The organism is Sphingobium salicis subsp. salicis, assembly GCF_049472635.1.
Classification (GTDB): domain Bacteria; phylum Pseudomonadota; class Alphaproteobacteria; order Sphingomonadales; family Sphingomonadaceae; genus Sphingobium; species Sphingobium yanoikuyae_A.
The window spans coordinates 109938-224038 of the sequence record NZ_JAYRCS010000002.1 but is presented as its reverse complement, the minus strand read 5'-3'; the positions used below and the strand labels follow the sequence as shown (position 1 = coordinate 224038).

At 63.1% G+C, this 114101-nt stretch carries 106 protein-coding genes and 3 pseudogenes (2 of these 109 cut by a window edge); 57 read left to right on the top strand and 52 right to left on the bottom strand.

Features of this window, described 5'->3' with window-relative positions:
- The 6 genes from VHN57_RS25595 to VHN57_RS25570 all read left to right on the top strand — a co-directional run.
- Positions 1–445, top strand: the 3' end of a protein-coding gene (locus VHN57_RS25595) for an aldehyde dehydrogenase family protein (RefSeq protein ID WP_277788685.1). 929 nt of this gene lie to the left of the window's left edge; 445 of the gene's 1374 nt are visible here — the last part of the coding sequence; its start codon lies beyond the left edge, outside the window; the stop codon is at positions 443–445.
- 4 nt (positions 446–449) lie between these two features.
- On the top strand, positions 450–2027 hold the full coding sequence (locus VHN57_RS25590) for a GMC family oxidoreductase (protein ID WP_069335613.1): 1578 nt from the start codon (positions 450–452) through the stop codon (positions 2025–2027).
- Positions 2028–2039: 12 nt separating this feature from the next.
- Positions 2040–2441: a DUF2147 domain-containing protein gene (locus tag VHN57_RS25585; protein ID WP_066861607.1), complete on the top strand. Its 402-nt coding sequence runs from the start codon at positions 2040–2042 to the stop codon at positions 2439–2441.
- Positions 2442–2870: 429 nt separating this feature from the next.
- The gene (locus VHN57_RS25580; protein ID WP_004206998.1) at positions 2871–3458 is read left to right on the top strand and encodes a recombinase family protein; all 588 of its coding nucleotides are present in this window, start codon (positions 2871–2873) and stop codon (positions 3456–3458) included.
- 36 nt (positions 3459–3494) lie between these two features.
- Positions 3495–3764, top strand: a complete 270-nt coding sequence (locus tag VHN57_RS25575; RefSeq protein ID WP_232313826.1) for a BrnT family toxin — start codon at positions 3495–3497, stop codon at positions 3762–3764.
- The gene (locus VHN57_RS25570) at positions 3761–4096 is read left to right on the top strand and encodes a BrnA antitoxin family protein (protein WP_004206995.1); all 336 of its coding nucleotides are present in this window, start codon (positions 3761–3763) and stop codon (positions 4094–4096) included. Before VHN57_RS25575 ends, VHN57_RS25570 begins: the two co-directional genes overlap by 4 nt.
- Positions 4097–4158: 62 nt before the next feature.
- Here the strand turns inward: VHN57_RS25570 and VHN57_RS25565 are convergent, their stop codons facing one another.
- The 7 genes from VHN57_RS25565 to VHN57_RS25535 all read right to left on the bottom strand — a co-directional run bounded on the left by VHN57_RS25565 (position 4159) and on the right by VHN57_RS25535 (position 9197).
- Positions 4159–4692, bottom strand: a complete 534-nt coding sequence (locus VHN57_RS25565; protein ID WP_084439161.1) for an SMI1/KNR4 family protein — start codon at positions 4690–4692, stop codon at positions 4159–4161.
- Positions 4693–4803: 111 nt separating this feature from the next.
- Complete coding sequence (locus VHN57_RS25560; RefSeq protein ID WP_232313827.1) at positions 4804–5238, bottom strand: MFS transporter; 435 nt, start codon at positions 5236–5238, stop codon at positions 4804–4806.
- Between the two features lie 20 nt (positions 5239–5258).
- The gene (locus VHN57_RS25555) at positions 5259–5594 is read right to left on the bottom strand and encodes an MFS transporter (RefSeq protein WP_234831925.1); all 336 of its coding nucleotides are present in this window, start codon (positions 5592–5594) and stop codon (positions 5259–5261) included.
- Positions 5595–5622: 28 nt separating this feature from the next.
- A complete protein-coding gene (locus tag VHN57_RS25550) occupies positions 5623–5961 on the bottom strand; it encodes a hypothetical protein (RefSeq protein ID WP_017503244.1) in 339 nt (112 codons plus the stop codon).
- A 124-nt stretch (positions 5962–6085) separates the two neighbouring features.
- The gene (locus VHN57_RS25545; RefSeq protein ID WP_017503243.1) at positions 6086–7453 is read right to left on the bottom strand and encodes a Dyp-type peroxidase; all 1368 of its coding nucleotides are present in this window, start codon (positions 7451–7453) and stop codon (positions 6086–6088) included.
- 3 nt (positions 7454–7456) lie between these two features.
- Positions 7457–8068 (bottom strand): hypothetical protein, encoded by a 612-nt coding sequence (locus VHN57_RS25540; protein ID WP_017503242.1) that lies wholly within the window; start codon positions 8066–8068, stop codon positions 7457–7459.
- Positions 8069–8108: 40 nt separating this feature from the next.
- Positions 8109–9197 (bottom strand): catalase family protein, encoded by a 1089-nt coding sequence (locus VHN57_RS25535; protein ID WP_026109628.1) that lies wholly within the window; start codon positions 9195–9197, stop codon positions 8109–8111.
- A 155-nt stretch (positions 9198–9352) separates the two neighbouring features.
- On the opposite strand from VHN57_RS25535, the gene VHN57_RS25530 reads away from it, so the two are divergent.
- Entirely contained in the window at positions 9353–9976 is a 624-nt protein-coding gene (locus tag VHN57_RS25530; protein WP_017503240.1) for a TetR/AcrR family transcriptional regulator, read from the top strand.
- An 11-nt stretch (positions 9977–9987) separates the two neighbouring features.
- Here the strand turns inward: VHN57_RS25530 and VHN57_RS25525 are convergent, their stop codons facing one another.
- Positions 9988–10110, bottom strand: coding sequence for a hypothetical protein (locus tag VHN57_RS25525; protein ID WP_268812428.1), 123 nt, complete (start codon positions 10108–10110; stop codon positions 9988–9990).
- Here VHN57_RS25525 and VHN57_RS25520 point away from each other — a divergent pair.
- From VHN57_RS25520 to VHN57_RS25505, 4 genes are read left to right on the top strand one after another with little or no spacing between them, the layout of a single operon-like run.
- On the top strand, positions 10066–10470 hold the full coding sequence (locus VHN57_RS25520; protein ID WP_036526801.1) for an acyl-CoA thioesterase: 405 nt from the start codon (positions 10066–10068) through the stop codon (positions 10468–10470). The genes VHN57_RS25525 and VHN57_RS25520 overlap by 45 nt on opposite strands.
- Entirely contained in the window at positions 10467–11333 is an 867-nt protein-coding gene (locus VHN57_RS25515; protein ID WP_017503238.1) for a 3-hydroxyacyl-CoA dehydrogenase, read from the top strand. Before VHN57_RS25520 ends, VHN57_RS25515 begins: the two co-directional genes overlap by 4 nt.
- 27 nt (positions 11334–11360) lie before the next feature.
- On the top strand, positions 11361–13127 hold the full coding sequence (locus VHN57_RS25510; protein ID WP_017503237.1) for an oleate hydratase: 1767 nt from the start codon (positions 11361–11363) through the stop codon (positions 13125–13127).
- Between the two features lie 41 nt (positions 13128–13168).
- Positions 13169–15658: a heavy metal translocating P-type ATPase gene (locus tag VHN57_RS25505; protein WP_017503236.1), complete on the top strand. Its 2490-nt coding sequence runs from the start codon at positions 13169–13171 to the stop codon at positions 15656–15658.
- Positions 15659–15784: 126 nt separating this feature from the next.
- On the opposite strand, the gene VHN57_RS25495 is transcribed toward VHN57_RS25505, so the two are convergent.
- Positions 15785–16096 (bottom strand): hypothetical protein, encoded by a 312-nt coding sequence (locus VHN57_RS25495; RefSeq protein WP_099232143.1) that lies wholly within the window; start codon positions 16094–16096, stop codon positions 15785–15787.
- 3 nt (positions 16097–16099) lie between these two features.
- On the bottom strand, positions 16100–16441 hold the full coding sequence (locus tag VHN57_RS25490) for a hypothetical protein (RefSeq protein WP_017503234.1): 342 nt from the start codon (positions 16439–16441) through the stop codon (positions 16100–16102).
- Positions 16442–16823: 382 nt separating this feature from the next.
- Here VHN57_RS25490 and VHN57_RS25485 point away from each other — a divergent pair.
- Positions 16824–18001 (top strand): IS3 family transposase gene (locus VHN57_RS25485; RefSeq protein WP_120249841.1). Its coding sequence is split into 2 segments (ribosomal slippage): positions 16824–17088 and positions 17088–18001, totalling 1179 coding nucleotides; the frame shifts between segments, so codons are not numbered across the junction.
- 341 nt (positions 18002–18342) lie between these two features.
- Here the strand turns inward: VHN57_RS25485 and VHN57_RS25480 are convergent.
- The 10 genes from VHN57_RS25480 to VHN57_RS25435 form a co-directional block, all read right to left on the bottom strand.
- Positions 18343–19749, bottom strand: coding sequence for an efflux transporter outer membrane subunit (locus VHN57_RS25480; RefSeq protein ID WP_048939165.1), 1407 nt, complete (start codon positions 19747–19749; stop codon positions 18343–18345).
- A gap of 33 nt (positions 19750–19782) precedes the next feature.
- Positions 19783–20910, bottom strand: coding sequence for an ABC transporter permease (locus tag VHN57_RS25475; protein ID WP_017503204.1), 1128 nt, complete (start codon positions 20908–20910; stop codon positions 19783–19785).
- Entirely contained in the window at positions 20907–23696 is a 2790-nt protein-coding gene (gene rbbA, locus VHN57_RS25470; protein WP_017503205.1) for a ribosome-associated ATPase/putative transporter RbbA, read from the bottom strand. Before rbbA ends, VHN57_RS25475 begins: the two co-directional genes overlap by 4 nt.
- Entirely contained in the window at positions 23693–24670 is a 978-nt protein-coding gene (locus VHN57_RS25465; RefSeq protein WP_126000035.1) for an HlyD family secretion protein, read from the bottom strand. The genes rbbA and VHN57_RS25465 overlap by 4 nt, the downstream gene beginning before the upstream one ends.
- A 19-nt stretch (positions 24671–24689) precedes the next feature.
- A complete protein-coding gene (locus VHN57_RS25460; protein ID WP_036526765.1) occupies positions 24690–25925 on the bottom strand; it encodes a phospholipase A in 1236 nt (411 codons plus the stop codon).
- Entirely contained in the window at positions 25922–26695 is a 774-nt protein-coding gene (gene fabI, locus VHN57_RS25455) for an enoyl-ACP reductase FabI (RefSeq protein ID WP_017503207.1), read from the bottom strand. Before fabI ends, VHN57_RS25460 begins: the two co-directional genes overlap by 4 nt.
- A complete protein-coding gene (locus VHN57_RS25450) occupies positions 26692–27885 on the bottom strand; it encodes an acetate/propionate family kinase (protein WP_004207060.1) in 1194 nt (397 codons plus the stop codon). The genes fabI and VHN57_RS25450 overlap by 4 nt, the downstream gene beginning before the upstream one ends.
- Positions 27882–29306 carry a bifunctional enoyl-CoA hydratase/phosphate acetyltransferase gene (locus VHN57_RS25445; protein WP_004207061.1) on the bottom strand — a complete coding sequence of 475 codons (1425 nt, stop codon included), beginning with the start codon at positions 29304–29306 and terminating at the stop codon, positions 27882–27884. The genes VHN57_RS25450 and VHN57_RS25445 overlap by 4 nt, the downstream gene beginning before the upstream one ends.
- A 3-nt stretch (positions 29307–29309) precedes the next feature.
- Positions 29310–31061: a PHA/PHB synthase family protein gene (locus VHN57_RS25440; protein WP_004207062.1), complete on the bottom strand. Its 1752-nt coding sequence runs from the start codon at positions 31059–31061 to the stop codon at positions 29310–29312.
- 119 nt (positions 31062–31180) lie between these two features.
- Positions 31181–31855 carry a TetR/AcrR family transcriptional regulator gene (locus VHN57_RS25435; RefSeq protein WP_017503672.1) on the bottom strand — a complete coding sequence of 225 codons (675 nt, stop codon included), beginning with the start codon at positions 31853–31855 and terminating at the stop codon, positions 31181–31183.
- 531 nt (positions 31856–32386) lie between these two features.
- Between VHN57_RS25435 and VHN57_RS25430 the strand changes: the two genes are divergently transcribed.
- From VHN57_RS25430 to VHN57_RS25415, 4 genes are all read left to right on the top strand, one after another.
- Positions 32387–32953 carry a TetR/AcrR family transcriptional regulator gene (locus VHN57_RS25430; RefSeq protein ID WP_004207065.1) on the top strand — a complete coding sequence of 189 codons (567 nt, stop codon included), beginning with the start codon at positions 32387–32389 and terminating at the stop codon, positions 32951–32953.
- Positions 32954–33002: 49 nt separating this feature from the next.
- Positions 33003–33971 (top strand): quinone oxidoreductase family protein, encoded by a 969-nt coding sequence (locus VHN57_RS25425; RefSeq protein ID WP_423286325.1) that lies wholly within the window; start codon positions 33003–33005, stop codon positions 33969–33971.
- A 14-nt stretch (positions 33972–33985) separates the two neighbouring features.
- Positions 33986–34690 carry an SDR family oxidoreductase gene (locus VHN57_RS25420; protein ID WP_017503671.1) on the top strand — a complete coding sequence of 235 codons (705 nt, stop codon included), beginning with the start codon at positions 33986–33988 and terminating at the stop codon, positions 34688–34690.
- Positions 34691–34841: 151 nt separating this feature from the next.
- Positions 34842–36254: a diguanylate cyclase gene (locus VHN57_RS25415; protein WP_036526763.1), complete on the top strand. Its 1413-nt coding sequence runs from the start codon at positions 34842–34844 to the stop codon at positions 36252–36254.
- Positions 36255–36585: 331 nt separating this feature from the next.
- Here the strand turns inward: VHN57_RS25415 and VHN57_RS25410 are convergent, their stop codons facing one another.
- The 8 genes from VHN57_RS25410 to VHN57_RS25375 form a co-directional block, all read right to left on the bottom strand.
- Positions 36586–38592 carry an FUSC family protein gene (locus VHN57_RS25410; RefSeq protein ID WP_036526760.1) on the bottom strand — a complete coding sequence of 669 codons (2007 nt, stop codon included), beginning with the start codon at positions 38590–38592 and terminating at the stop codon, positions 36586–36588.
- A 643-nt stretch (positions 38593–39235) separates the two neighbouring features.
- Positions 39236–40177 carry an L-lactate dehydrogenase gene (locus VHN57_RS25405; protein WP_036526759.1) on the bottom strand — a complete coding sequence of 314 codons (942 nt, stop codon included), beginning with the start codon at positions 40175–40177 and terminating at the stop codon, positions 39236–39238.
- A gap of 234 nt (positions 40178–40411) precedes the next feature.
- Positions 40412–41545, bottom strand: coding sequence for an FMN-dependent L-lactate dehydrogenase LldD (lldD, locus tag VHN57_RS25400; RefSeq protein ID WP_017503108.1), 1134 nt, complete (start codon positions 41543–41545; stop codon positions 40412–40414).
- Complete coding sequence (locus tag VHN57_RS25395) at positions 41542–42366, bottom strand: FCD domain-containing protein (RefSeq protein WP_234832059.1); 825 nt, start codon at positions 42364–42366, stop codon at positions 41542–41544. Before VHN57_RS25395 ends, lldD begins: the two co-directional genes overlap by 4 nt.
- Positions 42363–44030 carry a lactate permease LctP family transporter gene (locus VHN57_RS25390; RefSeq protein ID WP_036526799.1) on the bottom strand — a complete coding sequence of 556 codons (1668 nt, stop codon included), beginning with the start codon at positions 44028–44030 and terminating at the stop codon, positions 42363–42365. Before VHN57_RS25390 ends, VHN57_RS25395 begins: the two co-directional genes overlap by 4 nt.
- A gap of 108 nt (positions 44031–44138) precedes the next feature.
- The gene (locus VHN57_RS25385) at positions 44139–46010 is read right to left on the bottom strand and encodes an FUSC family protein (protein ID WP_017503111.1); all 1872 of its coding nucleotides are present in this window, start codon (positions 46008–46010) and stop codon (positions 44139–44141) included.
- A 196-nt stretch (positions 46011–46206) separates the two neighbouring features.
- Positions 46207–47919 carry a carbohydrate porin gene (locus VHN57_RS25380; RefSeq protein WP_036526757.1) on the bottom strand — a complete coding sequence of 571 codons (1713 nt, stop codon included), beginning with the start codon at positions 47917–47919 and terminating at the stop codon, positions 46207–46209.
- Between the two features lie 140 nt (positions 47920–48059).
- Entirely contained in the window at positions 48060–50498 is a 2439-nt protein-coding gene (locus VHN57_RS25375; protein ID WP_423286315.1) for a membrane-bound PQQ-dependent dehydrogenase, glucose/quinate/shikimate family, read from the bottom strand.
- 315 nt (positions 50499–50813) lie between these two features.
- Here VHN57_RS25375 and VHN57_RS25370 point away from each other — a divergent pair, with 315 nt between their 5' ends.
- A complete protein-coding gene (locus tag VHN57_RS25370) occupies positions 50814–51716 on the top strand; it encodes a LysR family transcriptional regulator (protein WP_026109721.1) in 903 nt (300 codons plus the stop codon).
- Positions 51717–51946: 230 nt separating this feature from the next.
- Here the strand turns inward: VHN57_RS25370 and VHN57_RS25365 are convergent, their stop codons facing one another.
- The 4 genes from VHN57_RS25365 to VHN57_RS25350 form a co-directional block, all read right to left on the bottom strand.
- Positions 51947–54916, bottom strand: a complete 2970-nt coding sequence (locus VHN57_RS25365; RefSeq protein WP_014072601.1) for a Tn3 family transposase — start codon at positions 54914–54916, stop codon at positions 51947–51949.
- A gap of 91 nt (positions 54917–55007) precedes the next feature.
- Positions 55008–56384: a mercury(II) reductase gene (gene merA, locus VHN57_RS25360; protein ID WP_017503488.1), complete on the bottom strand. Its 1377-nt coding sequence runs from the start codon at positions 56382–56384 to the stop codon at positions 55008–55010.
- Between the two features lie 79 nt (positions 56385–56463).
- A complete protein-coding gene (locus tag VHN57_RS25355) occupies positions 56464–56793 on the bottom strand; it encodes a heavy-metal-associated domain-containing protein (RefSeq protein WP_004213249.1) in 330 nt (109 codons plus the stop codon).
- Positions 56794–56805: 12 nt separating this feature from the next.
- Positions 56806–57201, bottom strand: coding sequence for a mercuric transporter MerT family protein (locus tag VHN57_RS25350; RefSeq protein ID WP_014072602.1), 396 nt, complete (start codon positions 57199–57201; stop codon positions 56806–56808).
- A 76-nt stretch (positions 57202–57277) separates the two neighbouring features.
- On the opposite strand from VHN57_RS25350, the gene VHN57_RS25345 reads away from it, so the two are divergent.
- The 3 genes from VHN57_RS25345 (at position 57278) to VHN57_RS25335 (ending at position 59377) form a co-directional block, all read left to right on the top strand.
- Complete coding sequence (locus tag VHN57_RS25345; RefSeq protein WP_014072603.1) at positions 57278–57700, top strand: MerR family transcriptional regulator; 423 nt, start codon at positions 57278–57280, stop codon at positions 57698–57700.
- 170 nt (positions 57701–57870) lie between these two features.
- Entirely contained in the window at positions 57871–58431 is a 561-nt protein-coding gene (locus tag VHN57_RS25340; protein WP_004213255.1) for a recombinase family protein, read from the top strand.
- A 142-nt stretch (positions 58432–58573) separates the two neighbouring features.
- Positions 58574–59377: a PDZ domain-containing protein gene (locus tag VHN57_RS25335; RefSeq protein ID WP_017503485.1), complete on the top strand. Its 804-nt coding sequence runs from the start codon at positions 58574–58576 to the stop codon at positions 59375–59377.
- Here VHN57_RS25335 and VHN57_RS25330 read toward each other — a convergent pair.
- The gene (locus tag VHN57_RS25330) at positions 59371–59787 is read right to left on the bottom strand and encodes a MerR family transcriptional regulator (RefSeq protein ID WP_004212867.1); all 417 of its coding nucleotides are present in this window, start codon (positions 59785–59787) and stop codon (positions 59371–59373) included. The genes VHN57_RS25335 and VHN57_RS25330 overlap by 7 nt on opposite strands.
- Before the next feature lie 78 nt (positions 59788–59865).
- Here VHN57_RS25330 and VHN57_RS25325 point away from each other — a divergent pair, with 78 nt between their 5' ends.
- The 13 genes from VHN57_RS25325 to VHN57_RS25265 all read left to right on the top strand — a co-directional run bounded on the left by VHN57_RS25325 (position 59866) and on the right by VHN57_RS25265 (position 74510).
- Entirely contained in the window at positions 59866–60492 is a 627-nt protein-coding gene (locus VHN57_RS25325; protein ID WP_004212870.1) for a cation transporter, read from the top strand.
- On the top strand, positions 60492–62459 hold the full coding sequence (locus tag VHN57_RS25320) for a cytochrome c/FTR1 family iron permease (protein ID WP_004212871.1): 1968 nt from the start codon (positions 60492–60494) through the stop codon (positions 62457–62459). Before VHN57_RS25325 ends, VHN57_RS25320 begins: the two co-directional genes overlap by 1 nt.
- Positions 62460–62532: 73 nt before the next feature.
- Complete coding sequence (locus VHN57_RS25315; protein ID WP_007406840.1) at positions 62533–62829, top strand: hypothetical protein; 297 nt, start codon at positions 62533–62535, stop codon at positions 62827–62829.
- 60 nt (positions 62830–62889) lie between these two features.
- Positions 62890–64167 (top strand): TolC family protein, encoded by a 1278-nt coding sequence (locus tag VHN57_RS25310; RefSeq protein ID WP_423286300.1) that lies wholly within the window; start codon positions 62890–62892, stop codon positions 64165–64167.
- A complete protein-coding gene (locus VHN57_RS25305; RefSeq protein WP_004212877.1) occupies positions 64167–65345 on the top strand; it encodes an efflux RND transporter periplasmic adaptor subunit in 1179 nt (392 codons plus the stop codon). Before VHN57_RS25310 ends, VHN57_RS25305 begins: the two co-directional genes overlap by 1 nt.
- A gap of 3 nt (positions 65346–65348) precedes the next feature.
- The gene (locus VHN57_RS25300) at positions 65349–68594 is read left to right on the top strand and encodes an efflux RND transporter permease subunit (protein WP_004212878.1); all 3246 of its coding nucleotides are present in this window, start codon (positions 65349–65351) and stop codon (positions 68592–68594) included.
- 53 nt (positions 68595–68647) lie between these two features.
- Positions 68648–69136: an SRPBCC domain-containing protein gene (locus VHN57_RS25295; protein WP_004212879.1), complete on the top strand. Its 489-nt coding sequence runs from the start codon at positions 68648–68650 to the stop codon at positions 69134–69136.
- Positions 69133–69510 (top strand): hypothetical protein, encoded by a 378-nt coding sequence (locus VHN57_RS25290; RefSeq protein ID WP_004212880.1) that lies wholly within the window; start codon positions 69133–69135, stop codon positions 69508–69510. The genes VHN57_RS25295 and VHN57_RS25290 overlap by 4 nt, the downstream gene beginning before the upstream one ends.
- Before the next feature lie 47 nt (positions 69511–69557).
- Positions 69558–69971, top strand: a complete 414-nt coding sequence (locus VHN57_RS25285; RefSeq protein ID WP_004212881.1) for a hypothetical protein — start codon at positions 69558–69560, stop codon at positions 69969–69971.
- Positions 69972–69974: 3 nt separating this feature from the next.
- Entirely contained in the window at positions 69975–70661 is a 687-nt protein-coding gene (locus tag VHN57_RS25280) for a ZIP family metal transporter (protein WP_004212882.1), read from the top strand.
- Positions 70658–71266, top strand: coding sequence for a cation transporter (locus tag VHN57_RS25275; RefSeq protein WP_004212885.1), 609 nt, complete (start codon positions 70658–70660; stop codon positions 71264–71266). Before VHN57_RS25280 ends, VHN57_RS25275 begins: the two co-directional genes overlap by 4 nt.
- Complete coding sequence (locus tag VHN57_RS25270) at positions 71263–73764, top strand: heavy metal translocating P-type ATPase (RefSeq protein WP_004212886.1); 2502 nt, start codon at positions 71263–71265, stop codon at positions 73762–73764. The genes VHN57_RS25275 and VHN57_RS25270 overlap by 4 nt, the downstream gene beginning before the upstream one ends.
- A complete protein-coding gene (locus VHN57_RS25265; protein ID WP_004212890.1) occupies positions 73761–74510 on the top strand; it encodes an HAD-IIB family hydrolase in 750 nt (249 codons plus the stop codon). The genes VHN57_RS25270 and VHN57_RS25265 overlap by 4 nt, the downstream gene beginning before the upstream one ends.
- Before the next feature lie 196 nt (positions 74511–74706).
- On the opposite strand, the pseudogene VHN57_RS25260 reads toward VHN57_RS25265, so the two are convergent.
- A pseudogene (locus VHN57_RS25260) lies at positions 74707–77597 on the bottom strand (Tn3 family transposase).
- Positions 77598–77722: 125 nt separating this feature from the next.
- On the opposite strand from VHN57_RS25260, the gene VHN57_RS25255 reads away from it, so the two are divergent.
- The 7 genes from VHN57_RS25255 to VHN57_RS25225 all read left to right on the top strand — a co-directional run bounded on the left by VHN57_RS25255 (position 77723) and on the right by VHN57_RS25225 (position 82436).
- Positions 77723–78343, top strand: a complete 621-nt coding sequence (locus tag VHN57_RS25255) for a recombinase family protein (protein ID WP_008832583.1) — start codon at positions 77723–77725, stop codon at positions 78341–78343.
- Positions 78340–78870 carry a GNAT family N-acetyltransferase gene (locus tag VHN57_RS25250; protein ID WP_007686150.1) on the top strand — a complete coding sequence of 177 codons (531 nt, stop codon included), beginning with the start codon at positions 78340–78342 and terminating at the stop codon, positions 78868–78870. The genes VHN57_RS25255 and VHN57_RS25250 overlap by 4 nt, the downstream gene beginning before the upstream one ends.
- A gap of 310 nt (positions 78871–79180) precedes the next feature.
- A complete protein-coding gene (locus VHN57_RS25245; RefSeq protein WP_333885663.1) occupies positions 79181–79804 on the top strand; it encodes a hypothetical protein in 624 nt (207 codons plus the stop codon).
- A complete protein-coding gene (locus tag VHN57_RS25240) occupies positions 79801–80118 on the top strand; it encodes a hypothetical protein (RefSeq protein WP_333885662.1) in 318 nt (105 codons plus the stop codon). The genes VHN57_RS25245 and VHN57_RS25240 overlap by 4 nt, the downstream gene beginning before the upstream one ends.
- 89 nt (positions 80119–80207) lie before the next feature.
- Positions 80208–81698, top strand: a complete 1491-nt coding sequence (locus VHN57_RS25235; protein WP_333885661.1) for a PIN domain-containing protein — start codon at positions 80208–80210, stop codon at positions 81696–81698.
- Between the two features lies 1 nt (position 81699).
- Positions 81700–82065, top strand: coding sequence for a hypothetical protein (locus VHN57_RS25230; RefSeq protein WP_333885660.1), 366 nt, complete (start codon positions 81700–81702; stop codon positions 82063–82065).
- A 74-nt stretch (positions 82066–82139) separates the two neighbouring features.
- Positions 82140–82436 carry a hypothetical protein gene (locus VHN57_RS25225; RefSeq protein WP_423286285.1) on the top strand — a complete coding sequence of 99 codons (297 nt, stop codon included), beginning with the start codon at positions 82140–82142 and terminating at the stop codon, positions 82434–82436.
- Positions 82437–82632: 196 nt separating this feature from the next.
- On the opposite strand, the gene VHN57_RS25220 is transcribed toward VHN57_RS25225, so the two are convergent.
- The 7 genes from VHN57_RS25220 to VHN57_RS25190 all read right to left on the bottom strand — a co-directional run bounded on the left by VHN57_RS25220 (position 82633) and on the right by VHN57_RS25190 (position 90305).
- Positions 82633–84168 carry a ParB/RepB/Spo0J family partition protein gene (locus tag VHN57_RS25220; protein WP_423286282.1) on the bottom strand — a complete coding sequence of 512 codons (1536 nt, stop codon included), beginning with the start codon at positions 84166–84168 and terminating at the stop codon, positions 82633–82635.
- Positions 84169–84220: 52 nt separating this feature from the next.
- The gene (locus tag VHN57_RS25215) at positions 84221–84706 is read right to left on the bottom strand and encodes a hypothetical protein (RefSeq protein ID WP_063976795.1); all 486 of its coding nucleotides are present in this window, start codon (positions 84704–84706) and stop codon (positions 84221–84223) included.
- Between the two features lie 4 nt (positions 84707–84710).
- A complete protein-coding gene (locus VHN57_RS25210) occupies positions 84711–86552 on the bottom strand; it encodes a site-specific integrase (RefSeq protein ID WP_063976796.1) in 1842 nt (613 codons plus the stop codon).
- On the bottom strand, positions 86549–88297 hold the full coding sequence (locus VHN57_RS25205; RefSeq protein ID WP_063976797.1) for a site-specific integrase: 1749 nt from the start codon (positions 88295–88297) through the stop codon (positions 86549–86551). The genes VHN57_RS25210 and VHN57_RS25205 overlap by 4 nt, the downstream gene beginning before the upstream one ends.
- Complete coding sequence (locus VHN57_RS25200; RefSeq protein ID WP_063976798.1) at positions 88290–89441, bottom strand: tyrosine-type recombinase/integrase; 1152 nt, start codon at positions 89439–89441, stop codon at positions 88290–88292. Before VHN57_RS25200 ends, VHN57_RS25205 begins: the two co-directional genes overlap by 8 nt.
- 98 nt (positions 89442–89539) lie before the next feature.
- A complete protein-coding gene (locus VHN57_RS25195) occupies positions 89540–90067 on the bottom strand; it encodes a ParB/Srx family N-terminal domain-containing protein (protein ID WP_423286279.1) in 528 nt (175 codons plus the stop codon).
- A 46-nt stretch (positions 90068–90113) separates the two neighbouring features.
- The gene (locus VHN57_RS25190) at positions 90114–90305 is read right to left on the bottom strand and encodes a hypothetical protein (RefSeq protein WP_267224387.1); all 192 of its coding nucleotides are present in this window, start codon (positions 90303–90305) and stop codon (positions 90114–90116) included.
- Positions 90306–90785: 480 nt separating this feature from the next.
- Between VHN57_RS25190 and VHN57_RS25185 the strand changes: the two genes are divergently transcribed.
- Together VHN57_RS25185 and VHN57_RS25180 are read left to right on the top strand one after the other, a co-directional pair.
- Positions 90786–91034 (top strand): hypothetical protein, encoded by a 249-nt coding sequence (locus tag VHN57_RS25185; protein WP_267224384.1) that lies wholly within the window; start codon positions 90786–90788, stop codon positions 91032–91034.
- A gap of 28 nt (positions 91035–91062) precedes the next feature.
- A complete protein-coding gene (locus tag VHN57_RS25180; RefSeq protein WP_267224382.1) occupies positions 91063–91650 on the top strand; it encodes a hypothetical protein in 588 nt (195 codons plus the stop codon).
- A gap of 64 nt (positions 91651–91714) precedes the next feature.
- Here VHN57_RS25180 and VHN57_RS25175 read toward each other — a convergent pair whose 3' ends face one another.
- The 5 genes from VHN57_RS25175 to VHN57_RS25155 form a co-directional block, all read right to left on the bottom strand.
- A complete protein-coding gene (locus VHN57_RS25175) occupies positions 91715–92068 on the bottom strand; it encodes a hypothetical protein (RefSeq protein WP_267224380.1) in 354 nt (117 codons plus the stop codon).
- A complete protein-coding gene (locus VHN57_RS25170; RefSeq protein WP_267224378.1) occupies positions 92040–92327 on the bottom strand; it encodes a hypothetical protein in 288 nt (95 codons plus the stop codon). Before VHN57_RS25170 ends, VHN57_RS25175 begins: the two co-directional genes overlap by 29 nt.
- Positions 92324–92893: a zincin-like metallopeptidase domain-containing protein gene (locus VHN57_RS25165; protein WP_423286273.1), complete on the bottom strand. Its 570-nt coding sequence runs from the start codon at positions 92891–92893 to the stop codon at positions 92324–92326. Before VHN57_RS25165 ends, VHN57_RS25170 begins: the two co-directional genes overlap by 4 nt.
- Positions 92881–94710 (bottom strand): reverse transcriptase domain-containing protein, encoded by a 1830-nt coding sequence (locus VHN57_RS25160; RefSeq protein ID WP_423286270.1) that lies wholly within the window; start codon positions 94708–94710, stop codon positions 92881–92883. The genes VHN57_RS25165 and VHN57_RS25160 overlap by 13 nt, the downstream gene beginning before the upstream one ends.
- 714 nt (positions 94711–95424) lie before the next feature.
- A complete protein-coding gene (locus tag VHN57_RS25155; protein WP_423286267.1) occupies positions 95425–95823 on the bottom strand; it encodes an ArdC-like ssDNA-binding domain-containing protein in 399 nt (132 codons plus the stop codon).
- A 378-nt stretch (positions 95824–96201) separates the two neighbouring features.
- Here VHN57_RS25155 and VHN57_RS25150 point away from each other — a divergent pair, with 378 nt between their 5' ends.
- The 5 genes and pseudogenes from VHN57_RS25150 to VHN57_RS25130 form a co-directional block, all read left to right on the top strand.
- Complete coding sequence (locus tag VHN57_RS25150) at positions 96202–96615, top strand: thioredoxin family protein (RefSeq protein WP_125990248.1); 414 nt, start codon at positions 96202–96204, stop codon at positions 96613–96615.
- 8 nt (positions 96616–96623) lie between these two features.
- Positions 96624–97352: a cytochrome c biogenesis CcdA family protein gene (locus tag VHN57_RS25145; RefSeq protein WP_125990246.1), complete on the top strand. Its 729-nt coding sequence runs from the start codon at positions 96624–96626 to the stop codon at positions 97350–97352.
- Between the two features lie 33 nt (positions 97353–97385).
- Positions 97386–97991, top strand: coding sequence for an SDR family NAD(P)-dependent oxidoreductase (locus tag VHN57_RS25140; protein WP_423286262.1), 606 nt, complete (start codon positions 97386–97388; stop codon positions 97989–97991).
- 87 nt (positions 97992–98078) lie between these two features.
- Positions 98079–99599, top strand: a complete 1521-nt coding sequence (gene istA / locus VHN57_RS25135; protein ID WP_037513388.1) for an IS21 family transposase — start codon at positions 98079–98081, stop codon at positions 99597–99599.
- A pseudogene (locus tag VHN57_RS25130) lies at positions 99589–100083 on the top strand (ATP-binding protein); the annotation flags it as partial. The gene istA and the pseudogene VHN57_RS25130, both read left to right, overlap by 11 nt.
- 168 nt (positions 100084–100251) lie before the next feature.
- Here the strand turns inward: VHN57_RS25130 and VHN57_RS25125 are convergent.
- From VHN57_RS25125 to VHN57_RS25115, 3 genes are read right to left on the bottom strand one after another with little or no spacing between them, the layout of a single operon-like run.
- The gene (locus VHN57_RS25125; protein ID WP_125964264.1) at positions 100252–101223 is read right to left on the bottom strand and encodes an ExeA family protein; all 972 of its coding nucleotides are present in this window, start codon (positions 101221–101223) and stop codon (positions 100252–100254) included.
- The gene (locus tag VHN57_RS25120; protein WP_206435170.1) at positions 101223–102863 is read right to left on the bottom strand and encodes an IS481 family transposase; all 1641 of its coding nucleotides are present in this window, start codon (positions 102861–102863) and stop codon (positions 101223–101225) included. The genes VHN57_RS25125 and VHN57_RS25120 overlap by 1 nt, the downstream gene beginning before the upstream one ends.
- A gap of 17 nt (positions 102864–102880) precedes the next feature.
- Positions 102881–103525 (bottom strand): recombinase family protein, encoded by a 645-nt coding sequence (locus VHN57_RS25115; RefSeq protein ID WP_125964262.1) that lies wholly within the window; start codon positions 103523–103525, stop codon positions 102881–102883.
- A 242-nt stretch (positions 103526–103767) separates the two neighbouring features.
- On the opposite strand from VHN57_RS25115, the gene VHN57_RS25110 reads away from it, so the two are divergent.
- The 5 genes from VHN57_RS25110 to VHN57_RS25090 are packed head-to-tail and all read left to right on the top strand — an operon-like array spanning position 103768 to position 107768.
- Positions 103768–104727, top strand: a complete 960-nt coding sequence (locus VHN57_RS25110; protein WP_082132090.1) for an acyl-CoA thioester hydrolase/BAAT C-terminal domain-containing protein — start codon at positions 103768–103770, stop codon at positions 104725–104727.
- Positions 104724–105629, top strand: a complete 906-nt coding sequence (locus tag VHN57_RS25105; RefSeq protein ID WP_035386402.1) for an ABC transporter ATP-binding protein — start codon at positions 104724–104726, stop codon at positions 105627–105629. The genes VHN57_RS25110 and VHN57_RS25105 overlap by 4 nt, the downstream gene beginning before the upstream one ends.
- Positions 105626–106378: an ABC transporter permease gene (locus VHN57_RS25100; RefSeq protein ID WP_035386401.1), complete on the top strand. Its 753-nt coding sequence runs from the start codon at positions 105626–105628 to the stop codon at positions 106376–106378. Before VHN57_RS25105 ends, VHN57_RS25100 begins: the two co-directional genes overlap by 4 nt.
- Entirely contained in the window at positions 106375–107469 is a 1095-nt protein-coding gene (locus VHN57_RS25095; protein WP_423286256.1) for a sensor histidine kinase, read from the top strand. The genes VHN57_RS25100 and VHN57_RS25095 overlap by 4 nt, the downstream gene beginning before the upstream one ends.
- Entirely contained in the window at positions 107466–107768 is a 303-nt protein-coding gene (locus VHN57_RS25090; RefSeq protein WP_423286253.1) for a response regulator, read from the top strand. The genes VHN57_RS25095 and VHN57_RS25090 overlap by 4 nt, the downstream gene beginning before the upstream one ends.
- Here the strand turns inward: VHN57_RS25090 and VHN57_RS25085 are convergent.
- The 3 genes from VHN57_RS25085 to VHN57_RS25075 form a co-directional block, all read right to left on the bottom strand.
- On the bottom strand, positions 107719–110697 hold the full coding sequence (locus VHN57_RS25085) for a Tn3-like element ISMpo10 family transposase (RefSeq protein WP_012449407.1): 2979 nt from the start codon (positions 110695–110697) through the stop codon (positions 107719–107721). The two genes, VHN57_RS25090 and VHN57_RS25085, sit on opposite strands and share 50 nt — an antisense overlap.
- 4 nt (positions 110698–110701) lie before the next feature.
- On the bottom strand, positions 110702–111286 hold the full coding sequence (locus VHN57_RS25080) for a recombinase family protein (RefSeq protein ID WP_010339849.1): 585 nt from the start codon (positions 111284–111286) through the stop codon (positions 110702–110704).
- 133 nt (positions 111287–111419) lie between these two features.
- Complete coding sequence (locus tag VHN57_RS25075) at positions 111420–111896, bottom strand: YkgB family protein (RefSeq protein WP_010339850.1); 477 nt, start codon at positions 111894–111896, stop codon at positions 111420–111422.
- A gap of 104 nt (positions 111897–112000) precedes the next feature.
- Here VHN57_RS25075 and VHN57_RS25070 point away from each other — a divergent pair, with 104 nt between their 5' ends.
- From VHN57_RS25070 to VHN57_RS25050, 5 genes and pseudogenes are all read left to right on the top strand, one after another.
- Positions 112001–112543 carry a MarR family winged helix-turn-helix transcriptional regulator gene (locus tag VHN57_RS25070; RefSeq protein WP_010339851.1) on the top strand — a complete coding sequence of 181 codons (543 nt, stop codon included), beginning with the start codon at positions 112001–112003 and terminating at the stop codon, positions 112541–112543.
- A gap of 69 nt (positions 112544–112612) precedes the next feature.
- The gene (locus VHN57_RS25065; RefSeq protein ID WP_423286244.1) at positions 112613–112999 is read left to right on the top strand and encodes a LuxR C-terminal-related transcriptional regulator; all 387 of its coding nucleotides are present in this window, start codon (positions 112613–112615) and stop codon (positions 112997–112999) included.
- Between the two features lie 172 nt (positions 113000–113171).
- Positions 113172–113465: pseudogene (locus VHN57_RS25060) on the top strand (ATP-binding protein); the annotation flags it as partial.
- Positions 113466–113541: 76 nt separating this feature from the next.
- Positions 113542–113778, top strand: coding sequence for a hypothetical protein (locus tag VHN57_RS25055; RefSeq protein WP_423286241.1), 237 nt, complete (start codon positions 113542–113544; stop codon positions 113776–113778).
- Between the two features lie 150 nt (positions 113779–113928).
- A protein-coding gene (locus tag VHN57_RS25050) for a sulfite exporter TauE/SafE family protein (RefSeq protein ID WP_206434228.1) crosses the window boundary here: on the top strand, positions 113929–114101 show its 5' portion. It continues 646 nt past the right edge of the window; 173 of the gene's 819 nt are visible here — the first part of the coding sequence; the start codon lies at positions 113929–113931; the stop codon falls past the right edge of the window.

Below are 114101 nucleotides of genomic sequence, written 5' to 3'. Positions count from 1 at the left end.
GGGAAGGGCGCTGGCGCCCACAGTGCTGGAGGCGATCGCTCCCGAGGCGGCGATCGACCATGAGGAGATATTCGGTCCCGTCCTGCCGGTCCTGACCTATGATGACATTGAAACCGTGATCGGTCGGATCAACGCAAGACCCAAGCCGCTGGCGCTTTATGTGTTCGATCGTGACCGGGCGAGAGTGGATCATATCCTGGCGGCCACGACTTCCGGCAGTGCAGGCGTCAACCTTACCATCGTCCAATACGTCCACGATCATCTGCCGTTCGGCGGTGTGAACAATTCCGGGATCGGGGCGGCACATGGCCATCACGGGTTCCGGACTTTCAGTCATGAGCGCGCCGTTCTCCAGAACCGCTTCTCCGCTCTGCCTCTCGTCTTTCCTCCCTATTCGGGCCGGGCAGCGCGTCTGATCCGACTTGCCAAACGCTTTCTGGGGTAAATCCATGTACGACTATATCATCATTGGCGGCGGCTCGGCCGGCTGCGTCATGGCCAACCGCCTTTCTGCTGATTCGGATAAAGCTGTCTGCCTCATCGAGGCGGGGCCGCGCGATCGCAATCCCTTCATTCACATGCCGCTTGGCGTCAGCGTCATTGCCCGCACGGGATGGGTGAACTGGAACTGTGAGACCGAAGTCGAGCCTCACCTTAACAACCGGCGGCTCTATTGGCCGCGCGGCAAGACGCTGGGTGGCAGCAGCTCGATCAATGCAATGGTCTACATTCGCGGCGATCGGGCGGACTATGAGGGCTGGGGGGCGGCCGCCGGAGCTGACTGGGACTGGCCGCGCATGCGCGAGCTTTTTATCGCGCTCGAAAACAATCAGGCTATCCACGACGAGCATCATGGCAATGCCGGGCCACTTTGCGTCTCCAATCTTGGGCGAGTGAACCCACTTACGGAAGACTTCGTCGAAGCTGGGGTGGAACTGCACTACCCGCGAAATCCCGACTTCAATGGCGTGAGCCAGGAAGGCTTTGGTGTCTATCAGGTGACCCAGAAAGACGGGCAACGGTTCAGCACGGCGCGAGCGTTTCTCGATCCGGCTCGCTCGCGCAAGAATCTCGCCATCGAAACGAACGGCCTCGTCGAACGGATACTGTTCAAGGACCGTCGCGCCATCGGGGTCCGCGTCGGCGGCCGGGACCTGCTGCTGCGCCCCGGTGGAGAGGTGATCCTTTCGGCTGGCGCGGTCAATTCGCCGCAGATTCTGATGCTGTCGGGCGTCGGCCCGGCGAGCGAACTCAGGCAGCATGGCATAGAGATCGTTCTGGATGCGCCCGAAGTCGGAGCCAATCTCGCCGATCACCTCGACTATACGGCTGTGGCAACCACGGCCGATCGCGAAGGATTTGGGGTGGCGCCCAGTTTCCTGCCTCGTGCGATACGCGGCGCATGGAGCTATTTCCTTCATCATGAAGGCGAATTGACGTCAAATGCCTCGGAGGGCGGCGCTTTCCTCAAATCCGACGCCGGCCGGGAGCGGCCCAATCTTCAATTCCATTTCCTGCCGGCGATCCTGCGTGACCATGGCCGCAAGACAGCCTTCGGCTACGGAATGACCGTGCATGTCTGCGACCTTCTACCGAAGAGCCGCGGCAGGATCGGGCTCAAGATCGCCGATCCCACGGCTCATCCGCGCATAGAGGGCAATTATCTCAGTCATCCCGATGATGTGGGCGTCTTGCTGAATGGCGCGAAGCTAGCCCGCAAGCTCCTTCATGCGCCGGCGCTCGCCCGTCACTTGCGCGAGGAGGTGCGACCGGGACCCGCGGTCCAGACCGACGAGGCTCTGATCGACGACATCCGCGCGCGCGCTGAAACAATCTATCATCCGGTAGGAACATGCCGCATGGGCAGTGACTCGGCATCCGTGGTCGATCCGGCAGCCCGTGTACGTGGCATTGACGGTTTGCGCGTGGTCGATGCATCGATCATGCCGTCGATCGTGTCGGGCAACACTAACGCGCCTACCATGGCGATCGCGGAAAATGTCGCGCAAATGATGATCCGGCCTTGAGGAAGAATGGCGATGAGGTTCAGTTTCGTATTGGCAGCCATGCTGCTACTTGCAACATCTGCGTCCGTCGAGGCACAGCGCGCTTCTTTCGGAGTGTGGAAGAATCCGCAGGACAGCGTACATGTGCGAGCCCAGCCGTGCGGAAGCAGAATGTGCGGGGTCGTGGTCTGGGCAAGTGACAAAGCCAAGGCGGATGCGCGGCGCGGCGGGACAAACGATCTGGTAGGTCTGATCCTGTTTCGCGATTTTGTTCCTGAAAAGAAGGGCGTGTGGCGCGGCAGTGTTTTTGTACCCGACATCGGCCAAACCTTCTCTGGAACAATCACCACGCTCGACGATCGGCGGATGGAGGGAAAGGGGTGCCTGACAGGGCGGATCATGTGCAAATCGCAGATATGGACGAAAGTGAACTGAAATCCGTCCAATCATCGTCTGACCGAGAGCGGCAAGCCAAGGATTTTAATAAGACACATCAAAAGCTTCTACGATAAATTGAAGAGGCGCGGAGCAGGAAGCGGGCATGGCGACAGCGATGTGTGCAGCCGCCACGGGATCAATTCGGCGACGGGCATGCGACTTGGTCAGCGTAAGCAGGCGGATAATCCGTTATTGATCGTCGCGGCCAGAAGACGGTCCGCTGCGGCAGCGGCTGCACGAACAGATTAACCTAATGGAAATCACACGATAAGCGCCCCGCCTGATGCGCCCGACGACACATTCCGCCGCTAGCAGGCATCCCCCCGGAAATTCCAGCAATCTACGCACGCCCAAAATCCGTAGCGTCCGATAAACTCTGCCGGAAAGGAGGACTGTCCCACAACAAGCTATCAGGGGTTTTCCGACATGCTTATAGGCTACATGCGCGTCTCTTCCACAGATGACCGGCAATCGGTCGATCTTCAGCGCGATGCGCTGATCGCAGCCGGCGTCGATAGCCGGCATCTCTATTCCGACAAGGCATCCGGCGCTCGCGAGGACCGGGCGAGCCTGCGGGCCTGCCTCGAATATCTCGCAGCCGGCGATACGCTGGTCGTGTGGAAACTGGATCGGCTCGGCCGCTCCCTGCCGCATTTGCTGTCGATCCTGACCGATCTCAGGGAGCGTGACGTGTCATTCCGGTCATTGACCGAGCAGATGGACACGGGAACGCCGCATGGCGAGCTGCTGTTTTCGCTGTTCGGCGCGCTGGCCCAGTATGAACGGGCATTGACGCGCGAGCGCATCATGGCAGGCCTTGCGGCCGCCAGACGGCGCGGGCGCTACGGTGGCTGCCCGCGAACGATCGATGCGGAAAAGCTCGATCAGATCACCGCCGCCCTTGCCGGTGGCGCTAGCAAGTCGTCGATCAGCCGCACGTTCAACGTGCCCCGATCGACCCTCGCAGATACGCTCGCGCGGGCCGGATGGCTCAAACCGCCGCGCCTTGCGTAACGACAAAAACATAATTATATTTCCGTAATGCCATCCATGCGCTTCTCCTGGCACCCGGCCAAAGCCGAGAGCAATCTGAAGAAGCACGGCGTCAGCTTTGCGATCGCTACTCGTGCGTTCACAGATCCTTTCGCGCTGAGCGATCAGGATCGGATCGAAGGTGGCGAGCGACGATGGCAAACCTTGGGCCTCGTGGAAGGGCATCTGCTCCTCCTCGTGGCCCACACTGTCGTCGAGCAAGACGATGACGGCGAGTATGTGGATTTCGGCTCGAAAGGCCGATCGAACGGAAAGGCGACGTTATGAAGAAGAAAGACGCTGATACCGTCCGTTTCCAACTCGATCCGGACAATCTGCCGCCGTTGACCGAAGCGCAACAGGCCGAACTGGATGCCCTGCAGGCGATGCCGGATAGCGGGATCGACTATAGCGACTCTCCGGCGCTGACAGAGGATTTCTGGCGGAACGGGCAGCGTGGGCGCTTCTATAAGCCCATCAAGCAGCAGGTGACGGCACGCCTTGATGCTGATGTGCTCGCCTGGCTCAAATCGCAGGGTAAGGGCTACCAAGCCCGCATGAACGCCATACTTCGCCGTGAGATGCTGGCGACCGCCAGAAGGCAGGAAAAGCCACGTTAATTTAGATAGTTAGGCTATCGGTTATCGTGTGGTTTCCGTCAGCGCCGAACCGTAACCTCTAGCTACTCCTCTTCTATCCCCATCGCTTTCAAGTCCAATCCCAATTCCTTTAAACTGGGCAGGGGAGGAGGATCGAAGGCTACCAGTGCATCGATAAAGTCATGAAAGCTGTCGTATACGGGGGTTATCGCCCTAGAAGGCAGAGCTTCATCGTGCAGCCATACGGATATCTTTCCATCAATTCTGTCAATTAACAGCATATTACCCAGACCGATTTCCGCAAAAACCACAGATGTTTTTGGAATCTGCATGGATAATTGTTCGTTTATGCGAATTATTCCTAAGCTTCCGTCAACAGGGCCATATATAACTGAAACGCCAATTCTTCCTGAATCGTCGGAATAGGCGCATTTTTCCGCAGGAAATTCAACATCATTATTGAAAACTATCGCTGATCCGAATTCAATAAATAAGTCACGAAGCTCAGACGGCAGCAATATTCTTAATGAACTCTCTATCTGGTCTAATTCGATCAAAGAATCTCCCGGCATGTGGAGTGATTCTGCATCGAATGATGGATCAAACTGAAAGGTCATATATTTTCTGCCTTACATCATTAGGGCGTCGCTATCGTGTCCGTTCCGCACCGCGCCTCAATCACGCCACCTGATTGGTATAGCCGTTAGCGGATGGGCACGACAATCAGGTCAATCTTGGCGCGTCGATGCTTTGATTGGTGCTGCGCTCCATCTACGATTGAATATCCGCCATCCGACTAAGCCCGCGACAACGCCCAGCAGGCCGCCCACGAGATAGGCGGTTGGCGCATCATTCGGCACAAAAAAGCAGCCGCCAGCAACATAGCCGCCGATTACGGCGGTGCGTGTCACCGCACCATAGATCGCGGCGACCTTGCCATGATCGGCGGGCGGGCATTCCGACTGGAACAAGGTTCGGACAGCGACGTTGTGGATGCTGTTTGCGCCGCCGCCTAGGATGAAGGCGACGGCAACGATTGCCAGCCCGATCGGCGCAAGGCCGATCCACAGCATGGTCGCGCCCATGACAGCGGCCGTGCCGAACGCCGCCAGTCCGACCCTATGGCCAATAACCCTTTCGGCCAGCCCAGCGCCGATCAACATCCCAACCGCCCATAGTGCCGTCAGCATTCCAAACGCGGTCGGCCCGCTCCCAGCGTCACCATCACGAGAAACACGAAAGCAACGTCGGCTATGGCGGTCGCAAACACTTCGAGGCTGAGCGCACCCGTAACCACCATCAACCGTCGATTGCGGAGCAGCGGCAGGTAGTCCGCGAACAGGGTCTCTTCCTCCTGATCGTCCCGTTGTGGCTTGCGGCGAAGCCTGCTCGCCATCACGACGAGGGCCAAAAGGGCAAAACTGGCGGCATCGGCTAAAAGCGCATTGCGCGATCCGATCCATCCCACCAGTACGCCCCCAGCGACTGGACCAGCGAGCATTCCAAGGCTGCGAACCATTTCCATAAGGGAATTGGCGAGTGCGAGGTCATTCCAAGCCGCTTGCCAGCACTGGAATCAACGCGAATGTTGCGGCGCTGCTGATCGTGAACAGCACGCTCAACAGCGCGGCCCCGGCGAGCGTGAACATGGGATAATAGGCGATAAATGCTATCACGCCCGCTTGCAGAACTGACACCATGACCAGAATGCGGGCCGCCTCCCGGCGGTCGATCAAGCGGCCCGCCCAGGGTGCGGCGATCAGACCGGGTAGCAGCTCCGCGGTCAGCAGCGTCGGCACCGCATAGCCGGATGCGTTCTCGGCAGTGCGGAACATCAACGTCAGCAACGTGATTTCATCGCCGGTCGTCGAAATCGTAAGCGCCACAAGGACCAACCATCCCCAGCCTTGCCGAAACTCAACTCCCACTCACTTAACCTTCCGCACAGCCCCGCACTTTCCGGGTCACTCTGCACACTTCAAATCTCAACCGACAATCAGGTGAATAGCTTTAGCGTCGTTCTGCCAACCACTTAAGCGCCGATAGGCTTGGCATGAACAGATATTCGCCTCCCTTCATGACATTGAAAGTCTGCACACCGTCGATGCGCTTGCGCGCGGGCGCCTGCGGGATGGTGAACCGACCGTCCTCCTCATGCAGGCCGACGATTGGATCGCGCTCTTCGCCAAGGTCGACGAAATTCCCGCGATTGATCCATTCCTGCTGCATGAACTCGATCGTGTCATAGGCACGCGCGCTGATGAAGATGAAGAACAGGCCGCGATCGCCTTTCTTATCGTCCTGCGGCGTGACATCCTCGGAATAGACCGGCCCGAAGGTCGAGGAACGACGGATGATCCTGTGGATGTTGACGTCGGTGAGCAGCGTCAACTCGGAGTCGCGGGGATTGAGCCGGCGCATATGGCAGCCAAGCGGCACAACGCGACCTTTGGGGTCATCCTTGAAGCTGAAGTCGTTGTTGCGCTGCGGGTCGGCGCCGAGGTCGGGATCGTCGTGATCGGGCGACAGCGTCAAGGGCGCGCCGGAACGCCAGCGACCGAACATCTTGGCGGCTAATAGCTCGCGTTCCTCCGGCGTCTCGCCATGCGCCTTGAGGAAGGCGTTAAAACAGCCGACCCGGCTGTTGTACTTGCGCATAACGACGAAGGTGCCGTTCTTGCCCAGCCCGGCGGGCTCGGGCATGCCAAGCGGTTGGCCGTTCTCGCTTTCATATCCAAGAATGAACTCGCCCGCCTTGATCGGGCGCTCCTCGCCCGGCAGCGGATCGACGCCGCTACCCTCGACGGCGGGCTGGGAGATCGAATCCCGGAAACCGAACGGGTTTTTCGCGCCATCCGGCGCGCCGAAACGATGCTCGCCGAGCAGGGTCACGCCGCTGCTCCGGTCGAGTTCGGTGCGCGCCGTCGCCAGCGCCTTATCGAGCGCAGCATCATCCACGGCGTAGATAGTCAGCGCGAGATGGCAGTTGCCGGGCTTGAACACCTCTTCCCAGTTTTCAGGCGCGTTGGGCCCGAAGTCGCGAAGCTGCTCCGCGCGTGCGGCCATGCCCTGCTGGAAGGGGAGCGGGAATGTCTTGAGCTGCGCTTCGGGAACGCCGAGCGCCTTCAGCCCCTCGAAGCTGAGTGCGGCCCCGATCCAGAAATCAAGATCCTCGCTCCAGTTGTCGGCAGATGCGATATGGGGCGCGAGCCGGCCGAGAAGATCGCGCGCGCCCTCCGCCTCGTCGAAATGGAGCATGGCGTGGATACCGACATAAGGCTCGGGCCGGCTTCGCAGGATCAGCGCCTGAATGTCGTGCAGATCGAGCGTAACGCTGTCGCGCCGGAAGCGCTCTTTCAGTTTCTGAAGGATCGCCATGGCTCAGCCCACCTTGTCCAGGAATTCGTTGACCGCATGCTCCATCCGCTGAAGGCGGCGCACGTCGACGACGGTCACCTGCGGGTTGGCGACGAACCAGCCGGCAGCGGTGATCTGATGCTCGGCGATGAAATCCTTGACCTTGGGGCTTGCGATGCCAGGCCAACCTTCGACCGAAGCGAAAAGCAGGTCCATCAGGTCGGGGATCTTGGTGGCGAAGTCGTTGATATAGGTGTCCCAGTCGCCGTCATAGGCGGTGGCGAACAGGATGCGTGTGTCGTTGTCGAAGAACACGAACCGCATATTGTGGAGCGTGCCGACCTTCTGCGCGCCATCGAAATTGCCGTTCACCAGCCCGAAGATGCGTTTCAGCCGGTCCGCGCCGCCTGGCTTCAAGTTTGCGATGGCTGTGAGCTCGGAGACATTGCCGGACTGGGCGCCGACACGGCCAGCCGAGCCCGCCGTGCCCTTGAGGTCGGGATTGTGCTTCGTCACCATCTGCTCAAGGGCGAGCTTGGCGAGCTGCGGCGCGTCGCCGGCCACTTCCTCGATCCGCCGCCGGATGGCTTGAAGGCGGGTTTCGTCGATCTGCGGGGTGTCTTCGGTTTCGGCCATGGCTGGCCTCCTTTCGTGATTGCGTGTGACGATCGGTGCGTCAGTCCGGGATGGCGTCGATGTTTGTCGGCTCGACACGAGGCTGGGCGTTCATCTCATGGCGGTAGCGGGTGGATCGCTCATAGGCGGCGATGCGCACCCGCATGATCGATCCGAGCGGCTGATGATCGCGGATACCGTGCCAGGGATTGAACGACAGCACGTCATCGCCATAGACCCGCCGCGCCGGCGAATAGGCGTCCTGCGGCGGGATGCGCAGCGTGGCGATCGGCTGGTGTGGCGACAGCTCTTCGGGCCAGAGCACCGCCGCGTCCTCGACAGGCATCTTGTCGAGATCAGCGCAAAGTTGGGCGCGCAGTTGATACTCAGCACCTTGGTCGCGGAAATGCTCGACAACCAGATCGCGCATGGTGGCATCCTCCACCGTGCCGACGTCCTTGCCGGTGAGCGCGCGGACATTGTCGGAAAGCGGCGCGGCGCTGATCTTGGCGATGTAATCGCCAAAACGGATCGCCGCCATCGAGTGATAGGTCTCGCCAAGCAGATGGTCGTTGTCGCGCGCGAGACCGCGCAGCGTGGCGCCGGGCTCGACGCCGACCGCTTCGACCGCAGCTTCCACGCCGCGCGCCACCCCAGCCATCGCTCGCTGGAGAAAGACCGGGTTCTGGGCATTCTTCTCCAGAAGGCTGATGAGCTGGCGATATTTACCGATCGTGCCGAAGCTCAAGGTCGGGATGTTGACGAGCAGGAAATCCTGGTTTTGGCCCTGGTCTTCGGGGAGAAGCCGCTCGCCTTCGACGCCGATCACCTTGATCGCCATGCCGCGCGGGGCGGGAATCGTGTCGGAGTGAATGTCGCCCGGCGCTGATGAGAGGCGGATCACCATGGAATAGGTGGCCGGGCGAGCGAAAAGCCCCTGACGCAGATGCTCCGGCAGTTCCGGCACGACGAGTTCGCCCTTGAGGAACCCGTGGCTCTTGGCATGGGCGTCGCGCACCGCATGGCGGTGGCGTTCGAACGCCTTGCGGTTGGTATTCGCCATGATCTCAAGGATCTCGGCGGTCAGCCGCTCCTCGTCCTTGCCGAGAACCTCCACGTCCGGAGAATAGCCAATGTAGGTTTGAGCCAAGAGCGCTCCTTCACACTGAGATTTCGTTGCCCAGGAACGATTTCGGGTCGAAATCGCCGTTGATTTCGGATATCAGTTGATATCTGGTCTCACTGAGAACGCGGAACCTCCGAAAAGGTTTCGCACGTCTCGCCCGTTGGTTGGAGAACGAACCCATGCCGCTTACGCGCAAGGACACGCAGCGCCAGACGCGGGACCGGCTGATCGCGGCCGCGCATTCCTCGATTATCGAGGAGGGGGTCTCTGCCATGTCGATTCGCAACATCTGCAGCGCCGCAGGGCATTCGCAGGGCGCCTTCTACTCGAACTTCGCCAGCAAGGATGATCTGCTGGTCGAGATCCTGCAAAGCCATATCCAGGACGAGGTCACACTGCTTCGCGACCTGGTCGCGCACTGCTCCGGCGACGATATCGAGGCGACGCTGCAGGTGCTGGCCGCGCGGCTCGCGAAGTTGGCCGACGAGGCACAATGGTCACTGCTCTCGATCGAATTGCAGCTCCATGCCCGGCGCGATCCGGCTTTCGCCGAGCGGCACCGGGAGGGCAAGGCGGCCTGCTATCGGATGTTCGGTGAGCTCGTCGCCGATCTGACGCAACGCTTCGCACTTCGTCCGGCCTTGCCGCCGATGCAGACCGGTATCGGTCTTTACGCGGTCTGGATGGGACTGGCGGTGCAGGGCGATGTCGAAGGCGCCATGCCGCGCGACGAGATGCTCGTCGGCTTCTTCCGCGCCATGGCAGGACTGGGTTCGTCGCATGAGGAGCAGGCGTATTCGTGAGCGGGATCGTGTCAGATCGTCGACGCATCGGCTGCGATGAGCACGGACACCCGCTCGTCGGCGAGGTGGATGAGCATCGGCGCTTCCATATCCGCTTCCGCGCCCGGGACGCCGACATCGACGAACTCGGCCATGTCAACAATGCGGTCTGGGTGACCTGGATTCAGGATGTGTCGGTGGCGCATTGGCTGACGGCCGCGCGGCCGCAGGATCGCGACCGGTTCGTCGCGGTCGTGCTGCGCCATGAGGTCGACTATCGCGGCAATGTCCGGGCGGGAGACGAGGTCAGTGCGATCACCTGGGTCGTCCGAGCGCCGCGGGGTGCCCGCTATGCACGATGTGTCGAATTCCATGCCGAAGACGGCCGGACGATCGTCGCCTCGCTGACCCAATGGGCCCTGGTCGATCGGGAAACCGGCAAGCTGGCCCGCGTCCCGGTGGAGGTGGCGGCTCCGTTTCTAAGTGACGATACCGCGCAGAAGGAAATTGGATGAGCGATATCAGGAAAGTGGCGGTTCTCGGCACGGGAGTCCTCGGGAGCCAGATCGCCTTCCAGACGGCCTATAGCGGCTTCGATGTTGTCGCCTACGACATCAGCGAGGAAGCTCTCGAACAGGCGCGCGCACGGCTGGCGGCGCTCGTCGAAACCTACACGAACGAGGTGTCGGGCGCGGCTGGCGGCAAGGCGGCCGGGGCGCTCAAGCGGATCGCTCTGCTGAGCGATCTCGGCGCGGCCGTCGCGGACGCGGACCTCGTGATCGAGGCGGTTCCGGAGGTTCTTTCGATCAAGCAGGCGCTCTACGAGAAACTGGCGGGGCTCGCGCCGGACAGGACGATCTTCGCCACCAATAGCTCGACCCTGCTGCCGAGCGGCCTGAAGGCTTACACCGGCCGACCGGACCGGTTTCTGGCGCTGCACTTCGCCAACAGCATCTGGAAGTTCAACACCGCCGAGGTGATGGGCACGGACGACACCGATCCGGCCGTGTTCGATGCCCTGATCGCCTTCGCCTCCGCCATCGGCATGGTGCCGATCCCGGTGCGCAAGGAGAAAGCGGGTTACGTCCTCAATTCGCTTTTGGTGCCGCTCCTGAACGCGGCCGCCGATCTGGCGGCCGGCGGCTATGCCGAGCCGGAAGATGTCGACAAGGTCTGGCGGATCGCCACCGGCGCGCCGATGGGGCCGTTCCAGATCTACGACATCATCGGATTGAACACCCCCTACAACATCCTCTCGCATGGCGACGAGCATGCTCAGTCGCTCGCCGCCTGGCTGAAGGAAAACTACATCGACAAGGGCAGGCTCGGCATCGCCTCGGGCGAAGGCTTCTACAGCTACAAGCCCTCCGCAGACTGATCCCAACAAGAAGAACAGGAGTTCGCCATGCACTATAGCAGCGGAAACTATGAAGCCTTCGTGCGTCCCCGCAAGCCCGAGGGCGCCGACAAGAAGACGGCCTGGTTTGTCGGTTCGGGGCTGGCGGGGCTTGCCGGCGCGGCCTTCCTGATCCGCGACGGCGGCGTTTCCGGCGACCGCATCACCATATTGGAAGAGCTGGAAATCCCCGGCGGCGCGCTCGATGGTCTGGACGTGCCCGAAAAGGGCTTCGTCATTCGCGGCGGCCGCGAGATGGAGGAGCATTTCGAGTGCCTGTGGGACCTCTATCGCTCGATCCCCTCGCTGGAGATCGAGGATGCCAGCGTGCTCGACGAGTTCTACCGGCTCAACAAGGACGATCCCAACTTTTCGCTGCAGCGAACGACGCAGAACCAGGGTCAGGACGTGCCCGACAAGGCGCTGCTAACGCTCAACGACAAGGCGCAGAAGGATCTCCTCTCGGTCTTCCTTGCGACGCGGGAGGAGATGGAGAACAAGCGCATCAACGAGGTCTTCGGCGAGGACTTCCTCAAGAGCAATTTCTGGCTCTACTGGCGCACCATGTTCGCCTTCGAGGAATGGCATTCCGCGCTGGAGATGAAGCTCTACCTGCACCGCTTCATCCATCACATCGGCAGTCTCGCCGACTTTTCCTCGCTCAAGTTCAATCGCTACAACCAGTATGAATCGATGGTCCTGCCGCTGGTGAAGTGGCTGACCGATCACGGGGTTAAATTCCGCTACGGCGTCGAGGTCACCGATGTCGATTTCGACATCCAGCCCGGCTCCAAGCAGGCGACGCGCATCCACTGGAAGGAGCGCGGCGTCGAAGGCGGCATTGATCTCGGGCCCGACGATCTCGTCTTCATCACCATCGGCTCGCTGACCGAGAATTCCGACAATGGCGACCACAGGACACCGGCGAAGCTCAACGAAGGACCGGCGCCGGCCTGGGACCTGTGGCGGCGGATCGCGGCGAAGGATCCGGCCTTCGGCCGCCCGGACGTATTCGGCGCCCATATCCCGGAGACGAAATGGGCCTCCGCGTCGATCACTGCCCTCGACGCCCGCATTCCGGCCTATGTCGAGAAGATCACGAAGCGGAACCCCTTTACCGGCAAGATCGTCTCCGCCGGTATCGTCACGGTGAAGGACTCGGCGTGGCTGCTGAGCTGGACGGTTCATCGCCAGCCGCATTTCAAGAAGCAGCCCAAAGATCAGATGATCGCCTGGTTCTACGCGCTCTTTGTCGATTGCCCCGGCGACTTCGTGAAGAAGCCGATGCAGGAATGCACCGGTGAGGAGATCACCCAGGAATGGCTCTATCACCTCGGCGTGCCGGTCGAGGACATTCCCGAACTCGCGGCATCCGGCGCCAGCACCGTTCCCACGATGATGCCCTATATTACCGCCTTCTTCATGCCGCGCCAAGCGGGTGACCGGCCGGACGTGGTGCCGGAGGGCGCGGTCAACTTCGCCTTCATCGGCCAGTTCGCGGAGTCGAAGCAGCGGGACTGCATCTTCACCACGGAATATTCGGTGAGAACCCCGATGGAGGCCGTCTACACGCTGATGAATGTCGAGCGCGGCGTGCCCGAGGTCTTCAACTCGACCTATGATATCCGTACACTTCTTGCTGCGATCGGTCCGCTGCGGGACGGCAAGGGCATCGATCTTCCCGGGCCGGCCTTCCTGCGCAAGCTGCTGATGAAGAAGCTCGAAGGCACCGAGATCGCCAAGCTGCTCGAAGAGTTCCATCTGATCGAGGAGTGAACAAAGACCGGAAGGCACGCGCGGCGTGTGAAAGGTGATGAATGGCCGACGACGATCAGAAGAGCGAACGCGCCGCCGAGGTGACTGGGGCGCACGGCCATCATCACCATCATGAGCCGGACGGCGAAACGCCGTCCGGTCACGTCGACCATGATCCGGTCTGCGGCATGGTGGTCGATCCCGCCAGGACCGCTCACAATGCTGAGTATGAAGGCGAGCGCTACGTCTTCTGCTCGGCCGGCTGCAAGGCGAAGTTCGACGCCGACCCCGTGCATTATGCGGCACTGGCAGCGCATGCTGCACATCACCATGAGGGTGCTGCCGCCCATGGCGATCATTCCCACCATAGCCACACGCATGGACCTGATACCCATGAGCATCACCACGTTGCGGCAGTAACGGCAACCGCAACGGAAGGGACGATCTGGACATGCCCGATGCATCCGGAAATCCGCCGGGATGCGCCGGGTAGTTGCCCGATCTGCGGCATGGCGCTGGAGCCGCTGATCGCGGCGGCGGATGCCGGACCAAGCCCCGAACTCGCCGATATGACCCGACGCTTCTGGATCGGCCTCGTGCTCGCCTTGCCCGTGTTCCTGCTGGAGATGGGCGGTCACCTGATCCCGGCGCTGCACCATTTGGTGCCGATGCGCATCTCGATCTGGATCCAGTTCGCGCTGGCGACGCCGGTGGTCCTGTGGGCCGGATGGCCGTTCTTCGAACGTGGCTGGGCGTCGATCGTCAACCGCAGCCTCAACATGTTCACGCTGATCGCGATGGGCACCGGGGTCGCCTGGGGCTACAGCATCGTCGCGACATTCGCGCCGCAGCTCTACCCGCAGGCTTTCCGAGGCGCCGATGGCACGGTCGCGGTCTACTATGAGGCCGCGGCCGTGATCACCGTGCTGGTGCTGCTCGGTCAGGTCATGGAACTGCGCGCCCGGGAGCAGACCTCCGGCGCAATCCGCGCGCTTCTCAATCTCGCGCCGAAAACCGCCCGGCGGATCGGGCGGAACAATGCTGAAGAGGATATTCCTGTCGAAGCCGTCGTCATCGGTGATCGGCTCAGGGTCCGGCCCGGTGAAACCGTGCCGGTTGACGGCGTGGTCGAGCAGGGTCGCTCATCGATCGATGAATCGATGGTGACCGGAGAATCCATGCCGGTGACGCGTGTAGTCGGCGAAGCGGTCGTAGGAGGTACGCTGAACCAGACCGGCGCGCTCGTCATCCGGGCTGAAAAAGTCGGGCGCGACACCATGCTCGCCCGCATCGTCCAGATGGTCGCGGATGCCCAGCGCTCGCGCGCGCCGATCCAGCGCATGGCTGATCAGGTGTCGGGCTGGTTCGTGCCGGTCGTCATCGCCGTCGCGCTGCTCGCCTTCGCGGCCTGGGGTGTATGGGGGCCGGAGCCGCGGCTGGCGCATGGCCTGATCGCGGCCGTTTCCGTGCTGATCATTGCCTGCCCCTGCGCGCTCGGGCTCGCGACGCCGATGTCGATCATGGTGGGTATCGGCAAGGGGGCGGCCGCCGGCGTTCTGATCAAGAACGCGGAGGCGCTCGAGCGGATGGAGAAGATCGATACTCTGGTGGTCGACAAAACCGGGACGCTTACCGAAGGCAAACCGGCCGTTACCCGGATCGTCGTGGCCCCGCGATTTGTCGAGGAGACCATCCTGCGGCTTGCAGCCGGCGTGGAGAAGGCGTCCGAGCATCCGCTTGCGCGGGCGATCGTGGCGGCTGCCGACGAGCGAAAGATCACCATCCCCGATGTCGCCGACTTCGACTCGCCGACCGGCAAGGGGGCGATCGGTCGTGTCGAGGGCCGGCATGTGGTGCTCGGCAGCACCACCTTCCTCGCCGAACATGGGGTTGATACAGCGCCGCTCGCGGCACAGGCCGATGAGCTACGCCGCGACGGCGCAACCGCCATCTATATCGGCATCGATAAAGCCATCGGCGGCATCTTCGCCATCGCCGACACGATCAAGGCGACCACGCCTGAGGCACTGAAGGCCCTGCATGCGGAAGGCATCCGCATCGTCATGCTGACCGGTGACAATCGCACCACAGCCGAAGCCGTTGCGAGAAAGCTCGGCATCGATGAGGTCGAGGCCGATGTGCTGCCGGACCAGAAAGCCGCGGTCGTCGAGCGCCTGAAGGCGCAGGGCAAGGTGGTGGCGATGGCGGGTGACGGCGTAAATGACGCGCCGGCGCTTGCCGCCGCCGATGTTGGTATCGCCATGGGATCGGGGACCGACGTTGCGATCGAAAGTGCGGGCGTGACGCTGCTCAAGGGCGATCTCACCGGCATTGTCCGCGCGCGACGCCTGTCGCAGGCGACGATGGCCAACATCCGCCAGAACCTCGCCTTCGCGTTCATCTACAATGCGGCAGGCGTACCGATTGCGGCCGGTGCGCTCTATCCCACGTTTGGGCTGCTGCTGTCGCCGATCATCGCTGCTGCCGCGATGGCGCTGTCGTCCGTCAGCGTCATCGGCAATTCGCTGCGGCTCCGGACAGTGAAGGCATGACGGACCAAGGCCCCGACCTTGTGGCGGGGTCTTGCGTGGGGTCTTAGTCGGCGCGCCTGCCGTTGGGGCGGGACCAGATCAGCGAGAAGGTGTCTTCGCCCTCGTTGTCGAAGAGGTTGGCATAGATCAGAGCGCCGATCTTCTCATGATGCCCTCGGCTGTCAGGGCGTCCGCGATCTGACGGTCGAGTGATCCCACAGCATTGAGCGTTCGCACCATCTCCTCGATGCGTGCGAAGTGAGCCAGATCGTCATAGTTGGCGGTATTGCGGATGATCACATGCTCTGTTCGCGCGCCGGTCTGCCACAGGATCGCGAACCAGATACGGCCTTGCGCACGGCTCTTGTCGACCGTCACGCTGTCGATCACGAGCCGCATCATCTCTTTGCGTTCGTCGATGCCAGCCCGCTTCGAGAACGCGGGCAACAGGGTCGGCAATGGTCAGGATACGCGTTCGCGCGGCGGCGGCCAGGGCGTTAACCTGCTCGACATGCCACCGCGCGTAATCCTGTTCGACGCGTCGGCTTCGCGTATTTTCTCTTCCCACAACGTTTCCAGCGAACGTGCGACGAGCCGCTTTTCCGACTCCACGGCATCATATTGTCGGCGTGCACGCTCCGCTTCGTAATGCGCCTTCTCCCGATTCAGCGCCCATTGACGTTCCAGGAGCCGGTTTTCGCCGTTCATCTGTTCATGAGCCGCAAGCGCAAGGTCGATGCGATCGGGTTGCAGAGCTTCGATCAACAGCCGCTCGACCTCTGCATCAACCTGGTTTGCGCACATTCTGGCAGTGCCCGCTCTGCTCGCTATCGATGCAGTGATAGACGGGGGTCTTCTTATGGGCAGAGTGAGTGAAGACCCATGCGGTGTCCGCATATCCCGCAGACCACGATGCCTTGAAGCATCGCTGCGCCACGCAGGGGCGCTCCGCGCCGGCCAGCGTTGAAGTTGCCGATATTGTCGGCGAGCCGCCCGACGTTGCTCATGTATGCCTCCCATTGGCTATGCCGATGAGCCCGCGTAGGTGGTGACGCCATAGCCATATAGACGACTGGTCTATTATTCGTTATATATGCTGATCATGAATTTGACACCCAAAGCATGATCTGCCCCCCGCTGAGTGGCCCAGAGACTATGATAGTTTGGACCACGAAAGGGACGATGAATGCCGAGCAAGAAGCACAAGCCGGAAGAAATTATCGGCAAGCTGCGTGAAGTTGAGATTGTTCTGGCGCAGGGAGCCTCGACAGCAGAGGCGTGCCGCCGGATCGCAGTCAGCGAGCAGACATACTATCGCTGGCGCAAGGAATATGGTGGCCTGAAGACCGACCAGGCGAGGCGGATGAAGGATCTGGAGAAAGAGAACCAGCGGCTACGCCGGGCGATTTCGGATCTGACGTTGGACAAGCTGATCTTGCAGGAAGCTGCCAAGGGAAACTTCTGAGCCCCGCGCGGCGGCGGCGCTGCATCGATCAGTTGCGACGAGATTTGCCGATCCGGGTGTCCGAGCGACGGATATGCCGGGTGCTGGGGCAGCATCGATCGACACAGCGCAAGGTGCCGCGTGGGGCAGATGACGAACAGGCGCTCACGGAGGACATCGTCGCGCTGGCGAAGCAATATGGCCGCTATGGCTACCGCCGAGTGACGGCGTTGCTATGCCATGCGGGGTGGACGGTGAACCACAAACGGGTCGAGCGGATATGGCGACGCGAAGGACTGAAGGTCCCGCTGCGTCAGCCCAAACGGGGACGCCTGTGGCTCAACGACGGATCATGTATCCGCTTGCGGCCTGAGTATCCCGGGCATGTGTGGGCCTACGACTTCGTCGAAGGGCGCACGCACGATGGCCGCAAGTTCCGGATTCTGACGATCATCGACGAGGCCAGCAGGGAATGCCTGGCACTCATCGTTGCCCGGCAGCTCAAACACGAGGATGTGCTGGCGGCGCTGGCTGACCTGTTCATCTCGCGTGGGCCACCAGCGCATATACGATCCGATAATGGTAGCGAGTTTATCGCGACCGCCGTCCAGAAATGGTTGGGGCAGATCGGCGTGAAGACGCTCTATATCACCCCGGGATCACCATGGGAGAATGGCTATAACGAAAGCTTCAATGGGTCGCTTCGCGACGAACTGCTCAACGGCGAGATCTTCTACAGCCTCGCTGAGGCCAAGGTGCTGATCGAGGCATGGCGGCGGCATTACAACACCGTTCGCCCTCACAGCAGCCTGGGCTACCGACCGCCGGCACCGGAAACGGCGACACCGCCATATCCGGCCTCCGGTTCCGCTTCGCTCCACCTCCGTCCGGATATGGCGGCGATGGGCTTAATCCACTAACAAACCAATCGGGCCACTCGGTGGGGGCAGATCAGCCGCACGTTCGAGAAACTCCTTCATGGCTCACCTATTCTGTTCGGCGCATGCGCGCTCTCATAGCTCTAAAGCAGGAATAGCACAGTTGACCTTTAGATTTTATTCCACTGTGCCTGGCACCTAATTGATGACTGGAAAATTGATACGAGGCCGCATTTTTCCCAGTCACATCATGAGGTTGATCCTGCAGCGTCACTCAGCGACCTGCATTTTGTCGTGATCGGTCAGCTGAGTTCGTCGATCTGCGTGGCCCTCAAAAGGCGGAAAAGCAGACCTCGACGCTGGCCGAGCGGCCCGGCGCAACCTTACCAGCCGCCCCCCAGTGCACGATAGAGCTGAACGGTTGCCGTTCCTTGTGCGATGCGGGTCTGTTCCATCTTGTCCTCGTCCGAGAGCGCATCCAATCGGGCCTGCAACACATCGCCCAACTGCGTGCGTCCGGCATCGTACAATATCGCCAGCTGGTCGGCGCGTCGGCGGGCCATGTCGGATGTACGGATAAGCCCGGCCAGGCGTTCGTCCAGCCCCGCCCGAAAACCATAAGCGGATTCAACTTCCTCGAGCGCCGACAGCATGGCCTGGTCATAATTGGCGAGAGCAGCCTCAAGTTCGGCATCGCCCGCCTTGACACTGGCCTGCAACCTTCCGGCATTGAAAAGCGGCATCGATGCGGAAAGGCCGACCAGACCTCCGGTTCCGCCATAGCCCGGCAGGGCGCCCAGTTCGATATGCCCGTTCTGCCCCAGAAAATGGATGGCGAAGCGCGGAAGCAGATCGGCCTTCAGGCTCTTGAGGCGCGCCGCACGCGCGTTCACCAGCCATGATCGCGCCGCGACATCAGGCCGGCGATCAAGAATGTCGGAAGGAAGTTGCCCGGTGGGCGCATCTGGCGTCTCAAAAGTGGCGGAGGCGACCATATCCGGCGCCTGTTCGGGGACGTCGCCCGCCAGCACGGCCAGTCGCCGCTTGCGCGCATCGACGAGGGATGTGAGGGCCGGGCGGGAGGCGCGCAGCGCCTCCAGTCCATTGCGGGCGCGGGTGACATCGGCCGCTGTCGCGGCGCCCGTCCGCTGCCGGGCGGCCGCATAATCGACAAGGCGACTGGCCGTAGCCTCGCTGCGATCGAGGACATCGAGGCGCCGCCTCAGCCCCTGCAGCTGCTGATAATTTTCGACGACATCGGCGGCGACCATGAGCCTGACGCCATCGGCCGTTCGTGCGGTGCTTTCGGAAAGCGCGCGCGCCATTTCGGCGTCGGCATGGCGTCCACCGAACAGGTCAGCCTCCCAGGTGGCTCCAAGACCCACCAGATATCCACTGCCGCTGTTTCCGGACAGCGACGGCAGCATGGCCTGCCACTTGTCATCGATCCCGGCATCGCTCTGACTGGCCCACGCTGTGCCATTTGCGGCAACGGTAGGATAAAGCGCCGATTCCGCGACAGTGACTAGCGCACGCGCGGCGGCGACATGGGCCTTTGCAGCGCGGATATCGGCGTTTGCTTCGAGCGATTTCTCGACCAGCGCATCAAGAGCGGGATCGCCCCACGCCGTCCACCAGCGGTCTGTCCCGGTTATTGCCGCGTCGTTCGCCGCCGCCGCATCCAGGCGATTGGGCGGAGTGATGCGTGGCGCGTGCGCGGGCGTGTTCGGGACGCTGGCGCAAGCGGTGAGCAGCAGCGCGAGCGATGGAGGAAGCAATTGGCTATGCATTCTGATTTTCCTGGGTGATGTCATCCATGACCTTTAGCCCTGCCTTGAGAGCATCGAACGGAAGCGGCTGACGGCCATCGCCACGAAGAACACGCCCGAGCCGCAGATGATCGCGAGTTCCGGCAGGATCGTTCGCACGCCCGCGCCGCGATAGAGGATCGCCTGGGAGAGGCTGACGAACTGGGTGGTCGGCAGACATAGCGCAATCGTCCGGATCGCCGAGGGCATGCTCTCGAGCGGCGTTGCCGCTCCCGAGAGCAGATAAGCGATGGCGTAGACGGGCACTGCGAAGAGCCCGAACTGCGGCATGGATGGCGCGAGCGTTGCCATCCACATGCCGAGCGAGGTGACCGAGAAGAGGTAGAGAAACATCGCGGCAGTGAAGAGCAGGAGAGATCCGGTCAGCGGCACGCCCAGAACGCCATGAACGACGAACCAGAGGGACGCGATCGAGGCCAGCAGGATGACGAGGCCGTTGGCAAGGATCTTGGCGAAGGCGATCTCGCTGGCGCGCACGGGCATCACCAGCAGATGCTCGATCGTGCCATGCTCACGCTCACGGATCACCGCCGCGCCGACGAGGATGATCGAGAGCACCGTCACGTTGGTGACGATCTGCATGACCGAGGTATACCAGGCCGACTGGGCGTTGGGATTGAAATGCATCCGGCTTTCGACCTGGACCGGCAGCGCCTCCAGGAGGCCCCGGGCATGGAGGAAGTCGAGCGTTTCCTGCGCGAATATCTGCTGGAAATAGGCAGCGCCCAGACCTGCCTGCGTCATGGCGGTCGCGTCGACGAGAATCTGGACGGAAGGCGACCGGCCCGCGAGCGTATCGGCTTCGAAGCGGGGCGGGATTTCGATGACGAAGATATATTTTCCGCTGTTCATCGCAGGGCCGATCGCGGATCGCTCGATGTCCTCGGGTGGTTTGAAATAGGGCTGCTGGATGGCATCGCGCAGCCGGCGCGACAGTTCGGAATGATCCTCGTCCATGATCGCGACCGAAGCGTTCATGACCTCTGCGCGTACCCCGTTCGCAACAAGCTGGATCGCCACGGTGAAAGCGAAGAGGATAAGCGCCATCAGCGTCACATCCTTCATGACACTGCGCAGTTCCTTGCCGCTCAGAAGCGCAACGTTGAGAATCCAGCGCGTCATTTCTCCTGCTTTCCCAGCATCAGGCGTGCGCCGCCCACGAAGAGGAATGCGAGCGCCATCAGGGCCAGATAGGCCTGGCCGAAACTGGCCATGCCCAGACCCTTGGTGAATGTGCCGAGACTGACGATCTGGAACCAGGAGGAGGGGAAGGTCAGCCCGATGATATGGCTCGGGCCTGTCAGGGTGGAAACGGGGTAAAGGAGCCCGGAGAAGTTCACCGACGGAATAAGACAGATGAGGGATGTCGCGAAGATGGCGGCGACCTGCGAGCGCACAAAGGCCGAGATCATCAGCCCCAGCCCGGTGACAGACAGAATGAAGAGGAACCCGCCGATCAGAAGGGCCGGCAAGGACCCCTTGAGCGGTACTCCCAAAATGAAGACAGTCACCAGGATCAGCGTCACGAAACTGGTCATCGCAAGAAGGGCATAGGGCATCTGCTTGCCGACCAGGAATGCGCCCAGGCTCGCCGGCGAAGCGTAGAGATTGGTGATCGAGCCGATTTCCTTTTCGCGCACGACCCCAAGGGCCGTCAGCATCGCGGGAATGAGGATCATGCAGAGCATCAGGACGCCCGGCGCCATGGCGTAGATGCTGCGAAACTCCTGATTGTAGATGAAGCGCGGTTCGATTGTGGACGAGAGATCAGGCACAGCGAAGGGCTGCGCGGACCGCAACTGGTCCATTGCGTAGCGAAGGAGAACAGCCTCGGCATAAGCGCGGGCGTTCGACGCGGGGAAAGGACTCGCGCCGTCGATCCGCACGTCGACCGCGGGCCGCCGCCCTGCGGTCAGATCGCGTCCGAAGCCGGGGGGTATGTCCAGCACCATCTTGGTCGATGCCTCGCGCAGCGCCTGATCGGCGGCCGCGTCGCTCGCAAGTTCGGGCTCAACCCGGAAATAGCGTGACCCTTCAAAATAAAGTTGCAGGTCACGGCTGGCGGCACTGCGGTCATGATCGAGAACGGCAAGGCGGATATTCTGGACGTCGAAGGAAATGCTGTAGGCTGCAATGCACAGCAGGATGATCGGGCCGATCAGCGCGAAGGCGAGCCGGATGCGATCGCGCATGAGTTCGGTCGCTTCGCGCCGGGCAAAGGCCCAGGCGAAGCCCGGCCAGCTGCCGGCAGCGGTTGGTAATCGCGGCCGGCCGGGAGCCGTCGATCGCGCACCGGCGGCAGGAGTGGACGAAGCGACCGAAGCATCGACCGGCAGATGGGCGGAAGCAGTCGGCGCTTCGTCATTATCCTTCTCGAGGACAGCGATAAAAGCATCCTCGAGCCGCTGCGCATCATATCGCTGTGTGAGTTCCGTCGGCGCGCCGACCGCCAGAACCCGCCCGCGATGCATCAGCGATATGCGGTCGCACCGTTCCGCCTCGTTCATGAAGTGGGTGGAGACGAAGATCGTTACCCCTTCATCGCGCGAGAGGCGGATCAGATGGCGCCAGAACATGTCGCGCGCCGCCGGATCGACGCCGGACGTGGGCTCGTCCAGGATCAGGATCTCGGGTCGATGGAGGCAGGCGGCGGCGAGTTGCAGGCGTTGCCGTATGCCGAGCGGCAGAGCGGCGGGAACGGCATCGGCATGGGCTTCGAGCTCGAACTGGGCAAGCGCGGCCGAAACCAGTTCGCCTGCCTGCTGGCGTGGCACGCGATAGAGCCGCGCATGAAGGACCAGGTTCTGGCGAACCGAAAGCTCTTCATAGAGCGAGAAGGCCTGCGACATATAGCCCACGCGCATGCGCGTCTCCATGTCTCCGGGGGCGATCGGCCGCCCGAAAAGGCTGGCCGTTCCGTCCGTCGCATCGAGCAGGCCGGTCAGCATCTTCATGGTCGTGGTCTTGCCGCAGCCGTTCGAGCCCAGAAAACCGAATATCTCGCCGCGTCCGATGCGAAAGCTCACATGATCGACCGCTACGAAATCACCAAAGCGCCGCGTCAGATCATGCGCCTCGATTGCCGGCGCTTCGCCCTTGTCCTGCCAGGCCGGCACGACCAGCGCGTCGCCCGATGGCCGCTTGTCTTGCGGAAGCAGGCGAACATAGGCGGCTTCGAGCGTATCCGCGCCCGCGTCACGCATGATCTCGCGCGTATCCCCTTGCGCGATCACCTTGCCATCGTCCATCGCCACGAGGTGGCCAAAGCGCTCTGCCTCTTCCATGTAAGCCGTGGAGACCAGCACGGTCATGTCCGGCCGCTCCGCGCACATCGCATCCACCAGTTCCCAGAACTGCCGTCGTGAAAGAGGGTCTACCCCCGTGGTGGGTTCGTCGAGGATGAGCAGATCCGGATCGTGCACCAGCGAGCAACACAGGCCCAGCTTCTGCTTCATGCCGCCCGAAAGTTTGCCGGCGGGCCGGTCCGGAAAGGGTGCAAGCCCCGTCGCGTCCAGCAAGCGCCGCATATGCGCTTCCCGCTCGACTGCAGACAGTCCGAAGAGGCGACCAAAGAAGTCGATATTCTCGCGGACGGAAAGCGTCGGGTAGAGATTGCGACCAAGCCCCTGGGGCATATAGGCGACGCGGGAAAGGAACTCCTCCCGCTTGCGACGCTCGGTGAGATCGAAGCCGAGAACCGAAAGACGTCCCGTTTGCAGCTTTTTCACGCCGGATATGAGGCCGAGCAGCGTCGACTTGCCTACGCCATCGGGCCCGACCAGCGCGGTGGTCTTCCCCTTGGGCAGGGAGAGCGAAACCTCGTTCAGGGCGATGATACCGCCATATCGATGCGAAAGGCTTTCGATCCGTATCGCCTCTTCGGGGAGGATCTGAGCGGGCGGGATCATTTGTCGATCTTGGTGAGGTCGGGCCAGGGCTGGCGCGTATCGGTGCGCACGAACCCGTCCGCCGTCATGCCGGCTTTCAGCCTTCCGTCCAGGCCACGGGCGAGATCAGGCGCGATCTGCAGCTTCACCCGGTAGGACAGGTTCTCGCGTTCGCTGGCCGTCTCGACGAATTTTGGCGTGAACTGCGCATCGGGCGCCACGAAGCTGACGCGCGCGGGAATGGCGTCGCCAAAACCCTGCGGAAGAATGCGTGCCTCGTCGCCGATCCTGATCTTGCCGGCGACCGAAGCGGGCAGGAAGATGGTGAGCCAGGCATCCTCGGCATTGACCAGCGACACGATCTTGCCGCCCGGTGGCAACATGGTTCCAGGCTCGACGATCCGATATTCGACGCGCCCGGGCGTCGGTGCGATGATCCGCAGGTCGGCAAGGCCGGCTCTGGTTTGCGCGATCAGGGCGTCGGCCTGGGCAATGGCCGAGCGTGCCTCGCCGACACCGCCGCCCGCCGCCTGGGCGCCACCTTGCGCAGCAACCAAGGCCAGGCGACGCTGCTCCAGCTCGACGTTCGAGACCATGTCACGCTCCCGCAGCTTGCCGGTCTCGACCCAGTCGATGCGGGCGAGCTGAGCCTGACTGTCCCGCGCGGCGAGCTCCCCTTGCGCGCGCATGAGGGCGAATACTGCCTGTTCGCGCTTGGCAAGCGCTCCGGCGAGTTGGGTTTTGAGGTCTACATCATCCTGCCGGGCGATGACCTGACCCGCCCCGACGAGATCACCTTCATGGACGTCAAGCGACATCAGGCGGCCAGGATATTTGGCGGCAATATCGGTGCGCGTCATCTCGAGACGGCCGTTGCCGCGCACGATGGTATCGGGGAGCTTGTCGGTGCGTCCAAACATCCACCACAGCCCGAAAGCCAGGGCGATGAGGACGACGGCCAGAATGGGAATGACGATAGGGCCCCGCAGCTTCACGCTATACCTCCTTGAGCGTTCATCGCACGAGCGCCACGCCGATCCGCAGGCGCGTCACGTGCTTGTTATAGTCGAGCAGATTTTCGCCATAGCCGGTGAAGCCCTGGCCGAAGAGATAGAAGTCCGGGCCTCCGCCCAGGATACGCCGGAACGGGTAGGAGAGCTCGGCGGTCAGAGCTCCCTTGCCGCTACCCAGGTTGAGACGGGTAGAAGCCGAGACGCGCAGCCCATCATCCTCGCTGGCCTCAATGAAAAGCCCGCTATTGCCGCGATATCGGCGAATGTCAGGATTGTCCGAAAGGTTTCCGAGATAGAGCCACAGCCGCGGCGCGATCGTCAGCCTTCGGTCCTCGCCGAGCGAGAAGCCGGCCATCGGGGCCAGATAGAGCATGTTGAGGCTGCGCGAGGCTGCGCCATCGCGTCCATTGGACTCATGGCGAAGGCCGATCTGGCCGCTGATCGTGGCCTTATCTGACACGGGCAGGGCAGGCGAGAGATAGAAGAGCTCGGGTTGATAATCGATATTGCGGAAGGGCGAGGATTTCGCCGCCACGTCCCAGAACATGCGCTGGGTATAGGCGAAATAGAGGCCGTCGATCAGCGAGGGAGAGCGGTCCATCCGCGCTCGACTTCCGAACAGCTGATATTTGAAACTGATCTGGATGCGTGCGTCGGTGTTGGTGCCGGGGCCATAGACCGCATAGATCGGTTCGTAGACCGAGAGATTGGGGATGAAAGCATTGCCCCGGGTTCGGTCTGTCGGCGATGGTGTGACGGAGTCTGGCGATATCTGCGGAGAGGTCGGAGGCGTGAGCGAGGGCGCGGCAGTCAGGGCGACCGGGGCAGAGCGGTCGGCCTCAGGATCGACGCCGATCGTCAGGAGGATTTGCTGCGTTGACCAGGAGGGAATGGACAAGGCCGCGCCGTCCATGACGTCCTGAAAGTCGATCCGGTAGCGCGCCGCCGCAAAGCCATTGGCCCGGATCGTCAGAACCGCAGCCTGTTTTTCGCCTCGTTGCAGCCAGACCTTTCGATACGTGCCGTTGCTGACCAGATCGGCCGCAACCTCGTCGGGAAGGCGAACCTCCTGCGCGGCCGCCCCGGCATTGAGAACGCGCACATCGACAAGGATATGTCCGCTCTGATCGCGGTTGCCTGCGCGCTGGACGACATACTCCAGAGCAGCTTGCGCGTGCGCCTGCGACGCCAGTACGGCGCTGGCTGCGAGGGCAAGAGGGGCAGCCCGAACGATCACGCGAAAAGATGCTGCCCGTTATCGACCGGAATGATCGTGCCGGTGATCCGCTTCGCGGCATCGCTGACGAGGAAGGCGGCCAGCGCGCCGACGTCGCTTACGTCAACCAATTTTCCTGCGGGAACCTGCGCGGCAGCCCGATCGAGCAACTCGTCGAACCGGTCGATTCCGCTTGCGGCGCGGGTGGCAATCGGCCCTGGTGAAATAGCGTGTGCCCGAATGGCTTTGGCGCCCAGTTCCGCGGCGACATAGCGCGTTGCGCTTTCCAGGGCCGCCTTGACGGGACCCATCAGGTTATAGTGTTCGACCACCCGCTCCGAACCATAGAAGGTCACGCAAAGCAGGCATCCGCCCGTTGCCATCAGCGGTTCGGCGAGCTTCGCCATGCGAAGGAAACTGTGGCAGGACACGTCCATCGCCGTCGAGAAGCCTTGCGCACTGCTGTCGACCACCCGACCGTGGAGATCCTCCTTCGGCGCGAAGGCGATCGAGTGCAGCAGGAAATCGAGGCCACCCCAGCGTTCTTGCACCTGGCCGAAAAGCGCCTCGAGTTCGCCGGGGATGCGTACATCGCACGGCGCAGTCCATTCGACGCCGAGCTGGTCGACGACAGGCTGGACCCAGTCCTTTGCCTTTTCGTTGAGATAGGTGGCGGCAAGCCGGGCGCCGCACCGGGCAAATGCCTCCGCGCATCCTGTCGCGATGCTATGTTCGTATGCGATCCCGATGACGAGGCCGCGCTTGCCGGTCAGATCTACAAGCGGTGTCATTGGGCGGTCTCCTGCAGCAGGCTGAGCGTGTGAATTGCGATCATGCGTTCCTCGTCGGTGGGGATGACGAGGGCCTTGATCCGGCTCTCGGGGGCGCTGATCAGCGTCTCACCTGCAGCATTGGCGCGATCATCGATCTCAAGGCCCAGCCATTGGAGCCGGCGACCAATAAGACTGCGCATGCCCGCGTCATTTTCGCCGATGCCAGCAGTAAAGATGATCCCGTCCACACCCTCCAGCGAAGCGGCAAGGGCGCCGGTGTCACGGGCTACCCGCCAGGCGAAGAGATCAATCGCTTCTTTCGCTTCGGGTGCGTCGCTCGCGGCAAGCGTGCGCATGTCGCTGGAAATGCCCGACACGCCCAGAAGGCCCGATTGCCTGTAAAGCATATCCTCTATCGTCTTGGCGCCCATGCCCATCTGCGTCATGAGATGCAACACGACACCGGGGTCGAGACTGCCCGAGCGGGAGCCCATCATCAAACCGTCGAGCGCGGTGAACCCCATGGTCGTGTCGACGCTTTGCCCCGCCGCCATGGCGCAAAGGCTCGCGCCATTGCCCAGATGTGCGGCGATGACCTTGCCCGAGGCCAGCGCCGGGTCGATCGCGGCGAGGCGCCGGGCGATATATTCATAGGAAAGGCCGTGAAAACCGTAGCGACGGATGCCCTGGTCGTGAAGCGCACGGGGGATTGCGAAACGAGAGGCAAGGGCTGGCTTGTCATGATGGAAAGCGGTGTCGAAGCAGGCGACCTGAGGCAGGTCGGGATCAAGCTTGGTGATCGCCCGGACGGCAGCCAGGTTATGGGGCTGATGCAGGGGCGCCAGCGGACAAAGTGCTTCCAGCTTGTCGATCAATTCAGAATCGATGCGCCGCGGGACGGAAAATTCTGTGCCGCCATGGACGATGCGGTGTCCGATGGCGGCGATCTCATAGCCTTCAAGTGGATGCTGCATCGCCCAGGAAAAAAGATCGGCCAGCAAGTCGGCGTGGGTAAGGCCTGCGCCATCCGGCCAGGTGCGATCGAGCAGGATCGTACCGTCCGTCCTTCGGGCCTTCAGCGCTGGCACTATCCCGATTTTCTCGATCTTTCCGCCGGCCGCGAGTTGGAGGCTGCCTCCCGGCTCCATGGCGAAGAGAGAGAATTTGATGCTCGACGAGCCGGAATTGAGGCTGACGACCGCCTTCATGCACTCTTGCCCCCGGGCAATCCAGGGGCTGCCGGCGTCACGGCGCGCGCCATCAGCACCGCCACTGCGCAGGACGCGAGACGCGTGCGCAGGCTGTCGGCACGGCTCGTCAGGATGATCGGCACGCGCGCGCCAAGCACGATACCGGCCGCGTCGGCGCCGCCCAGGAATGTGAGCTGCTTGGCCAGCATGTTCCCGGCTTCGAGGTTGGGCACGACCAGAATTTCCGCATGGCCCGCAACTTCGGAAACGATACCCTTTTCCCTGGCCGCGGCCTCGCTGACCGCATTGTCGAAGGCGAGGGGTCCATCGAGAATGCCGCCGCTGATCTGCCCGCGATCCGCCATCTTGCAGAGCGCCGCCGCATCCAGCGTCGAAGGCATTGCCGGGTTGACGGTTTCGACCGCAGCGAGGATCGCGACTTTGGGCGCCTCCATGCCGATCACATGCGCGAGATCGATGGCGTTGCGGATGATGTCGGCCTTTTCCTCGAGGGAGGGGGCGATGTTGATAGCGGCATCGGTAATGATGAGCGGTGTCGGCCGGCCAGGCACGTCCATGACATAGGCATGGCTGATCCGTCGTTCGGTGCGAAGGCCTGTAGCGGAAGAGACTACCGCGCCCATCAGTTCATCCGTGTGCAGTGATCCCTTCATGACGAGCTGCGCTTCGCCCGTGCGCACCAGTTCCACCGCCTTGGCCGCTGCGGCATGACTGTGCGCCACCGGCACGATCCGGAAACCGTCGATCGCGCGCGAGGCCGCAGTGGCTGCGGCCTTGATCTTCGCATCGGGCCCGATGAGGATCGGGGCGATCAATCCGGCTTGCGCCGCATCGAGCGCCGCAGTGATGGCGGCTTCGCTGCAAGGATGCACGATCGCCGTCGGGACCGGATCGCTACCACCGGCAAGCTCCATCAGCCGGCGATATTTGTCATGATCGTTGAGGCGAACGTCCGGCAGCTCCGCGCGCGGGCGCAGCACCTTTTCGCCGGGCGCGATCACCTGGGCCTGGCCAGTGATGACATCCTCGCCATGCTGGTTGGCGCAGCGGCAGTCGAGGATCAGGATTTTCTTCTCCGCACGCTTCTCGACGACGGTGACCGAGGCGGTGATCGTGTCGCCCGGTGCGACGGGGCGGCGGAAGCGCAACGACTGGTCCAGATAGATGGTGCCAGGACCGGGTAGTTGCGTTCCGAGGACGGCGGAGATGAGGCCGCCGCCCCACATGCCGTGGGCAATGACGTGGCGGAACATGTCGGTCGCGGCATATTGCGCGTCGAGGTGAGCCGGATTGACGTCGCCAGACACCAGGGCGAAAAGCTGAATGTCTTCCGGCTCGAGCGTTCGTGTGACCGATGCGGTGTCGCCAACTTCGATTTCATCGAAGGTGCGGTTTTCGATCATCGCTGGACCGGCCATCGCTCAACGCTCCTTCACATAGTGGCCAGGTGCCGGATAGAGCGCGGGATATCCCTTGTCGGGCGATCCCATCGGGGGAGGCGGGACGGGCTCGCTCGAATGGTCGACCAGCCATTCGCCCCAGGCGGTCCACCAGCTTCCCTCATGCGGCTCGGCGCGCGTAAGCCATTCCTCCGCGTCGAGCACGGGGCCGTCTTCCACACGATCGAGCACGCTGTAGCGACGCCCCCTGTGGCCCGGCTCCGATACAATGCCGGCATTGTGACCGCCGCTTGTCAGCACGAAGCGGATGGAGGCCGGGGAGAGCATGTGGATCTTGTGGACCGACTTCCACGGCGCGACATGGTCGCGTTCGGTTCCTACGATGAACATCGGTTTGCGCAGCGCCGACAGGGAAATAGCCCGGCCGTCGACCTTGTATTTGCCTTCGGCCAGATCATCATCGAGAAACAGACGGCGCAGATACTGGCTGTGCATGGCATAAGGCATGCGCGTGCCGTCGGCGTTCCACGCCATGAGATCGTTCATGGGCGCACGCTCGCCCATCAGATATTCGGTGAGGATCCGCGACCAGACGAGATCGTTCGAACGCAGAATCTCGAACGCACCGCCCATCTGGCTGCTGTCGAGATAGCCCCGGCTCCACATCATGTTCTCGAGCAGATTGAGCTGGGACTCATCGATGAAAAGGCCAAGTTCTCCGGGTTCGCTGAACTCGGTCTGGGCCGCGAGCAGGGTGACGCTCGCCAGCCTGTCGTCGCCATCGCGCGCCATTGCGGCTGCGGCGATGGACAGCAATGTGCCCCCGAGACAATAACCCAGCGCGTGGATATGCGCGTCGCCGCAGATCGCGTGGATGGCATCGATCGCTGCCATCGCGCCCAGCCGTCGATAGGCGTCCATGTCGAGGTTGCGGTCGGCGCTGCCCGGATTGTGCCAGGAGATGGCGAAGACCGTGTAACCCTGGCCCACCAGCCAGCGGACCAGCGAATTGTCCGGCGAAAGATCGAGAATATAATATTTCATGATCCAGGCGGGCACGATCAGCACCGGCTCCGGATGGACCATCCCGCTCGTCGGTTCATACTGGATCAGTTCGATCAGTTCGTTGCGATAGACGACCTTTCCTGGCGTCGCGGCAACAGTCTCGCCAACCGGGAACGCCTCAACTCCCGCCGGTGATTCCCCTCGTGCAAGGCGGCTCATGTCCTCGAAAAGATGCTCGATGCCGTCGATGAGGCAGCGCCCGCCTGTTTCGACGATCCGCTTCTGGAGCACGGGATTCGCCGCGATAATGTTCGTCGGCGCGACGATGTCGAGGATTTGGCGGGCCGCGAACGCAACCATGTCTTCATGATGACGGTCCACGCCCTTTATGCCCGTCGTGGCGGCGTGCCACCATTGCTGGGTCAGCAGAAATGCCTGCACGAGAAGATCATAGGGCTGTTCCCGCCAGGCAGGGTCGTCGAAGCGGCGGTCCTGGGGCAGCGGCTCGATTGCGGGAAGGGTGTCGGGATCGCCGGCGCGCCGGGCTGCATAATCAGCCAGTCGCATATATTTGCGACCCAGCTTGGTAGCCAGTTGCAACTGCCTGCCCGGAGAGATGGCGAGATGGAGCGCCCAGTCCGACCATGCCTGAACAAGCGTTGCGGGAGACAGGCCATGCGTTGCCTGAGCCACCATGGCAGCCGCTGCGTGATCGAGCGTCTCGGCGAGGCCGTCGAGGGGGTCGGTTTGGTGTTCATCGATCGACATGCTCAATCTCCTGCGGCGGCAGAGCGGCAATGCCTGCGAGCAGGCGAGTCCCTCTGCTGTGTTTCTTTGCGCAGGCGCTCGGCAGCCTGCAGAAAGGTTAAGTACCTCCCCTTTGAGGTTCACCGCGGCGGAGCGCATGGCTCGCCGTGGAGCAAAGTCTCGACGATGGTCTCTGCGATGAGAATTCGGGCGGCGTCCTCAGGGATCTCGGGAGCAAGCGATCGCAGGACAGTAGGAAAGCTGGCGGGTTGATTGGCAGCGGCGCTCAGCAACGCGAAAAAGAGCGCAGGGTGACTGGCCCTGATTATGCCCTGAGCGATTCCGGCCTCGTAAAGCGTCCGACAACTTTCATAGGCAGGATGGATCAGTTGTTCCGTAACCAATGTCGACCGCTCAGACCTATCCGCTGCGTGCCGAACGACAAAATCCCTCACATAGGGATGGTCCGAATAAAAATAGATTATGCGCGTAATCGCGTCGCAAAGTCGGTCATGAACCGAACGGCTATCGTCTGAGGCAATCTTGGAAATTTCCGCGATTATTCCGGTCGTGCTCTGTGTTATCGCTTCCAGGCAGGCTTTCCAGAGTTGAGCTTTGCTTCCGAAATGCACGCGGATGAGGTTTTGACTGACGCCAGCGGCCGATGCGATTCCTCTCAGATCTGCGCGCTCGAACCCGTCATGCGAAAATGCGCAGATGGCAGCCGCCAGCAATTCCTGTCTGCCACCAACCATATCCTTCTGCCTGCGGCCTCGGGGCGACGGGAGAGGATGAATGGCGACCTCTGTCGGCATGTAGACTCCATGATATGTTCAATTGAACATATATTATGGGTTGCACTTGCACAATGCCTGTTCGGCCGAAAAATCGAACGATCAGCAGAGGATGGGCGAAGCGCCTCTGAAAATACGGCAGTCCCGCTGGTGAGTGATCGCGACGCCTGGCGTCGATCAGACACCTTTAACACGCAGTGCTCGCTCCCATCACAACCGGGCCGCCGGGGCGACGAGTTCATAACCGAACTGCAGCGCCTCGCGGCTCCGCATTGAGCGCGATCTCAAGAATATGGAACAGAGTGGAGAGGCTGCGGAAGCTGAAGCCCGCACGCCCCGAGCTTCGCCTCGCTCGAAGAGGTAACGCAGCGGCCGAGGTCATCGGGCTATCCGTTCATCCTCGCGGCGACCGGGCGAACCCAAGCCCAGCGAAACTAGCCGACTCTCGTCCGTCTCGGGAGGCGCCACGGTCGCTGCTTCCCGCTGAGGGTGTCGCACGGAAACCGAGTATCCATACTTGAACGATCGTTCCCGAATCGCTATACATGACCTATGGCAAGACCTCGGGAATTCGACACGGATGCTGCCCTGGACGGTGCGATCACCGTGTTCAGCGAGCATGGATATGAGGGCAGTTCGGCGCAGATGCTCGTGGACGCCATGGGCATTGGGCGGCAGAGCCTCTACGCGGCCTTCGGCGACAAGTGGCAGCTCTATTGCGCGGCGGTGCGGCGCTACGGCATGGGCGAATGCGCGGCGCATTTCGAGGCGCTTCGCAGCGGCGCGCGCGCCATTGACGGGATCGGGGCCATGCTGCGGCGCGTCGTGGAGACAGCAGCCACGCCCTGTCTCGGCGTCGGCTCGACCTGCGAGTTCGGCGCATCGCGGCCGGACCTTGTCGATATCCATGCAGCACTGGGCAGGACGTTGCACATGGCCATCGCCTCGCGCATGCGCGACGCGCAGCGTGAGGGCGATGTTGCAGCCAGCCTCGATCCCGAGGCTCTCGCGCAATTCCTGATCGCCAATATCGCCGGGATCCGCGTCGCCGGGCGTGGCGGCGCCGACCGATCAACCCTGGCTGCCCTGCAGGAGATGGTCATGCGCGCGCTGCGCTGACCCCTTTTTTGAACAATTATTGAACGATCATTCAAGATAGGAGAAAGACATGCGAGCAGTGGTGATGACCGCGACCGGTGGCCGCGAGGTGCTGGAGCAGATCGAGCGACCGGAGCCTGTCGCCGGGCCGGGCGAGGCGCTGGTCGAGATCGCGGTTGCCGGGGTCAACTTCATGGATATCGGCGTGCGTCAGGGGATTGCCTGGACTGACATGCCCAATCCCAAGATCCTGGGCGTCGAAGGCGTCGGTCGAGTTCTGGCAGTCGGCGAAGGCGTCGAGGCTGTTCAGCCCGGCCAGCGTGTCGCCTGGGTCTATGCGCCCGGCAGTTATGCTGAGCGGGTCGCGATCCCGGCAACGTCGCTGGTGCCGGTTCCCGATGCGGTCGACGATCGAACGGCGGCCTCGATCATGATGCAGGGGCTGACCGCCAGCCATTTCGCGACCGACTTCTATCCGGTCCTGCCCGGTGATATCGCCTTCGTTCACGCTGCGGCAGGAGGTCTTGGCCTGCTCCTGACCCAGATCATCAAGTTGCGCGGCGGCCAGGTGATCGGTCGGGTCTCATCTGAAGAAAAGGTCGCCACCGCCCGGGAGGCGGGCGCCGACCACGTCATTGTCGATACGGAAGGGCGATTTGCCGAAGAGGCCCTGCGCCTGACCGATGGAGAGGGCGTCCATGTCGTCTATGATGGATCGGGACCGACAACGTTTCAGGGTTCACTCGACGTCCTGCGCCGGTCGGGCACCTTCTGCTGGTATGGCCCGGTGCTGGGTGGGCCAGGGCCACTCGATATCATGAGCCTGCCCAGGAGCATCAAGATCGGCTACGCCGTCTTCTTCGACCATATCCATACCCCGGAACTGCTTCGCAAGCATGCCGCGCAGCTCTTCCAGTGGGTCGCGGACGGCAGGCTCAAGGTCCGGATCGGCTGCGAATATGCCCTTGCGGATGCGGCGAAGGCCCACGCGGATATGGAGAGCCGCAGGACCACCGGAAAGTTGGTGCTGATCCCGTGAGCGCTCGGGTCGCCATGGTGTTCGGGGGATCGCGTGGCATTGGCGCCGCCATCGCAAACCGGCTCGCCGGAGATGGTTTCGATCTGGCGCTGACCTATGTCTCGCAACCTGATCGCGCCGCTGAGGTTGTCCAAGCGATCAACGGCCTGGGACGCAGCGCCATCGCGATTCAGGCTGATAGCGCCGATGCCGATGCTATCACCGCATCAGTGGCGCATGCGGTCGATCGGTTGGGCATGCTCGACGTCGTGGTTGTCAATGCCGGCGTCCTTCGCCGCGCGACAATCGAGGCGTTCACGCTCGAGGATCTCGACCTGATGCTCGACGTCAACGTGCGCGGCGTCTTCCTCGCCATCCAGGCTTCGACCGCGCGGATGCGCGATGGCGGGCGCGTGATCACGATCGGCAGCAACACCGCTATTCGAACTGGCTCGCAGGGCAGCAGCGTCTACGCCATGACCAAGGCCGCCGTCGCGACCATGGTCAAGGGCGTCGCTCTCGACCTCGCGCCCCGGCGTATCACGGTCAACAACATCCAGCCGGGACCGATCGAAACCGATCTGACGGCTGCGATGGTTCCGCGCCTGCGCGACCTCATTCCACTTGGGCGGGTCGGCAAAGCGGAGGAGGTCGCGTCGCTCGTTTCCTATCTGATTAGCCCGGCGGCTGGTTACATGACGGGTGCCAGTCTGACGATCGATGGCGGGTATGTGCTCTAGCGATCGCCACGAAATACTGCAGTTCGGTCGATGACGACGAGAATTGCCGGGCGCCCTTCTCATGATTGACGTTCTGCGCATTCTCTCAATTCTATTGGACGTCGACTGGGTAAGGCATCGCCCTTAAAGGGGCGCGGAAGGGATCACATTGATGTTTACGGACGAAGAGCGGATCAAAGGGTCGGCGAAGCTGCCCGCCCATAGCCGGCACTCCCATGCGCCGCTCAAACTTCTCGCGGAGATGGCTGCCGAACATGGCCGTGAACTCGTCGCTTTGTTCTACGATACGCTGCTTCGTGACCAGGAGGCTGCCCAGTTCCTGAACCACGCTGTGGTGCAGGAGAGGCTCAGCTCTTCCCTCATTGAGTGGCTCACGCAGTTGTTTTCCGGACAGGACATTCGCGACTCCCCCGAAAAGCAGGCCCGCCAGAAGATCATTGGCGAAGTCCACGCTCGCATCAAGATTCCGGTCCATCTCGTAATGACAGGCGCGCTGGTGATCAAGACACGGCTCGCTGAATTGCTGCAGGGTCAGGCAGTCGATCCGTTGGTAGGCATTCGCGCGCTTCAACTTGCTGATGCGCGAATGGACACGGCCGTCATGCTCATCAGCCAGTCCTATGTAAAGGACACCACGGCAAGAGCGAGACTAGATGAAGCCTATCGGCTCTTCTCTCTGGATCAGGACGCTGCAGTCGACAAAGAGACGCAGCGCGCCAGCCTGATGGAGTGGAGCCAGAACACACTGTTCGCGCTTCTGCAAGCTGGCCCTGGTGGCGGGTTGCTCCGCTTGGGCGATTCCGCCTTCGGACTTTGGCTTCGGCATCGGGCACAGTTCATGTTTGAGCAATCGGCGCAGTTCAGCACTGTGGTCCGACTTGTCGAGCGCATCGATGAGATGCTCCTGCCAGAGCTGGATGCTCCCCGTAAGCGTCAGGATGGCTCATCCGCCTTGGCGGATTTGCGCGCCGCAGTTGACGAAATTTCCTTCCTGGTCGCTGATCTCTTCCAGACATTAAGCACCATGGAAGGAGGACGCGATCCGCTGACCCGTGCCCTTAACCGCCGTTTCCTGCCTGCCATACTTGGCCGCGAGGTCACATTCGCGAAGGAGAACGGGACAGCGCTCAGCGTCATGCTGGTCGATATCGACCACTTCAAGGCGATCAATGATCGGCACGGCCATCAGGTCGGTGATGAAGTCCTCCGGCAGGTGGCACAAGTGATCGTCGGGAATGTCCGGGCGACGGACTTCGTTTTCCGGTACGGGGGCGAGGAGTTCCTGATCGTCCTAGTCGAGACAGGCATCGAGGCTGCGGCCAACATAGCGGAGCGCATTCGGGCAGATATGGAGGGCCATATTTTCGAAACGGGAAGCTCGGGCGGCCTCAGTGTCACCGCGTCGATCGGCATTGCCCTGCATTCCGGCCATCCCGATCAGAAATTCCTGATCAAGGCCGCGGATGAGGCACTCTATCGGGCCAAGGCCGCAGGTCGCAACACGGTGGAACTCGCCCCGATTTATGGAGAAGGCGGGAAGGGGATTTGGCCGCTTGCCACATGACGTTCTTTACACCCAGATGTTTACGGGCATCAGGCTCCAAGTTTCCTGGATTTATCGGTGGCGGTATCGCTCGAGACCGCCACTTGCGTGGCTTGCATAACCAATCTCCCATGCTGCCCGAACATGGGAGGCACGGTAGGGATTGGCGTGACGCGGCAAGCCGGCCTGTGCGGCCTTCAGACCCCATCGATATGCATGGTCGAATTGCACTGATGGGCTCCTTCCCGATGAACCGATTGCCCGGCGACGGCGGCGGAGCATAATCGCGCCGACTGCCAGAACGAACAGGCCAAGCGCTCCTTTGCATTCCAGTTCCGTGTTTTCGCTGAAATCAGGAGACGACATTGCGACGCAAGCTCGTCAATGCGAGTGTGGCGAGCCTCTTTTCGCCTACGCCATTGCCGGAAAACTTGCTCATGGCCAAATCTATGGTGCGGACAAGCGCGTCGTCAGTGCGATCTGCCGCTGTCGATTTGCGCGCGTAGTGCTGCCTTACTCGCCCCAAAACAAGCGAAAGGAGACGGGCATCTTTAGGGCTCGCGATACGCCGTAGTCTTTGCAGTTCGTCGAGAGAAATTCCGACGCGTGTGTCGCGCAAAATCTCAAGCAAAGGAGTTGACGTATCGCCGCCGATCTCTATTAGCCTGGGTGTCAGCAGGCCGATACGATCCAGCATCGTGTTGATCCATTTGGCGGTGTCGGGCATGTGGCGCAAACCTGCTCGCCCGGCAAGATCGCGCCAACCGGCGCGCATCAAACGCAAGCTTGCCTTTTCAGCTCCAATCGTGCGGACGGCCTCCAGAACCAGCACCGCTAGCAGCGCACCGACCACTTGCGCGATTGCGGCGTTGGCGAAAAATGTAAAGCTTGACGAGTAAACAGCATCCAAGCCCATCAAGCCGGGCAGGGCCAGGATCATGCCGATTGCGATGGCTGCTGTGCGGCGATTGACCATCATGGTGCCTATCGTCAGAAAAGCCGGAGCCATGACGGCAATCAGGACGGCAAAATCGGTCACGCGTGGCAGGATCGCGAAGGCATAAACAGCGGCGACGACCACCGCGGCGCATGTACCTTGCCAGACCTTCCAGGCCGTTGGTGCCGGGTCATCCATATTGCTGAAAAGAGCGCAAATGATGCTGGCAATGACGACAGCGCCGGCGCCAGCAGGCCAAGCCGCAATGATCCAGAAGGCGCAGCCGATCAGAACCGTCATAGTTGTGGTCAAAGCCCCGCGAAAGGCCAGCCCGTGATCACGGTGCAGCATGCGCTTGCCCGCATTTTGAACCGCTGCCTGGGTCCGCTTTGACACAATGATGCCTTTCTGCGCCATGGCATCGCGTAACTCGCGGCAAACCGCATGAACGGCGATCAATTCGGCCAATCGGTCGAGCAGGCTGAGTTCGAGAGCCGCCTTCCAAGGGACAAATTTCGCACAATCGGGCTCACACGCCCGTGCACGTCGACGCAGAATGTCAACCTCCGACATGGTGCAGCCCTGTTCCGCTCCGGCCAGCCAAAGAACCGCATCCTCCAGCAGCTCTTTCACTGGACTGGGAAGGCCGCCATTGACCTGAAGCTGCTGAACACGGTCCTCCACCGCGCTCGCCAGCGGCAAAAGCAGGCATAATTGTGTTTCCAGGGCGCGTAGCATGCCGGCCTTGAGGCGATGCCTGCTGCTTTCGAAAGGAAGATGGGCGGAAAGTTGGTGCAGTTCGTGAATATCGGTTGCGAGCTGGCGCCGATCCCGGGCGACGAGAACATCGCTTTGCTGATGCGTCAATGAATCGCGCGTCCACCGCTCGGCATCGGCTAGGATCACGTCAATCCGCGCCATCATCCGGGCTGATACCGTCCTTGGGAAGACGAGGCTATGGACCAGCGTCGCCGAGATAATCCCGATAGCAATCTCCTGGGTCCTCAGGCTCGCTACGGTGAAGATCGTCGCAGGAACGTCTACTGTCGGAAGGGCGATAATGCCGGCAGTGTACCCGGCCAGCAGGAAAGTATAGGCGCGCGGCGTTCGGTCGAGAAGAGCAACATAGGTGCATAGTCCCAACCAGGCGGCGAGCGCGAGACAGAGAAGTTCAGGGACATTGCCCAAGGTCGGCACTAAAACGATGGCCACAAGTGCTCCCACGACCGTACCGAACAGCCGGAAAATCGCTTTGGAGGAAACAGCGCCGGCCAAGGGCTGAGCGACGATATAGCTTGTTATGATGGCCCAGTAAGGACGCTCCAGTCCTATACGCAGGGCAATGTAGTACGCCATGATCGCAGAAAGGAACGCCTTGAGCGTGAACAGCGCATCATTACCGCCCAATTTAGTGAACGTCATGACCGAAACTGACTTAAGCGTTCTCACGCGAACAAACGGGTATCACCGCCCCCATGCAGCAAAGACCCAATTCTAACCGTTTTGATGTGCTCCGGTGGGAATAGCGCCGCTAGCGCCAACCGGGGACAGTAAGCGACAGCGGATTGGGCTCGCCAGTTCAGGCCGATCCGCGTGATTGCCGTATGCCTGGTCCCAATAGAGCTACTCGCGTCCATCCGCGCGCAGCACGTCGAGCTGGCGAGCGAGGTCCTGGTCGGCGGTGGACATGCGCGCATATCCGATCCGTCATGTGCCGGGCCGACCGGACAGTAGCAGCTATGTTCAACATTCATGATTGGGCAGGAATTGTCCGATCGCGCCTTCCAGCGCAGGGTGTCGACAGTCGAATGGTGCAAAGGGCCGACTTTTGGATTGCTGCTGGCGGCGTTTATCGGAAAGCATTTTATGACCCATGCTGTTACCGAGGGAGTCTCCGGTCGCGCGTGTCCAGAACTGAAAGCGCAAGTAGCCGCCGCTGATTTACGCGACTAGCCATCTCGATACGATGGTACTCGGACTGCCATTCGGCCGGTGGGCTGCTGCTCTTGGACGAGAGGCTACGCCCAAGGAAGGAAGCTACGACCTTTGCTATTGCGGGAGCATCTCAAGCGATCGAGTCAAGGGTGCTGCGCAACACCTCTGCGGACGCGAGCAGCGCCAAGCGCTCATCAGGCCGGAGATCGGGTTCCAGCACGCGCAGCACACCTTGTGCGCCGATAAGGCATGGTAGGCTCAGGTAGAGGTCGTTCAGACCGAACGCTCCGGTTAGTCGTGCGGAGATGGGCAGCACCACACGTTCATCGCGGTGGACCGCCTCGCAGATGCGCACGATCGCAGTAGCTACGCCATAGGAGGTAAAGCCCTTGCCATGGTTGATTGTGTAACCGGCACGCATCACGTCGCGCGCTATTGCGGCTCGGTCGATCATACGCCCATCAAGAAAAGCATCGAGCGCTACCCCACCGATGCGCACGGTAGAAAAGGCGGCGACCTCGCTATCGCCATGCTCCCCTAAGACCAATGCTTCAACAGTAGCGGGAGCGATGCCGAGCTCTTCCGCGATTCGCTGCCGGAATCTATTGCTGTCAAGGAGGGTGCCGGTGCCGATCACACGTTCGGGTGGGAGACCGGACGCCTGCTGCGCTACTTGTGCCATCGCATCCGCCGGGTTGGAGGCGACGACGATCACTCCGTCGAACCCGACCGCTTTCACCTCATCGATGCAGGCACGCACAATCTCGGCGCTTTTGCCCGCGATGGACGTACGGGTTTCGTCGCCATGAGTCGCGGCTCCCGCTGTCAAGACCAGAATATCCGCCTTCGCTACATCGGCATATTCGCCTGCCCAAATGCGGGTCGGTCGTGCAATGGCATTGGCATCGCCAATGTCGGCTGCCTCTGCCATCGCTCGCTCTTTACTCGCGTCGATCAGCACGATCTCGGTGAACAAGCCACGCAGCATCAACGCGTACGCGGCGGTAGCGCCGACGTTTCCGCTACCGATAATCGCGACGCGGGATGACGTCGGACGAGAAGATTTGGACAAGATCGATCCCTTCGGTTCAAGCGATGTCTATGTGGCCGACGCTATTTTACGCCGCACCGCCAATACTACCAATCCACCGCAGTCGGTCGGCTCGCCCGCCGCGGCAATCGGACCGTTGCCAAGGCGCAATGCCGTCGCGGCGCCGCTGCGTTTCAAGGGGATCGATGAGAACGTACGCGCTACCGACGATCGTTTCGAGTGCCGCGACCAGCGCCGGGCTCTTGCCGTTTCCGCTCATGCGACCAGCGCCCCACGGTCGAGTTCGCCGACCGATCGCGCACCGGTCAGCGCCATGGCCACGCGCATCTCGCTGGCGAACAGGGCCAGGAGGTTGGCGACCCCTGCTTCCCCCGCCGCAGCCAGGGCATAAATGAAGGCCCGGCCGAGTAGCACCGCATCGGCGCCCAGTGCCAGCATCCGCACTACGTCCAAACCTGACCTGATGCCCGAATCGGCAAGCACCTTGATCTGGCCCCCCACGGCCTCGGCGATCTCGGGCAGCGCGCGGGTACTGGACAGCACGCCGTCCAACTGGCGTCCACCATGGTTGGACACGACGATCCCGTCCGCGCCGAACCGCACCGCGTCGCGCGCATCGTCGGGATCGAGGATGCCCTTGATGACCATCGACCCCTTCCAGAAATCACGGATCCATTGCAGGTCTTGCCACGCGATCGATGGATCGAAATTGTTTCCGAGCCAACCAATATAATCCTCCAGCTTGGTCGGCATCCCGCGATAAGTGGAGATGTTGCCCAGGTCGTGCGGCCGGCCGCGCAGCCCGACGTCCCACGCCCAATGGGGATGCGTGATCGCCTGTGCGACGCGGCGCAGGGGCGCGCCGGGTCCCGACATGCCTGAATGACGATCGCGATAGCGCGAGCCCGGCACCGGCATGTCGACGGTGAACACGAGCGTCGTCACCCCTGCGGCCTGCGCCCGTTCCAGCGCGTCGCGCATGAAGCCGCGATCTTTCAGCACGTAGAGCTGGAACCAGATGGGCGCGGAGGAGGCGCGCTGCACTTCGTCGATGGCGCAGACGGAGACGGTAGACAGAGTGAAGGGTACTCCCGCAGCGGCGGCCGCGCGCGCGGCCTGCACCTCGCCTCGCCGCGCGTACATGCCCGTCAGCCCTACCGGCGCCAGTGCGACAGGCATAGCGAGCCGGCTACCGAACAGTTCGGTTTCGAGGCTAAGGTCGGCCACGTCGCGCAGCACGCGCTGGCGCAGCGCAACATCGGCAAGGTCGGTGACGTTGCGCCGCAGCGTATGCTCCGCATTGGCGCCCCCGTCGATGTAATGGAACAGGAAGGGCGGCAGGCGGCGCCGCGCCGCCTCGCGATAGTCGGTGGGGGCGGAAATGATCACGATCTGCTCTTTTGCCTGTCTTGGGGAATAGAAGGGGCGTGGAGCGCGGCCGCGCGCACCTGGCGTGCACGTTCCTCGTCGATCCCACGGATGGTTGTCTCCACGAACTGGATATGCGCGTCGGAAGCATCGCGCGCCGCCTCCGCGTCGCCAGCGAGGATCGTCTCCATCAGCCGGCGATGCTGGTCTGATAGCTGCTCAAAGGTGCGAGGCACGGTGTAGAGCTTTTCCAGGCTATCCGAGATGCTCGATCGCAGCAGCCCAAACATGCTCGACATTACCGAATGGAGCACCGCATTGTGCGATGCGCGCGCTATGGCGAGGTGAAAGGCGGCGTCCGCCTGGGCCTCGTCGCCCGCATCGCCCGATCCATGGCTATCTATCATCGCGTCGAAGCAGCGGCGGATATGGTCGCGATCCGCAGGCAGCGCCCGCCGCGCGGCGTGAAAGGCGGCCTGCCGCTCCAGGCCCTGCCGCACCTCCAGCACATCGCGGCCATAGCCGGGATCGGCCGCGATCCGCGCGCCCAGCGGTGCGGCGATAGTGCCTTCCGCCCATCGCGCCGCCAGCGGAGCGGCGATGGTGGTGCCGCGCGGCCCGACAGATAGACGACCCGCCGCGCTCAGCCGCCCGATCGCCTCGCGCAGGCTGCCGCGCGACGTGCCGATCATCGCCACCATGGCGCGTTCCGAGGGCAGGCGCGCGCCAGGGGTCAGGCCACGCTCCGCGATGATTGCCTCGATCGCCGCCACGGCGCGGTCGACTACGCGATTGGAGGAAGCGGGACCGGGGGCCGAGGAGGCAGGGGGCACCGTCGTCATGGGATCATCCAGGGCAGCATATAGGCCTGCACGGTGGTCAGGACGCCGATCAGCGCGGCGAACAACAGGCTGTGCTTTACTGTGAAGCGGAACAATGCCGATTCGCGTCCCACCAGCCCCACCGCGCCGCAGGCGATCGCAATCGACTGGGGCGAGATCATCTTGCCCGTGCCCCCGCCAGTGGTGTTGACTGAGACCAGCAGCACGTCGCTGACCCCGATCTGGCGCGCCGTGGTCGCCTGCAACGCGCCGAACAGCGCGTTGGCCGAGGTGTCCGAGCCGGTCAGGAAAACGCCAAGCCAGCCAAGGAACGGCGAAAAGAAGGTAAAGGCGCGGCCCGTCTGCGCCAGCGGCAGCGCCAGCGTCGCGGACAGCCCGGAATAGTTGGCGACAAAGGCGAAGGCCAGCACGGTGCCGATCGAGTAGATCGGGACCAGCAGGCCCCTGACGGTCGCGGCGAAGGTGACGAGAGCCCGGCGCGGGCGCAGGCCGAGCACCAGCAATGTGACAAGCGCGGCGATGAAGATCGCAGTGCCCGTCCCGGAGAACCAATCGAACTTGTAATCGGCCGGAAACGGCGTTGCCTGCGCGGCGATCGGCGGTCCTTTCAGCACCCGCCCGTCGAGCAGCGGGACGCTGACATGCGCCACCATCGAGGACAACGGGCCATCGGGCGCGAAGAGCCGCTTGAACGGTGCGACGCTCCACAGGGTCACAAAGGCGGTGAGGATCAGAAAGGGAGACCAGGCGCGCACCACCTGACCGCGCGTCACAGGCGCGGCGTCTTGGGCGGGCAGCGCCATTCCCGCTTCGCCGGCGTCCTCAAAGCGGAAGACGCGGGCGGGTTTCCAGAACCGCAGGAATAGCGGCAGACAGATCAGGGTCGCCAGGCCGGCGAGAATGTCGGGCAGTTCCGGTCCGACATGGTTGGCGGTCAGGGACTGGACGGTCGCGAACGATCCGCCTGCCACCAGCACGGCCGGCCATGTCTCCCGCACACCGCGCATGCCGTCCATGACGAAAACCAGCCAGAACGGGATCAGTAGCGCCAGCAGGGGCAGCTGACGGCCCGCCATCTGTCCGATCGCGAACGGCCCGATCCCCGTCACCTCGCCGGCGACGATGATCGGGATGCCCATCGCGCCATAGGCGACCGGCGCGGCATTGGCGATCAGGCACAGGCCCGCGGCGTGAAGCGGCTTGAACCCCAGGCCGACAAGCAGCGCTGCGGTGATCGCGATCGGGGCGCCGAATCCCGCCGCCCCTTCCAGGAAAGCGCCGAAGGCGAAGCCGACCAGCAGCAGCTGCAACCGCTGATCCTGGGTGATGGCCAGGATCGACCGCCGGATGATCGCGAACTGGCCCGTTTCCACGGACACCTTATAAAGAAAGACCGCGCCGACGATGATCCAGGCGATGGGCCACAGGCCATAGCAGAAGCCGTAGATCGCGGCCGCGAGCGCCATGCCGGCCGGCATCCCGAAAACCGTGACCGCCACTGCCATAGCCAGCAACAGGGTGATCGTGCCTGCGACGTGCCCCTTCAGCTTCAGCACGGTCAGCGCGGCGAAAAAGAAAAGGATCGGTATCGCCGCGACCAAGCCGGACAGCCAGAGGTTGCCCAAGGGATCATAAGTCTGGCTCCAAGTTGTGGCTGTCTGCACCAATGGTCCTACCAAGCTCCCGGTTTCTCTTCCTCTCCGTGGGTGAGTAGTCAGCGCGAGTCAAGGTGTCCGCGAGAATTTGCAATGACTTGGTCTGACCAAAGTGCTTTAGCAGGATTCCTCCGGTGGCGCCTTCGCTGCGGCGAGGCGCCGGTGCCAGGCGATCGCCGCGTCGCCTGCCAAGCGGCGCAGTGCAGCTATCGACGCGCGATCTTCCGACGACACGTGGAAGCGGCGTACCGTTGTGCCCAAGTCGTGCAGCGCGACCTCGGCCTCCGTGCTGGCCAGGCCGGCCGCGCGCCGCGCCGCCTCGATCTCTCCTATCGGGCGGGCGGCCTCGACCGCCGCGACATAGGCGTGGTTGGCCGCGATGCCGGACCGGATGCGCTCGGTGGGGGAGGCGCCAAAATCGGGCCAGAGCAGCAGCACGGCGAGCAGCGCGGCGATGCTGCCGATGACGTTATCGAGCATCCTGGCGGAGGCGATCCCGGCACCGGGCTGAAGCAGTTCGGTGACCAGAATGAACAGCATGGTGAGGAACGCCACGAACACGGTGTAGTTCACCGACCGCAGCGACACCGCCGTTCCCGCCAGCCCGATCGCCAAGCCGGCCAAAACTGCCGGCGCGGTGGCGACATGCAACACCAGTAGCGCGATGCACCCGCCCAGCAGACTTCCGAGAATGCGTTCCAGACAGCGCGTCCATGTCACGCGTGCGCCGCCCTGCAATACGACCACCACCGCCATCGCCGCCCAATAAGGATAGCCCAGCCGAAAGACGATCGCTGTGTAATAGACCGCCATCAGCCCGGCGGACTGGCGTAGCGCCTGCCGGCAAGCCTGCCGCCACCCGGTCGCCGGGGCCGTTGCCAGGTCGGCGGTCCTGGTGATGATGGGCAGGTCGGTAGGGTGGGCGTCGAAAGCGTCCAGCGCCTGCGCGATCGCGCGCACGCACCCGATGCACAGGTTGTCCGAGAGACGCCCTTCGGTTCGCCGCAACCGCTTGACGGCGCGGTGTCTCGTTTTCCGGCCGGCTTCCCCCGCGCGCATCGACGATCGCCAGGCGAGCAGCGCCACCCGTACCGCCCGCGCAGTTGCAACGCGCTGGGGGGCGGGGCCGATATGGTCGATGAACGCCTGGTCGAGCGCGATCAATGCCCCGAATATGGTTTCCGCCGTGTCAAGGAGGCGAAGAAGCGGCGCGGTTACACCAGGATCGCGGGCGTAAGGGGCGATCAACCCGCGCAGCCGCTCGATCGACAGGCGCACGGCGCGGCGATGTGCGGCATGCTCGCTGTGCCATTGCTCGTCGCGATGGCGGCTATCCCCGATCGTCGCCAGATCGCCGCTCATGTCCAGCAGCCGCGCGGTGACGGCATCGGCGAGCTGGCGCAGCGGAGCCGCAGGGTCGAGCCGCCACAGCGCATTTATCAGGAGATAGGCCCAGGCCGATCCCGCGCTGAAGGCGCCCGCCTGAAAAAGGGCATTATCCAAGGGGCGCGGAAAGCCGACGGCGACGACCCCCACAACCGCCAGCAGAGTGCCGAGCGGCCCGCTCCAGGCAACGCGTGATCCTCCGACAATCGACAGGAACACCAGCGCCGGCCCGATTATCATGCCGGCCATAGCACCTGCCGACGCCCCCCAGGCTCCGGCGAGCGTGACCAGCGTCCCACACACGACGAACAGCAGGAGCAGACGGCGTCGCAGCCGGTCCGGGCCAGGCGCGTCGCACAGGCAGGTCCAGAAGGCGGCGAACACCGCCCAGCCTAGCGCCGCCCGCCCGAAGGAAACCGCGATCGCCAGCGGTACGCCGACAGCCAGCGCGGCGCGGCACCCCTCCGCAAGGCTGAAATGTTCCGGCGCCAGCCCAATGGAGCGTAGTTCCAGCCATCGCGCAGCTAGTCTGACGGTGGTCGGTGCGGTGCGTCGGGATACCCACCCCATCGCCCATGATGCCATGGTCCTGTCCATCGTCATCGTTCTTCCTCGGCGCCTAGCGCCCGTCCAGAGACATTCTCCGCGTGGCACATGCAAATAGATCGTACATACCCAATAGGGTATGCTGGCATCCGGACTCGTTTCGACTCGCTGCATCCAACTGGCTTAAGGGCCAGATCATCGCCGCGATTGGGCGGGGCACCGAACGTTAGAAGCAAGCAGTTGATGGTAGTTTTCAGAAATTTGCGATGATCTTCATGCCTAGTAGCGTCGCGTCCGGGGTCTTGGTGGTTTCACCCGGACGGATCATATAGTCAAATTCGGGCTGAAGCTGAAGGCCGGGCATGACATCAATGCTATAATAAGCCTCGATCACGTGAGAGCTGGTCTGCGGTGCCAGCACCGAAGCCCCAAGCGACTGACCGCTATCGATCAAGTACATCTGGTTGAGGCGCAATCGGTCGCTGACATGATACCACGACCATAGCACGCCAAAACGATCGGTATCGCGATGCGGGACCACCCCGTTGAATGAAAAGCCCGCATAATATTGGTCTGACAACGCCGCCACGCGCGGGGTGTTGTGGACATAGCCGAACATCAGGTAACCACCCGACATCTGGTCCGATCCGCCCTTGCGGTAGATCATCTGATCACCTTCGAACCAGTACATATTCATCGGTGCGCTAGGCGGCGTACTATCCCGCTTAATCGCGTTGGCTGCGCCGGTTGTCATCAGGTCGGCATAACGTGAGGTGTCGCGGGCATAGCCGAACACATAATGGCCCGGTAGCTTTTTGTCGGTGAGAAACGGCTGCCACGTGAATTCAATCGGCAGCATGACCCCGGTGGTTCGCTCGCTGCCCCAGGCCCAGCCCGATGGATTGCTCGCCAGCGGCGTGACCTGATAAACACCCAACTGTACGCTGGTATCACGCGTGGGGCGCAAGCGTACACGCCCACCCATCGTAGCCTTGGGATAAACGGCGAACCCGGGTGCCCGCTTGAGTATAACCGGCGCCGAGCACGTCACCATGAACGAACATAGTAGCGGCGATGTCGCAAACACGTGGGTCAGCGACATGCGTCCCACCGCCACATCAAGGCGCCCGTCTAACATGGTTTTTTGTAGGTAGAAGTCGACAAGATGAGCGGCGACGCCTCCCGTTAGTCCATACACTTCCATCAAGTTGATATAACGCTCGCCCAGTCGATCGGTCGACACCTGGTGCCCCACTCGGTTCATTACCAAGGCGTGCAGCGTCCAGCCTCGCAGCCCGACAAGCTTGTCGAGATCGAAATGCATTTGCAGGGTGAGTTCGTGAACATAGTCTGCGCCGCGTTCCACGCCGCCATCAAGGTTGTCCATCGCTTCCGCCTTATAGGAGAGGGAGAATGTCAATCCCTTCTGCTTCAGGCTGGCACGGAACCGATCGAGCGGCGTGATCAGATGGCCGCCCACAGTGGTCGGCACATAATAGGCATCGGGAATGTCGGTACGGCGCAGCGAGTCGAGTTCGGATGGCAACATCCAGGATATAGCCTCACTGTCAGTCAGAGGACGCAGGCTGCTGCCGCCAATATTGCGGCGAAGGCCTTCTGCGGTGTCGGGCATGAGAGGGGCCGTATCGGTGGCAGGAGTGTCATGATCACCCTCAGCATCGTCATCATCTGATGGCGTGGGTGCTGCATTTGCCCCCACCGACACGGCGGTGACAACGGATGCCGTTTCATGGGGCGACGCTGCGGACAAAAACTTGGTCGACGTCAGCGGCGATACGATCTCCCGTTCAAGGGGGGCACCGTCCTGAGAACCGCTGGCTTGAAGAACGCTGTCTTCGGCATGGGCCATCACTGGGCTGGCGCAGGAGATCAAGGTTGCAGACAAAGTTGTTAGCATCGGCAAAGAAGCGCGACTGTGCGAAAACGGCCGGGGAAATTTTTGCATTATGAAGCCCTGACCAGCTAGGCGCGTTTCTCCAGGCCGGGTCGATCCATAGAAGCGCCAGGAATCCGCGATCAAATAAGAGGCCGGAGCGGCTGTTCGGGGTAAAGCCGAAAGGCCGCTCCGACGTGGCGATGTCATCCCTAGCGGGCAGCCAAGCCTTTTTGTGGGAGGGCGTAGGCAATGATATAGTCGCCTACGTCAGCCGCGTGGCTCATACCGCCTACCGAGATCACGACATACTGACGTCCGGTACGCGGCGAGCGGTAGATCAAAGGAGCGGCCGGGGCACCGGCGGGCAGCCGGGCCTTCCACACTTCTTTGCCCGTGAGCGAATCCAGCGCGCGCAGGTAATTGTCCTGGGTCCCGGCAAAGAAAACCAGACCAGAGGCTGTTGAGGTCGGTCCACCCAAAGTAGGCATGCCAAGCGGGATCGGCAGGTGGGTTTTGATACCCATCGGCCCAGTATCGCGCACCGTGCCAAGCGGTACCTGCCAGACGATTTTCTTGGTCTTGAGGTCGATCGCGGTCATCGTGCCGAAGGGAGGCGTATTGCAAGGTACGGCCAGCGGCGACTGGAGAACGTCGATCCGGACTCCGCGATAGGGTCCAGCGACCTGCGGACGAAGCGTGCCCATGAAGCCGGGAACTTCGTCCATCGAGATCTTGTACTTGCCGGCGTTTTTCTCGTTGACCAGCATCATGCGTAGCGGCACGCGCATGTCGTTCACAAACATCAGGTCCCGCGTTTCGTCGATCGAGACACCGCCCCAGTTCATACCGCCGAGCAGGCTCGGATATTCGATATAGGGTTTCTCACCCGGAGGCGTGAAGGCACCGGTATAAACCGAGTCCTTGAACATGATGCGGCAGTACAGCTGGTCGAAGGTGCTGACGCCCCACATCTTGCGTTCGCTCAGGCGATCATTGCCAATGATTGGCATGCCTACCGAAAATGGCTGTGTCGGCGATAGCCGATCGCCTTCGGCAGCCGGATTGTTGGTGACGGCCCGTTCGACGACGCGAGTAACCGGCTTGCCGGTCCGACGGTCGAGAACGAAGATATTGCCCATCTTGGTGGTTTGGATGAGCGCGGGAACCTTCAGGCCCTTGTCGTTCGTCACATCATAGAGAACGGGTTGTGAGGGCACGTCATAGTCCCACACGTCGTGGTGTACGGTCTGATAGACCCACCGTGTCCGACCGGTCGAGGCGTCGACCGCGACAATGGCGGCGCCGAACTTTTCCTTGGCCTGGTTGCGGTCACCCCCCCAATAGTCGGGCGGACCAGCCCCGGTGGGGAGGTAGACGAGGTTGAGGTCACGGTCGTAAGTCGGGACCGTCCAGACATTGGGGGTTTCGAGAGAGAATTGCGGATTCTGCTGCGCGGCGACAGCATTGTCGGGACTACCCACGTCCCAGACCCAGGCCAGCTTGCCGGTCAGGGCATCATAGGCGCGCACCGCGCCCGAGGGTTCGCCGTGGACGATGTCACGGACCCAGCCACCGACAACGGCGACATGCCCCATCAGCACCGGAACCGATGTCGGATGATAGCGCTTGCCCTGCTCGACCGGGCCCATGCCTGGGGCCAGGTCGACTGTGCCCCCCTTGCCGAAATCGGCGCAAGGCTTGCCGGTGGCCGCATCGATGGCGATCAGACGTGCATCGACCGTGGAGATGAGCAGCCGCTGCCTGCATATACCGTCGGGGAGCGCAGCTTTCTGCGAGGGCGTCAAGCGGGTATCGGCGTCGACGTCGTAATAGCCAACACCCCGGCATGTGACGTGTTCGGCGGAATGAGCATGTGGATCGAATTTCCACAGCGCCTTGCCGGTGTCTGCATCGAGCGCCGTGACCATGTTTTCAGGCGTGCATGAGTAGAGTATGTTGCCGATCTGCAGCGGCGTGTTCTCGTCGACGCCAATCCCGGCCCCGGTCGTGCGGCGCCCGGTGCGATAGGTCCACGCAACCTGCAAATCGCTCACATTTTCGAGATTGATGTCGTTGAATGGCGCAAAGCGCGTCCCGTTGGCGTTGCGCCCGAACATCGCCCAGTTGCCCGGCGCGTCGATCTTGTCGAGCGCGAGGGGCGTTTGTGCGGACAGATTGCCCGGCTCGTAAATGGCGCCGTGCGGGAAGAAAGCCGAAATGAGCGTCAATATCAGCGCACCGGCGGTTGCTGCACCACCCCAGAAGCTGGCACTGCGCAGTTTCGCCGGCACGGCTTCCAGCGTCGCACTCGCCCAAAGCCCGAGACCAAACATCAGGGCGGGAACCACCAGACGTGGCAGCAGCGCCCAGAAGCCGAACTCGGGCGTGTCGAAAAGGGCCCAGATGACCGTCGCACCAAAAATGGCGATCGTCAGATGTAAAGCAGCGTGGTGCCTTTTAAGGTAAAGAAACGCGAGAATAACATATGCCACACCTGCCAGGGCATAATAGGATGACCCTCCAAGTGTGATCAGCCTCAACCCGCCTGCGGCAAGGACAAGGCCAACGGCGAGGGTTAGGGCGGAGAACAGAACGCGAAAAATGCTTCGGCCGTTCAAGCGATGCGGAAGTGAAGAGTAGTCATTCATGACGGTCGCTCAACGAATCTACATCAGCCAATCTGTCCAACGGCATTTGACGGTTGTTCACTTAGTTGCCTTTCCATATTTATACTGGAGTTTCACAAGAAATCCGGCGGCGCTGGTATATTATCCCATTTTATGTTTGGATTCTGCACGCGGTCCATATTGTGAAATACGCGCAAATGGCACTAATTCATATCTATCAATCGGAAGCGCGGTCGTTAGACCTGGGTGCCGCATTCATGCGCGGTCCTTTATTTCGCTTTTGTGTATGAAGGAAATGAATTTGCGGAATTGTGAATATTCCAGTAACGAATGGCCATGGAATTCCGGCTATTACGCTCGTTCACTGAAGTCGTGCGTTGCGGCGGTTTCTCGCAAGCAGCGCGTTCGCTCGCTTCCACGCAGTCCACGATCAGCAAAGCAGTCAAGCAACTCGAGAATGAGCTGGGAACAATATTGCTCGACCGTTCCGGGCACCGCTGCGTGATGACCCCTGCGGGAGAAGTGGTATATCGCCGCGGGATCAAGTTGCTGGCCGATCGCGACGACGTACTGGCCGAACTCGATGAAATACGAGGCTTGCAACGGGGCGTTTTACGACTTGGCATCCCCTCCGTTGGCAATATTAAATTATTCGCGCCCGTGGTATGCACCTACCGCGAGCGTTATCCACAAATCGAATTACGTCTGATCGAACATGGAAGCAACCAGCTCGAAAAGCACTTGCGGGCTGGTGACATCGATATCGCCGGCATTCTGGAGCCGCAGTCTCCTGACTTTGAATGGGAGCCGATACGGAGCAAACCGATCGTTGCCTTACTTTCGTCAGTCCATCCCCTCAGCCGCTGCGGCAGTCTCAAGTTGACGGATTTGCGCGATGTCCCTTTCGTCCTCTTCGACCTCGGCTTCCGTCTGCACGGCATGATCCTCAATGCCAGTCGTAAAGCAGGCTTCGAGCCGACCGTTGCCGTTACGAGCAGCCAGATCGATTTCATGATCGAACTGGTTTCAACCAATGTCGGAGTAGCGTTCCTGCCAAGCGAGATCGTCGATGAAAAACACCTACAAGGTATCGTTTCAGTACCCCTCGACGAAGCGGAGCTGGCCTGGGTGATGGGTCATGCATGGCGGCGTAATGCCTATCTTTCTGACGCGACAGTTGCATGGATGAAGCTGATGCGGGAAACTTCCCGCCCGAGTGAACTTTATACAGGCGTCTAGCGCTGCCAACCGCGTTTACGGCCAGTCTGACTATTTCGTGTTCAGGGGCGCAGTCCTGTCTCGCACGTCCGATGATTGTGGCGACGATTTTTTCCCAGGTCAAGGTTACGCGCGATTGAGGGCATAGCGTGGATGGTACGCCGTAAGCGAGGTCTGACGGCCGCCTTGCAGGCGTCACCTCAAGGTTTGTTCGCCAGACAACGATTTCTCGGACATAAGCGGAACATGGGCTACGCTACACGCTTCAACCGCGCCATTGGCTCGTTGAGTGGGTGGAATTCACCTGCTGGAAGTCGCCTGGCCTGCTCCCAGAGGTAATCGCCGGTCAGACTGATGTGCGCCCAGCCCATCGGAGAAAGGTGCGCAAGCAGTGCCGCATCGAACGTCGTGCCGACAGCGTTGAGGTGCTGGGCGGCCCGGTCGAGATAGACCGTGTTCCAGTAGGAAATCGCCGCAATCAGCAGGTTCAGCCCAGATGCGCGAAATTCCTGATTTTCCAGCGAGCGATCGGTGAACCGACCCTGCCGGTTGGTATAGATGGCGGCGGCAAGCGTGTGCCTCGCCTCGCCTTTGTTGAGACCGGCCTGACAGGCACGTCGCAGTTCCGGTTGTTCAAGCCAATCGAGCGTGAACAAAGTGCGCTCGATACGGCCCAGTTCAGCCAATGCAAAATCCAGCCTGTTCTGGCGTTTGTAGGCGGCAAGTTTTCGCAAGATTACTGACGGCGCCACCGTGCCATCCTTGATTGAGGCGACAATCCTGACGATGTCATCCCAATCGGCCTCGATCGCTGCCGTTTTGATGGTGCGGCCCATCAGATTTTCGATGCCCTTGTATGTCGATGGCGCAGCGATCGAACCCAGCTTGCGGTCGCCAATATCGCGCAGCCGGGGCGCGAAGCGGAACCCGAGTAGGTGGCAGAGTGCGAAAACATGATCGGTGGCGCCGCCGGTATCGGTATAGTGCTCATGCAACGGAAGGTTGCCGGCGCCCAGGACAAGCCCGTCGAGCACGTAAGGCGCTTCACCTGCCGTCGCGGACATGATCCGTGATCCGAATGATGCGAAGTGATCGGAAAGGTGAGAATAGATTTTCACGCCAGGTTCGGCGCCATATTTGGCATTGACGTCCGCCGCCCCTGAACGGCTCCGCCCCGACCGGAAGAACTGGCCATCGGACGACGAACTGGTGCCAGCGCCCCAATGCCGCGCGAAGGGTAATTCGTGATGGGCTGAGATGATCATGGCCAGCGCGGCCTGATAGTTCTCGGGTGAAAGATACCAGTTGTGGGTCCATGCGAGTTGGGCATAGCTGACGCCTTCGCTGGCATTGGCCATCCGCTCCAGCCCGAGGTTGGTGCCATCAGCCAGAATTGCGGCGAGTACCGTGCTGGGGTTGTCGTGCTCCTTGCCTGAGCGCAGGTCACGGAATGCGTTCAAAAAACCAGTGCGTTCGGCGACTTCAAGCAGCAGCTCGGTGATGCGCACGCGGGGAAGCAGGGTATCGAGCTTGCGATCGAGGGCTTCAGCTTCCGGTGGGGTGACAGGCGGCATTTGCTGAAGCTTGAGCCGGTCTCGTTCGAGCGACACTCCCTCAAGCTTGTTTGTTTTCAACTGCTTGGCAAATCGGCGCAGCCGCCAGTCAAGATTTCGTGCCCGGTCAGCGAGGTAGGATGCAGCATTTGAATCGAACGGAAGCACATCCGCCACTTTGGCGGCGTCGCGCCGACCCAGCAAATAGGCATCGAAGCGCTGATAGTTGCGGGTTCCCTCGATCCATACATCACCGGCGCGCAAACGATCACGCAAGGTTGCCATGATCGCAATTTCATAACGTCGGCGGTCGATACGGCCGCTTTCGGTGATGAGACGCTTCCACTGCCGATTGGGGAATGGCAGTGGAACGCCATCGGGAAGGTCGCGCGACTTTCGTGTGTTCGCATCGCGAATGACATCGATGGCTTTGATCAGTGCCGTCCCTGTTCCAGACGCCTTGAAGGTGAAGGCGTCCAGAAATGCCGGGCTGAAACGCCGTAGCGTGGCGTAACGCTCGGTTGCCGTTACCAGTGCGTCCTCGCCGGCAAGATCAGCAAGGGCATCTACTTGGGCCTTTGCCGCAACAAGCCGGTGCCAGCCCACCGCTTCGTCAATCAATTCGAGCGGATCGCCGCCATTCTGGACAGCCTCATCAAGTGCTGTAATCGTGGCGCCAAACAGCCGCATGAGTTGCCCCACCGACTGAATACTATCTTGGTAGCGACGCTCGCGCCCACGCCGCGCGCGCGTGAACATGCCGCCGATAAGTCGGTCAAACATTTGGATCGCGGCATCGGCAAGTCTGGCCTCAAGGTCGATCACTGCGGCCGTCAACGTCGCCCGCCTGCGATTGACGCTGTAATCCGAAAGCAGGAATGCCGGTGCCACGCCGCCCTCGCGGACAAATTGGGCAAAGCGGAATTCCGGAATGGCGCCCCCAACTACCGGGTGGATACCTATGCCGCGAACATAGCGCAGGCGCTCAAGCAAGCCATTGATATTGGCCGCAGTCGGGGCTTCTTCGAAATTACGCAACCACGCCAGCGGTGTCATGCCGAAATCCGGGTTGTTGATTACGAGTTCGTCTAGCCGTGTCAGTTCAGCAGAGCTGAGGCCTTCGACGATTGCGGCTGCGGCAGCTTTGCGTGCGCGTGCCCGGCCAGCAAGACCGGCGCGTTCCAGTGTGTCGCCTGACGGAAGAATGAACCGCTCACCCTTCAGGCCAACCATGAGGGCGCGAACAATCGGTTCACCTCTGTCTGTATACTCGGCGGCTTGCGCGGCAAGATTCAGGGCAAGTGCCAGGTCGCCGCGTCGAAACGGGCGTATGCCAAGATAACGCGCCACGAGATCGGCATGATCGGTACGGGTTTGCGCGCGCTGACCATATGCAGAGAAGGAGGAAGGATCGACGAATAACTGTGCCGCGAGGTACTGAAGAATGACGTCGGGAAGCCCGATCTCGGGTTGCAGACCAAAGCCGGGATGTCGCATCAAAGCGATTTGTGCAGCCAGACCGAGGCGATTTGCTGGACCATAGCGGCGCCCAACCAATTCAACATCTTCCGCAGAAAGGGTATAATGCCCAATGATCGCGGTTTCTTGGACAGGAGGATCGAACAGGCGCCGGCGCTCGTCTCCGGTCAGAAGTCGGCGTCGTGCCATTTTGCTCTCCCGCTGAGGCGAATAACAAAATTGACACCAAAGCGGCTTGCACTGGAGGGAGGCCATTCGTTGCCGGTTGATCCCCGAGCAATCACCCGGCGCAGCAAGACAGTTTGGCGACATCCTTATCAAACGTTTGGGCCGCCAGTTTGAGGCCTTCCACAGTGGTCAGGTAAGGAAATATCGTTGCACCCAATTCCAGGGTGGTCATGCCGTGTTTGATCGCCAGCACCAGTGTCTGGATCGAATCCGCGCCTTCGGGTGCCATGATCTGGCCGCCCAGCAAACGGTCGTTCGCCTTGTCGGCAATCAGTTTGATGAGACCCCGCGTATCGCGTGCTGCCAGTGCCCTTGGCACAGCATCGAGCGGGAGCAGCGAAACCTTGATGTCCAGGCCTTGCGCCCGTGCTGTCGTTTCAGTGAGGCCGGCGCTGGCGACTTGCGGGTCGGTGAAGACGACGGATGGCATGGAGGAATTGTCGTAGCGGTATTGGTTGCCCGTCACCGCGTTGCGCGCGGCCAGTTTTGCGCCATAGGCGGCCATGTAGACGAACTGGTCCCGTCCCGTTACATCGCCCGCCGCGTAAATGCCTGGAACCGACGTTTCGAGGTGGTCATCGACGACGATTCCACCATTACGGGCAAGCACTATGCCGCGCTCCTCCAGCCCAAGCCCGTCGCTATTGGGTCGGCGTCCGGTGGCGATGAGCACCTGTTCCGCCGCGACGGTGTCACAATGCCCCTCGCAGGTCAATTCGACCCCGCTCTGTGTTTGGGCGATACGCTGATAGCCGACACCTGCGCAAACCCGCACGCCCTCGGCTTCCAAATAGTTTTTCAGCGCGGCACTCACTTCCGGGTCCATTTCGGGGAGCAGGCGGCTTCGGCAGCAGATGGTGACATCAACGCCCAGACGCGAAAACATCTGTCCCAGTTCTACCCCGATCACCCCGCCACCGATCACCAGCAGCGATTTGGGCAAGCGATCCAGCGCCAGCGCCGATGTGCTGGTTAGGTAGGGCACGCTGTCCATCCCCGGAATCGGCGGCACGGCGGCGTGCGCACCCATCGCCAATATGACCTTGCCGACCTTCATGGGCGCATCGCCGACAATCAGCGCACCATCGGCAAAGCGTGCCTTGCCCTCGATATAGCTCACACCGTCATAGGCGGGCAGCAGATCGACATATTTTTTTTGGCGCAGCGTCGTGACAAGATCGTCCTTCGACGCCGCCAATACGGACCAGTCATCCATCTGGACAGCGCCCCCAAGGCCGGGAAAGCGCGCGGCGGCAAGCCCACCATGCACCGCTTCGGCGGCGCGGATCAGCGTCTTGGAAGGAACGCAGCCAACATTGACACAGGTGCCGCCAATCGTGCCGTGACCGACGAGCGCCACTTTCGCGCCCAGATCGGCAGCGGCGATCGCGGCGGAGTACCCGGCAGAACCCGCGCCGATGACGGCCACGTCAAATCCTTCCTGCCCGGGGCGGTTGCAACAGTCGTTCATTGCTTATCGCTTTCTTGAGGCGCTGGCGGCGCCCCGCTCAGTTTTGAATAGCGCGCGCCGGATAACCCGCGTTGGTTGATGCAGCGGCAATCGCAGCAGCATTGGTGCGGCGCGGGTTATAGGTTGCGCGCGCGGTCTTGGCTGCGAAATCGACCGTGACCGCCGTTACCCCGGCGACGCCTTCCATCGCCTTCTTCACGGTGATCGGGCAGGTGGCGCAGGTCATGTTCTCTATGGCAAAGGTGGTTTGCTTCTGAGCGGTTGCGGTAGCCGCGGGGCGATCTTGCGCCGTGCCACTAACTGCATAGGCGACCCCGCCGCCAGCCATAGCCAGCACGGCCATAGCGATACATACTGTCTTTTTCATGGGTATTTCCTTTCAATAGAACCAGGGTGCCCACCAGTCGATGGTGAGCGCCAGGATCGCGACGGCAAGGCCCAGCCACAGCACCGCCTTGGTGGTCCAAGCCGATTGTGGACGAGCGCAGTAGGAACCGTCTTCACAGGGCGGTTTCGGCTTGAAATAGACATGCCAGAAGCCGTAGCCGAGCAGCGCGAGCGTTACGCCTGCGACATAGGGCTTGTAAGGTTCGAGCGCCGTCAGGTTGGCGATCCACGCGCCGGAAATTCCGAGCATAACCAACAGTAGCGGGACGACGCAGCAAGCCGAGGCGAGCCCCGCGCCGATCAATGCGCCCGCCGCAACCCAGTTTGCCTGCTTCGGCTCGTGGTTTTCGGTGAGGGCTGGCTGTCCCGCTTCCGGCGTTGAGACCATGGCTTGAATCCCTTGTTCCAACTGAGTGATTCGCAGTGTAGGCTCTGTAGCCACTACAGACTCAAGAGGTATTTTCATGGAGCAACAGGTCGGCATCTTGCGTGCCCAGCTTGCCCGGAAAACAGGCTGCAATCTCGAAACCATCCGCTATTACGAGAAGGTGGGATTGCTGCCGGGGCCGCCTCGCAGTTCCAACGGCTACCGCGTCTATTCGCCGGAACTGGTGCAAAGGTTGCAGTTCATCCTGCGCGCGCGCGACCTTGGCTATGCAATGGATGAGATACGGTCATTGTTGTCGCTCACCGATACCGGTGCACAAACCTGCGCGGAGGTTATGGCGAGAACCGAACTCCACCTTGAAGATGTCCGCCGCCGCATTGCAGATTTGCAGAAGATAGAGGTGACGCTGGCGACCACGTTAGCCAGATGCACTGGAGATGACGTTGCCGAATGTCCCATCCTGGAAGCACTCCAGTTTTTACCCCATCAAGGCAATTGACGCCATCTTTGAGGGATTTGATTTTGTGATGTCAGCTTGGAGTATAGCCTAACTGGACGTCAGGGCGGTACTGCGGTTTCTGTCAGATTAGGGTGATAAACGGAATTTGTTGACGAATTTCGTTACGTATCATAGATTTCAACCTGACATTTTGATGGAGAGAGTGCGCAGTGAAGGGGCAACGGATCGGCTATGTCCGGGTCAGCACGTTCGATCAGAATGTGGATCGCCAATTGGAAGGTCAGTCGCTCGATCGGACCTTCACCGACAAGGCATCGGGCAAGGACGTCAACCGCCCCCAGCTTGAGGCTCTGCTCACTTTCGCCCGCGAAGGCGATACCGTCGTCGTCCACAGCATGGATCGGTTGGCCCGCAATCTGGATGACCTGCGCAAGCTGGTCCAGGGCCTCACCAAGCGAGGTATCCGGATCGAGTTTGAGAAGGAAAGCCTGTCCTTCTCGGGGGAGGACTCCCCGATGGCCAATCTGATGCTCTCGGTCATGGGTGCGTTTGCTGAGTTCGAGCGCGCTCTGATCCGCGAACGGCAACGCGAAGGCATTGCGATCGCTCGGCAGCGCGGCGCCTATCGGGGGCGGAAACGGTCGCTCTCGGATGAGATGATTGCCGATCTGCACCGCCGCGTTGCCGCCGGTGAACGCAAGGCGACCATAGCGCGCGACATGGGCATCAGCCGCGAAACCCTCTACCAGTACCTTCGCGCCGCTGCCTGACACCAATGTTCACATTATGTCCGGAAAATCGTTGTTCAGCGTACAAAGCTTGAGGTGACGCCTGCTGGTCCGCGACATCGACGTACAGCTCGCCCGCGAAACCCGTCGCTTACCCTTTGCCGTCGTTGGTGATCTGAGTTCAGTGTCGGCGGCCTTCGGACGACCGATCGATATCCTCCTCGGTGCCGATATGTTCACGGGTAGCTGCATCGCGCTCGATTTCGCGAAAAGGCGTATGGCGGTCGTCAAGTCAGGCACGTTTCTCGCCGGTCCCGACTGGCGCGCTGTCGCGCTCGGGCGCGGTGCCAAGCAGGAGCTGTTCATTCGAGCTTCCGTCTCGGGTTTGCCTCCCGTGCCCTTGATGATCGATCTTGGCAGCTCGGCCGCGCTGATGCTCTCGTCGGCCTATGCCCGCGATCAAGGGCTGTTGAACGGGAAGCTCGTCTCGACCGCGGCGATCGGCGGCGTCGATGGTGTGCGTATCAACGATGCTTTCACGATCCAGAACATCAACATCGAAGGGCTTGGCGTCTCGAACGTCCCCACACTCGGGATGAGAGCTTGGCTCTCCACCAGCACGGTTGGCAATGTCGGCCTACCGCTGATCGCTCAATTCGACGTGGTGTTCGACGTGACCGCCGGATTCGTGTGGCTCCGGCCACTCGGTCCTCGTCGTCGCCTGCCGATGCTGAAGGACCGTAGCGGCCTTGGCCTCGCAGCCTCACCAACGGCGCTCACCGTTGTTCATGTGGCGGCGAACAGTCCCGCGGAAAAGGCTGGCTGGGCGGTCGGCGACCGGATCGTGGCGGTGAACGGCCATTCGATCGATGCGAACTATACGCGTGGGGAGCTCTGGCAAGTGCGCTCCCGGCCTGCTGGCACCCTCGTAAAGCTGACGATGGCCTCGGGTGATGTGCGCGAGCTCAGGCTGGCCGATTATTATTGATCGGCTTGAGGGTGGCCTTTGCCGATCGCCTTCATGATCCGACAATCGGCCATGCGCGCCTTGGTGCAGCTCTGGCTGAGCATTGCCAACTCATCCCGCAACACCGCGAGTTGCGCCAGTCTCTCCTCCACATCCTTGAGGTGCTGAGCAGCGATAGCTGAGGCGGCACCACAATCCTGGTCCGGGTTCTGCGCCAGCCCCATCAACGAACGGATCTCGTCGACGGAGAAGCCAAGCCGGCGACCGTTGCGGATGAAGTGCAAACGCTCAATGTCACTGGCATCGTAGGTTCTGCGACCCGACGCCGTGCGAGGGGCGGATCGGAGCAACCCGATCGACTCATAAAAGCGGATCGTCGTCACCTTCGTCGAGGTCTCGCTGGCGAGCTGCCCAATCATCACCGGCTTCATCATGCCATCCTTGCTTATGCGAACGTGTCGCACATTTCGCTTGCTTCTACAGCGACTGGAGGTGGTAAGGAAGGCCGCATGAATGCTTCTACCGAAAGCTGCGGGTGCCACGGGGAGCCCGCGCGCGCGCAAACCGATCCGGCCTATCGCCGTGCGCTGCTGACCGTCGTGGTGCTCAACCTCGGCTTCGGAGTCGCCGAGCTGTTCGGCGGGTTCATCGCCGATAGCCAAGCGCTGAAAGCGGATTCCCTCGATTTTCTCGGGGACGGGTCGATCAGCCTTATCGGTCTTCTCGCGCTTGCCTGGTCCGCACGGGCGAGGGCAAAGGTCGCGCTGACGCAGGGGTTGTTTCTCGGTGCGCTTGGCGTGGGCGTAATCGGTTTCGCGATTTGGCGCGCCCTGAACGCAACCGCGCCCGATGCCGAACTGATGGGCACAATCGGCGTTGTCGCGCTCGCGATCAATGTCGTGTCCGCCTTGGTGCTTGCGCGTTTCCGGGAAGGGGACGCCAATGTTCGCGCGATCTGGCTGTTCAGCCGCAACGACGCGCTCGCCAACGTGGCGGTGATCGCCGCGGCCGGTCTGGTGGCGTGGACAGGAAGCGCCTGGCCGGACCTCGCCGTCGCCGGCCTCATCGCCCTCCTGTTCCTCCACTCCGCTTATGAAATCGTCACTGGCGCTCGGCGCGAATTGGGAGAGCGGTAGTGCGTCTGCTCGCGTTGATCCGGGCAATGCTCTCGTTGCGGCTGCTCTCCGCGCTCGCGGCGCTGCTGATCCCTGCTGCGGCAATCGCCGAACCCGGCGACGTGCAAACCGCATGGCGGCTGCTCGACTATATGGCCGTCGATTATGGCGGCGCGGTCGCCAACGGTCGGATCAAGAGCACGTCGGAATATGCCGAGATGACGGAGTTCGCCGCGTCGGTCTCGACACGGCTTCAGGGCCTGCCGGCGAAGCCGGAGCGTCAAGCCCTCATCCAGCGGGCTGCCAACCTCCAGGCGGTGATCGCGGAAAAGGGACCGACTGAACAGGTGGCAACATTGGCGCACGGGCTCGCGGCCGATCTGTTGCGCGCCTACCCGGTGCCGCTCGCGCCCGATAAGGCTCCGAACCTCGTCTCCAGCGATGCCCTGTTCCGACAATCCTGCGCGTCCTGCCACGGGATGACGGGCAACGGCCGTGGCCCTGACGCCGCCAAGCTCGCTACGCCCCCGATTGCTTTCACCGATGCCGAGCGCGCGCGCCAGCGCAGCGTGTTCGCGCTCTATCAGGTGGTGACGCAAGGCATCGACGGGACCGCGATGCAGAGCTTCGCCGATCTGCCCAACGATCAGCGCTGGGCGTTAGCATTCCGAGCCGGGAGCTTCGCCTTCACGGATGCGCAGGCGCGCGAAGGCGAGCGGCTTTGGAAATCCGACCCGACCCTTCGCCGGCGCATTCCGGACCTGAAAACCCTGGTCGCGCTCACCCCGGCCGCGCTCGGCGCGGCGATCGGCGACGCCAAGGCTGACCCAGTGCTCGCGTTCCTGCGTCGTCATCCCGAACAGGTGATACAACAGGCTCCCGGCTCGCTCGCGGTCGCCCGCGCCAAACTCGCCGAAAGCGTGGCGGCTGCGCGGCGCGGCGATGCGCGCATGGCGAAAGAGCTGGCGCTGTCGGCCTATCTCGATGGGTTCGAGCCGATCGAGCCAACACTCACCGCGCGCGACGCGACGCTGATGGGTCGAATCGAGGGCGCGATGGGGGAGTTCCGCGCCTCGATCGACCGGGGCGCGTCGCCCGATGATCTCGCGGAGAAGGTCGCAGTACTGGGCGGCCTTTTCGACGATGCGGAAGCGGCGCTCGCGCCTGATGCCGCCACCGAAGCGTCCACGTTCCTGGGCGCGTTCACGATCCTGCTGCGTGAAGGGCTCGAAGCCCTGCTCATCGTTGTCGCCATGATCGCGTTCCTGCGTAAAGCCGAGCGCGGCGAGGCGCTGCGGTACGTGCATGGCGGCTGGGTCAGCGCGATCATCGCGGGCGGGATCACCTGGGCGGTCGCCACCTATGCGATCGGGATCAGCGGTGCGAGCCGGGAGCTGACGGAAGGGTTTGGCTCGCTGTTCGCCGCGGTCGTGCTGCTCTCGGTCGGGATTTGGATGCACGGCAAGGCGCAGGCCGATCAGTGGCAGCGCTATATTCGCGAGAAGATGTCGCGGGCGCTCTCGGGCGGGTCGGGCTGGTTCCTGTTCGGGCTGGCGTTCGTCGTAGTTTATCGCGAGGTCTTCGAGACGATCCTGTTCTATGCCGCGCTTTCGGCGCAAGGTGACAACGGGATGCTTCTCGCGGGGGCCGGGTCGGCGATTGGACTGCTCAGCCTGATCGCTTGGGCCATGCTTCGCTACAGTCGCAAGCTGCCGATCGCGCAGTTCTTCCGCTATAGCTCCTGGCTCATGGCGGTCCTGACCGTCGTGCTGGCGGGTAAAGGCGTCGCCGCGCTCCAGGAAGCCGGCCTTATCAACATCGCACCGCTCGCGGACGTGCCACGGCTGTCGATGCTCGGCGTGTTTCCCACTTGGCAATCGGTGCTGGCGCAACTCCTGATGGCGGTCGCCATTGCGGTCGGGTTCGCCTGGAACGGGCGCGACCGATCCCGCTCGGGTTCCGGCTCAGTGACCCTTGGTTCGAATTAGTGCAATGACATGAAAACCCTTCCGTGATAGAGGCAAGCTAGTGCGAGCCTTTTTGCCTTTCCTGACATGCCTGATGCTGGTCCTGACCAGCTTCTCCGGCATGGCCCATGCCGCCGATCTGGCGGGGGGAAGCATCGCGGGCGTTGAGTTCACGGTCCATACCGCCGGTGACATCGATCAGGTGCCATCGGACTCGGACAAGAATGTCCCGCATCATCACAATTATTGTCACGGACACGACGTCGGCGCGCCTGCGCGCACGACGATGGAATATACCCCCGTCCTCACAGTGCCCAAGCCGACAATCTCCGCCTCTGCGTCGCTCGACGGCCGCACCGGCATGGTCCATTTGAGGCCCCCCCAAGCCTGACGTCCGATTTGGGCGTGCGTTGGCGCGCCCCTGTCGATCATCGTCAGGAGTCCTATTTTCATGAATCGTATCCTCGCGGCCATGCTGGCCGCAGCGTCTTGCGCCACGATGGCGCAGGCGCAGGTCGGACCGTCCGCGCCTGTTGCGCAGGATGCGCCGGTCTACACGCTTGACCAAGCGGTCAGTGCAGCGGGCGGTTCGGCCCCTGCTGCGGAAGCGGCGACAGCTGGAATCGACGCGGCCCGTGCAGGTCGCACAGTCGCCGGCTTGCGGCCCAATCCGGTGGTTCAAGGCCAAGTCGAGAATGTCATCGGCTCCGGGCCGTATCGGGGGGTCCGCAGCGCGGAAACCACGGTCGGCTTTGCGATCCCGATCGAGCTAGGCGGCAAGCGCGGCGCCCGCGTCGCGGTCGCCAATGCGCAATTGTCCCAGGCCGAGATCCAGGCCGCGATCATCGCGGCGGATGTCCGGCTTCAGGTAACGCAGCTCTATGTCGAAGCGGTCGCGGCCGATCGCCGGGTAATGACAGCCCGCGATCAGGCCCGGATCGCCAGCGATGCGCTGCGGGCCGCGAGCGTTCGCGTGCAGGCAGGGCGGGCATCGCCACTCGAGCAACAGCGCGCGGATGTCGCGCGTATCAATGCCGACGCCAATGTGGAGCGGCAGCTTCGCTTGGCCGAGGCGGCCCGCGCCAATCTGGCGCGTCGGATCGGACGGCCGATCGACGGCCTGCTCGATGACACGCTGCTCGATCGCCTTCCCGGTGTGAACGTCTATGGGCCGTTGGCACCGGTCAACACGACCGGCACACTCGCGCTGGCGGCAGCCAACGCGGATTTCTCCATTGCCGAAGCCGGCGTGCGGCTCGCGCGCGCCAATCGCGTGCCTGACCTGAACGTCGGGCCGTCGATCCGCCGCCTGGAAGCGACCAACGACATGGCGGCGGTGTTCAGCGTGTCGATCCCGATCCCGGTGTTCAACAATGGTCGCGCCGCGATTGCGCAGGCGACCGCGCAGCGGACCCAGGCGGATGCGCAGCGCCGCGTGACCGCGCTCGACATCGAACAGGCGATCACGGACGCGCAGGCGCAGGCGGCCAATGCCGCAACGACGGCTCGTGCGGCGTCGGGGCCGGCGCTGGCGGCTGCACAGGAGGCCGCCCGCATCGCGCGGATCGGCTATCGCGAGGGCAAGTTCGGCCAGCTCGAATTGCTCGATGCTGAACGCACGCTCGCCGAAACGCGGGTCGCCGCGATCGACGCGCTTGCCAATTACCAGAATGCCCGCGCGCAAGTGGAGCGACTGACCGCTCGTGCGCCCAATGGGGGGAATCAGTGATGAAGAGCTTTTATCTCGCGGGCGCGGCGTCGCTCGCCCTGCTCTTGGCTGCCTGCGGCGGCAAGGATGGCGGAAACGAGGCAACTGCCGAAGGCGCAGCTGCCAATGAGACGGCAGCGGGCACGGAAAAGGGCGGTGCTGAAGGCGGTCATGCCGGTGAAGGCGTCGTCACATTGGGTGCCGACCAGATCGCCACAGCGGGCGTCCAGGTCGGACGGCCGATCATCGGCGGGGCCGGGACGATCGAGCTGCCCGCGATCATCGAGGGCGACCCACAGGGAACGCAGGTCGTCTCGGCCGCAATTGCGGGACGCGTGGTCGCGCTCACCCGTAACCTCGGCCAATCGGTCGGACGCGGCCAGACCATTGCGGTCATCGAAAGCCGCGAGGCGGCGCAGATCAAGGGCGAGGTCGAGGCGGCGCGGGCGCGGCTTCAGCTCGCTAATTCGAACCTCGCGCGCGAACAGCGGCTGTTCGCGCAGAGAGTCTCCCCTGAACAGGATCTGATCGCCGCCCGCACAGCGGCGACGGAGGCGCGGATCGCCCTGACGCAGGCGCAGAGCATGGTTTCGGCGGCGGGTGTCGGCGGCGGCGGGCTCAACCGGCTCGGCATTGCCGCGCCGATCTCGGGCCAGATCATTGCGCGCCCCGTGACGCTGGGACAAACGGTCGCGGCGGATGCCGAACTCTATCGCATCGCCAACCTGAGCCAGGTGTCGATCGCGCTTAATCTCAAGCCCGAGGATGCGGGCCGGGTGCGTCCCGGCAATACGGTGCTGGTGAAGGCGGCAGGCCGTCAGGCGACCGCCCGCGTGACCTTCGTGTCGCCGGCGCTTGATCCGCAGACGCGGCTCGTGCCTGCGCTCGCCACCCTCGACAATCGCGGTGGCGAATGGCGGGTCGGCGAGCCTGTGACGGCAGCCGTGCAGCTCACGGGCAGCGGCGGGAGCGGGGCGGTCCGCGTGCCGACGACGGCGGTCCAGAGTTTCGAGGGCAAGTCGGTCGTGTTCGTGCGCACGCCCACCGGCTTCAAGGCGACCCCGGTCCAGCTCGGCGATGCGTCGGGCGACACGGTGATCGTCCGGTCGGGCCTGACCGGCAACGAACAGATCGCCACCACCGGAAGTTTCACGCTCAAGGCCGAGATCGGCAAGGGCGAAGCGAGCCACGAGGATTAAGCCATGATCGCCCGTATCGTAACCTGGGCGGTCGAGAAGCGCTGGCTAGTCCTGCTCCTCACCGTCATCGTCGCCGCCATCGGCGCCTTTTCCCTCTACCGGCTACCGATCGACGCGGTGCCGGACATCACCAACAATCAGGTCCAGATCAACGTCCGCGCGCCTGCCCTCTCGCCCGAGCTGGTCGAGAAGCAGGTGTCGTTTCCAATCGAAACCGCGCTCGCCGGCACCCCCGGCCTGGAATATACGCGCTCGTTGAGCCGCAACGGCTTCGCGCAGATCACGGCGGTCTTTTCGGACGCGACGGACATCTATTTCGCCCGCCAGCAGGTGGGCGAGCGTCTGCGGGGCGTGCAAGAGAATCTGCCCGACGGCGTGAACCCTGAAATGGGTCCGATCGCGACAGGCCTGGGCGAGGTGTACATGTACACCGTTCGTCTCGATCATCGCGAGGACGACAAGCACAAGCCCGGTGAACCGGGCCAACAGCCCGATGGCAGCTACATCACGCCAGAGGGCGAGCGACTGACGACCGAAGAGGACAAGGCGACCTACCTGCGCACCGCGCAGGACTGGATCGTGACGCCGCTTCTGAAGACCACACCGGGCCTCGCCGGTGTCGACTCGATTGGCGGTTACGCCAAGCAGTTCCTCGTCGTGCCCGACGTGCAGAAGCTGGCCTCGCTCGGCATCACGCTGACGGACCTGGGAAATGCGCTGGAGCGCAATAACACCAGCGTCGGCGGTGGCTTCGTCAATCGCAATGGCGAAGGTCTGGCTGTTCGCTCGGATGCGCTCGTTCGCAATGCCAGCGAGTTGGCCAGGACCGTGATCGCGACACGTAACGGCGTGCCGATCACGGTCGAACAAGTTGCGACTGTGAAGACGGGTCAGGCGATCCGCATGGGTTCGGCATCGGAGAACGGTACCGAAGTCGTCGTCGGCACGGCGATCATGCGGATCGGCGAGAACAGCCGCATCGTGTCGACCGCGGTCGCTGAGAAACTGAAGACGATCAACGCTTCGCTGCCTCCTGACGTCGTAATTCAGCCGGTGCTGAACCGCACCGAGCTGGTCAATTCGACGATCAAGACGGTCGCGAAAAACCTGTCCGAAGGCGCGGTGCTGGTCATCGTCGTGCTCTTCCTGCTGCTCGGCAACTTCCGTGCGGCCCTGATCGCGGCGTTGGTCATCCCGATCACCATGATGCTGACAGGCTTTGGTATGCTGCGCGCTGGGGTCTCGGCCAATCTGATGAGCCTTGGGGCTTTGGACTTCGGTCTGATCGTCGACGGCGCCGTCATCATTGTCGAAAACGCGCTGCGCCGGCTTGCCGAGCAACAGCATCATGAAGGCCGATTGCTCAGCGTCAAGGAACGGCTCGCGACCGTGGCAGCCGCTGCGCGTGAGATGATCCGTCCCTCTGTGTACGGGCAGGCAATCATCATCCTCGTCTACGTACCGCTGCTCACGCTGACCGGCGTGGAGGGTAAAACGTTCGGACCGATGGCGCTGACCGTCATCATCGCGCTCGCCTTCGCCTTCATCCTCTCTCTCACCTTCGTGCCGGCGATGATTGCGATCTGGCTGTCGAAGAAGGTCGAGGAGAAGGACGGCCGCATCATCACGTGGCTGAAGAAGCGCTACGAACCCGGTCTCGACCGGGCCATGAAGCGCCCGACGCTGACGATCGGTGCGGGTGTGGGAAGCCTTGTGGTGGCGGCGCTTGCTTTCACTACGCTCGGCTCGGTGTTCCTGCCGCAGCTCGACGAAGGCGATTTGCTGATCCAGTCGCTCCGCATTCCGGCAACGTCGGTCCAGCAGAGCCAGGCGATGCAGGTGCCGATCGAGCGGATGATGTCGAAGCAGCCGGAGGTGCAATTCGTCTATTCCAAGACGGGCACCGCCGAGCTGGCGGCCGACCCGATGCCGCCGAACGCGACCGACATGTTCGTCATCCTGAAGCCGCGCAAGGATTGGCCGGATCCTGAGCTTCCCAAGGAGGAGCTGGTCAGCCGGATCGAGGGTAATCTCGCGAAGATTCCGGGAAATGCCTACGAGATCACCCAGCCCATCCAGATGCGCTTCAACGAGCTGATCGCCGGCGTGCGCGGCGACATCGCGGTGAAGGTGTTCGGGGACGACTTCAACCAGATGAACCGGACGGCCGAGCAAATCGCGGCGGTGCTGCGCAGAACGCAAGGCGCAGCGGACGTGAAGGTGGAGCAGACGACCGGTCTTCCCATGCTCGACATTCGCGTCAACCGCGACGCGATGGCGCGGTTGGGCGTTACGGCTCAGGATGTGCAGGACACCGTGACTGCGACGATCGGCGGGCGAACATCGGGCCAGATCTTCGAGGGCGACCGTCGCTTCCCCGTGGTGATCCGCCTGTCGGAGGCGCAGCGTGCCGACATCGGCCTGCTCCAACAGGTGCAGGTGCCGGTGGCAGGCGGCGGCTATGTACCGCTGTCCAGCGTCGCCGAGATCAAGGTGGTCGATGGTCCGAACCAGATCAGCCGCGAGAACGGCAAGCGGCGCGTGGTGGTGCAAGCCAACGTGCGTGGCCGCGACGTCGGATCCGTCGTGGCGGATGCGCAGGCGGCGATCGGCAGCCAACTCCGGCTGCCTGCCGGCACCTATCTCGAATGGGGCGGCCAGTTCGAGAACCTCCAATCGGCAAGCGAACGGCTGAAGCTGGTCATTCCGGCTTGCTTCATCTTGATCCTGCTGCTCCTCTACGGGGCGTTGGGATCGGTCCGCGACGCCGCGATCGTGTTCACCGGCGTGCCTTTCGCGCTGGTGGGCGGCGTCCTGTTGCTGTTCCTGCGGGGCATGGACTTCTCGATCTCGGCGGCAGTGGGCTTCATCGCCCTCTCGGGCATCGCGGTCCTCAACGGCCTCGTCATGGTCAGCTCGATCCAAGATCTGATCCGATCAGGGATGAGCCGCGAGGAAGCCGCGCATGTTGGCGCGATGCAGCGTCTGCGACCCGTCATCATGACCGCGCTAGTCGCCAGCCTCGGCTTCGTGCCGATGGCGCTGGGCGAAGGCGCCGGCGCAGAGGTTCAAAAGCCTTTGGCGACGGTCGTCATCGGCGGTCTGATCTCGGCGACGCTTCTTACGCTGTTCGTGCTGCCGACACTCTATGCCCGGTTCGGGCAGAAAGTGATCGAGAAACCCGAGCACTACAATGAGGAGCATGAAGGGGACGACCACGGTCAGACCTTCGTGAACAACTTGGCCTGATGGATGGGCGGGGCGATCCGCGATCGCCCCGCCCATCTCTGGGAGATGGGGATATGCCTCGCACCATAACCAGCTCGATGCTTCACGGCGGGCCACTGCGCATCTGGTCGGCACTCACCGATCCGGATCATCGCCGGGCGTGGAGTCCGCTCGTATTTCTCGATGATCCGTCCCGGCTCGGCGACACAGAATGCACCTTTGCGATCCAGGGCATCACCCGGCCAATTCGGACGCCAGCACGGATTGATCGATTCGATAAACCGCACGCCTTCGCTTGGTCCTGCGGCATCCCCTATCTGTTCACGCTCGAAGAGCGGTACGAGCTGGCGGGGGACGATGGCGGCACCAGGCTAACGCATAGCTGCACGCTGCGCGGGGCGCTCTCCCTGCCGTTCGCGGCGATGATGTTGCGCCGCCTGCGATCCCTGATGGTCGAATCTGACGATCGCCTCGCAACCTATCTCCGCTGGCGGGTAGGTCAGCCTGCCCGGGCTATCAATCGTCAGCGCGTCCCCTTCCGCTACAGGAGGAAGGCGCGATGATGATGCACTGTAAGCGGGTGCTGCCCGCCGTCATCCTCGTTGTCGGGCTCGCGGCGTGCTCGGAAAGAAAGCCGCCAGCCCCGCCAACGGAGCAGCAGATCCATTCGTCCGACAGCGCCGTGGCGACCGGGGAAATGGGGCGGCATAGATATCGCTGTTCCGACGGGGAACCGCTGTTCGTCGATTACAAGGACAACGGCCTGCAGATCGATTTGCGGCGCTCCAACGGGGGACCGCCGATGATGCTGACCGCGCCAGCGCAGGGCCTGCAATATGTCGGCGAAACAGCCACCGCGACCTTCAAGGGGTCGCAGCTCACCATCGTGGAAGGCGATGGCCGTACCCGGATCTGCGAGCGGGAAGGCACGCGATGAACTGCCCTGCCTTCGAACGCCACAGGGCGCTTCGTCGGAAGAGACCGATGTCTGACACGTCGATTTCAAATGTGACAACCTTGTGCGGCCTGAATCGGGCCGGTCTGGCGATCGCGCGCCTCGGCGTCGTTCTCGTCTCCGGGGCGGTTATAGGGGCGTGTAATCCAGCGCCGACCCAGCCTACCGAGCCGGCGCATGAAAAGCATCTGACGTCGAAACTAATCGCGCAGCGCATCATGTACTGCGACGACGGCACACGCGCCGATGTCGACTTCATCGATGACGGCTTGAAAATGGCCGTCACCTGGCTGCCGAAGGGCAGGACCGAGATCCTGCGCGCGCAGCGAACCGGTGACGAGTTTCGCGGCGACCATTCGCGGGCTGTCGTGGCGGGCGGATCGATCGCGTTCACGCGACGCGGGAAGATCCGCGTCTGCCACCGAACCCCGGAGGAGTCCTAGGAAATGCAGGCACTGCTCTATACGCTTGCGCCTGTGCTGGCGGTCGTGCTCGGCGCGATTGTCGCGAGCCGCACCAAGTTGAAACCTGGCCTCGTGGCGGGCCTACAGCATCTCGCTGCCGGCGTCGTGTTCGCGGCGGCAGCGACCGAAATCCTGCCGCAGGTCAAGCATGAGGCATCGCCCAGCGCGACGTTGATCGGCGGGGCGGCGGGCGTCGCGACCATGCTGGGGCTCAAGGCTCTTGAGGCCCGCTTCAAGGGGCCGATGGCGCTACTCGCCGCGATCGGCATCGACATTCTGGTCGACGGCCTGGTGCTCGGCCTCGCTTTCGTGGCGGGCGAGAAGGCAGGTCTCCTGCTGACGATCGCGCTCACTCTGGAAGTGTTATTTCTGGGACTGACGCTGACCGACGAGCTGGCGGAAACCTATCGCTCGCGCTTGCGCATCATCGTGATCGTCTCGGCATTGGCCCTGCTGCTGCCGATCGGCGCGCTCGCTGCCGTGCCGGTCGCCGCGCTGTCGCCGGTGATGATCGCCGGCTTCCTCAGCTTCGGGCTGATGGCGCTGCTCTACCTCGTCACGGAGGAGTTGCTGGTCGAGGCGCACGAGAAACCCGACACCCCGCTCATCAGCTCGATGTTTTTCGTCGGCTTCCTGGCCCTGCTGACACTTGAGGAGATGATGGGATGATCCCGGGCAACGACAACAATGGCGGGCAGGAGCGCCGCACACTGTGGATCGTCCTGCTGCTGAACGCGGCGATCGCTGCGGGCTTCTTCGTTTCCGGCTTCTTCGCGGACTCGAGCGCGCTGATCGCCAACGGCGTCGACAACCTGTCCGATACGGCTGTGTATGCGCTGAGCCTTGTGGCGCTCACCCGGGGCCAGACATGGAAGACACGCGCCGCGGTCGCTTCGGGCGTCATGCTGCTGATCTTCGCGGGCGGCATCTTGATCGATGTCGGACGGCGCTACGTGCAGGGCAGCGAGCCCATCGGACCTACCATGATGGTCATGTCCGCGATCGCCGGCGTCGTGAATTACCTCTGCCTGCGGCTGCTCCAGCGCCTCAAGGATCCGGACGTCAATCTCCGGGCCGCAACCACCTTCAGCTTCAACGACTTCATTTCCAACGGCGGCATCCTGATCGCCGGCGTGCTGGTGCTGTGGTTGGGTACCAATTGGCCGGACCTGCTGGTCGGCTTCGCCACCGCCATCATCGCCATCAAGGGCGGTGTCGAAATCCTGCGCGACGCGCGCGCCGAAACCAAGAAAAGCGAAAGGAGGTCGTCATGAACGACAAGCTCGAACTCGACATTCCAGTGTTGTTGCCGGACCTTCCTGACGCGGCCGATGCCTGCCTGGACCGTCTCGTATCAACCCTGTCAAAGCGCGAAGGTGTCGAGCGGGCGCATGTGATCTGTCTCGACGGCAACACGCCAGCGGCGCTGTGCATCCATTTCGATGCCGCCAAGCTGCCGCTGCCACGGTTGCGCGAAATGGTGCGCGCCGCAGGTGCCGAAATCACCGAGCGCTACGGCCATGCGATCTGGCAGGTGACGGGGATCAACCACGAACGTCGGGCGCGCACGGTCAGCGATGCGCTGTGCGCCTTGCCCGGCGTGGTCCAGGCAAGCGCCAGCACCAGCGGGTCTGTCCGGGTCGAATATGATCGCCGCGAAACCACCGAAGAGGAGGTGCGCGCTGCGCTTCGCAAGCTGAAGGTGAGGGTGGGCAAGCGGGTCGCTGCCGATGAACATGCCGGCCACGACCACGGCCCCGGGGGCCACGGCGCGGGCGAAGAGAAGCACGGCCCCGGCGATGGCCACGACCATAGCCACGCCGAATTTCTCGGCCCCAATACCGAGCTGATCTTCGCGCTCGCCTGTGGCGCGCTGCTGGGGATCGGCTACGCGATCGAGAGGCTGGTCGCTGGCGCGCCCGAATGGCTGCCGACCGCCTGCTATATCGCAGCCTATTTCTTCGGCGGATTCTTCACGCTGCGCGAGGCGATCGACAACCTCCGGATGAAGAAGTTCGAGATCGACACGCTGATGTTGGTCGCTGCGGCCGGCGCCGCTGCGCTGGGCGCATGGGCCGAAGGTGCGCTGCTGCTGTTCCTGTTCAGCCTCGGCCATGCGCTTGAGCATTATGCAATGGGCCGCGCCAAGAAGGCGATCGAGGCGCTGGCGAAGCTCGCGCCCGAAACCGCGACCGTGCGACGCGGCGGGCAGACCAGCGAAATCCCGGTCGAGCAGATGGTCGTCGGGGACATTGCCATCGTCCGCCCGAACGAGCGCCTGCCTGCCGACGGCTTCGTCATCAAGGGCACCAGCGCGATCAACCAGGCCCCGGTCACGGGTGAAAGCATCCCGGTCGACAAGGTGCCGGTCGCAGATGCCGCAGCGGCACGCGCCAAGCCCGATGCAGTCGACGCGGAAAGCCGGGTTTTTGCTGGTACGATCAACGGCGGCGGCGCGATCGAGATCGAGGTGACACGCCGTTCCAATGAAAGCGCGCTTGCCAAGGTCGTGAAGATGGTGAGCGAAGCGGAGACGCAGAAGTCGCCGACGCAGCGCTTCACCGACCGGTTCGAACGGATCTTCGTGCCCGCCGTCCTGGTCCTGTCAGTGCTCCTGCTGTTCGCATGGGTGGTCGTCGACGAGCCGTTCCGCGACAGCTTCTATCGCGCGATGGCGGTGCTGGTGGCGGCAAGCCCGTGCGCGCTCGCGATCGCAACGCCGAGCGCGGTCCTGTCGGGCGTTGCCCGTGCAGCGCGGGGCGGCGTGCTCGTGAAGGGCGGTGCACCGCTCGAAAACCTCGGGTCGCTCAAAGCGATCGCTTTCGACAAGACGGGCACGCTGACCGAAGGTCGTCCGCGCATCACTGATGTCGTGCCCGTCGATGGCGCCGATGAAGGCGAGTTGCTGGCGCTGGCTGTCGCCGTCGAAGCGTTGAGCGACCATCCCCTGGCCCAAGCGATCGTCAAGGACGGCCGCGAACGTCTGAACGATCGTGCCGTGCCGACTGCCGGCGACCTCAAGAGCCTGACCGGTCGGGGCGTCACCGCGAGCGTGGATGGCGAGACGGTGTGGATCGGCAAGGCCGAGATGTTCGGAAGTGAGGGCATTCCGGCGCTGGGGCAGGGCGCGCAGGACGCAATCGCGAAGCTGCGCGAGAACGGCCGCACGACAATGGTGGTCCGCAAGGGGGACCGCGACCTGGGCGCGATCGGCCTGATGGACACGCCTCGCGAAGCTGCCAAGACCGCGTTGCGTCGGCTGCACGAGATGGGCGTGTCGCGGATGATAATGATCTCCGGCGATCACCAGAAAGTCGCCGAAGCGATCGCCGACGAAGTCGGGATCGACGAAGCGTGGGGCGACCTCATGCCCGAAGACAAGGTTGCCGCGATCAAGAAGCTCGCCGGCGAAGACAAGGTCGCGATGGTGGGCGACGGCGTGAACGATGCGCCGGCGATGGCAAGCGCCACGGTCGGCATCGCGATGGGCGCGGCGGGGTCGGACGTTGCGCTGGAGACAGCCGACGTGGCGCTGATGGCCGACGATCTGGCGCACCTGCCATTCGCAGTCGGTCTTAGCCGCCATACCCGTGGAATCATCCGGCAGAACGTCTTCGTCAGCCTGGGTGTCGTCGCCTTCCTGGTGCCTGCTACCATCCTCGGCCTCGGCATTGGGCCAGCGGTGGCGGTTCATGAGGGATCGACGCTGCTCGTCGTCATCAATGCGCTCAGGCTGCTCGCCTACCGCGATCCGGCAGGGAAGGCGGCATGAAGTGGCTGATCGCCTTCGACCTCGACGGCACGCTTGCCGAGAGCAAGCGGCCGTTATCGGAGGATATGGCCGCAATCCTCGCCCGATTGCTCGCCATCACGGATGTGGCGGTGATCTCGGGCGGGGACTGGCCGCAGTTCGAAAAGCAGATCGCCTCGCGCCTTCCTGCCGGCGTCGCGCTCGACCGTCTCTGGTTGATGCCGACCACAGGCACGAAACTCTATCGGTTCATCAATGGCGCTTGGCGCGCGGTCTATGCCGAACTGTTCGACGACGCGGAGAAGGCGAAGATCCGCACGGCCTTCGATCAGGCGCTGACCGATGCCGGTCTCGCCGACGAACGTATCTGGGGCGAACGGATCGAGGACCGGGGCAGCCAGATCACCTTTTCGGGCCTGGGGCAGGCAGCGCCGCTGAAGGAAAAGGAAGCGTGGGATCCTGACCGAAAGAAGAGGACCGCGTTGCAGGCCACGTTGCGCGCGAAGCTGCCGGAGCTCTCGATCAATCTCGGTGGCACGACATCGATCGACGTGACCAGAGCAGGGATCGACAAGGGCTATGGCCTGAAGCGCCTGAGTGCCGAGAGCGGTGTCCCGCTCGACGGGATGCTGTTCATTGGGGATGCGATATTCCCCGGTGGGAATGACTATCCCGCTGCTGAAATCGGCCTCGACACAGTGAGGGTGCGCGACGTCGCGGAAACCACCGCCGTCGTGACCGCCATCATCGCGTGTCTGCACCGATAGGATCAAGATACATGGTCGGCTCCATCGCGGAATGCCGCATTGTCAAAGCTCTGGCTTCTGTCGCTTAGGGCAGCGCTTCCTAAAACGAAAAGAAGGCAATGTGCGCGTCTCCGCGAACAAAGCCTCCAGCGATCAATCTAAGAGATTCCGCCGCGCTTCTCAATCGTAGGGGGCGTTTGCGGGAGGGGGCGGAATCCTACGCTAAGGATTTGGGCCAGCGATATTCCCCGGTTAGATTGATGTGTTCCCATCCCAACGGCGAGACGTGGGCGAGTAGATCAGGCGCGATATGGGTACCGCTGGCGGCCCGGGTATTGACGACCTCGCCGAGCTTCATGGTGTTCCAGAATATGATGATGGCGGCGAGCAGGTTCATTCCGGCGATGCGATAGTGCTGGCCTTCGCCGGATCGATCCCGGATTTCACCTCGGCGGTGGAAGCTGATGGCGCGCTTTAGGGCGTGGTGGGCCTCACCCTTGTTGAGGCCGATCTGAGCCTGGCGCTGGAGGCCGGCATCAAGAATCCAGTCGATCATGAACAGGGTTCGCTCGATGCGGCCCACCTCTCGCAATGCGAGGGCCAGCTCATTCTGGCGCGGGTAAGAGGCGAGCTTGCGAAGAATCTGGCTGGGGGCGACGATCCCCGCTGCGATCGTCGCCATGATGCGCAGGATGTCGGGCCAGTTGCGCTCGATGAGCGGTTCATTGATCTTACCTCCGACCAGCGCTCGCACATTGGCCGGCGTCGCGTTGGGCGTGAAGGCATAGAGTTTTTCTGAGGGAGATCGCGGATACGGGGGGCGAACCTGTAGCCGAGCAAGGCGCAGGCGGCGAACACATGATCGGTGAAGCCGCCCGTGTCGGCAAAATGCTGGCGAACGCGGCGGCCCGCGTCATTCATGAGCAGCCCGTCCAGGATATAGGGAGCCTCGCTGACCGTTGCCGGGATCACCTGGGTTGCGAACGGCGCATATTGATCGGACACATGGCTGTATCCCTTGAGGCCCGGGACGTTGCCATATTTCGCGTTGATCAGATTCATCGCCTCGCCCTGCTCGGTAGCAAGGAAGAACTGCCCGTCGCTGGATGCCGATTGCCCTTGTCCCCAGAAGGCGGCCATGGGCAGGGCGGCGTGGGCCTCCACGATCATGGCGAGCGCCCGATCATAGGCGCTGCCTTCGACATGCCAGCGCGCGATCCGCAGCAATTCCCAGAAGCTGTGCGTGTTGGTCGCCGCCGCCATCTTGCGCAAACCGAGATTGACGCCTTCCGCCAGCAACACGTTCATCAGGCCGATCCGGTCGCTGCAGGGCGCGCCGGTGCGCAGATGCGTGAACGCCTCGGAAAATCCGGTTCGCTCATCGACTTCCAGCAACAGATCGGTGATCCTCGCGGGCGGGAGCTGTTGATAGAGATCGAGCACGAGATCCTCGGCCCCTTCGGGCGTGTCGGCCCTCAGCTTGTCGATGTGCAGCTTGCCGTTCTCGATGATGCCGCCTGGGATCGTGCCGGTTCGCGCCGCGCGGCCAAACTCCTTCAGCCGTGTATCCAGTCGAGCCCTGCGCTCGGCCAGCCATTCGCCGGGTCGCAGCGGCACGGCGAGCCGCGCGGTCTGCTCTATCGCCTGTGGCGGGACCAGAAGCTGCTTGAGGTCGCCATAGCGGCGCGATCCCGCCAACCATATGTCACCGGACCGGAAGGCGTCGCGGATGTGGAACAGCACCGCGATTTCCCAAAGCCGGTGGTCGCCGCTGGGCTCAGCGCGAAGATGACGATGCCATTTCGAGTTGGGACGTAGAAAATCCACCGGCGGATCGACCTTGATCCCGTTACGCAGCATCGCAACGGCCGCCAGAAGAGGCGTGGCGATCGGCGCCGCCTGCATGTCGAGCAGGCGCAGCATCCTGGGCGCGTAGAGGCGGAAACGGTGATAGCCGTCCAGCACACGGCTGAGCGGGTCGGCCGCGAGCACGTTGGTCAGCGCGGAGGCCGTGGCGACAAGGGTTCTGAACCGTTCCCAGCCAGGCCCGGTGGCGATTATCCCGTCCAGGGCCGTGCCATCGTCCTGCGCTCCAAGCAAAGCACCACCGATTTCGGCAAAGGACTTCAGCGTGTCCCGAACGGCCGCCTTTTCGTCGGCGATCCTGGTGTTGCAAAGGCGTTCGGAGGCCCGATAGAGACGGCCTACGATGCGATCGTGGGTCTCCACGATGACATCGGCCAGCGATGACCGCCATTCCAGGGTGCAGACAGCGAGGATCGCAAGCCGCCTGTCTTCGGGCAGATCACGCATGCCGTCGGCGTAATAGCGCTCGCCCTGCCGGCGAAGCCGGGTCACACGATGCGCCGGCACGCCGTCCAGCAAATCCGCCGGAAGATCGAACCTTTGAAGATATTCCAGTCGATCCATCAGCCGGTTAGCGGCTGCTGAATTTGCGCCAACCTCGAACTGTCGCAGCCATACGAAGCGCGTGACGCGACCATCCACCGTATCCTCCAACAGGTGAGCCAAATTCTCGCTCAGGGTTGGCGTGATGCGATGGGCGATAAGATCCTCGATCCGGCGCTCGGCCTCAACCAGCGCATCGGCGCAAAGGCGCTCGATCGTCGAGGAGCCGGGAAGGATCGTGCGGGTGCGGCGACACTCCGCAACGAAGCGACGGGCAAGATCCTCATTCGATGTCGCCGCCTCGGCTTCCCGAGCGATCCATTCGCGCAAATCCCGTGCGCCCCGCCCCGAAAAGGAGCGATAGCCGTAGATTCGGCGAAGGTCCGCCAGATGCTCGTGCCGGGTCTCCTCGCGCGCGGCATAGAGGAGTAGATCGTCGCTGGTCAGGCCGAGCTGGGCCGCGATGAAATCCGATACCTGCGCCGGGATCAACTCGCCAGGAGCGAGCACCCGGCCCGGGTAGCGCAGGACGCACAGTTGCAGCGCGAAGCCAAAACGATTGTGGGCGCGCCGGCGCTGGCGGATATGCCCGAGATCCTCATCGCTGAGGGTATAGTGCCGCAGCAGCTCACCTTGATCGACCGGCAAGTGAAGCAGCGCCTCGCGCTGTCGATCGGTCAGGGTCACGCGACGCGGCATACATGCTCCTTATTCTTTCCGAGCTACGGTTTGAGATAGCTTGATTGAGATGCTGGTTAAGATACACAATAGCCCAATCTTATGTGCTCATGTTCGTCACCGCCTCAAACCTTCGTTTGTGATCCATGCTGATCGGCTACGCCCGCGTGTCCAAAGCCGACGGCTCGCAGTCGCTCGACCTGCAGCACGATGCCCTTCGCGCTGCCGGTGTCGAGCCAGGCAATATCTATGATGATCGTGCATCCGGTAGCCGTGATGATCGCCCCGGTCTTGCCGCCTGCCTGAAATCGTTGCGCGACGGCGATGTCCTCATCGTTTGGAAGCTCGACCGGCTCGGCCGAACGCTCACCCACCTGGTCAGCACGGTGCAGAATTTGTCGGATCGCGGTATCGGTCTGCGGGTGCTCACCGGCAAGGGCGCGCAGATCGACACCACGACGCCATCGGGCCGGATGGTGTTCGGCATTTTTGCCACACTGGCGGAGTTTGAGCGGGATATGATCCGCGAGCGCACCATGGCTGGCCTGGCCGCTGCCCGCGCGCGGGGACGCAAGGGTGGCCGCAAGTTCGCCCTCTCCAAGGCCCAGGTGCGGCTCGCTCAGGCTGCTATGGCCCAACGCGACACGTCCGTTTCCGACCTCTGCAAGGAACTCGGGATCGAGCGCGTCACTCTCTACCGCTATGTCGGTCCCAACGGGGAACTCCGGGATTACGGTCAGCGCGTGCTTGCTGCCAAAACGCGATGATGATGACGGGAGCCCCGATCAAACTTACCCAAGCGGACGCCGCAGACGTTGCAGACCTGTACAACCGTTGCAGCGACTATTTCCTGTTGCAGGACGGGGCCGCGCCCACGCTGGACGATGCTCGCGAGCTTTTCTCCGATGTGCCGCCCGAAAAGAGCGCCCACAATCAAGCTGTCCTGGGATGGAAGGGGCCTGGCGGCCTATATGCAATCGCGGCCATCCTCCGCGATTATCCGCGTGATGGCACATGGTATCTCGGCTTCATGATCGTAGATGCCGCACAGCGTGGTCGTGGCGTCGGACGCTCAATTTACTCGACGGTCGAAAGCTGGGCCGCTGCGAGAGGTGCCACAGAGATTCGGTTGGCCGTGCTGGAAGCGAATGAAGCGGCAGAGCGATTTTGGCGTTCTCTCGGCTTCATTGAGTATCGGCGCGTTGGGCCAGACACCTTCAAAATGCGTAGCCATCGCCGGATAGAACTGAGCCGTCGCCTTTCTGGCGCGACCGTAGAAGGCAGCAACAAGTAAGATCTCGCGCCGGCTATCTGGGCGAGCTTGGCGTAGGATTCCGCCCCCTCCCGCAAACGCCCCCTGGCATGGGCCGTAAGGCCGCTCGGCCTCACGGCCCTGCCTGTCCGGCGAGGACGGGATGGGGAGGGGAAACGAGAATCTACCGCTGGCGCGGGCGAGCCGCCCTAGCGTGGCCGGTGCCCCGGCACCGGGTGCCGCGATTGGCGGATTACACGGGCGGATGATTGTCGTTTGGGAACGAAAGGGCGGTGCCCTTGGTGTTCCCCTGGTGCCGATCGCGCGCAGCGCAGGCGGCGAAGGAAGGGCAGTGCGGATCTCCGTACGGCATTTATCGCGCGCACGCGCGCACGCCGTCCCGCCCGCCCGCGAGGGCGGCCCGCTGGCCGATTTTCTGCTTTCGTTCTCGACTCGGCTGACTCATAGAATCGTCATGCCGATCATGGCCGAACATCGCTGGCTTTATCCGATCGACTGGCCCGAGCTGTCGAGGCTGATCCGCTTCGGCCGCGCCAACGGGCGCTGTGAGCATTGCGGGCGCCCGCATGGCGCGCGCGTATTCCACCTTGGCGATGGCCGTTGGTGGGACGCCGATCGCCGGCAATGGCGCGACGGTCGAGGGCGCCGGATACGCGCACCGGGCGAGGGGGTCGCGGCGATCGTCCGCGTGACGCGGGTCTACATCGCCTGCGCGCACCTGAACCACGATCCTACGGACAATGCGTGGCGCAACCTCGCCGCGCTATGCCAACGCTGCCACATGGTACACGACGCGGCCGAGCATCGCCGCAGACGTTGGCTGAATGCCTTCCGGCGCCGCGCCCTAGGCGACCTGTTTGAATGGTTCGAGAGACGCGCCGCGCCAGGGATTGAAGGTGTGCCACGTGGCACACCCGCACGGGCATTGAACGCGCCAACGCACGAACCTACATGATCGTTGGCCTTCGTGGCTTCGGGGTGCTGGGGGGTTCAAATCCCGCAGGCTGGCTGATTATCGGTGCCCTCTTTTTGGCTCTGGCGCTTCGCTTCGCAAGCGTCATTTTCATGGAGGGATTGCCTATGATTACACGTTCAAAATCTCGCGCCCGCAAGGCGCTCAAGGTCAAGAACACCAACCTGAACCCAGTGACTAACGTGATGAAGCTCTGTTCTGTTTCTTTCGAGACCGTCTGGGCACTGATCGTTGGCTGGTCTGCTGGTGCGGCCGGCCCCGCACCATTGGCGCAGTCGCGCCAGCGTCACCAGTAGGGGGCGGAAGAGCGATCTTCCGCCCTTTGCTTATCGAAGCATGGTCAACGCTAGATGACGAGCTGCCGCTCCGATAGGGTAGCGGCTGCATGGCCGACCAATCCCCCCTGATCGTCTTTCCTGATACGAACGTCCTCATCCAGGGCCGGACGCTCAAGGATCAACCATGGGAGGAGTTGGGCCGGGATCCCATCGACGTCATACTGTCCGGGCCAGTGATCCGCGAGCTTGATCGGCTGAAGAATAGGCCCGGCAGGGTCGGGAAGGTCGCCCGCTCGGTCAGCACGAAGGTGCGCGAACTGATGGCGAGCGCAGCACGAGCGGAGCTGCTTCGCGAACACGGACCTCGGGTTATGCTACGCCTCGCGGCCGGCGCACCAAACCAAGGCAAGGTGCGCGAGGAAATTGATCTGTCCCATGACGATCAGGCCATCATCAACCAGGCGCTTGCGAGCCTTGATGCAGGGGCCGAGGTTGTCCTCCTGACCGATGATAATTTCGCCGCGATGACGGCAGAGCATTTCGGGTTGCCGGTGCGGATGCTGCCGGCTCACTGGCTGAAGGAACCCGAGGTAGACGACAGCGCAAAAGAGCTTGCCCGTAAGGATGCCGAGATCACCCGGCTAAAGGCGGCCGAGCCGATGCTTGCGCTTCGCTTCGTCGATCAGTCGGGCACGCAGATCGATCGGCTCGAGGTAACGATGAAGCGCTATCTTCCGGTCTCCTCTGATGATGTCGATCGGCTGGTGAAGCGGGTCATCGCGCTCGCACCGATGGCGGAGCTGACGCCCACGCAATTGAAGAAGGCGCCCGAGCCCCGCAGCCCCGGCGAGGGTTTCGACATCTCGAGCATCGCCTACCCTGACGATGGCATGATGCCTCTGACCCGAATGACCATCGACAAGTATGAGGATGACTATCGGAAGTGGGTTTCGGGCGTTCGTTCGAAAATCGCCGGATTTCATGCGGAATGGAACCGCCGACGGGACTGGCCACAGGCAGTTTTCGGCGTGCGGAACACGGGCACACGGCCCGCTTCCGATGTGCTTGTCGAGGTCGCTGCGTCCGGCAATTTCAAGCTGAGTGGTCCGGGTAAGGTCAACGACGAGCGTGGCGACAAGGGTGCACGATGGCTTGAGCTAGCGCTCCCTCCGGAACCGCCGCGCCGGAAATCTCGAGGTGAGATCCTCATGGCATCGGGGATTTTCGATCACGACCCTCTCGCACATATGCCACGCGCGCCGTTTTTGCCGACAGCGGCTAACACGCGGCGGGACGATGATGCTTTCTACTGGCGAGAGGGCAGATCCGAGGCCGTTTCGACGATGGCACTTGAATGCAAGACTTGGCGCCATGGCCGAGAAGAAGAGGAGTTTCCTTTTCGCATCTGGGCAGATGATAGCGCAGACGTGCGAGGCCTGATCGTCGGCCGGATCAGCGGTAGCAATATTCGAGAGCCACTCGACAAGCACCTCCCGCTCCGTATCACTTTTGAAGATCGCGAGTGTCTGTCAATGGCGGAGACACTCGTGGAGGATTTCGAGCGACGGCTTGCGCGGAATAGCAGGATCAGGAGATAGAATGGATACCTTCAACGCTGGAGTCCAGTATAACGACTTCAAGGGGACGGTCGCGGCGGACATATCAGACAACGTCGCGCTTACCGATTATCTGCTGTCCTTGGGGAAAGCCGATAAGGACGAGCGCGTGGTCGGTTTCAGGATCGCGTCCGGCGAGAACCGTGGCACGCCAGTGACCGACGTGTCGCTGGTCGCCTATCTCCTGCGTTCGGCTGACTTTGAGCCGGCTCCGACTGAGGTGCGCGCAGTGGAGGTGCGGGTGACGCCAGGCGAAGCTCTCGCGTTCTTTAAGCGCTTCGACCTCGTGGCGATGCGGCGCGGGGTGGATTTCAGCAGCACCCACGTAGATGGTCCACATTACGGCTGAACCTGGCTGCGGACGCTGTTGCGAGCGGTCCAGCCTGATGACAGGCAAATACGCTTCGATCGGAGACAAGAGGCATGACGCAGGCGCAGCTTGATAGCAGATCGAAGATGCCTCCGTGGCGGCCCATCATGTGGAGCATCGTCGCGGTGCTGCTCCTTGCGCCAGCGGCTGCCATGCAATTTACTCGTGAGGTTACATGGACCCGCTTCGACTTTGCAGCCGCTGCGATATTGCTTGTCGGAGCTGGCGCAGTTTTCGAAATCGTCGCGCGACACACCAGCACGGCGCGGCATCGGACATTGATCGGAGCCGCCATCCTCGGCTTAGTCACATTGACTTGGATTGAGGGTGCCGTCGGCCTCTTCCACTAAGCGCGGCCGCATTGATCTCGTCGGATCGCCCAGGCGCCGCCGGCCTTGGTCGGGCGGCGCCGCGCGGACCCGGCAGGGGACGCACACGCGCCAGTCATGCGGAGGCATGGCTGGCGCGCCCGCGATGGGCTGCTGCTGAACGATAAGGGAAGGGGAGAGGAAAGGGGGTCCGATTATCACCGGCCCCCCATCGTCGTTATGCCATCGTGTCGTCGGCCATCTCTTCGTCTTCCAAACCCTCACCGTCGATGTCGGAGTCGAAGTCGCCCGGCTCGGCCTCGGGCTGGTCGAACGCTCCGATCTGCATGGGCGCGGGAAGCCAATGCGAAGCAAGCCGTCCCGATACGTTGACTGCCAAGTCCGCCTTCTTCTTGATGGTCGCGCAATTATCGGCGCTGGCATCGCCACACTCGGCGCGGAGAAGGTCGATCAGGGCCGCGCGGCGCATCTTGTCGAACAGAGCGATGGGAGCTTGCCAGCGGGCCGCAATGTCCACGCCGCTCGCGCGAGCGACCTGCTCGAAGTGATGATGACGCGCACCGGGGGCACCGCCCGCGAACAGTGTGCCGTCTACCGTCATCGCCACCAACCCGGCAAGCAGCGCCATCTTGTCGTCGCCGCTCATGGCGCGGATCGCCTCGAAGCGGCCTTCTGCGGGGATCGATCCGAAGCGGTCGGCCATCGTTTCCTCGACCTCCCGCACGTCGCTGGTCGCCATCAGGTCGTCCGCAACATCGGTCGCGATGGTCTTGGCCTGCACGTCGATCGCCATCTGATAGCTGTGCGCGCCGTGGAGTAGCTGGCCCGCAAGGCTGTCCAGCAGCATGTCGAGCGCAAGCGCCGGGTCGGCTGCGACCGCCTCCTGCACGATCCGGGTCTTGATCCGCGACAGGTCGGCGACAAGGCTGTTGCTGTAGAGCGGCTGCGGCTCACTGCCGCTCGCCTTAGGCTTCGGCTCGGCCTTCGCACGATAGAAGCTCTTGCCGAGCGAACCGTCATGCGAAACCCATAGCGCGACACCACCAATCGCAACCTGCTCGGCGTTGAAGGCGCGCAAGCCCTCGGTGATCGCATCCCGCTCGTCGCACAATGGCTCCAACGCCAAGCTATCCTCACCCTCCTTCTCGGCGATGGCCTCGATCTCACGTTCAATCTCGGCAAGCCGCTCGGCCTCGGCCTCGGTCGGCTCGCGGGTGGCCGGATACAGGCTGCCCTTCATGTACAGGTCATAAGGTCGGTCCAGCGTGGCACGGACCTCATGCCAACCAATCGCGCGATACTCGTCGGCGATACCGTCCAGCTTGTCCTCTGCCAGTTCCTGCACAAGCTCGGGCTGGTCGGCAAAGCCCTCGGCCCCTTGGCTGAACAGGTCCACCGTGATCGTCCCGCCCTTTGCCTCATAGGCGTCACGCCCGACGAAGAGGAAAGCGCCGCTGGTGGTGTCGACCTTCTCGGTGGTGAGCATCCGCCGGATGGTGTGCGCATGGCCGTTCGCCGCCTTGCAGACCTTCACCTGTTGGTCGTGATCGTCGGTAAGGGTGAGCGCGCGCGCCGCCTCAAGCGACAACTGGTCCTTGGCGATCAGGTCGATCAGCGACGGTGCGAGCGCGGAAAGGCGAAGCATCTTGTAGACGAAGCTGACTGCCTGACCGAACCGGGCTGCGATTTCCTCGGCGCTCATGCCGGTATCGCGCAGCGCGGCGAAAGCGCGGATGCTGTCTGCCGGGTGCATTGCTTAGGTCATGTGTCAACTGTCCTTCGAAGCATTTTTTGGCAGATATCCGTCAGTTTCTGGTCTTGTTGTCGGGTGACACTGTCCTTCGAGCTTTGGTGGTCGCTGGCACGGCGCGGAGCGCCGTGTCACGCTCGGCGATCAGCCGAGCGTTGTGACGTTGGTGGCGGTGCGCTTCCGCTTCGGCTGTGAGGGCGCGCTGCAACAGCAGCGCGTTCTCGCTAACCAGGCGACGCTGCTCTTGCTTCATGGTGCGGATGAGGCCGTGCAGTTCGTCGAGCTTGTCCTGCCAGGTCGTCACCGGCTTGATGGGATCGCCGAGGATGGCGTGAAGGTCGTCGATGATATCACGATGGTTGGTGTAGATCGTGTTGCGCGCGACCCCGGATTCGCGCGCGAGGGTCGCGACGGTGAGCGTATAGCCGCGCTGATGCAGCGGGTGGACCGGGCATCCTTTGCGCAGCCGTTCGAACGCAGCGTTGAGCCGGACCTGGGTCTGCTGGCGACGCTGTTCATGACGATCGGGTTTCCTGGGCATTGGATCATCCCTCATCGAGCTGGGTGAGGATACGGTCGCATTCGGCGACCCTGGCCTCAGCAAGCGCACGACTGCCGGCATCGAGCACCGGCTGTTCGAGCAGTTTCAGATTGCGGGCACGGCGCATTTCCCACACGGACCGATGTCGGGGCGTGACCGCGAAGTTGGCGCAGGTCGAGCAAGTGGTCTCGGTCCTGAGCACCGGATTGGGGCCGGCCTCGCCGCCGAAGCACGCCGAGGTTTCGGGGCGATAGACGCAGTAACCCCAGTCGCACACGCCGAGCCGCAGGTCGGTTTCCGCCATGAGGAAGTCCACATATGCCTGCACGTCGCCATTCCGGGTGCAGCCGCGGAACCGGGATCGTGCCGCAATGACGCGCCCGGCCTTGCCGCCGAGCGCGGTTGCGGTCAGCATCTCCTCCAGCGCCGCTCGCGTTTCCTCTTGGGCATGACGGTCGATCAACTCGTCGAGCTGGAAGTCGGTGCCGACGTAGCCGCTGTCGGTCATCGCGCGCGTCACATGGCCAAGATGTGCCTGGAGCGCGGCGAGCCCGGTGCGGTCGCGCTTGCCGACGAACCGCGCGAACGTCTTGCGGCCCTGATGGGTGTTGAGGTGCCAGGGCTTGCCCTCGTGGAGCGGCAGGCCGATGAACGGTGCGAACAGCAGATTGAGACGACGGATGATCGTATAAGTGGCCGGCAGGTCGATCTCGACGGCAGGACCGATGAGGCCGGTGCTCGATGTGATCAGGAACAACTCCTCGCGTCGCGACCGGCGCCGCAGCCCATCGGTCAGCTTCTCCATCACTGCGACCGCACGCACGACCGGCTCGGGCGCGATCCAGCGGTGGACGTCACCATGATAGCCGCGTGAGGTCTTGAAGATGCGGCCCGTAAGATAGGCGAACCGCTCGTCACCCGTAGCGGAAGGGTGACGTTCGATGCATCCGGCTTCCAGCCCAAGGATCTCCGAGAGACGGGCGCCGACCAGCCAGGCGATCGTCACGAAGCAGGCATCGTAGAGCCGGTCGGCAAGGTAGCGCACGGTCTTGGTGCTCGTCACCGGCGCCCGATGCCAGGGGGCCTCCTCGCCAGGCAGCACCTGGAACCGGAACGGCGCGATCGCGTCGATGACGCGGAAGCCGGCCTTGGTGGGAGAGAGCCCGGATGCGAGCGCCGCATCATAGGCCGCCTGCGCCTCGCCTTGCAGGGCGAGGATATCATCGGCCGCCGGTCCGATCAGCCGCAGCGCCGACGACAGTAACGGCACCGCGATCGCGTCGGGGGTATAAGGCAGCCAACCTCGATCACTCCTTTTGAACATGCCTGTCGTGCCCGGGAACGGATCACCGATGGCGACCGTCGAGTAGCGCGCGCCTTGGAGATAGATCAGGATGAGCAGGCTGCGATAATGATGGAGTGTGCCCGTCTTGAGCAGTTCGCCCTTCGGGTTTCGGCGCTCGGCCATCGCCGCCATGAACCGCTCGCTTGCGCCGCGATCAAGGTCGGCGAACCGGCGATAGCCCTGATCTGCCATCCAGCGGATGAGGAGGCGAAGCCCCTTGAACAGTCTCATGAGCGTGCCATCATGAACGTGCCTTCGCCCCGGCGGGGGATCGACCTTCGCGCTCCACAACAGGGTCTTTGCCGCCGCCAGCCAGAGCAGTAGCTCAGGATCGGTGAACCGCCCTGTTGCGACCGTAAAACCCCAGTCGAGCGAGTAGTCGCCCCGACTACAACCGGGCCGGATGCCGTCCAGGTGCCATATGTCGTCGCTGAAGCGCGAGCGCGACGATATCGCGATGTCGGGCGCGAACGCCGCCGCCTGGGCGAGCAACAGGGTCATTCCAGCACCGGCAAGGCAGGCAGCCCCGCCATGATCGCCCGCGCGGCATCGTGCAACTCGCCGGGGAAGTCGGGGAGGATATCGCCCGTGAGGATGCGATGGCTCTCGGCGTAGATCAGTGCCCAGCGCGTCGGATCGATCCGTGTCCGTGCTTCCTCCAGTACTGCGATCGCCTGGAGGATGCGCGCCAGATGCTCGGCATCCAGCGGGATCACCAGGCCCGGACAGCGCAGACACGCCCCGAGCCGAGAACAGGGCCTGCCCTGCCTGTCGCCACCGAGCAGATTGAGGCAGTCATGCCCGAACGGCACGCTCGCGGGCATTGCCGCCGGCGGCGCTTGAGAGACGGTATTTTCCCCCATCACCCATCCGATCATCAGCGCCTGCGCGCGGGCGATCGTCTCAGCCTGGATGCGCGCCGCCTCCGGCCCACGCACATAGCGTTCGGTCGTGTCGATGCGCGCATGGTTGAGTAGCGCCTGCGCCGCGATCAGATCGCCTTGGCTCGCGGTATAGACCTGGGTCGCCGCGCTGCCGCGCAGGAACGCCGCCGCAAAGTCGGGAAGCGGTTCGCGCCATCGTTCGGGTGCGGCCCGGTTCCAGATCGCGATCCGGTCATTGGCGCGGTCGATAAACTTCTTGATGCCTTTGCCCAGCGTGCTCATCGATACGAGGCGCACCGTGCCGAGCTTCTCGCTCTTCATCAGGAACAACAAGTCACGCTCCTGCACGCGGGCCTGGCTTGCAAGCGTCGCGGTCATGGCGATCAGCCGATCGATCAGATTGGGCGCCGCATAGGGTCGCCGACGGTCGAACGAACGGCGCTGCGCCCGCTTCACCTTCGCACCAGCACGCGGCTTGCCCCAGTCGATCATCACCCGATGCTCGTCGAGCGGATGCGAGCTCTGGCAGTCGCGTCGCAGACGCCGCAATGGGTCGGGATTACCGGCGGTCTGAACCGCGAGCCCGAGGAAGAAGGCCGGAAGATACTCCAGTGTCAGATGGAGATAACCGGACAGATGCCGCAGCCCGCCACGCGTGCTCAGCGTGGAGACGCCATAGGGGACCTTGCTCGCTGCCGTCACCACGCCATTGCCGACGCGCGCTATTGTGCGCACGAACCGGCACGTTCGCGCATCAACACCGGGCACCGCGCCGCGCGTGGCGAGGATGCGTTGCCCGGTCTCGAACCGGTCCCAGGCTTCGTCGATCTCCTCATAAGCTGCCTGAAGGATGCTTTTGAGCACCGCCTCGCTGAGCTTGGGTCGCGGCGTCGGCGACCGATTGGGCCAGGGATTGTAAGGGAAGTCGATCCGGCTCGGCAGACGATCAGGCGCGTGCCGCTTGGTCCAGTCGACCAGATAGCGCAGCACCGCCAGCGCATTGGCTTTCGAAGGTGCGGTCCAGCCCTTGCCATCCGGGCCTGGCTGTCGGTTGAGCCAGTCCATATAGCGCCCGACCAGTGTGGAGGTGAGGTCGGCCGCGCCAGCCACCGCATCCTCCTCTCGCGCGAACGTCGCGAACAGGCGCAGCGCACGATAGCAGCCGCGCTGCGTATCCGGGCTCGATCCAGCGTGATGCCCCCGGAACGCTTCGGCCAGCAGCACCGTCACATCACCCGGAAGCCCGAGCCTTCCCAGATCGAACCGCTTGTCCACCTCGCCCCAGGCGTCGCGGAACAGGACGATGGTATCACTCGCCTCCCGCGTCACCATGCGCCGGTTGATCGGTGCCCGCCTAGCCATCGTCGATCAGCGCGCCGTAAAGCCAGGCGATGCTCTCCTCCAGTTCGGCACCATGCATTTCCACGCAGCGCAGATAGATGGCAGTGCTGGCGATCGACCTGTGTCCGAGCAGCACCTGGACCACCTTGAGCGGGTTGATTTCCGGTGTCATGCGCGCCTGCCGCTGGAGCTGCGCCAGCATCGTCATCGCATAGCAGTGCCGCAGCCAATGGCCGGTCCCGACCACGCCGGCCGCCTTGAACGCCGCGCTCATCGCAGCCGTGAACCGGACTGGACTGACCGGCTTGCCCCGGCTCGTCAGGAAAAGCGCCGAAGGTGCATGCCATGATGGATCAGCGCGGCGCAGCCGCCGGATCAGCGGGCCGCGCACCTCATCGATGTAGCGATGCGTGGCGTCGAGCAACCGGATCGGCGGATAGACCGTGCGCGGATAGCCGCCCTTGGTGATGCTGAGCCCGATCCCGACCAGCGGATGCTCATCGGCATCCAGGTGGGCGATCTCCGGCACCTGGAACAGCTCCAGCGCGCAAAGCTCCTTGCGGCGCATTCCCGTCACCAGCGCCCAGCTTGCCATCAGATCGTAAGGCGACGCCAGCGCACTGAACAGCCGGCGAAGCTGATCGGCGCGCAGGGCGCGCGGCAGCCGCTCGGCCTCCGGGACGGTCAGCACATTGGCCGCGACGATGCCGGGACGCGCATCGAGATGCGCGAGCATCGACTGCCGCCGATGCGACACACGCACGTCGATGTAATGGAACGGCAGCTCCACGATCCAGCTCCGCTGATGCGCCCAGCCATAAAAGCGGCAGACTGTGCGGACCCGATCGTTGATCGTCGAGCGCCCATAGGGCCGCTTCGTGTGCGGGCTCGGGCGTTCCAGCATCCGGTTGCGCCACGCCGCTATCTCGCGTTCGCCAACCGCGTCCCAGGCGATCCGGGATTGCTCCAGGCTATCGAGCCAGTCGTGTAGATGTTCGCTATAGGTGCGGATCGTCTCGGCCGCGTGGCTGCGGCCCGGGATGGTCGCCAGTTCGTGCAGATACGCGAACGCAGGCTCGATAATCGCCATCCCATCATCGACGATGACCGGGAAGTGCGCCGGGATGTCGCCATAGCCCGGCAACGCTCTGATGATACGCGCCATCTGTCCTCCGTGGCGCGTCGTGCGCGCCCGATAGCAGGACAGCCTATTGCCGTTCAGAGCCCATGATTACGCTCAAAAGGACAGTTTCTGCCCCATGCTTAAATGTGCGGCGCGCTCAGGCGCGCCGATAAACCCAAGGGCGTCCGTGTGACGGACTCGTCGCCCCCGATCGCAAGCGGGACAATACCACAACCGCCGCGCAAGTGCTTGTTCCAGGCCGCCCTCCGCCAGCTCTTCGGGTAAGCGCTGCGGGCGGCCTGGAACAAGCACACCATTCTCTTATTCTTTCTATCGAAGGACAATCTGGACACATGACCTAACATGTCCTCGCGCTGAAAGTTCTCCGCGAGCGACAGTTCGATGGCTTCTTCCTTGGTGCGGACCTCGACCGGAAACGCATCGCTGTTCTTGATCTGCTTGCGCTTCACCAGTTCCTTGAGGCCCCGATAGCGCCGCCCTCCGGCGAACACATAGAACAGGCCCTCGTCCTCGTAGGCGACAAGGTTCTGCAACAGGCCGTGTGCGGCAATGTCGTCGGCCATGCTCTCGATGGCGGAAGGCTTCACATGGCGCTGATTGAGCGGAGAAATGCGAAGCTGCGACAGCTTGATGGTCGTGATACCCATGATGATGTTCCTTGATCTGTAGTGGTGGTGTCGATGGGGGAGGGGGTCAGCCTTCGAGGCTCGCCAGCTCGTCGAACTCGGCGGATGCGCGCGCCGCGCTGTCACCCGCGTAGGTCGCGCCGGTGCGCGGGTAGAAGAAGACCCGGTCGCCCTTGGCGTAGGGGATGCCGTCAGGGCTGGTTCCAGCCACCTTGGCGCGCTTCCAGTAGGGATCGCCCTTGTATCGGGTGTAAGCCATTCTCGTTCCTCCTTCTTCCTGCGGCTGAAAGCCGGTTGCCGCAGCAACCGGGTCTGCCTCTCCGGCGAGGAGCGGGACGGGGAGGGAGGAGGAAAATCGATGGTCTGGCGCGGGCAGGCCGCCTAGCGCGGCCGACGCCCCTTAGGGTGTCGGGTGCCGTGCTTGGCGGACCACACGGGGCCGTCTATTTTCCTTCGGGAACGAAAGGGCAGCAGCCCTGGTGTTCCCCGCAAGGCGGGCCTTCGGGGGAGGGCCGCGCAGCTCTGCGGGTGATGTCGCGCCTCTTCGGCGCGGCCATAGGTGTGCCACGTGGCACAGCTCACGCGAGGATCGTTACCCGCATGGGCCGAGACGCCGGCACGGTGGCTCGGGCGGCACGCGTGACGCTAGAGCCGTGCCCGGCAGGGCCGCGCCCCATCTCGAAGCGAAGCTCTCAAAGCCTTATGTTGGTCATCTGCGAAGGGCTTGTTGAGGACAGGCATGATGGCGTTGAGCGAATTGCAAGACTGGATCATGCGCGAGCTGCGCGACAGGCGCGGCCTGATCGCGGGGTTGCCGGCACGGGCAGGCTCTACATCGGCCGACATGGAACAGGCGATCGATGGGCTGGTGCGGCGCCGTTATGTTTCGGTGATCGGACCACCCAATCAGAACAGCGATCTTGGGAAGGACGTCGACGAGCTTCACCTGGAACCATACGGCAGTGGCTATCTGCGAACGCTGCGCTGATCCCAATTCGCGAAGACAAGGAACGCTCGTGCCCAGCTACACCAACGCATTGCAGATTTCCCAGGAGGGCAAGGGCATCCCCTATGGCGGGACTGGCGAGATCCGCGAGGATGGCGACGCCAATTACGGCTTCAAGAACCTGAAGGGCAGGCTCGATCGCCTCGCCGACATTCCCGAGCTCGCACGCGACGAGGCGCTGCACGACCTGGTTGCCTCGCTGAACGCGCCGGAATCGGCTTTTGGAAGTGTGGGATGCGTGAGCGCGCTCGTCGACGAGAGCGAGGGGCACCGCGTGAGCGGATATGTGGAGTTTGCCTTCGATTCAGCCGAGAAGGTCGCTGACGCGGGAAGCTATTTCCCGGTGTTCTTCCACTTCGACCGCGCGCTTCACGTGATGAAATTCGACGACAAGGTTCATTTTCACTGGGAGCTGATGGGCGCGACGTTCCGCCGCACGGATACGATGGGCTTTACCGTGTCGGTGACGGTGAACACGGGCTGGTATCCGACTGCCGAGGAGGCCGCCATCGCGTGGGCGAACGGGTTGGACTTCCTCGCTGGCTACCTTCGTCACGTGCAGCCGGAAGGCGGCACGCCGATTTTCATCGACGGCTGATCCTCGACGCCCCCAGCGCCGCTGGCCCGCTCAGTGGGGCAGCGGCGCGCGATCCGGGAGACGGTCAAACGACAAAGGGGACGGAGACCAGTAGCGCGTCATCGGTCGGCTCGATGTCGCGCAGCTCCACCATCGCGATTTTCTCGACACGCTCGGCGCCGATCGGGTCGAGATAAACATAGGTGTGATCCGCAACGACCGGGCTGCACAAGCGCCAGATAACACCCTTGCGGCCGATGCGCCGTTCGGCGCGACCATCATAGGAGGCGAACGATCCGACGATGCGGACGCGCTGCGCGATCCGCAGCCAGTTCGCCGCGCCGTCGAGGACGGCGGCTCGCTCCTCGGGCGACAGGGACGGTCGCCCGACGCCGAACGTCGCTTGCGGATCATGCGCAGCCCGGACCAGCTTTTCCACGACAGGTTCCGGACTCCAGGTCGAGGCGGGGCCGGGCTTCGCGCGGTGCATGTGGGTGATCGGCTTCGCTCCGAATAGATCGGGTTGAACGCCGACCAACCGGCGGGCGAACAACGCCTTTGATAGGCGCGCCGTCGCGCATCAGCGCGACCAGCTTGTTGAACGTCGCCTCGTCCACGGTCGCGAGGCGGGGGTCATAGACCAACCGGCTCGCGACTGCCCGGCCCCCTTCGGGGCCGGTGTCGTCGGGCTGGATCATGCCGCTTCCTCAAGTTCGGTCGCCGTCTCGACGGCCATGCGGGTCAGCAGCCAATCGGCCGCGTCCTGCGCGAGCCGCGCCGCCGTGAAGATGCACCGCTTGTCATTGCGCAGCGCTTGCAACCAGTTCGCCAGATAGGCGGCGTGGTCCTCGCGGTCGTGGAGCTTGATGCCAATCGTCGCGCTGACGAACGCGGCCCCAAGCTCGGCAACCAGTTCCTCGCGGGCGTAGTCTTCGCGCTCCGTGGAAATGAGTGAGGGGCGGGCTAGGCGGTCGACGTGACCCGTCGCGTGGCACAGCTCATGCGCTAGGGTCGAATAATAATCGTCGCTGGTATGGAAGTCAGTAAATTCGGGCATGACGACATGGTCGCCGCTCGGCTGATAATAGGGCTGGGAACCGAAGTGCTTGAGGGTGACAGGCACGCGGGCAAAGAGCGCGTCCAGTTCGGCGTCGCGCTCATCGGGATTAGTCGCGGTGATGATCGGCGCGGGAGCTGCATATTTGGCTTCGATGCCGTCAATCTGCTCGGGTAGGGTAGGCCGGCAAGGTCTCAGAGAGAACATTGCTCGGCCCCCCTCCGAACCGGACGTGCACCTTTCAGCGCATCCGGCTCTCCACGACTGCGTGCTATCCGCCGTTGGCGGTCGGTTGGTTGACCGGCGTGGATGCTATTGTGGCAAGCCACGCATAGGACAACGCGCTTGCGCTGCCGTGCTGCCTGCATATGGCGAGACAGTCCGGCATATTGCATCTCCGCGACCCGGCGGACGTGATGGATTTCGCAGGGCAGGTCTTCCCGACCACAACGCTCACACTGGCGAGCATTGAGCCGTTCGACCAACTCTGTCCTGCTAAACACGAACTGAGCTGAGCGGGGATTATCGATCCCGCCCCACGTTCGTACATGTCGTCGCAGGTCCTTCAACTGCCACAGCTTGATCGCGCGGGGTTCATTTCCCACCTCGAAGCGGATGAAGAAGTCCATCCCACGCCGCAGTCTGGCGAAGACGCTGCGAGCCGATGTCCTATGCTTGGCGGCGATGGTTTTGACGCAGGAGAACAGGGCGAAGTAACCGCCTTTGTTTAGCTTGCGCTTCACGTCGTCAGCTAGGGCATAATAGTTCGCAAAGCCGCGCCATTCGGCATTGTAGGCAAGGACGATCTCCACGTCGCTTGCGAAGCGCAGTGCGGGCCGACCACGCGGGCGGAAGGCTTCATAGTCGCCCCAGCCCTTGTCGTTGACGAACCGGACAACCCGATCCCTCGGAACGCGAAGCCGCAGCCGGTCAGCCAAGCCGCGCCGCAAGGTCGGACGACCATCGAAGATCGCCTTGTGCGGATTACGGTTGGTACTGGTGCAGACCTCGTATCCTAAGAACCGCGCCCCATCCGTGGCTTTTCGGATTCCGCTTTTCTCGGCGGACATTTCCAGCTTCAGGGTGTCGGTCAGGAAGACCCTGACCTCGTCCATCAACTGGCGTGCATCCGCTTTGCTGCCGGTCACACCGATGAGGAAGTCATCGGCATAGCGGCAGTATCGCAGTCTCCTATAGTTGGGATCGAGGGCGTCGCTGGCCGGAACGGTTGCCCGTTCTGCCTTGAGCCGACCGATCTCCTCCAACATGGAGGTGATCTTCGGGGAGTCCGCAAGCCCTTGGGCTCGCAGCGCATCCACGTTCCGACGCAGGTAAGAAGTGCGGTTGCGGATTCGACGATAATCTTTCGTGAACCCGCGTTTGTCGCCCTTGGTGAAGCTGGCGATCCGGGCCTCAATGAACATATCAAGCTCATGGAGGTAGATATTCGCCAACATCGGCGAGACGACACCGCCCTGAGGTGTGCCGCTGTAGGTCCGATGATAGACCCAGTCCTCGATATAGCCCGCCTTGAGCAAGCCTCGGATCAGACGCACGAAGCGACGATCCGCGATCCGCTTTTCCAGCAGGCCGATCAGAACATCATGATCGATATTGTCGAAGAACCCGACAACATCGACGTCGATCAGCCACTTCACCCCCGTCCATTTGGCGCGGATGGATTCCAACGCCGTATGGCACGATCGCTCTTTCCTAAACCCATGCGAGTGCTGCGAGAACAGCGGTTCATAGATTTGCTCAAGGAGCGTCCGCACCACTTCCTGGACGAGCTTGTCCTCCGTGGTCGGCACGCCAAGCGGCCGTTTCTTGCCGTTGGCTTTCGGGATATACACCCGACGTACCGGCTTGGGCCGATAGCTTCCGTCCGCCAACCGGTCGATGATCGACCTGACCATCTCGGGCGAGAAGCCGTCGAGTGTCTTGCCGTCAACGCCCGGCGTCATCGCACCCTTGTTCGGCGCGATCTGCTGATAGGCATGCTCCCAAAGGAGCGGGCTTTTCATGAGGCGGAAGAGTCCATTGACCCGCCGACCCGACCTGATGATGGTCGGGAGTGATCTGACGGCCCTCTCGATGGTATCTGGCAGCATTAGCACACCTCCTCGTGAGGTTGTCTGATCGCAGTCGCTGCCGCCCTTCCCCCGAGCGTTGAGGCTTTTCGCACGGGTTGCCCCGCACTTATGGCCGCGCTCGTTCCCCACTGGTGTGGAGACTGTCCCGGCCATTACGCCGGGCATTTGAGTACTATGGCGGCTCCGTCGCCATGCAGGTCCGGCAAGCCGTCCTGTTTAGGCGATCCCGCAATTACGGAAGTCGGAGTTCCGACGTGGTTAGGTGCCCCGTTCGTTCACTTGCCCCTCCCTACAGAGGGTGCGCCGGAGAAGCTGGCAGGCTCGCGGCATGACCGCTTGCTCGGGAGGAACTCAACGCCCTTTCCTCCATTTCTCCGATGTGCCGCGTCAACCATCCTGCGACACCGCTCACGTTGTTAGCCGCTGCAAACTGGGGTTCAGGCAGTATAGCTTTCACCATACACGTCTTGCCCTGATCCATGACGCCGCGAATGGTTCTGGCGCTTCCGGACCTTTTCTGAACATGCTACTTTTCCCCGTCCCTTTCGGGATCACAGCTATTGCTAGCCGAGGTTAGTTCAGTGGGCATGATCTATAGCCAGCAAGATCATCTACTCATGGTAGAGCTCCTTTATACTTCCGCCGTTACGGCGCACCATTGAACACGGTGTAGCGCTTGAGAAACGCCACCTGTCGTTTGCCATCCTCGCCACGCTCTCCGCCTTCGTCGGCGTCCACCTCGATCTTGTTGGCATAGACGACGGTTGAACCCTTCTCGCCCTTGCGGACGCAACCGCCGAGCGCGAGCGCCTGCTTGAAGGTCAGCCAATGCGGGCAGGCATAGCCCTTCGTCATGGCAGCGACCCACAGGGTCAGGACGTTGATGCCGCGATAGGGAACGCCGGTCGAGCGGAGCGGGATGTTGAGCGCGGTGCTGCCGTTCCACGATTTCGACCAAGGCCGGGTGCCTGCCTCGATCATGGCGATCATCTGGTCAGTGATTTCTTGATAGATGTCGGCTCGGTTGTCGGTGATCCGTCCCATGTCACTTTTCCTTTCCTTCGAGGCTGAAAGCCGGTCGCAACAGCAACCGGCTCTGCCTTTCCGGCGAGGAACGGGATGGGGAGGGAGGGCGAGAATCTACCGCTGGCGCGGGCGAGCCGCCTTAGCGTGGCCGGCGCCCTGCAGGGCGTCGGGCGCCACGCTTGGCGGATTACACGGGCGGTCGATTGTCGTTCGGGAACGAAAGGGCAGCCGCCCTTGGTGTTCCCCGGCGCCGATTGCCCTCCTGGTAGGAGGGCACTGGCATCAAGGGGGCGCCGCGCCTCAGGCGCGGCACAGTTCTAAATGCCGTTGGGGGACGTGTAACCAGATGCAGGGACGATCCGTAGGAGCGGAAGCTTCAATGTCAGGGAGGTTCCTATGCGCTACGCATCTTCGATCGCGGCACTTACTGTTCTAGCCGCCAGCATTCCCACCGTGATGGTGGCGGCGCCTGCCGTTGCCGCCGCGCCCGCAGTACGGCCGTTCGATCAGGCAGCGTTCGACGCTGCGCAGAAGGCGGGCAAGCCGATCCTCGTCTGGGTCCATGCTCCCTGGTGTCCGGTCTGCCGGGAGCAGGCGAAGACGATCGCCCGAGTGACGGCCGAGCCTGCGTATCGCGACATGCAGGTGTTCCGCATCGACTACGACACGCAAAAGCCGCTGTGGCAGAAGTTCGGGGCGACCATGCAGTCGACGGTGATCGCGTTCCACGGCAAGCGCGAGACGGCCCGGATCGCGCACGAGACCGATGACGGCAAGGTTTCCGCGGTGATCCACAGCGCGATCGCCTGACGCGGAGGATGGCGTCCGCTCTCAATCCCGCGCTTGCCTATGCGGCGGGCGCGCTCACCATTCTGTCGCCCTGCGTCCTCCCGCTGGTGCCGATCGTACTCTCGTCTGCGGCGCAGCGGCATCGTTTCGCGCCGCTGGCGCTGGCTGCGGGGCTGGTAGTCTCGTTCACGGCGACCGGGTTCATCGTTGCCGCCTTCGGCCAGGCGCTCGGGCTCGACACGCTGGTCGTTCGCGCGGCCGGCGCGGTCGTTCTTTGCGTTGCCGGCATAGTCCTGCTCGTGCCGAAGCTGCAGGACGTGCTTACCCGCTTGGCGACCCCGCTCGCCGCCTGGGCGAGCCGGCGCCAAACGGCATTGGACGACAGGGCGGGACTGTGGGGACAGGCGCTGGTCGGGGCACTGCTCGGCATCGTCTGGGCGCCCTGTGTCGGCCCGACGTTGGGCGCTGCGGTCGCACTCGCGGCCGAAGGCAAGGACCTGGGCGAAGTCGCCCTCGTCATGATCGCCTTCGGGCTCGGCATCTCGACCGTGCTGCTGGTCATCGCCTTTGCGGCACGCGGTGCGCTCGCCCGGTGGCGTGGTCGCATGATGATGGCTGGCGGCCGCGGGAAGGCGGTGCTGGGCGTCCTCCTCCTCCTGGTCGGCATCTTCATCCTGACCGGGTTCGACCGCAAGGTCGAAGCGTTCGCGCTCGACCATCTCCCGGACTGGATGACCGAATGGTCGACCCAGTTCTAACCCCTCTGTCGTGACCCTCCATGGAGTTGAAACATGAACCTTAGCGGAAAGCGTGCCCTGGTGACGGGCGGTTCGAGCGGCATCGGCCTCGAGATCGCGCGCGAGTTGCTGAGGGCGGGCGCGAGCGTCGCCATCACTGGCCGCCGACAGGAGGCGGTCGACAAGGCTTTGGGTGAGCTGCGGAGCCTGGGCACGGTCAGCGGAGTCTCGGCTGACGTGACGACGGCCGATGGTCGCGCCCGGTCTCTCGATCTCACGACGCGGACGCTCGGCGGCCTGGACATCCTCGTCAACAATGCCGGCGGTGTGCGGGCGGGACGCCTCGAGGCGATCGAAGAAGACGAGATCCGCCAGATGGTCGAGGTGAACCTGACGGGTCCAATCCTGCTCACGCGTGCTGCGCTGCCGCTTCTGAAGGAGCGCGCAGACGCGCTGGTCGTGAACGTCAGCTCGGGCATCGCGCTCGTCGGCATGGCGTTCTACACGCCCTATGCTGCGGTGAAGGCCGGCATCGCGCATTTCGGCGAGGCGCTGCGCCGCGAGTTGGACGGGGAAGGTGTCCGCGTCCTGACGGTCTACCCGACCGCCACGGAGACCCCGATGATGGCCACCTCCGTGTTGATTGTCACTGAGAAGTGACCCGGGGCCGCTATAAGTTTCCACTGAGAATTGACCCATGTTTCTCTCCCCTCTGGCTGTCAGTCGGAGGGTCTTGGAGTGATCAACATGGACTTACTCAGTGTGATCCGCCGATGGCATTTCCGGCAGGAGATTTCCATTCGGGAGATCAAGCGACGGACCGGCCTATCGCGCAACACCATTCGCAAATACCTGCGTTCCGATGCGGTGGAGCCCAGTTTCAAGGTTCCGGTGCGCCCCAGCAAACTCGATCCCTTCGCGGACAAGCTGTCGGCTTGGCTGCGGGTGGAATCCAAGAAATCCCGCAAGCAGAAGCGGACCGCCAAGCAACTCTACGTGGATCTGGTGGAGCTGGGTTACGATGGCTCCTATAACCGGGTGGCCGCCTTTGCCCGCCGATGGCGGACCGAGCTTCAGTATGAACAGCAGACTATCGGACGCGGGACGTTCGTTCCTTTGGCTTTCCAGCCTGGCGAGGCCTTCCAGTTCGACTGGAGCGAGGATTATGCCGTGCTGGACGGCAAAGTGACGAAACTGCAGGTCGCTCATACCAAACTCGCGCATAGTCGCGCCTTCATCGTGCGAGCCTATCTGCTTCAAACCCATGAGATGCTGTTCGACGCGCTGACGCAGGCATTCCGGGTGCTGGGCGGTGTGCCGCAGCGCGGCATCTTCGACAACATGAGGACCGCTGTCGACAAGATCGGGACGGGGAAGGCGCGGCAGGTCAATGCCAGGTTCGCTGCAATGGCCAGCCATTATCTGTTCGAGACGGATTTCTGCAATCCGGCTTCTGGCTGGGAGAAGGGTCAGGTCGAGAAGAATGTCCAGGATGCTCGGCGCCGGTTGTGGCAACCGATGCCCAGCTTCCCTGGTCTGACTGAACTGAATGCTTGGCTGGAAGCTCAATGCATCGCCCAATGGAGCGAGATCCAGCATGGCGCCATGCCCGGCACTGTGGCCGATGTGCATGCCGAGGAAGCGTCCTGCCTGATGCCGCTGGGCCGGCCCTTCGATGGCTTTGTCGAGCAGATCAAGCGCGTATCTCCAACCTGCCTTATCGCCTTCGACCGCAACCGCTATTCGGTGCCTGCTTCGTTCGCGAACCGTCCGGTCAGCCTGAGGATTTACCCGGATCGTCTTGTCATAGCGGCCGAAGGCCAGATCGTATGCGAACATGCCCGGCTTATCGATCGCTCTCATAACAAGCCGGGACGCACAATCTATGACTGGCGGCATTATCTGGCGGTGGTCCAGCGCAAGCCCGGCGCCCTGCGCAATGGTGCCCCCTTTCTCGAGATGCCCGAGGCCTTTCGGGAGTTACAGGGCCATCTGCTCAAGCGCCCAGGCGGCGACCGAGAGATGGTCGAGATCCTGTCCCTGGTTCTTCATCACGACGAGCAGGCTGTCCTGAGGGCGGTTGAGTTAGCCCTGGAAGCTGGTGTCGCCACCAAGACCCACGTTCTCAACGTGTTGCACCGACTGATCGATGGCAAGGCGCCTCCAGCAGCGCCGATCGATGCGCCTCAGGCGCTGCGTCTGACGCAGGAGCCCGAGGCCAATGTCGTTCGCTATGACAGGCTGAGGGAGATCCGCCATGCGACATGACCCTGCCAGCGCTGCGGTCATCGTCATGCTGCGTAGCCTTAAGATGTTCGGCATGGCTCAGGCCGTCGACGAACTGATCCAGCAGGGCGCGCCTGCCTTCGATGCTGCCTTGCCGATGTTGGCTGGGCTCCTGAAAGCAGAAATGGCCGAGCGGGAGGTCAGGTCCATCGCCTATCAGATCAAGGCGGCCCGCTTCCCGGCCTACAAGGATCTGGCTGGCTTTGATTTTACCGCCAGCGAGATCAATGAAGCACTAGTGCGTCAGCTTCACCAGGGCGACTTCATGGAAAACGCCGACAACGTCGTGCTGATCGGCGGGCCCGGAACCGGCAAAAGCCATATCGCAACGGCGCTGGGCGTCCAGGCTGTCGAACATCACCGCAAGAAGGCCCGCTTCTTCTCCACGGTCGATCTCGTCAATGCGCTTGAGCAGGAAAAGGCTTTGAACCGGTCCGGCCAACTGGCAGAACGCCTGCTACGTATAGCGGCCTGCAATGATGTTCGCCCGGACGCGCAATAACGAGCGGTTTCTGGCGCACATTAGTTGAGACGGATAGTCTCGCTCGACGCACATTCCATGAGACGCAGCGCACGATCGGTGAGACGGACGCACATTGCTGATCCGGTAGCGCAGGATGCCAGCCTGACGCTACTACAGCGGCAACCCTGCCGCGCGCATCTCGTCAGTGAGTTCCCGGGTACGCACCGGGTCGAGGCCACCACGCAGCAGCTTCCGGATCTCGGCCGGCTTGGCGTCGAACTGTTCGGCGAGCATGCGGGTGTCATAGCCGTGCCGGGTGAGCTGGGGTTCGAGATCGTCGATCTGGCGCGACAGGATGCTGTCGATGGTCGCGGCATCGACCGGTTTGACGCTGGCATCGAAGCCCGCCTCGAACGCGCGCACCAGGTGCCGACCAATCTGAAGCGGGGTCTTTAGTCTGGCGGCGAGCAGGATAGCAGCGTCATCGACCAGCGCTTCCTCCGGCTCGATCCCCGGTAACAGAGCAGCGCGCAACGCCCAGTCGATGAAATCGCGCTGGCAGTTACGCAGGCCGCCGAACTCGAACACCGTTGTGCGGTCGCCGATCTCCTCCATCTGCGGACGCTTGAGGTCGTTGCGCAGCTTGGGGTGGCCTACGAGGATGACGGCGAGTTGCCCGCCGCCCTCGGTCACCAGCTCGACCAGGCGCTTCAACGCGGTGAGCGTCTTGGGATGCAGGTCGTGCGCATCGTCGACGAACAGGGCGACGGGCCGCTTGGCTTTGCGGAACAGCTCGATCAGGTCGCGCTCGCGGCGCTCGGACTGGCTGGGGATGGAAACGGTCTTGTCGGCGGACAGATCGTAGAACAACGCCGACACCAGCAGCGGCACCGATATCTTCGCCTTCTCCAGGCTCAACGCTCGCGAGACGATGACACGCCCGTCGCGCTCGAGCTCTTCGCGCAACCGGCGGGTCAGAACGGTCTTGCCGGAGCCGATGGTGGCGGTGAGCGCGATCAGCCGGCCGCCCGAGATGGCGGTCTTCAGATCATGGGCGAGCTGCGCGTGATGCTCGGTTTCGAAGAAGCCGAGATCGACCGGTGGCCTTGCCAGCCCGTAATAGCGCATCACCTCGGTCTGCATCAGCCGCTCCGTTTGTGTCCGGGCGGGAACCGCCGGCGGATTTCGCCCATGACCTCGGGGCGGGACAAGGTGCGCGCGAGCAGCGCGTCGATAAAGCCGCGATCTTCCTCGCCAAGGCTGCCGAGCGGCAGGCGCAGCTCATCCGCGATCGCCATGCGCGCTTTGAGCGGGGTGGCGAAGGTAAGCTCGGCGAAGGGATCAGGGTCGACAAACGAGCGCGACGGCACGGCCGCGCTGTTTGTCGTCGGCAGCACCGTCACGACGACGTCGGTTTCGCCGGACAGTACCGAGCGCGGGATGCCGATGCGGGTCGCCAGCTCGTCCACCCGGTCGGCGCGTACCTCGCGCCGGCTCTTGCGGTGCTTGCGATAGCGGTGAAGCGGTACCGGCCCGCCGACCGGATCGAACGGGCCGTACCGTTCCTCGCCATGCTCGACCCAGAGTTCCCGGTCGAACAGGCCCCACCATACCACGACAGTCTCACCGGCTACCTCAGGCGACACCTCATAGGTGACGCCGGCGACGGTCAGCCGGCAGTCGATCCCGACCCGGCGTCGCTCGGGTTCGCGGGCGAATGCGCAGTAGCGTTCCCAAGTGCACATCGCGCGGATGCCGGCTTCGGGCAACCGGGCCAACCAGTCCTCGATGCGGGAGCGCTGCTCGTGGCGATGCCCGCCGTTGTTGTAGGTCGTGACATAGCGCGCCAGCCAGCGGTTGGCCTCGTCCTCGCTGTCGGGTTCGTGGAAGTGGTAGAGGGTTTCGTGCGCTTCCTTCACGGTGCGGAAAGGGCGCTCGACCTTACCCTTGGCGCGCGCCGTCGTGCGGTGCGGGTCCGAGCCCTTCGGCATATGGCGGATCACCTCGATGCCGAGGCACTCCATGACCCGGTTGAACACCGCCGATTTGCCGACCGGGCCACCGTCGATCTGGATGCTGTCGGGGATCCCGCCGAACGGATTGTCTTCCTTCGGTGCCATGGCACGGTACAGGAAGCGCAGCGCCGCTTCGGCATCCTCGCCGTAGACCAGTGCATATTCCTGATACGCAACGCCGGAGCGGTCATCGATGACCGAGAACAACATCAGCGTCGGTGCGCCCTGCCGGTCCGGATCGAGCCACGTCGGCACCTTCAATTGCTTCAGGTCGGAAGGGCTCATGTCGAAATGCCACAGCATGTTCGACCGCTCCGCCTGGTAGCGGACCGCCGGTCGCTCGCGGGTAAGTCGCGCAGTGTCGTAACCGAGCCGGCGCATGTGCCGGTTGAGAGTCGAGGCGGTGAGCCTGCCGGGCGTCAGCTTCACCAGTCCCCGGTCGGGCGTTTCGACGCCATGTTCGGCGACGATCTGAAGAATACGGTTGGTAGACAGGCGGCGACCCTGCCGGTTGGTGGTGCGCGCCTTCATCGCCGCGACCACCTCGCACCACCATTCGATTTCGTCGGCCGGCATGATGCGCGGCGTGCCGCGATCGGCGCGGTGAGCATCCTTCGGTCGGCGCTCGCCGCGCAGCAGCCGGTAGAGCGTGGCGCGGCTCACACCGTACAGATCGGCGGTCTGCACCAGCAGCGGCCCGCGCTCCGGGTGCCGCGCCGGTAGCGCCGAAAGGCGACGCCGCAGGGTCACGATCGCCTCGACGGGGATCGTGACGCCCGCGCCCATCACGCGGCCTGCGTCTGCTCTTTGCGGAACGGCACGCCATCGAGCAATGCCTGCCCCGGTGCCTTGGGGCTGCCGTCACCGTTGACATAGGCATAGAGCGTCGTCGTCGTGATACCGAGGCGACGTGCCACGTCGGCCGCAATTGCCTCCCGGTCCGACATAGCCGCCATTGCCATTGAAAGCGTCGCACGATCCATCTTGCGGGGGCGACCGCCGAGACGGCCCCGCGCCCGCGCGGCTGCCAGCCCCGCCTGGGTACGTTCGGCGATCAGTTCGCGTTCGAACTCGGCGAAGGCGGCGAAGATGCCGAAGGCGAGACGCCCGTTGGCCGACGTGGTGTCGATCTGTGCGCCGGCACCAGTCAACACCTTGAGGCCCACACCGCGTTCGCGAAGCGCCTCCGCGGTCAGCACCAGGTGACGCAGGTCGCGTCCCAGTCGGTCCAGCTTCCAGATGACCAGGGTATTGCCGGGCTGCAAAGCCTTCAAGCACGCCGTCAGCCCCGGTCGGGCATCATGACGACCCGACGCGAGATCTTCGTAGATGCGCGACGGATCGATGCCGGCGGCCAGCAGCGCGTCCCGCTGCGGTGCGAGCGTCTGCGACCCGTCCGACTTCGACACCCGGATATAGCCGATGAGCAATGCCGACCCCGCCAGAAAAGACAGCCGGCAACCTGCAATGTGGCGCTGGTTTCTGCAACGGGTTTTCTGACCAAACTATGTCGCCACGACGGTGCAAATCGCAACCGCCAGAAAACCGTTCGTTTTCCTTGCGGTGATGTCGAGCAGACGTGCCTTTTGTCATCACGTCGAGATGACAAACGTCACTACGCGGCAGCCGCTTTGCCGATCACAATGACGGCTCATCTGCAAAGGGCCGTGTCATGCTTCTCGCCACTCTTTTCGCCGTTGCCGCAGCGCAAGTGGCGATGCCGGATTCGACACCATCCGGGGTCGTGGCCATGCCGTCAGAGAGCGAGCCACGGCGGATTCGAACGCCCGAGATGGTCGCGGACTTCTATCTTCCTGCCGCGTCCCGCCCTGTGCCGGCCATACTCCTGCTGGGCGGTTCCGAGGGTGGGCTGTCCAAAGGCGGCGCACGCGAGGCGCGGCTGCTTGCCGAACGAGGCTATGCGGTTCTGCACCTTTCCTATTTCGGCAGTCCCGGGCAGCCTGCCACGCTCAAGATGATCCCCGTGGAGACGTTCGACCGCGCGCTCGACTGGCTGAAGGCACAGGCCGAGGTCGCCGGAGATCGGATCGGCGTGATCGGCACCTCCAAAGGTGCGGAAGCCGCGCTGCTGGTCGCATCGCGCCGCTCCGATATCAGGATTACCGTGCTGGGTGTGCCGTCCAGCGTCACCTGGCCGGGGATCGACAATGCCAACCTGGTGACCGAAGCGTCGTGGAGCGAGAACGGCAAGCCGGTGCCCTTCGTGCCGTACGGATGGACCGGCGAATGGAAGGGCATTCACGCGCTATACGCCGATGGACTGAACGACGCCGCGGCGGTCGAACGTGCAAGCATCCCTGCCGAGCGGGTCAACGGACCGATCGTGATGGTCTGCGGCGAGCGCGATTCCCTTTGGCCCTCCTGCCCGATGTCGCAGGCGATCCAGGAACGCCTGCGGACCCGCAGTTTCACGCATCCGGTCACGTTGCTTTCGTATCCCGAAGCAGGCCACGCCGCGTTCGGACCGCCCGTGGAGGCCAGTGCGCAGAACGCCGCCATGCTGAGCTTCTTCGGGGGCACGAGTGCCGGCACGACCGCGGCACGTACCGATAGCTGGCCCAAAGTGCTGGCAGCGATCGACGCGGCCCTGAAGCGGAGCACCGCACGATGACCGCTCGTACCCCCGCAGCACGGCTGACCGGGGTGCGCAAGATGCTGGGACGCCGGCCCGTTCTCGAGGCCCTCGACCTGACGCTCGACACCGGCGTGGTCACGGCGCTGATCGGCCCCAACGGGGCCGGCAAGACGACTACCGTCTCTCTTCTCACTGGTCGGCTGTCGCCCGACGCGGGAACGGTCCGGCTGTTCAATCTCGATCCGCGCCGGGCCGAGGCCCGCGGCCGGATGGGGGTCATGCTCCAGGCGGCCGGCTTGCCGGACGTGCTGACGGTCCGCGAACTGGTCATGCTGCACACCGGCTATTATCATCATCCGCTCAGCCTGAGCGAAACGCTTTCGCTGGCGGGTCTGGCCGAACTGGCCGATTGCCGCTGCGGTGCGCTGTCGGGCGGGCAGGTCCGGCGCGTGCAGTACGCGCTCGCCATTTGCGGCCGCCCCGACCTGTTTGTGCTGGACGAGCCGACCGCCGCGATGGACCGCGAGGCTGCGCGTGGCTTGTGGCGTACCGTCCGTGGAGTCGCCGACCGCGGCGGCGCGGTGTTGCTGACCAGCCACGACCTGGCCGAAGCGGACGCGCTCGCCGACCGGGTGGTGGTGATGGCCGGGGGCCGGATCGTCGCCGACGATACGCCCGCCGCCATTCGTGCGCGGGCGGGAGGGTCAGTGATCCGCTGCCGCGGCAGAATGACGCCGGCGGTCGCGTCCGCACTGCCCGGTGCGCGCGAAGCGGCAACGGAGGGGGCGGAACTACGCATCGTCAGCAGCGATGCGGCCGCCACGGTACGCGCGCTGCTCGATGACGATCCGACCCTTTCCGCGCTGCGCGTCGCCGACGCCACGTTGGAAGACGCCATTGCCGCCCTGCTCGCACCCGACCGAAGGATCGCCGCATGACCGCCTACACTCTTCCCCCCGGCGTCTGGCGCCGCGAGGCCTTGGTCGAGGTAAAGCGCAGCCTGCGCCTACCCCAGTTCCTGCTGCCCACGGTGCTGACTCCTGCAGCGTTCTACGGCCTGTTCACGCTGGCAATCGCCAAGGCACCGAGTCCGGTCGCAGCTGCGGCGAGCCTAGCCGGCTATGGCGTGTTCGCGGCCATCGGCCCGGCGCTGTTCGGCTTCGGCGCGGGCGTGGCGATGGAGCGTGAACAGGGTCTCATCGAACTGAAGCGTGTCTCGCCGATGCCCGCCAGCGCCTACGTCATCGCGAAGCTCGCAGCCGCGGTGCTGGCCACGGCGATGGCGGTCATCGCGATCGACCTGCTCGCGATCGTCGCCGGTGTCCGGCTTTCTCCCGCCAACTGGGTGGCACTGACCGCACTCCATCTCGCCTCCGCCGTTCCCTTCGCGCTGATCGGCTTCGGGATCGGTATGCGGATGAGCGGAAAGGGCGCGGTGGCGGTCGCCAACGCCCTGTTCCTAGGATCGGCCGTGTTGGGCGGCCTGTGGATACCCTCCGCGATGCTGCCAGCGTGGATGCGCGGGATCGGTGAAGCGACACCGGCCTATCACCTCGGCCAGATCGCCCGGTCCATCGTTGGGGCCGACACGATCGGATCGCTGGAGGTGCATGGCGTGATGACGGTGGCAATGACCGGCGTGGCAGCCCTCTGGGCGTGGACAGGCTGGCGGCGGAGTCCGGCTTGACCCGTTCCATCGTCGCGATGGAAGGTGGCGGGATGCGGACGGCGAGCGAGCGTTGGTGGGACGGCCCCTGGCCCTGGCTGGTCTATCTCGTCTTCCTGCCCCTGCCGTGGCTGTGGCGAGCGCCCGATCTTGCGACGCTTTTCCTGACGGGGATAGGCCTCACGCTGTTCCTGCCGCTGTACTTCGCCGCGCATCGGGTCCGGGGAGTTCGGCTCATCGGGGCCACCGCAGCCATCACCGCCATCGGCATAGCCCTGGCACCGCTGCCGGTGGGCTGGACCGTGTTTCCCATCTACGCCGCTGCGGCGATCGGCCGTGCGCGTCCGCGGCAAACCGCGTTTGTTGCCATCGCCGCGATCGCCGTTGTCACAGCAGCAGCCGGCTTCGGTCTGTCACAGCCGACGCTCTGGTGGCTGCCCGGCGTCTTGCTAGTGGTCATGACCGGGAGTGCCACAGTGTCGCGCGAGGCCTTCTATGAGCGGGCGCAGGCTTTGCTGCGCACCCAGGAGGAGGTGCGCCGCCTCGCCGGCACCGCCGAACGCGAGCGGATCGCACGCGACCTGCACGACGTGATCGGCCGCACACTGACGCTGGTCGCGCTCAAGGCCGATCTTGCCGGCAGGCTGGTCGACCGCGATCCCGACCGCGCCAAGGATGAACTGGCCGCCATCGCCGGCGCGGCGCGCGGCGGGCTGGCGGAGGTGCGCGCGGCGCTCGCGGGCCAGTCAGGCGGCAGCCTGTCGCACGAACTGGCGGCATCGCAAGCCGCACTCGCCACCGCCGGCGTCGCCATCGAGCGTGTGGGCGATCCCGACCAGGTTGCCGATGGTGCCGGAGCGATCCTCGCCATGACGCTGCGCGAAGCGGTGACCAACGTCATCCGCCATGCGGGTGCATCGCAGTGCCGCCTCGATATTGCTTGCGGCGCGAACGGCGCAACGCTGACCGTGGCCGACAACGGCCGCGGCGGATCGTTCAGGGAAGGCAACGGGCTGACCGGCATGCGCCAGCGGCTCGCCGCAGCAGGAGGCGACCTTTCGATCGTCACCGATAGCGCGGGCACACAACTCCGTGCGACGGTGCCGGCATGACCCTGCCGTCGATCCGCATCGTGGTGGCGGAGGATCAGGCGATGGTGCTCGGCGCAATCGCCGCCCTTCTCGAGCTCGAACCCGATCTGGCCGTGGTGGCGTGTGCGACGAACGGCGATGCCGCGCTCGATCATGTCCGTGTGCTCCGACCCGACATCCTGCTGACCGACATCGAAATGCCGGGGCTGTCGGGTCTGGATCTCGCTCGCGCTGTTCGGGGTCGGTACACAGAACGGACCCAGATATACGCTAAGGTTTTGCCGTGCCTTCGACGGCGCGCATCTGGCGAAGCGGTCTGAGCGCGGTGGATGGCGCATCGGGATCGGTCCAGAGGTAATCGCCGGTGAGATTGATATGCTGCCAACCGAGCGGTGATAGGTGTTGCAGCAGGTCCGGCGGGACCGGCCGGCCGAGGTTGGCGAGATGCATCCGGGCGGCTTGCAGGTAGGTCGTGTTCCACAGGACGATGGCACCGGCGACGAGGTTCAGCGCGCTCGCCCGATGGCTTTGGGCTTGCAGCGCATGATCGCGGATACGGCCGATGCGATGGAAGAAGATGGCGCGTTTCAGGGCATTTTCCGCTTCTCCCTTGTTGAGTTCGCGGGTGGCGCGGCGACGCTGTTCGGGCTGCTCGATCCAGTCGAGCGTGAACAGGGTACGCTCGACGCGACCGATCTCGCGCAACGCCAGTGCCAGGCCGTTGGCGCGTGGATAGGAGCCGAGCCGTTCCAGCATGATCGAGGCGCTGACGACGCCTGTGCGGATCGAGGTTCCCAGTCGCAGCACGTCGTCCCAGTGTGCCTCGATCAGACCTTCGTCGATGCGGCCCGCGACCAGCGGCGCAATATCGGGGCCGGGTTCGATGCCGTTAAACAGGTGCAAACGGCGTGCGGCGATATTCGGGATACGCGGCGCGAACCGGAACCCAAGCAGATGACATAGCGCGAACACATGGTCGGAGACGCCCCCGCCATCGACGTGATGCTCTTCGATGTGCAGATCGGCGCCGTGGTGGAGCAGCCCGTCGAGCACCTGTGCCGCCTCGCTCGCCGAAGCGGAGATAACTGTGGAATGGAACGGCGCGTAGCGATCCGAGACGTGGCTGTAAAAGGAGACAGCCGGCTCTGTCCCCTTGTGCGGATTGACTGCGCCGGTTGCCTGGGCGCGGCGGTCGAGCGGAAAGTTCTGACCGTCTGAGCTGGACGAGGTGCCGGACCCGAACAGCGCGGCCAGCGGCGCGGTGTGTTGGGCGTCGACAAGCCGGGCGAGCGCGCGACCGTAGGTTTCCTCGCGCAGATGCCACGAGGCGAGCCAACCGAGTTGGCGCTGGGTCACGAGATTGCAGGCTTCCGCCATGCGCGTATGGCCCAGATTGGTGGCATCGGCGAGCACCGCCGTGAGGATCGCACGTGGTTCATCCGCGGCACGGCCACTTTGCAGATGCGTGAAGCACTGGCTGAACCCGGTCCATCGATCGACTTCGGCAAGAAGGTCGGTGATGCGGATCGCGGGCAGATGCGCATAGAGCGGCGCAAGGGCGGTATCGGATTCCTCGGGAGTAATCGCCTTCAAGGGCGAAATCCGCAGCCTGCCCAAGCTGAGCTGCACGTCTTCCAGCGCGTCCGTCTCCGCCTTTCGCTCGACCTCGGCCAATCGACGGGCGAGGCGGGCGCGTCGTTCGGCCAGCCAGATATCGGCCGTATCCGGTGCCGGTATCGGCAAGGGGCCGGCCGCGCGCATGTTGGCGAATACGGGGGCAGGAATGAGTTGCTGCTCGACAGCACGATAGCGTCGGCTTCCCTCGACCCACATGTCGCCGGCGCGAAGCCGGTCGCGAAGCTCGACCAGCACGCACAATTCATAGATCCTGCGATCGGGAATGCCGGTGCCGATCGCCCGACGCCAAGCTTGCCGGATGAAGCCGACTGGCGTGCCTGCAGGCAATTTGCGCAGATGACCAAAATGAAGGTCGCGCATGATCGCGACCGCTCGCGCGAGCGCATGGCAGGCTGGCACCGCCCCGAATGTGAACGAGGCGATGAACGAGGGACCGACCTGTCGGAGGACGGGGTAATTGGTCGCGGCGACCGCGACGGGATCGACCGAATCGGGGCGGATCAGCTTGCGGGCTTCATCGACCTCGCGGCCGAGATCATTCCATCCGATCGCTGCCTCGACCGCAGCGCCGATATCGCCACCTGATATCTTGGCGGCGAGCAAGGCAGCGCCGAGTTGGGCAAGCAGCCGGATTTTGCCGTTGATGGTGCGCCGGTTGCGCTTGAGTGTCGTGTCCGCGCTGTTCTGTTCGCGCCGGAACATCTGCCCAAGCAGGCGATCGAACATCAGCACCGCATCGTCGGTGAGGGTAACGATGGTTTCGAGGATGGTCGCCACCAATGTGGCGCGACGCCGCGTCGCTTGCAGCGTCCGAACATGTTGCGCGGTCAGCCGCACGCCTTCCTGGCACAGGCGTCGGAGGCGCTCGGGATGGACGCCTACGGCGATATCCGGATCGATCCCGATGGCCCGAAGCAGTGTCAGTCGCTCGATGATGGCGGCGAATGTCTTTCGGCCGGGCTTGCCGGGTGACTGCCGCACCCAGGCCAGATCGCTCAAGTTCGTGCCTGTGTGGGGCAGGAGAAGCGCATCGAGCAGCCGGCGCTGTCGAGCATCGAGTCCTCGGGTCAGATGCTCGGCGACATGGCGTTCGGCATCGAGCAACGCCTGTGCGACCATCCGCTCGACCGAACTGATGCCCGGCACAATGATGCGCCGTCGCCGGCACTCATCCAGCATCACGCGCGCCAGCCTAGCCCCGCTGGTCGTCGTCAGCGCGATCGGCAGGAGCCATTCCTGCAACGTCGTTCGCAGCGGCCGACTGAGCGGCATGAAGCCGAATGCATCGCGCAGTGCATCGAGCTGTTCGTACCGGGTCGGGCCGCGCGTCGCGTAGTCGGCCAGCACCTCGGGTCCGACCTGCAATTGCTCTGCGACGAACGCGAGCGGCGTATCAGGGATCAGTTCACCGGGTCGCAGGAAACGGCCAGGATAGCGCAGCGCGCAAAGCTGGATCGCGAAACCCAGCCGGTTATGCGGTCGCCTCCGGCGGACGATGATGGCCAAGTCGTCCCGGCTCAATGTCCAGTGCTGGACGAGCAGGGTTTCGTCGTCGGGAAGCGCGAGCAACGCCGCGCGTTGCTCGTCCGACAGGACGGCGCGACGCGGCATCGGCTTAGACCTTGGCCGGTGCGGTCCAGCCGATCCGGGCAAGCGTGCCGAGAAGGGTCGAACGCGGCACCTTGAAGGTCCGGCAGACGGACGCCTTGCTGGCCCCGCCATCCAGCGCGGCGGTGATCCGCTCGAGCGTTTCGGCGTCGATCATCGGCGGGCGGCCACCTTGGCGTCCCCGGCGTTTGGCAGCAGCCAGTCCCGCCATCACCCGTTCGCGCGTGAGCGCACGCTCATATTGTGCCAATGCACCGAACAGCGAGAACAGCAATTCGCCGTGCGGCGTGGTCGTATCCATCTGCTCGGTCAGCGACCGGAACGCGATGCCGCGCGCCTTCAGATCGGTGACGATCGTCAGCAGGTGCGGCAGCGAGCGTCCGAGCCGGTCGAGCTTCCACACGATCAGTGTGTCGCCCGCGTTCAGATAGTCGAGGCAGGCTTTCAGGCCTGGTCGGTCGTCGCGCGCGCCGGATGCCTTGTCGGTATGGAGATGCCGATGATCGACCCCGGTTGCGACGAGCGCGTCCCGCTGGAGATCGACCGTTTGGCGGTCATCGGTCGTTGACACCCGCATATATCCGACCAGCATGTACGACAAACCCTCGAAAGCATGTTTTCGAACACCCTATCAAAGCGACAGGGTTTGTCGATCGTTATGGGCTGAGGCGGGTATGGTTCGGCAAAAGCGCAGGTCCGGAGCGTCGCCTATCACCTGTTTGCCGTCACGCGTCTGCTGTCCGTATGGACGCAAGTAGAAGGCACGCTGATGCCGCAAGAAGCACCAGGTCCTTCAACAGGAACTGTCCGGTTCCGGCCGAAATCGCCGGGAACCCGCCAGCGGTCGGCTCGGCGACGCCAGGCGTGCTCAGGAAAAACGTCAGTGTCACGGCATAAGTCAGGCATGACATCGCCGCGCCGAGAGCGGAGGCCGTCTTGTTGAAAGCACCGATAATCAGCGCAGCGGCCGTCGCGAGCTCGACGGTGCCTATAAAATAGCTTCCACCCTGCACCCCAAAAACGGCCGGAATCCAGCTCATGATCGGACTGTTCTTCATCAATGGCGCGATGCCCATCGCTTCATAGCTCGTGAATTTCATGCAACCGAACCAGAGAAAGATGACCACCAGCGCCCAGCGCAGCAACGCGAGAGACCCGCGAGAGCCGGTCGTCTTTTCAGCTATGTGTAATGTCGAAAACATGGTGCCTCGCTTTCATCATGGCGCATGACCTGCCTTCATGCTTAGACAGGCGTGATATATGCGCTGCGCATACACTATACGCCGTCAATGAATGAGGCAACCCTTTGAACGTACTCTCGGACCGGCTCGTCAATCTGTTCGGCGCCCTCGCAGTGGGCATCACCGATCGAATTAAGAAGGCGGCATTCGACCCGACGATACCCGGCGGTGGCGAAACCACCGCGGCGATCGTCGTCATCGGTCACGCGACCGGTCTTTCGATCGACGAATTAGGACGGGTGCTAGGCTTGTCCCACGCGGGGACGGTGCGGCTTGTCGATCGATTGGTTGCAGCCGGGTTCGCCGTTCGATCCAAAGCGCTACGGGACCGTCGTGCAGTAGCGCTGATGCTCACTGAGGCAGGCGAGACTCGCCTATCTGCGATCCTGCAACGAAGAAACGAGACTTTATCCGAAATCCTTAGCCATGTCTCGAATGCTGACCGCCTCGTGCTGGAACGTATTGCCGAGACAATACTTGCGCAGATGTCTGACGACGCTGTCTCGGCGCTGACGATATGCCGGCTCTGCGACGAGAGGCGATGCTACAACTGTCCGATGGATGCCTTTGGAATGCTGGAGTCGTCGACGCATAGAGTCGACCCATAAGTGCGCGCAGAGACGCTTAGCGTATATCTGTGCCCGTTCTATGTCCTGACCCCTGTTCGGGACGAGCGGTTGCCGACGCGCACGATCGTGGTCACCACCTTTGCCCGGCCAGGATATCTCACCCGTGCGAGGGCGGTCGGGGTGCGTGGCTACCTGCTCAAGGACACGCCCGCCGATCAACTTGCCGCAGCGATACGCACCGTGGCCACCGGCGGACAGGTCATTCGCGCCGATCTCGCCGCAGCAACATGGGAGGCGGGCGACGATCCCCTGACCGACCGGGAGCGCGACGCGCTGCGCCTTGCCGAGCAGGGGCTGTCCAACAAGGAAATTGCCCGCCGCCTCGTTCTATCACCCGGGACGGTTCGCAATTATCTATCCGATGCTGCGGCAAAACTCGGTGCGGCCAATCGTATCGAAGCAGGCCGGGTCGCTCGGAACAATGGCTGGCTGTGATCGCCCGCTCAGGCTCAATGCGTCGGCGGATTAACAATGTGCGTCCATCTCACCGATCGTGCGCTGCGTCTCACGGAATGCGCGTCGGGCGATCCTATCCGTCTCAAACAATGTGCCCCGGAAACCGCTCTTTATTGCGCGTTCAGCCGGGCATCATTGCAGGCCGCTACAGCTACGCCTCGACCTGCTCATCCTCGATGAGTTGGGCTACCTGCCCTTCAGCCCATCAGGCGGCGCCATGCTCTTCCATCTGCTCAGCAAGCTGTACGAGCGCACCAGCGTCGTCATCACCACCAACCTGAGCTTCAGCGAATGGTCCGGCGTGTTCGGCGATGCCAAGATGACAACCGCGCTGCTCGATCGGCTTACCCACCACTGCCACATCCTGGAGACCGGAAACGATAGCTTCCGCTTCCGCGCCAGCACCGCTGCGCCCAAAACCAGAAAGGAGAAGCCAGCATCTTGAACCTGCCGGTCATCGGCAGCACATAACCCATACGCACCCGGGTCACTTCTCAATGGAAACCCCGGGTCACTTCTCAGTGGCAATCAACACCACCTCCGGCCTGGCTCGGGATGGCGGCCGCGAAACGCCTGAGGATGTGGCCCGGGAGGTAATCGAGGCGATGGCGCAGGATCACCTCGAGGTCGTGCGCGGCGGTCCGGACCGCATCGAGACGGTGAAGCGCAATCGCGCTGATCCGGCCGCGGTGGATGATGCGATGCGCCCGATGAAGGCGTCGATCGAAGCGGCCGCGCGCGACCACTCGGCGCTGTGACGATGGCGGGGCTGGCATGCGACCTTTGGTTGCGCGCCGGTCCTGATGGGAGCAAGGACTGAGGCTCGCCTTCGGCCCCGCGTGGCCATCCGGTTGAACGCGATAGGTGTGGTCGAGGTGCTAGGTACGGATATTCTTGCACTTATCGCCATGTCCGCCGTCGCCAGCGCGGTCGGCGGCATGTTGGGCATGGCGAGCGGCATCTTCCTCGTGCCGATCCTGCTGATGTTCGGGCATCTGCCGATCCGGACAGCGATCGGTCTCAGCCTGGTGTCGGTCATCGTCTGCTCCTGCGCCAGCGCGCCCGCCTTCCTGCGCGCACG

Coding starts and splice junctions, on each gene's coding strand:
- VHN57_RS25375 (WP_423286315.1), bottom strand. CDS start 50,498: ATGAATGACTACTCTTCACTTCCGCATCGCTTGAACGGCCGAAGCATT.
- VHN57_RS25490 (WP_017503234.1), bottom strand. CDS start 16,441: ATGTGCGCAAACCAGGTTGATGCAGAGGTCGAGCGGCTGTTGATCGAA.
- VHN57_RS25475 (WP_017503204.1), bottom strand. CDS start 20,910: ATGACGCGCTGGATTCTCAACGTTGCGCTTCTGAGCGGCAAGGAACTG.
- VHN57_RS25430 (WP_004207065.1), top strand. CDS start 32,387: ATGGCAAGACCTCGGGAATTCGACACGGATGCTGCCCTGGACGGTGCG.
- VHN57_RS25580 (WP_004206998.1), top strand. CDS start 2,871: ATGCTTATAGGCTACATGCGCGTCTCTTCCACAGATGACCGGCAATCG.
- VHN57_RS25145 (WP_125990246.1), top strand. CDS start 96,624: ATGGCGTCCGCTCTCAATCCCGCGCTTGCCTATGCGGCGGGCGCGCTC.
- VHN57_RS25240 (WP_333885662.1), top strand. CDS start 79,801: ATGATCGTTGGCCTTCGTGGCTTCGGGGTGCTGGGGGGTTCAAATCCC.
- VHN57_RS25280 (WP_004212882.1), top strand. CDS start 69,975: ATGCAGGCACTGCTCTATACGCTTGCGCCTGTGCTGGCGGTCGTGCTC.
- VHN57_RS25205 (WP_063976797.1), bottom strand. CDS start 88,297: ATGGCTAGGCGGGCACCGATCAACCGGCGCATGGTGACGCGGGAGGCG.
- VHN57_RS25570 (WP_004206995.1), top strand. CDS start 3,761: ATGAAGAAGAAAGACGCTGATACCGTCCGTTTCCAACTCGATCCGGAC.
- VHN57_RS25350 (WP_014072602.1), bottom strand. CDS start 57,201: ATGGTCTCAACGCCGGAAGCGGGACAGCCAGCCCTCACCGAAAACCAC.
- VHN57_RS25325 (WP_004212870.1), top strand. CDS start 59,866: ATGAATGCTTCTACCGAAAGCTGCGGGTGCCACGGGGAGCCCGCGCGC.
- VHN57_RS25100 (WP_035386401.1), top strand. CDS start 105,626: ATGACCGCCTACACTCTTCCCCCCGGCGTCTGGCGCCGCGAGGCCTTG.
- VHN57_RS25105 (WP_035386402.1), top strand. CDS start 104,724: ATGACCGCTCGTACCCCCGCAGCACGGCTGACCGGGGTGCGCAAGATG.
- VHN57_RS25480 (WP_048939165.1), bottom strand. CDS start 19,749: ATGCATAGCCAATTGCTTCCTCCATCGCTCGCGCTGCTGCTCACCGCT.
- VHN57_RS25365 (WP_014072601.1), bottom strand. CDS start 54,916: ATGGCACGACGCCGACTTCTGACCGGAGACGAGCGCCGGCGCCTGTTC.
- VHN57_RS25310 (WP_423286300.1), top strand. CDS start 62,890: ATGAATCGTATCCTCGCGGCCATGCTGGCCGCAGCGTCTTGCGCCACG.
- VHN57_RS25270 (WP_004212886.1), top strand. CDS start 71,263: ATGAACGACAAGCTCGAACTCGACATTCCAGTGTTGTTGCCGGACCTT.
- VHN57_RS25555 (WP_234831925.1), bottom strand. CDS start 5,594: ATGGTTCGCAGCCTTGGAATGCTCGCTGGTCCAGTCGCTGGGGGCGTA.
- VHN57_RS25155 (WP_423286267.1), bottom strand. CDS start 95,823: ATGGGACGGATCACCGACAACCGAGCCGACATCTATCAAGAAATCACT.
- VHN57_RS25515 (WP_017503238.1), top strand. CDS start 10,467: ATGAGCGATATCAGGAAAGTGGCGGTTCTCGGCACGGGAGTCCTCGGG.
- VHN57_RS25285 (WP_004212881.1), top strand. CDS start 69,558: ATGTCTGACACGTCGATTTCAAATGTGACAACCTTGTGCGGCCTGAAT.
- rbbA (WP_017503205.1), bottom strand. CDS start 23,696: ATGATCCCGCCCGCTCAGATCCTCCCCGAAGAGGCGATACGGATCGAA.
- VHN57_RS25540 (WP_017503242.1), bottom strand. CDS start 8,068: ATGGCCGAAACCGAAGACACCCCGCAGATCGACGAAACCCGCCTTCAA.
- VHN57_RS25210 (WP_063976796.1), bottom strand. CDS start 86,552: ATGACCCTGTTGCTCGCCCAGGCGGCGGCGTTCGCGCCCGACATCGCG.
- VHN57_RS25215 (WP_063976795.1), bottom strand. CDS start 84,706: ATGCCCAGGAAACCCGATCGTCATGAACAGCGTCGCCAGCAGACCCAG.
- VHN57_RS25585 (WP_066861607.1), top strand. CDS start 2,040: ATGAGGTTCAGTTTCGTATTGGCAGCCATGCTGCTACTTGCAACATCT.
- VHN57_RS25435 (WP_017503672.1), bottom strand. CDS start 31,855: ATGCCGACAGAGGTCGCCATTCATCCTCTCCCGTCGCCCCGAGGCCGC.
- VHN57_RS25265 (WP_004212890.1), top strand. CDS start 73,761: ATGAAGTGGCTGATCGCCTTCGACCTCGACGGCACGCTTGCCGAGAGC.
- VHN57_RS25085 (WP_012449407.1), bottom strand. CDS start 110,697: ATGCCGCGTCGCGCCGTCCTGTCGGACGAGCAACGCGCGGCGTTGCTC.
- fabI (WP_017503207.1), bottom strand. CDS start 26,695: ATGACACCGCTTGTAGATCTGACCGGCAAGCGCGGCCTCGTCATCGGG.
- VHN57_RS25110 (WP_082132090.1), top strand. CDS start 103,768: ATGCTTCTCGCCACTCTTTTCGCCGTTGCCGCAGCGCAAGTGGCGATG.
- VHN57_RS25225 (WP_423286285.1), top strand. CDS start 82,140: ATGACGCAGGCGCAGCTTGATAGCAGATCGAAGATGCCTCCGTGGCGG.
- VHN57_RS25275 (WP_004212885.1), top strand. CDS start 70,658: ATGATCCCGGGCAACGACAACAATGGCGGGCAGGAGCGCCGCACACTG.
- VHN57_RS25125 (WP_125964264.1), bottom strand. CDS start 101,223: ATGCAGACCGAGGTGATGCGCTATTACGGGCTGGCAAGGCCACCGGTC.
- VHN57_RS25090 (WP_423286253.1), top strand. CDS start 107,466: ATGACCCTGCCGTCGATCCGCATCGTGGTGGCGGAGGATCAGGCGATG.
- VHN57_RS25565 (WP_084439161.1), bottom strand. CDS start 4,692: ATGACCTTTCAGTTTGATCCATCATTCGATGCAGAATCACTCCACATG.
- VHN57_RS25420 (WP_017503671.1), top strand. CDS start 33,986: ATGGTGTTCGGGGGATCGCGTGGCATTGGCGCCGCCATCGCAAACCGG.
- VHN57_RS25190 (WP_267224387.1), bottom strand. CDS start 90,305: ATGGCTTACACCCGATACAAGGGCGATCCCTACTGGAAGCGCGCCAAG.
- VHN57_RS25200 (WP_063976798.1), bottom strand. CDS start 89,441: ATGGCGCGTATCATCAGAGCGTTGCCGGGCTATGGCGACATCCCGGCG.
- VHN57_RS25410 (WP_036526760.1), bottom strand. CDS start 38,592: ATGACGTTCACTAAATTGGGCGGTAATGATGCGCTGTTCACGCTCAAG.
- VHN57_RS25235 (WP_333885661.1), top strand. CDS start 80,208: ATGGCCGACCAATCCCCCCTGATCGTCTTTCCTGATACGAACGTCCTC.
- VHN57_RS25530 (WP_017503240.1), top strand. CDS start 9,353: ATGCCGCTTACGCGCAAGGACACGCAGCGCCAGACGCGGGACCGGCTG.
- VHN57_RS25425 (WP_423286325.1), top strand. CDS start 33,003: ATGCGAGCAGTGGTGATGACCGCGACCGGTGGCCGCGAGGTGCTGGAG.
- VHN57_RS25345 (WP_014072603.1), top strand. CDS start 57,278: ATGGAGCAACAGGTCGGCATCTTGCGTGCCCAGCTTGCCCGGAAAACA.
- VHN57_RS25575 (WP_232313826.1), top strand. CDS start 3,495: ATGCGCTTCTCCTGGCACCCGGCCAAAGCCGAGAGCAATCTGAAGAAG.
- VHN57_RS25150 (WP_125990248.1), top strand. CDS start 96,202: ATGCGCTACGCATCTTCGATCGCGGCACTTACTGTTCTAGCCGCCAGC.
- VHN57_RS25505 (WP_017503236.1), top strand. CDS start 13,169: ATGGCCGACGACGATCAGAAGAGCGAACGCGCCGCCGAGGTGACTGGG.
- VHN57_RS25395 (WP_234832059.1), bottom strand. CDS start 42,366: ATGACGACGGTGCCCCCTGCCTCCTCGGCCCCCGGTCCCGCTTCCTCC.
- VHN57_RS25450 (WP_004207060.1), bottom strand. CDS start 27,885: ATGAAGGCGGTCGTCAGCCTCAATTCCGGCTCGTCGAGCATCAAATTC.
- VHN57_RS25255 (WP_008832583.1), top strand. CDS start 77,723: ATGCTGATCGGCTACGCCCGCGTGTCCAAAGCCGACGGCTCGCAGTCG.
- VHN57_RS25170 (WP_267224378.1), bottom strand. CDS start 92,327: ATGATCCAGCCCGACGACACCGGCCCCGAAGGGGGCCGGGCAGTCGCG.
- VHN57_RS25305 (WP_004212877.1), top strand. CDS start 64,167: ATGAAGAGCTTTTATCTCGCGGGCGCGGCGTCGCTCGCCCTGCTCTTG.
- VHN57_RS25315 (WP_007406840.1), top strand. CDS start 62,533: ATGCTGGTCCTGACCAGCTTCTCCGGCATGGCCCATGCCGCCGATCTG.
- VHN57_RS25355 (WP_004213249.1), bottom strand. CDS start 56,793: ATGAAAAAGACAGTATGTATCGCTATGGCCGTGCTGGCTATGGCTGGC.
- VHN57_RS25370 (WP_026109721.1), top strand. CDS start 50,814: ATGGAATTCCGGCTATTACGCTCGTTCACTGAAGTCGTGCGTTGCGGC.
- VHN57_RS25385 (WP_017503111.1), bottom strand. CDS start 46,010: ATGACGATGGACAGGACCATGGCATCATGGGCGATGGGGTGGGTATCC.
- VHN57_RS25140 (WP_423286262.1), top strand. CDS start 97,386: ATGAACCTTAGCGGAAAGCGTGCCCTGGTGACGGGCGGTTCGAGCGGC.
- VHN57_RS25525 (WP_268812428.1), bottom strand. CDS start 10,110: ATGGCCGAGTTCGTCGATGTCGGCGTCCCGGGCGCGGAAGCGGATATG.
- VHN57_RS25330 (WP_004212867.1), bottom strand. CDS start 59,787: ATGAAGCCGGTGATGATTGGGCAGCTCGCCAGCGAGACCTCGACGAAG.
- VHN57_RS25545 (WP_017503243.1), bottom strand. CDS start 7,453: ATGGCGATCCTTCAGAAACTGAAAGAGCGCTTCCGGCGCGACAGCGTT.
- VHN57_RS25160 (WP_423286270.1), bottom strand. CDS start 94,710: ATGAAAAGCCCGCTCCTTTGGGAGCATGCCTATCAGCAGATCGCGCCG.
- VHN57_RS25300 (WP_004212878.1), top strand. CDS start 65,349: ATGATCGCCCGTATCGTAACCTGGGCGGTCGAGAAGCGCTGGCTAGTC.
- VHN57_RS25195 (WP_423286279.1), bottom strand. CDS start 90,067: ATGGGTATCACGACCATCAAGCTGTCGCAGCTTCGCATTTCTCCGCTC.
- VHN57_RS25510 (WP_017503237.1), top strand. CDS start 11,361: ATGCACTATAGCAGCGGAAACTATGAAGCCTTCGTGCGTCCCCGCAAG.
- VHN57_RS25250 (WP_007686150.1), top strand. CDS start 78,340: ATGATGATGACGGGAGCCCCGATCAAACTTACCCAAGCGGACGCCGCA.
- VHN57_RS25290 (WP_004212880.1), top strand. CDS start 69,133: ATGATGATGCACTGTAAGCGGGTGCTGCCCGCCGTCATCCTCGTTGTC.
- VHN57_RS25560 (WP_232313827.1), bottom strand. CDS start 5,238: ATGTTGATCGGCGCTGGGCTGGCCGAAAGGGTTATTGGCCATAGGGTC.
- VHN57_RS25295 (WP_004212879.1), top strand. CDS start 68,648: ATGCCTCGCACCATAACCAGCTCGATGCTTCACGGCGGGCCACTGCGC.
- VHN57_RS25075 (WP_010339850.1), bottom strand. CDS start 111,896: ATGTTTTCGACATTACACATAGCTGAAAAGACGACCGGCTCTCGCGGG.
- VHN57_RS25380 (WP_036526757.1), bottom strand. CDS start 47,919: ATGCAAAAATTTCCCCGGCCGTTTTCGCACAGTCGCGCTTCTTTGCCG.
- VHN57_RS25590 (WP_069335613.1), top strand. CDS start 450: ATGTACGACTATATCATCATTGGCGGCGGCTCGGCCGGCTGCGTCATG.
- istA (WP_037513388.1), top strand. CDS start 98,079: ATGGACTTACTCAGTGTGATCCGCCGATGGCATTTCCGGCAGGAGATT.
- VHN57_RS25220 (WP_423286282.1), bottom strand. CDS start 84,168: ATGCACCCGGCAGACAGCATCCGCGCTTTCGCCGCGCTGCGCGATACC.
- VHN57_RS25230 (WP_333885660.1), top strand. CDS start 81,700: ATGGATACCTTCAACGCTGGAGTCCAGTATAACGACTTCAAGGGGACG.
- VHN57_RS25440 (WP_004207062.1), bottom strand. CDS start 31,061: ATGTCGATCGATGAACACCAAACCGACCCCCTCGACGGCCTCGCCGAG.
- VHN57_RS25165 (WP_423286273.1), bottom strand. CDS start 92,893: ATGTTCTCTCTGAGACCTTGCCGGCCTACCCTACCCGAGCAGATTGAC.
- VHN57_RS25080 (WP_010339849.1), bottom strand. CDS start 111,286: ATGCTGGTCGGATATATGCGGGTGTCAACGACCGATGACCGCCAAACG.
- VHN57_RS25185 (WP_267224384.1), top strand. CDS start 90,786: ATGATGGCGTTGAGCGAATTGCAAGACTGGATCATGCGCGAGCTGCGC.
- VHN57_RS25445 (WP_004207061.1), bottom strand. CDS start 29,306: ATGGCCGGTCCAGCGATGATCGAAAACCGCACCTTCGATGAAATCGAA.
- VHN57_RS25415 (WP_036526763.1), top strand. CDS start 34,842: ATGTTTACGGACGAAGAGCGGATCAAAGGGTCGGCGAAGCTGCCCGCC.